The sequence below is a fragment of the Microbacterium sp. Root553 genome (assembly GCF_001426995.1).
GTDB lineage: Bacteria > Actinomycetota > Actinomycetes > Actinomycetales > Microbacteriaceae > Microbacterium.
Genome location: NZ_LMFY01000002.1, coordinates 55656 through 169050 on the forward strand (window position 1 = coordinate 55656; position 113395 = coordinate 169050).

Below are 113395 nucleotides of genomic sequence, written 5' to 3' on the forward strand. Positions count from 1 at the left end.
CCCGCGTTCACCCCGAGGATGCCGGGGTCGGCCAGCGGGTTGCGGGTGAAGGCCTGGATCAGCCCGCCGCAGACGGCGAGAGCGGCTCCGACGACGATGCCGAGCAGCGTGCGGGGCACGCGCAGCTCCCTGACCATCAGATGCAGCGGGTCGTCGTCGTCGTATGCGAAGAGCGCGTGCAGGACCGTCGCCGGGTCGATCGCACGGTTTCCGATCGCCAGCGAGGCGACGGCGGCGGCGGCCAGGACGATCACCGACACGATCAGTCCCGCCGCGAGCATGCCGGTGCGGCGCGGGGAGCCGTCTGCACGACTCCCCGCGCCGGTGTTCGAGACGTCCGTGCCGTCTTCCGTCGCCAAGGACATCTCTCGGATCACTCGCCGGCGATGGTCGGCTCGCCCTGCAGTGCGGCGGCGAGGTCGTTGACGTACTTCGGCAGGATGTACTTCAGCGAGAGCACGGTGGGTGCGCTGATCGCCGATGCCTCCGCGGCGTCGGCGTAGATCACGTAGGAGCCGGCCTCGATCGGCGCCCAGCGGGAGACGACCTTGTTCTCGACCGTGTACGTGCCTTCATCCGCGCTGCCGCCCCATGCGGCGAACAGGTCGGCCTGCACATCGTAGAGCTTCTCGAGACTCACGCCGGTGTACCAGTTGTCGCCCTCGGCGCTCGCCAGGAAGCTGTCCATGGCCGACGTCGAGGTGAAGCCGAGCGCCTCGGTGATGCGCACGCGCGGGTCGTACTCGAGGTAGACGCCGAGGTCGGTGCCGCCCTCGTTCAGGGTCAGGCCCCAGACGAACGTCTTGTCGTCGAACTCGGGGTGCTCGTCGGCGAGGGTGGTGATCATCTCCTCGGTCTCGGCGATCAGCTCTTCGGCCTTCGCGTCCTCCGACATCGCCGTGCCGATCGTGCGGGTCATGTCCTCCCACGTGCTCGGGTCCCAGGCCCGCTCGATGTAGGGCACGGTCGGTGCGATCTCGGTGAGGCGCTCGTACTCGACGTCGGTGACTCCCGAGTAGAGGCTCAGGATGAGGTCGGGCTTGAGCGCCTTGATCGCCTCGTAGTTGGGGCCGTCCTCCGTGAAGGGGATGATCTCGGGCGTCTCGCCGTACTCCTCGGTGACGAAGTCCTCGAACCAGGGCTGGTAGCCGCTCTCGTCGGCGCCCCAGACCTCTTCCATGCCGACCGGGTTCGTGCCGAGGGCCGCGACGATGTCGGGGGTCATCCAGCCGAGGGTCACGATGCGCTGCGGCTTCTCGGGGATGATCGTCTCGCCGTGGGCGTGCTCGATGACCACGGCATCGCCGGATACGGATGCGGGGGCGGATTCCGCGGTGTCGGCCGGTGTCGCGCACCCCGCGAGGGTGAGGGCTGTCGCGATGGCGGCCGCGATGAGCGCGGCACCGCGGCGGGTCTTCGGGCGCGCAGAAGCGTGCGTCATGATTCTCCTTCAGAGAGAGGGGAGGGGCGTGCCGCGTCCACGCGGCGGGAAGTTAGGTAAGCATGCCCTAACACAACGATGCTAGGACGAGGATTGCGCGCTGAGTGTCGATAGACAGACGACTTGTGTCGCTGAATCGACAGTCCGTGGTCATCCCGGGAGCGTCATCGCCAATACAGCTGATGAACCGGGTCGGCCTGCACGCGCGCCACATGCTGCCGGGGGGTCGTGCCGAACCGTTCTTTGAACGCCGCGGAGAACGCGCTGGTCGTGGCGTACCCGCAGCGGTGGGCGGCGGCGCCGATGGGGGTGCCGTCGACGATCAGTCGGGCGGCCAGTGTCATCCGCACCCCGGTTCGCCACCGGCCGAACGTCATGCCGACGTCGTTCTGGAAGATGCGCAGGACGGTGCGCTCGTGAAGCCCGTGGGCTCCGAACAGATCCCGCGCACTGCGGGGGTCGCCGGGGTCGGCGAGCACGGCCTGCACGAGCGATCTCACCCGTTCGTCGGCCGGCATGGGCACCTCGCCCCAGCCGTCTGCGGTCTCTGCCGACGGGTGCTGCAGCATCTCGATGAGCACCGACTGGATGCGCACCCGCAGCTCGGTGGGCATGTCGTTCACCCCGAGGTGCAGGAGCATCTCCTGCACGGCTCGCGGCACCAGCACCTGCACGATGTCATCGATGGGGGAGAGCAGCGACGCATCGGAGATGTAGGTGTAGCACCCCGTCGAGTCGCGTTCGTGGCGGGCGGTGTGCGGCGTGCGTGCGGGGATCCACAGGCCCTGCCCGGGCGCGAGGCGCCACATGGCATCCTGCAGCTGCACCCAGACCGTGCCGCGGTAGCACCACGCGAGCATCGCATCGGGATGGGAGTGCGGCGGTGCGAGCGGCCGGGTGTCGGTGTCCTCGCCCGTGACGACCCCCGTGCCCATCAGGTACGGCTCGCGGATCGTCGACGGCTGCACCGGGCTCGCGGCCCACTCGTCCTGTCGATAGGAGTTCACTCTGTGCTCCGCGTCGGGCTCTATCGGGCGTCGCTCGCGGTGATCCGCGCCTCGACCGGGGCCCATCCGCTCTCGAGCACGCGGAACCCCGCATCGAGGATGCCGAGCTGGTCGCCGTTCTCGTTCACGAGCAGCTGCATCTGCAGCACGAAACGCGAGTACACGCGGATCTCCGGGGTCGGCGCCGTCAGTCCGAGCTCGTCCGCGATCGCATCCGCCAGGGCGTCCTCGTGCCGCAGCCACATCCTCGCCGCGTAGTCGCGCAGCGCCGGAGTGGCGTTGAGGAAGTCGAGGAAGATCCGCGTCACGTCATTGCCGTGTTCGTCGATGTTCGCGCCCACTTCGGCCGTGTAGAAGTCGCGGATCGCCTGATTGATCGTCACGCCGCCGGCGCGCTCGCGAACGGCGGAGACCAACCGGTCGCGCTGCTCGTCGTCCTCGTCGAAGACGAGCGCCTCCTTCTGCGGAAAGTGCGCGAACACGGTGGTGGGAGAGACGTCGGCGGCGTCGGCGACCTCGCGGATGCTGACGTTGTCGAACCCGCGCTCGAGGAACATCATCGTCGCGACGTCGGAGATGTTCTTCCGGGTCGCTGCCTTCTTGCGTTCACGGCGCCCGAGCGGCTCGGTATCGGTCATGCGTCCAGGGTATCGCGCACTCGTTCCAAAACTGGCTTGACACCAAAACTGGTATTGATACAGTTACGGAGTGACTACACCTAAAATCTCGTCTGCGCACGGCGAAAAGCGCGCGTGGCTCATGCTCGTCGTGCTGACGATGCTCACCGTCGTCGGCATGACCGTCGTGCTCCCCGTCCTGCCGTTCGTCGTGCTGCAGTACGTCTCGCACGAGGACGATCTCGCGATCTGGGTCGGCGTGCTCGAGGCGGTCAACGGCCTGTGCGCGTTCCTGGTCGCCCCGTTCCTCGGCCGGCTGTCCGATCGCTTCGGCCGCCGCCCCGTGATCATCGGCGCCGCATTCGGCGCCGCGTTCGCCATGACCCTGTTCGGCATCGGCGGCGCCATCTGGGTGCTCGTGCTCGCCCGCGTCATCCAGGGGCTCACCGCCGGCGACCTGCCCGCGCTGTTCGCGTATCTCGCCGACATCACCCCTCCCGAGAAGCGCGCTCAGCGCTTCGGTCTGCTCGGCGCGCTCTCGGGCATCGGCATGATGATCGGGCCGGCGATCGGCGGTCTGCTCGCCACCGTGAGCCTGCAGCTGCCGGTGTTCCTCACCGCCGCCGTCGGCCTGACGATCGCGATCCTCAGCATCTTCCTGCTGCCCGAGAGTCTCGCGCCCGAGAACCGCATCACGCGGATCGCGGTGCGCGACATCCAGCCGTTCGGAGTCTTCAGGGAGGCCTTCGGGCGCAGGGAACTGCGCGGCCTGATGATCGGCTTCGGCCTGCTGGCGCTGCCGTTCGGCTTCTTCGTCAACAACTTCAGCGTGCTGGCGCTGGATGCGGTCCAGTGGGGGCCGACGCAGATCGGTCTGCTCACGGCCGGCGTCGGCATCATCGACATCCTCATCCAGGGCCTGCTGCTCGGCATCCTGCTTCCTCGCATCGGCGAGCGCGGCGTGATCATCAGCGGCATCGTCGCGCAGGCGATCGGACTCACCGCCCTCGCGATCGTCGCCTCGATCTTCGCGCAGCCGTGGGTGTTCATCGTGGGCGCTCTCATGCTCGCCGCGGGGCAGGGGGCGTCGACCGCGGCGTTGGACGGTGCGATGTCGAATGCGGTCGGAGACGACGAGCAGGGATGGCTCGGTGGCGCGACGCAGTCGCTGAACGCGGCGATGGGCACGGTGGCGCCGCTGATCGCGGGCGCCCTCTACGTCACCGTGAGCCATGCCGCGCCGTACTGGCTCGGGGCTGCGCTCATGCTCGTCGCCGTGGTCGTCGTCGGCCGCGCACACATCGTGAACACCGCGAAGCGAGAATCCGTCGACACGGAGTCCGTCCGGCCGATCGAGCTCGCGCACGCCGACGGCTGAGATGGCGGGCAGGGACGGGCGTGGGGGAGGGATGATGGAGGCATGCCGTCATCCCACCGCCCGGGTCTGCGGGTCTCGTCGGGCCTCACCATCCCCGAGGCCGAGCTGTCGTGGCGGTTCTCGCGGTCATCCGGTCCAGGCGGTCAGGGCGTGAACACCGCCGATTCCCGCGTCGAGCTGGTGTGGGATGCGGGGGCGAGCGCATCGCTCACCCCCTACCAGCGCGAGCGACTTCTCGACCGGCTGAGCGGTCGTCTGGTGAACGGGGTGCTGACGATCGCCGCCTCAGAGCACCGGGCCCAGCTGCGCAACCGCGACGCCGCCCGCGAGCGGCTCGTGGCCCTCGTCGCCGATGCTCTGCGCCCGCCCGCACCGCAGCGCCGTGCGACGAAGCCCAGTCGTGGGTCGAAGGAGCGGCGCCTGACCGCGAAGAAGCAGCGCACCGGGATCAAGAACCTGCGCAAGCCTCCGCGCGACGGGTGATCGCTGCGGTCAGTCCTTCTCGTCGCCGGTGCCGCGCACCAGCTCGAGCCCCGCTCCGGCGAACTGGCGCAGGGTCGCGTCGGGCAGGAACGCTCGGGTGAGGGCGCGGCCGATCGCGGCGAGATCGACCTCGTCGCGATACAGCAGGTACATGGTCTCGTAGCGCGGGTGGAACTTCTGCTTGAAGCGATGCAGCGAGCCGAAGCCGTACACGGGTTCGAGCGCCTCGGCCAGACGGTCGCTGAGAGCCGCGATCATGCCGGCATCCGGCGGATAGTCGTGGGCGAGCGGGGCGCCCGAGAGTGACATGATCTCGGCACCCTCCTCCGAGAACTGCCGTGCGGAGGACCCGATCAGATACTCCATCACGGGGCCGAAGCCGCCCTCGCGGCGGCGCATGAGATCGAGCGTCCACCCGCGCACGGTGCCGCCTTCCCCGTACACCGGCAACCACGACAGGAACCCGTCGACGTCGCCGTTCGGGGCGAGGGCGAGTGCGAGGCGCACCTCGGGATCCTCCGCCTCATCGAGCGTGCCGAGGGTGAACCGCATCTCCGGGAGGTCCTTGTCGCCGACCCACGCCTCGGAGATCGCCCGCAGCTGCTGCTGCACGCCCCACGATTCGGCCTTGAGGTGCGTCATCCGGAACGTCATCTCATCGCGGCCCGCCCTGTTCAGCGAGGTCCGCACCGAGTTCCAGCGCTTGCCGGTGAACTCCAGCCCCGGCAGGTCGACGATCGTGTCGTCGGCTACCACGATGCTGCGCCAGGTCGCGGGCACGGCTCGGCGTGTGGCATCGTCCGCGCTGAAGAAGCACGGCACGAGTCCGGCGTTCTCGGCCGCGCGGATGAAGGATGCGACGGCCCCGGCACGGGCCTGCGCGGGGCCGATCGGATCCGCGAGCGCGAGGGCGACCCCGGCCCGACGCTGATAGGCGACCAGCCCGCCGGGGATGCGGGCGTAGCTGTTGCCCTCCCACGTCGACATCCACGACAGCGTCCCGCCGCCGTGCTCACGCAGCGCCACCTTCACCTCGTCGGCGGTGGGAGCGGGCTGCGTGCCGAGGAGCGATCTCCGCTTCGCGCGGAACGCCCGACGCACGGCGATCAGGTAGGCGAGCATGATCACCCACAGCACGGCGTTCGCGAGAGCGAGCTCCGTGTCGCCGTCCCAGCGCAGGTCGACGTCGGCCTGCGAGAACACCGTGATGAGCACGAGCACGAGGGCCCCCACCAGGATGTTGAAGATCCCGAGCAGCATCACGAGCACCCACGCCCAGCGTCGCCCGCGGCGCAGTCCGGTGACCAGCACCACGATGACGACGAGGTCGAGCGCGAGGTCGATGAATCCGCCTGACGCGGGGTCGGTCTGACCGAACGGACCGTCGGTGGCCACCAGGGTGGTGATGATCTCGACCGCACCGAGCACCAGCAGCGAGACCACGGCGACGAGGCGCTGCTCCCGCACCGTCGTGCGCTGGACGCGCAGGGTGCGGTCGGCGAACAGGATCAGCAGCACCGCGAGCAGGTGCTCGAGGTCGGCGACCTTGCCCCAGAACAGCATGGAGATGAACACGAACCCCAGCAGGACCAGCCAGCCTCGCACCCGCCACGGCGGGCGGAAGAGTCCGACGGCCGCGGCGATGCACGCCATCGTCCCGCCGGATGCTCCGACATCGAGCGCCTGCGCCTGCGTGGCGGCCCAGGCCCAGGGCAGCTGCGAGGCGATCAGCAGCACGAGGGCGGTCGCGAACATCGCGAACAGCTGGCCGATCCAGTAGTAGGCGAGAGCGACCCTGCTGCCCCGACGGAATTCGAGGTACGCCATGCCCCAGAACCCGGAGATCGTGAAGAGATAGACCCAGGGGGCGTTGACGAAGAACGTCCCGGTCAGCGGCGTCCACCACCGGCCGGCGAGGAAGTTCGGCAGTCCGTAGGCCACGTCCTCGAACAGCGGGGTGCTCTCGAACGGGCGCCACAGGCCCTGCCAGGCCACGCCGACGATGAGGATCAGCAGCACCATCGTCAGAGTCGCCGGAATCCTCCGCACGACGGCGAGAGCGGGATGCGCGGCGGATCGCGTCTCGGTCATGCGCTCAGCGTACCGACGGTCACCGCGCGGCGGGAGCATCGGATCGGACCTGTCGCTCGCCGCCTCCACCGCCTTGAATGGAGCCATGCCCCTTTCCCTGCATCCGGTGGTCGGCCCGCCGCACCCGCACCCGCTCCCGCACTCGCCGACCGGCAGGCGGCGTCGCGGGGCGGCGCTCGCCGCCGCCTGCGTGTCGGTGTCGCTGCTTCTGACGGCCTGCACGGCGCCGTCGCAGACGGTCTCCGTGCCGGCCCCCGAGTCGTTCACCGAGGGGCTCGAGGCCCCCTGGTCGATCGCCTTCCACGGCGAGGTCGCGCTGGTGAGCGAGCGCGACAGCGGGCGGGTTCTCGAGATCGCCGACGACGGCACGGCGCGCGAGGTGGCCGTGATCGACGGCGTCTCGGCCCGGGGTGAGGGAGGTCTGCTGGGGCTGGCCGTGCGCGAGGACCAGCTCTTCACCTACATCACCGCGGCGGACGAGAACCGTGTCGAGCGGCGGGACATCCGCGGTGAGCCGGGTGACTTGTCCCTCGGGATGCCGACGACGGTGATCGACGGCATCCCCGCCGCGGGCAACCACAACGGCGGGCGCCTCGGATTCGGACCCGACGGGATGCTGTACATCACGACCGGGGATGCGGGAGATCGCGATGCGGCGCAGGATCTCGACGCGCTCGCGGGCAAGATCCTGCGGCTCACGCCCGAGGGCGGGGTTCCGGCCGACAACCCCTTCGAGGGCTCTCCCGTCTACAGCTACGGGCACCGCAATCCACAGGGCATCGCGTGGGATGCCGAGGGTGCGATGTACGCGAGCGAGTTCGGACAGGACACCTGGGACGAGCTGAACGTGATCGAGCCGGGGGGCAACTACGGCTGGCCCGAGGTCGAGGGGATCGCCGGAGACGACGACTACATCGACCCCGTGCAGCAGTGGGCTCCGGATTCGGCGAGTCCGAGCGGAATCGCCGTCACCGGTTCGGACATCGTCATCGCCAACCTGCGGAGCGAACGCCTGCGGGTCGTGCCGCTCGACGACCTGAGTCGCAGCACCGACCAGTACGTCGGCGAGTTCGGCCGCCTGCGCGACATCGTCGTCGGCGAGGGCGGCACGTTCTGGATGCTCACCAACAACACCGACGGCCGCGGGAATCCGGCGCAGGGCGACGACCGCATCCTCCGACTGGGCAGGGACTGAGCCGCCACGGCTGAGCCGCCACGGCGACCGGTGCTCTCAGGCGAACGCGTCGATGCCGGTCGCCGCCACCGACAGCGCCCACAGGCGCTCGGCGGCATCCGTGTCGATCGCCCACTCCTTCACCCCACCGGTGGTCATGTCCGTGTGATCCGCCGGGACGATGCCCTTGATCGCGCAGTCCTCGCAGTACGCGCCGCTGCGGGAGACGAGCTCCGCCGCGGTCGCCGCCCACAGACCGGTCGACGCCCCCTGGGCGGGGGTCTTGAACCGCGGGTTCGGTGCGCCGTCGGCGTCGATCCAGCCGCGCGAGAGCAGCTCCTCGCGGGGGACGTGCCGCTGCAGCTCGGTCATGATGCCGCCCGGATGCACGGAGAACGCGAGGATGCCGCGGTCGGCGCCCCGACGCGCCAGCCCCACCGCGAACAGGGCGTTCGCGGACTTCGACTGCCCGTAGGCGACCCAGGGGTCGTAGGGCGTCGTCTCGAAGTCGATGTCGTCGAAGCGCACCGGCGAGCGGTAGTGCCCTCCCGACGAATACGAGACGACCCGCGCGCCGTCCGTCAGCAGATCGGCCACACCGCCCACGAGGGCGAAATGACCCAGGTGGTTGGTGCCGAACTGCGACTCGAAGCCCTGAGCGGTGTGCTCGAAGGGAGTCGCCATGATCCCGGCCACGTCGAGCACCAGATCGATGGGCCGGCCGTCGCGACGGACCGACTCCGTGAACGCGGCGACCGAGTCGAGATCGCCCAGATCGGCCGCCCGCACCTCGGTCCCGACGAATCCGTCGAGGGCATGTCGAGCGACGTCGGGACGCCGCGCCGGGACGATCACATGCACCCCGGCGTCCGACAGGGCGCGCACCGTCTCGAGGCCGAGCCCGGAGTACCCGCCGCTGACGATCGCCGTGCGGCCGGAGAGGTCGACGCCGGCGATCACCTCGGCCGCGGTGGAGCGGTAGCCGAACTCGGAGTCGAGCGGCTGCTGGCGGGCGATCATGTCGAGAGGAGCTGTCATGAGATGACCGTACGCCTGTGCGCTCGCTGCGGGCTGTATGGTTCTCAGTCGTCGTCCGCCGACCCGTCACCCGCCGACCCGTCACCCGCCGACCCGTCGCCCGCCGAGCCGTCACCCGGACCGCGCGACCTCACGATCCGGCATCGGTCGGGGCGGGGACCGGGGCAGGGCCGAGCCGCCCCCCATATGCCCGCCTAGACTGGAGGGGTGGCGAGACTGTTGATCGTGGGCGGGTTCCTGGCAGCCATCTTCTGGGTGTACAGCATCGTCGACTGCGCCGTCCAGCCGCAGACACGGCACCGCGGTGTGAGCAAGGGCATCTGGATCGCCATCGTGGCCCTCGTCCCGGTGATCGGCGGCGTCCTGTGGTTCACGCTCGGCCGTCGCCGGGCGAACGACGACGGCGGTGCCATCCGCATCGTCGCTCCGGACGATGATCCCCAGTTCCTCCGCAGCATCAGCAAGAGCGAGCAGGATGCCCGCATCCGCCGTCTCGAGGAGGAGCTCGCGCGGCTCGACGACGAGACCGACGACGGCCCCGCACCGGACAGCACGGCGCCGGACGCCCGTCCGTGACCTCGCCTGCTGCCATGGAGTCTCCGGCCATGGACGCGGCCGCGTCCCTCGTCGCCGAGCTCATCGGGAACGGAGTGCGCGACCTCGTGCTCTCGCCCGGCTCCCGCTCGCAGGCGCTCGCGCTCGCCGCAGTGCGCGCCGCCGACGACGGACGGCTGCGTCTGCACGTGCGCATCGACGAGCGGGTGGCGGGATTCACGGCCCTCGGGCTCGCGCGCGAGACGGGTGTGCCCGCCGCCGTCCTGTGCACCTCGGGCACGGCCGTCGCGAACCTGCTGCCCGCGACCATGGAGGCGTTCCACTCGGGCGTGCCGCTGCTGCTGCTCACGGCCGACCGCCCGCCGGAGCTCCGGGGCGTCGGCGCGAATCAGGCGACCATCCAGCCGGGGATGTTCGCCGCCTGGGTGCGGGAGCAGATCGATGCCCCGGTGCCCGGCCGCGGCGACGGTGACGGCGACTGGTCGGGGCTCGCGGCGCACGCCGTCGAGATCGCGATGGGAGTGGATGCCGCGCATGGCCTCCCCGGCGTCGCCGGCCCCGTGCATCTGAACCTGCCCTCGCGCGAGCCGCTCTCCGGAGCGCATCCGACAGTCGAGATCACGGCGGGCGAGGCTCCGCGTCGTCCGCCGGCCGAACCGCTCGTCCTCGAGCGGGGTCCGCGCACCGTCGTCATCGCGGGTGCGGACGCGGGTCCGGATGCCGAGGAACTGGCGCACGCCGGATCCTGGCCGCTCATCGCCGAGATCGTCAGCGGCGCCCGCTTCGGCCGCCAGGTCGTGCACGGGTATCGCGCGCTGCTGAGTGACGCCGAGCTCGGCGGCCGCATCGAGCGCGCGGTCGTCTTCGGGCACCCGACGTTGAGTCGCGAGGTCGTGCGGATGCTGGGGCGGGCCGATATCGAGGTGATCGCCGTGCGCCGCGGCGGAGAAGCCCTCGACCTCAACGGGCGCACGACGGCGACGGCCGCCGTCGCGGTGGCTCCCGGTGGAGGGGATCGCGAGTGGCTGGGCGTCTGGCTCGCGGCATCCGCAGGGCGAGCCGTCGACCTCAGCGAGCGCGCGCCCGACCAGGAGGGACTCGCCTCGGCGGACCCCGGAGCGCGCCGTGAGGCGGTCGCCGCGGAGCTCGCCGCCGTGCGGCGTCCGCTCGATCGCGAGCTCCTCGTCGACGCGGTCTGGCGTGCGACCTGGCCGCACGACCGGCTGATGTTCGGATCGTCGCGGCTCGTGCGGGTCGCCGACGCGGTGCTGGGCGGCAAGAAGGTGCCCGTGCACGCCAACCGCGGTCTCGCCGGGATCGACGGCACCATCGCGACGGCGACGGGCATCGCGCTCGCCAGCCAGGCCGGCGGCGCCCCCGGAGTGACGCGCGTGCTTCTCGGAGACCTCGCCTTCCTGCACGACGCGGGTGCGCTGCTGCTGCCGCCCGATGAAGACGAACCGCGGCTGCAGGTGATCGTCGGCAATGACGGGGGAGGCACCATCTTCGACGGGCTGGAGGTCGCGGCGACGGCTGATCGGGCCGATCTCGACCGCGCCTTCTACACGCCCCACACCGTGCGTCTCGAGCACCTCGCCCTCGCCTACGGCTGGGAGTATCAGCGGATCACCACGCGCACGGCTCTCGATCAGGCGCTGACCACGCCTGCCGGTGGGCGGCAGCTGATCGAGGTTCCGCTCGCGCGCTGATCTCCCGCCACAGCCTGCGTCGGCGGTGGCAGGATGAACCCATGACAGCGCATGAGTGGGCGAAGGCACTGCAGGTCGGCGACGGGTTCCGTCTCGCGGACGTCGATCCGCGGAGCACCCCGGGGTATCGCGGCGGAAAGGCCGACGGCAAGCGGGACCTCGCGGCGGGGCTCGACGAGCTCAACATCCTGCAGGAGCGGCTCTTCGCCGAGAGTCGCGTGGGGGTGGCCGAAGACTCCGTGCTGCTGATCCTGCAGGCGATGGACTCCGCGGGCAAGGGCGGGATCGTGCGTCATGTCGTCGGCGGCGTCGACCCCCAGGGGGTGGCGCTCACGGCGTTCAAGGCGCCGACGCCCGAGGAGCTGCAGCACGACTTCCTCTGGCGCGTCTCGACGCGGCTGCCCGAGCCCGGGTTCATCGGCGTCTTCGACCGGTCGCACTACGAGGACGTCCTGATCGGCCGCGTCCGCTCGCTCGCTCCCGCCGCCGAGATCGACCGGCGCTACGACGCGATCAACGACTTCGAGGCCGAGGTCGCCGCCTCCGGGACCCGCATCGTCAAGGTGATGCTCCACATCTCGCCCGAGGAGCAGAAGGCTCGCCTGATGGAGCGACTGGAACGGCCGGACAAGCACTGGAAGTACAACCCCGGCGACGTCGACGAGCGGCTGCTGTGGGACGACTACATGGCCGCGTATCAGGTGGCGTTCGACCGCACGTCGACCGAGGTGGCGCCATGGCACGTCATCCCCGCCGACCACAAGTGGTTCGCCCGCCTCGCGGTGCAGGAGCTGCTTCTCGACGCCCTGCAGCGGATCGACCCGCAGTGGCCGGCCGCCGACTTCGACGTCGAGGCCGAGAAGAAGCGACTGACCGCCAGCTGAATCGTGAACGCGTCGGGGCGAAGACTCAGGCGAGGGCGTCGACCAGGGGCCGGAACTTGACCCGTGTCTCCAGCAGCTCGGACTCGGGGTCGGAGCCCGCGACTATCCCGGCACCCGCATAGGCGGTGACGTCGATGCGGCCGTCGCCGGGGGAGAACTGCGCACACCGCAGCGCGATCGCCCACTCGCCGTTGCCGGCGGCGTCGACCCAGCCGACCGGTCCGGCATAGCGCCCGCGGTCGAACGGCTCGAGCTCGCGGATCGCCGCGATCGCCGCGGGCGTCGGAGTGCCCGCGACCGCCGCGGTCGGATGCAGGGCGCCCACGAGGTCGAGCGACGAGCCGCCGTCGGCGAGCTCCCCCTCGACGTCGGTCGCCAGGTGGAACAGGTTCGGCAGCTTCAGCAGGAAGGGCTGCTCGCTCGCCGCGAGAGCCCGGGTGTGCGGGCGCAGCGACGCGAGCACGCTCTGCACGGCGTACTGATGCTCGTCGAGGTCCTTGGTGCTGGACGCCAGATGAGCGGATGCCACGGTGTCGGCGTCCGCATCGGCTCCGCGGCCGATGGTTCCGGCCAGCACCCGCGCCGTCACGGTTCGCTGCTGCACGGTGGCGAGGGTCTCGGGGCTCGCGCCGATCAGCCCGTCGACGGCGAAGGCCCACGTGTCGGGGTATCCGGTCGACAGCGCCCGCACGAGGCGCCGCAGATCGGAACCCGCCGGGATGCTGCCGGTGAGGTCGCGCGCGAGCACGACCTTGCTGAGCTCGCCGTCCGCGATGCGACCGAGCGCCTGCCGCACGGAGTCCTGATAGCCCTGCGGGCTCTGGGCGCCGGGACCCACGGTTCCCGCCCAGTGCGGGCCGTACTCCCGCGTCGCGGCGCCCTCTTCCGCAGCGTCGGCGGACGAGGAGCGGCGGATGCGGGTGAGCCAGGTGCGTCCGCTGTGACGCCCGATCACGAGCGACGGGACGATCAGCACGCTGTCGGCGGCGGAGTCCTCGTCGAACGTCAGCGCTCCGAACGCGACCGGTCCGGAGCCGGGGAGTCCGAGTTCGTCGTCGACCTCGGCATCCTGCGCGAGCTCCCGCCAGGCGTCGGCGATCGCAGCCGATCGCAGTGGCGCCGTGCCAGCCGGTACCCGGACGGTCTCGACGACCCCGGCGCCCACAGCGACGATCCCGTCTCCGCGGCGCAGCCACGCGAGGGGCCGCGCCGGGTCGGCGAAGGCCAGGAGATCCTCGACCGGATCGATCTCACGGGTCTCCACGACCAGCCTGCTGCTCACCCCTCCAGCTTAGTTCTTCGGTCAGGGGGAAGGTCGGGGGCGCGGCCTACGCTGAACGCATGAGCGATGTGCGACCCGCCCCCGGTGCCGAGATGATCTTCCAGTGGCGCAAGTGGGACGGCTCCCCGCACTGGCGGCACGAGTGCGTGTACCTCGGCGCCGACGAGTGGGGCGACTGGCTCGGTCAGCCGGTGGGATGGCGGAGTGCTCGTCCCGGTGCCTCGTTCGTGGCCGAGGGGCCGAACGTCACTCTCGTTCCGCGCCGAACCGACTTCGCCCTGACCGTGAATCGTGATCACCCGGAGGGGGTGCGCATCTACATCGATCTCGGATGGGACGTGCGCTGGACGGAGGATCCGCTGCTCGCCACCGGCATCGACATGGACCTCGATGTCGTGCGCGTCGAGGGGGAACGGGGCACCTGGGTCGACGATCGCGACGAATGGGCCGAGCACAGTGCGCAGTACGGGTACCCCGCCGAGGTCATGGCACGGCTCGAAGACCTCGCGCTCGACCTGGAGCAGCAGGTGCTCGCGCGCGTCGCGCCTTTCGACGATGCCACGGCAGATCGCTGGCTCGACCGCCTCGAGGCCCTCCCCCTCGCGCCTAGACTGGACTCGTGACCTCGAACGATGCAAACCGCGCCGATCTCGGCAAGGACCCCGCCCGCGTCAGCGGCATGTTCGACCAGGTCGCCGCGGGCTACGACCGCACGAACACCGCGATGACGGTCGGCAACGACGCGCTCTGGCGCGCGGCTGCGACGAGGGCCGTGGCACCGAAGCCGGGGGAGAAGATCCTCGACCTCGGGGCGGGCACCGCGTCGTCGTCGGCGTCGCTCGCCCGCAGCGGAGCGCAGGTGGTCGCGGCCGACTTCTCGCCGGGCATGCTCGCCGAGGGGCAGCGCCGTCACGGCAGCATCCGCAATCTCTCGTTCGTGCAGGCGGATGCCACGGACCTCCCGTTCGCCGATGCGGAGTTCGATGCGGTCACGATGTCGTACGCGCTGCGCAACGTGAACGACCCGAAGAAGGCGCTCCGCGAGCTCCTTCGCGTCACCAAGCCGGGCGGTCGTCTGGTGATCAACGAGTTCTCCACGCCACCGGGCTCGGTGTTCCGCGCCGCCTACCGCTTCTACAACTCACAGGTGCTGCCGCGCGTGGCCCGCGTCGCTGGCACGAACGGCGACGCCTACGACTACCTGAACGAGTCGATCCGCGACTGGCCCGATCAGAAGAGGCTCGCGGCGTGGATCCGCGAGGCCGGATGGTCCGAGGTCGAGTACCGCAACCTCTCGTTCGGGATCGTCGCGCTGCACCGGGCGGTCAAGCCCGCGTGAACACCGCGCGCGGACCCGCACCCCTGACGAAGGTAGGCTGAGATCGTGACTTCGAGCCGCGTTGCCCCGGGTTCGCGACTGGCGAGCCGTCTCGGCTTCAGCGACCGTGTCTTCATCGGCACGGCCGGCCGCCGTGTCGCGCAGGCGATCGAGGAGGGCCTCGAGCGGGTCGAGACCGGCCTCGCCGACGACGTGCGCGTCGCCGATCCGTTGGCCGATGCCGCCAGCCGCTACCTCTACGAGGCCGGCGGCAAGCGCATCCGGCCGGTGCTGACGCTGCTCGCCGCGCAGCTCGGCGACGGCAACATCGACGCCGTGATCGACGTGGCCAAGGCCCTCGAGATCACCCACCTCGGCTCGCTGTACCACGACGATGTGATGGACGGCGCCGACCGCCGCCGGGGCGTGCCCGCCGCGCAGACCGTGTGGGGCAACAACATCGCCATCCTCACCGGCGACATCCTGTTCTCCCGTGCGAGCCAGCTGATGTCGCGTCTCGGTGAGCGGGCGATCCGTCTGCAGGCCGACACCTTCGAGCGGCTCGTGCTCGGCCAGATGCATGAGACCCTCGGCGCTCAGCCCGGCGACGACCCGATCGAGTTCTACCTGCAGGTGCTCGCCGACAAGACAGGTTCCCTGATCGCGGCGGCGACGCAGGGCGGCGTCATCTTCTCCAACGCCCCCTCCGCGTACGAGGAGCCGCTGCGGGTCTACGGCGAGAAGATCGGCGTCGCGTTCCAGCTGCTCGACGACGTGATCGACCTGTCCGCCAAGCCCGAGGACACGGGCAAGGTGCCCGGCACCGATCTGCGTGCCGGCGTGCCGACGATGCCCTACCTGCTGCTGAAGGCCGAGACCGACGACGCGTCGATCGACCTGGCCGCCCGCATCGACGACGGCGTCGCGCGCATCGCCGACGGCGCAGATCCGTCGATCCTCGACGGACCTCTCGCCGAGCTGCGCGACCACGTCGGAACCGACAAGACTCGCGCGCTCGCGCACTCCTGGACGAAGGATGCGATCGCCGCGCTCACCGCGCTCCCGCGCGGCACGGTGCGCGAGGCGCTCACCCGTTTCGCAGAGACCCTCGTCGAACGCTCCAGCTGAGGCGTCGCGGCCACGGCCGCGCACTCCGGACGCGACGGCATACGAAAGGACCCTTATGACCAAGCTCAGACTGGCCATCGTCGGAGCGGGCCCCGCCGGCATCTACGCCGCCGACATCCTGCTGAAGGCCGAGCGCAAGTTCGACGTCTCCATCGACCTGTTCGAGCAGCTCCCCGCGCCCTACGGTCTCGTGCGGTACGGAGTGGCCCCCGATCACCCGCGCATCAAGGGCATCATCAACGCTCTGCGCGATGTGCTCGATCGCGGCGACATCCGGCTGTTCGGCAACGTCCGGTTCGGCGAGGACGTCACCATTGACGACCTGAAGAAGCACTACAACGCGGTCATCTTCGCCACCGGCGCGATCCGCGACACCGAACTCGACATCCCCGGCATCGACGCGGTCGCCTCCTACGGTGCCGCCGACTACGTCAGCTGGTTCGACGGCCACCCCGACGTCCCTCGCGAGTGGCCGCTCGATGCGGCATCCGTCGGAGTGCTGGGCAACGGCAACGTGGCACTCGACGTCGCCCGGATGCTGGCGAAGCACGCCGAGGACCTGCTGGTCACCGAGGTCCCCGAGAACGTGTACGAGGGGCTGAAGGCCAGCGAGGTCACCGACGTCCACGTGTTCGGGCGCCGCGGCCCCGCGCAGGTCAAGTTCACCCCACTCGAGCTTCGCGAGCTCGGCGAGCTGCGCGATGTCGACATGGTCGTCTACGACGAGGACTTCGACTACGACGAGGCCTCGAAGGACGCCGTCGCCAGCAACAAGCAGGTGATGGTCATCGATCGCGTCCTGCAGTCGTGGCGCAAGCGCGATTCGGTGAACAACGCCGGAGGCACCGCCTCGCGCCGACTGCACCTGCACTTCTGGGCGCGGCCCGTCGAGGTGCGCACGGACGATACCGGTCGCGTCGCCGCCCTCGTCTACGAGCGCACGCGTCCCGACGGTCAGGGGGGAGCGGTCGGCACCGGCGAGATGCGCGAGGTGCCGCTGCAGGCCCTGTACCGTGCGATCGGCTACTTCGGTTCGCCGCTGCCCGGGGTGCCTTTCGACAAGAAGCACGGCGTGATCCCGAACCGCGAGGGCCAGGTGCTCGCCAAGGATTCCAACCAGCAGATGACGGGCATCTACGCCACGGGCTGGATCAAGCGCGGCCCGGTGGGCCTGATCGGCCACACGAAGTCCGACGCGATGGAGACCGTGCGCCACATCATCAACGACCAGGGCTCCTGGTGGCATCCGGAGGACCCGTCCGAAGAGGCGATTCCTGCTCTTCTTCGGGAACGCGGCGTCAGGTGGACGGATCTCGACGGCTGGCACCGGCTCGACGAGCACGAGGTCGCCCTCGGCGCACCGCACGAGCGCGCCCGCGTCAAGGTCGTGCCGCGCGACGAGATGGTGCGCGTCTCCCGCGGCGAGTGACCGTCATCTGATCGTTGTCGGCACCTCGCGTGTCGGGGCGAGGGCGTCTTTAGGCTGGACGCATGCGACTGCGTTCCTTCCTCGTGCTCGGCACGGCCGCTCTGCTTCTGATCTCCGGATGCACGGCGGCGCCGACTCCGACGCCGCGGCCGTCGGGATCGCCGTCGGTATCGGAGACGACCACGCCCACCCCCGAGCCGATCGTCGAGCCGGAGGCCGCGTTCGACGTGACGTGCGACGACGTCGCCGCCGAGATGAGAGACCTCGTGGGGGAGCCGTCCAGCCCCGTCGAGCCCGCGCTGTCTGTGGTGTCGACGATGAGCTGGATCCCCGGGCCCGCCCAGTACATGTTCCAGCGTGCGGGCGGCATCGCGTGCTCTGCGGGCGCGACCGGCGAGCAGCACTGGGAGGTGGCGCTCGTGCCGGAGGCGGAGAGCGTGATCGCCGGAGCCACCGAGCGGGACGGGTACTTCGGGGAGAATGCCCGCTGCGAGGCTGGGATGTGCTTCTTCACGTTCCCCGAGGGCGAGGTGCTTCTCACCGCCTCGGTGCACGCCCCCGGTCTCGGCAACGCTGACGTCGAGCGCGTGGAGGAGGCGATGCGTCGTCTCGCAGCGTCTGCGTCCGCGAGCCTCCGTGAGGTCGAGTACATCCCCAGCGAGATCGTCGGGCTGCCGTGCGAGCGGTTCATCACCGAGCAGGAGGTGGCCGGCATCGTCGGTGAAGACGTCGGGCTCTTCACCGATTTCGGAGGGTGGGGGATCCCTGCCGAGGTCTACGAGTACGTGAACGGGTCTCGGATCTGCTACTACACCTCGGCGACAGGTGATCTGGGGTCGATATCGAGCCATCTCATGCTCACCGCGCTTCCGGCAGGCGCATGGGCGTTCGAGCGGCTCGACGGTGCAGCGGTCGATGTCGAGGGGGCGGATGCGGCCAAGGCCAGCGTCGGCGAGAACGGCGAGAACATCCTCGACGTAAGGGTGGGCGCCGACTGGCTCAGGTTCATGACCTACGACAACGGCTCGGGTGCGGCGGATCCGTCTCCTCTGGCGACGGCGGCCGTGCGCAACCTGACGGTCGGGCCCACGGCTCCGCAGTAGGCGTGGACGTTCGGCTAGCCTGGCGGCATGGCTGAGTGGAGACCGGACGTCCTCGGAGACGAGTTCGAGCAGCTCGCACTCGAACTCGGCGAGGACGACGAGGGGCCCGTCTCCGCGACCCTGGTGCGGAGTCTGCCTCCGGAGCAGAGCTGGTGGGATCAGGTCCGCGGGCACCGTCGACCGCTGGAGGACGTCGACGTGCTGTACATCCACGGCTGGTCCGACTACTTCTTCCAGAAGCGTCTCGCGCGGTTCTGGACCACGCGCGGGGCGCGCTTCTTCGCGCTCGATCTGCGCAAGTACGGACGCAGCCTGCGCGACGGTCAGACGCCGGGCTACATCGCCGACCTCGCCACGTACGACGAGGACATCGGGGCCGCACTGGCGGCGATGGGGCGAGGGGCCGACGGGGCCGCCTCCTCGCGACGGCTGGTGCTCTTCGGACACTCCACCGGTGGCCTGGTCCTCAGCCTCTGGGCGTCACGGCATCCTGCCACCGTTGACGCCGTCATCCTGAACAGCCCGTGGCTCGAGTTCCAGGTCGCCTCGGTGCGCCCGCTGATCGCGACGGTGGCGGAGCTCCAGGCTCGCTGGGCCCCGAGGGAGGTCGCGCCGCAGGTCGATCTGGGTTTCTACACGCGCGCGCAGCAGGAGGTCGCCGACCCCGATGACCCGGTCGAGGTCAACCCGCTGTGGCGTCCGGCGCAGTCCATGGCCGTCCATGCCGGATGGTTCCATGCGATCCTGACCGGGCACGCCGCAGTGGCGGCGGGGTTGACGATCGACGCCCCCGTCTGCGTCCTGCTGTCGTCGCGGTCCGCGCGGCCCACCCGCTGGTCCGACGACCTCACCCGTGCGGATTCCGTGCTCGTCGTGGACGACATCGCGCGGGCTGCACTGAAGCTCGGACCGTCGGTCACCGTGGAGCGCATCGAGGGAGCGCTCCACGACGTCTTCCTCTCCCGTCATGAGGCGAGAGAAGAGTCGTACGCTCGCCTCGGCCGGTGGGTCGGCGGCTGGTCGTCGGCTCACTGAGCTCCGCCGGCCAGCCGACCCGCCAGCCCGCCGGCTCACCGGCCCACGGTCACACGGTGGATGTATTCAGACGTAGTGCATCTGCCTGGCGAACTGCTCTGCGGCGTCGGCATCCGCGCGCAGCACCGCCTCGCGGAAGTCCCGGTACACCTGCACCATGCGCTCGCGATCGTCCTCGGGCACGATCCAGCCGCGGAGGTTGCGGAACAGTGCCATGCTCGCGGCGTTGGTCATCGTCTGGTGCTGCAGGTTGCGGCTGTGCTCGGTGAGGAAGGAGAAGACCGCCCACCGCGTCCGCGAGATCTCCTCGCCGTCATCCAGGGCGGTGTGCATCTCCCCGATCAGGTCCGCGAGATGCTCGCGGTCCGGACGGCTCATCCGGGCGACCCCCATACGCGCCCCCGCGCCGGCCAGATACCCGGCGAACTCGAGGGTCTGCTGCACCGTCTCGGGCGTCACCTCGGTGACCTCGGTGTACCTGCTCGGGTACATGATCACGAGGCCGAGACGCTCGAGTCGCTGCAGTGCCTCTCGCACCGGTGTCCGCGACACGTGCAGTTCCGCGGCCACCTCGATATCGCGGATGCGGTGCCCCGGCTGCAGCACCCCCTCGATGATCTGCGCCCCGATGTGCTGGAAGACCTCCTCCGCCAGCAGCTGTTTGCTCCCTCGAGTACTCATCATCGAACTGTTGCTGGTCATGGATCGCCCCCAGTTGCTTCCCAGATCCGGGCCCCCATGATGTGCCCGGACGGCAACTACATCATGAAGTCGAGCGCGATGCCAACAATCCACAGGGTGATTTTCATCACCCTGATCATGCGCCGCGATGCCGCTCCCTGACTGGGATCTCCGGGTCGCGGACCATGGTCGTCGGGCGCGTCGGCACCCGCCGACCGCCGTCGGCCGAGACTATATATCGGAATGGGATGGCGACCGCGCGAACGATGAAGGGGACGGATGCGTGCGCATCCGCCCCCTTCGCCGTTCGATGACTACCGGTAGTTGATGAACTGCAGATCGAGGTCGAGATCGGCGCCCTTGAGGAGCGCGATCACGGACTGCAGGTCGTCGCGACTCTTGGACTGCACGCGCAGCTCGTCGCCCTGGATCTGGCTCTTCACGCCCTTGGGGCACTCGTCGCGGATCAGCTTGTTGATCTTCTTCGCGTTCTCCGACGAGATGCCGTCCTTGAGCGTCGAGACGATGCGGAACTCCTTGCCGCTCGCGAACGCCTCACCCGACTCGAGGCTCTTGAGCGAGATGCCGCGCTTGATGAGCTTGCTCTGGAACACGTCGAGCACGGCCTTCGCACGCTCCTCCGTGCCGGCGATGATGAGGATCTGCTCGCCACTCCAGGCGATGGATGCGCCGGTGCCCTTGAAGTCGTAGCGCTGCTCGATCTCCTTGCGGGCCTGGTTCAGGGCGTTCTCGGCCTCCTGGTGATCCACTTTCGAGACGATGTCAAAGGAACTGTCAGCCATACACAAAGTGTATCGATACCGCCGATTTCCCGCTCTCGTGGAAGCGTTTCCACGACGCCTCTTCTCCAGGCGCCCGGTCACGGCTTGATATCGACGTGCCTGAGCGTTGGGATTCCCGTCGATCTCGTTGCATACTGTAAGCGCTTGCAGTTCATGCAGGTCACCAGTACTCAGAGAGGCACACACCAATGAAGGTGAACAAGAGGGGCATCGTTGCCGCCGGGGTCATCGCGCTCGTTTCGACCCTTTCCCTTGCCGGATGCTCGACCGGGACCGACGGAGGCGACGCGTCCGACGGTGACTCCGGCGGAACGCTGACCGTCTGGGTCGACGCCGAGCGCGTCGACGCGCTGCAGAGCGCAGCGGACTCCTACGAGGAGAAGACCGGGGTCACGGTCGAGCTCGTCGGCAAGTCCGTCGACGACATGAAGGACGACTTCATCCAGCAGGTGCCGACCGGCAAGGGGCCCGATGTGGTCATGGGTGCCCACGACTGGCTCGGCGAGCTCTCGACCAACGGCGTCGTGGCGCCCCTCGAGCTCGGGGACTCGTCGGCCGACTACCTGCCCGTCGCCCTGCAGGCGGCGACGTACGACGGCACGGTCTACATGCTTCCCTACGCGGTCGAGAACATCGCCGTGCTGCGCAATGCCGACATGGTCCCCGCCGCGCCGACGAGCTTCGACGACATGGTCGCGAAGGGCGCCTTCGTCGTCGAGCAGGGCGCCGAGGGCAACCCGTACCACCTGTACCCGTTCCAGACGGCCTTCGGCGCTCCCGTCTTCGGCACCGACGACTCGGGCAGCTACGACTCCGCAGACCTGCAGCTCGGCAGCGCGGGCGGCACGGCCTTCGCCGAGTGGCTCGCCGCCCAGGGGGCAGCGGGCACTCTGAACACCGACATCGACGGCGAGATCGCCAAGCAGCAGTTCCTCGACGGCACCGCGGCCTTCTGGCTCACCGGTCCGTGGAACGTCGGCGCGGCCACCGACGCGGGAATCAACGTCGCCATCGACCCGATCCCGAGCCCCACCGCCGAGACCGCCTCGCCGTTCGCCGGCGTGAAGGGCTTCTTCGTCAGCTCCGAGTCCACGAACAAGGTCGCCGCGAACGACTTCCTCGTCAACTACCTCGGCACCGAAGAGGTCCAGCTCGAGCTGTTCGAGGCCGGCAACGTTCTGCCCGCTCTGACGGCGGCCGCCGACTCCGCGGCATCCGATCCGATCATCGCCGGCTTCCAGGCCGTCGGTGCAGACGCGGTCCCCATGCCCGCCATCCCCGCGATGGGATCGGTCTGGGAGTTCTGGGGCGTCGCAGAGGCGGCGATCATCAACGGCTCCGACCCGGCGTCGACCTGGCAGAAGCTGGTCGACGACGTCACCGCGGCCACCGAGTAAGACACCCAGCACCATCCCTGCCGGGGCGGACACCGTCCGCCCCGGCAGCTCGACGACGGGGACGAGATGACAGAACTCGCTGAGCCCACGGCTCCCTTGAACAAGCGCCAGCGCCAGGCCGCGAAGATCGCCGACGCGGCGTCCGGTCACATCGGCTGGATGCTGGTGAAGATCCTGCTGCTGGCGGTCGTCGACGCGATCGCGCTCTACGCGGCGTTCGTGCTCTTCGGCCAGCAGGAGTGGCTGGTGCTCGGCCTCGTCGTCGCCGTCACCGTCCTCGTCAACCACATCTACTTCTCCCGCAAGCGGGTACCGGCGAAGTACCTGACGCCGGGCATCATCTTCCTGGTGATCTTCCAGGTGTTCACCCTGCTCTACACGGGGTACATCGGCTTCACGAACTACGGCACGGGACACAACGGCACGAAGGATCAGGCGATCTCGTCGCTGCTGGCCTCCGCACAGGAGCGGGTCGAGGACTCCGCCACGTACCCGGTCACCGTGGTCGAGCAGTTCGGCACCTACGGCCTCCTCGTCACCGATCCCGACTCCGGCGACGCTCTGCTCGGTACCTCCGAGCAGCCGTTGGAAGAGGTCGACGCGGACTTCCAGGGTGGTCAGGCCGTCGCGGTCGACGGGTGGAACACCCTTCCCCTCGCCAAGGTCTTCACTCTCTCCGCCGAGCTCGAGAAGCTGTCGGTGCCGTTCAGCGACGACCCTAACGACGGCAGTCTCCGCGCTCCCGACGGCCAGAAGGGCTACCTGTACGTCTCGACGCTCGAGTACGAGGCGGACGCCGACACCATCACCGACACGACGACAGGCGCGGTCTACACCGACACCGGCGAGGGCGCCTTCACCGCCGAGGACGGCGAGGCGCTCCTGCCCGGGTGGCAGACGACGGTCGGCGTCGACAACTTCGTGCGGGCGGTCACCGACGACTCCATCCGCGGACCGCTCATCTCGGTGACGATCTGGACCTTCGTGTTCGCCCTGCTCTCGGTCGCGACCACGTTCTTCCTCGGGCTGTTGCTCGCCCTGGTCTTCAACAACACGCGGATGCGGTTCCGCAACGGCTATCGGATCATCCTGATCCTCCCGTATGCGTTCCCCGCGTTCCTCTCGGCGCTCGTCTGGGCCGGCATGATGAACGAGAGCTTCGGGTTCATCAACCAGGTCATCTTCGGGGGAGCGGAGATCCCCTGGCTCACCGATCCGACCCTCGCGAAGGTCTCCGTGCTCCTCGTGAACCTCTGGCTCGGCTTCCCCTACATGTTCCTCGTCTGCATGGGGGCGCTGCAGGGGATCCCCGAGGATGTGAACGAGGCGGCGGTGATGGACGGCGCGAACCCGTGGCAGGTCTTCCGTCGCATCAAGCTGCCGCTGCTGCTCGTGACCGTCGCCCCGCTGCTGATCTCGTCGTTCGCGTTCAACTTCAACAACTTCAACCTGATCTACATGCTCACCAAGGGCGGACCGCGCTTCGATGATGTGAGCATCCCCGTCGGGCACACCGACATCCTGATCTCGATGGTCTACAAGGTGGCCTTCACCGGTCAGTCGCGTGATTACGGACTCGCCTCCGCCTTCACGATCCTGATCTTCATCGTGGTCGCGACGATCTCGATCGTCAGCTTCCGCAAGACCAAGGCCCTCGAGGAGCTGAACTGACATGAGCACCACGGACACGCGCACCGGCGCACCCGTCACGGTCGAGCGGAACCTCGGCCCCCGTCGTCGTTCGCTCGGCGCCTGGTTCGCCGACACCGGATGGCGTCACGTCGTCGCGATCATCATCAGCGCGTTCGCACTGTTCCCGCTGCTCTATGTGGTGTCGGCGTCGCTGAACCCGCGCGGAACGCTGACCGGATCGAACCAGCTGTTCTCGGCGATCGGCATCGACAGCTACGTGCGCATCCTCAGCGACCCGCAGAATCCGTACGGCCTGTGGTTCCTGAACACCCTGGTCATCGCCGTCGTCACAGGAGCGGTGACCGTCTTCATCGGTGCACTCGCGGCATATGCCTTCTCGCGCATGCGGTTCGCGGGCCGTCGCATCGGACTCGTCACGATCGTGGTCGTGCAGATGTTCCCGCAGCTGCTCGCGGTGGTCGCGATCTTCCTGCTCATGTCGACTCTGGGCGACTGGTTCCCGGCCATCGGCCTCAACACCCACACCGGTCTGATCCTCGTCTACCTCGGCGGCGCGCTCGGCGTGAACACCTACCTCATGTACGGCTTCTTCAACACGCTGCCCATGGAGCTCGACGAGGCTGCCCGCATCGACGGCGCAGGTCACGCGCGCATCTTCTTCACGATCATCCTGCCCCTGGTGGCGCCGATCCTCGCCGTCGTCGCGCTGCTGTCGTTCATCGGCACGGTCAACGAGTACGTGATCGCCAGCGTCATGCTCGTCGACGTCGACCAGCAGACCCTGGTGGTCGGACTCACCAAGCTCGTCGCCAACCCGCGGTACGCGGACTGGTCGGCGTTCTCGGCGGGCGCCGTGATGGCGGCGATCCCGGTCATGATCCTGTTCCTCTTCCTGCAGCGGTACATCGTCGGCGGGCTCACGGCGGGCGCGACCAAGGGCTGAGCCCTCACCGGATCCACGGTGCGGGCACAGGCCGGTCTCGTCGGATCCTCGTCGGCGTTGCGTCGTCGTGGGTGACGCCCGCGGTCGTACCGTGAGCACATGGCACGAGTCTCGGGACGCAACTTGGTGATCAGCTGGATCGCCGCGGTGCTGTGCACGGGCGTGATCGCCGCGCTCGTCTGGTTCGCGATCCCCCTCGTGCCGGCCATCGCCACCTTCGTCGGGGACACGCTGCGCGCCACCAACCCCTGATCACGATCGTCGGACCCGCCGGAAGGAGCAGCGCCGCACCCCGGCTCTGCGACACGTCGGCACGCCTCCGTCGGCGGGCGCGCGGGCGGCGGTAATCTCGCACTGCACACATCCGATGAGAGGCGCACCCCCATGAGTGACCCCGAGGTTCCCCAGCCCGAGCGGCCGAAGGACGTCGATGACGTCGTCGACAGCGCGAACGAGGGACTCGATGCCGCCGCCGCGGCCGGTGCGGGAGTCCCCGGTGCGTCCGCGGACGAGTCGCGGGTGCGTCCTGCCGTCGATCCCGACGTCGCCGCCTTCGAGGCAGCGGAGAACGACCACCCCGGCACCTTCTCGACCCCCGAGCTCAACGATCCGCGGTACCTGGATCCCGAGCCCGACGTGAAGACGGACGCATCGACCGCCGACGACGCCGCGGCGTACGTGCCGCCCGTGGCCCCGGAGCGCTCCTCGCTCGCGGGTGACGCGTACTCGTCGAACAGCGACACCGCGACGCGCGTCGTGCCGGCCGAGCCGTCGCCCTCCGACCGCCTGCGGTCCGAGAGCGCCGCCGCAGAGACGGCGGTCGTCGAGCCCGCGGTCGTCCCCGTGCAGCAGCAGCCGATCTTCGTCCAGGCCCCTGAGGCGCCGCGCGAGCGCGGCAACCGCGGAACGGCGGGCGCGATCGGCCTGCTCGCGACCGTGGCGTTCGCCGTGCTGTACCTCGCCGCGACCCTCGGCCTCGGTGCGGTCGCCGGCGACGTCACCGCCGCCAACATCGGAGACGCCGCCCTCGCGCCCCTGACCACCTGGGGCTTCTGGGTGCCCGTCGTCGTGTTCTTCCTCGGATTCTGGCTGCTCGGCGCGTTCATCAACCGTGGGCGCTGGGGGCTGTGGGTCGTCTTCGGCATCATCGTCGGCGTGATCGCCTACGGCGGTCACATCCTCGGCGCTCTTCTCGGTGCGCCGTTCTGGCAGCTCACCGCCACCGAGGGCAACGAGCTGGTGTCGTCGCAGCTCTTCCACCCGCTCGCGATCGCGGCGTTCGTCTTCGGCCGCGAGCTGACGATCTGGTTCGGCGCGTGGGTGGCCCGCAGCGGCGCACGCAAGACCGAGCTCAACGCCGAGGCGCAGCGCGAGTACGAGCGCACGCTCGAAGCCGGCCCGACGCTCTCGCGATAGTCGCGCGCATGTCATCGCCGAACCCCCGTGGACCCGAGTCCGCGGGGGTTTCGGTCGTCTTGGCGCTGGCGCTCGCGACGATCGGCTTCTTCGCGCTGGCCGTGTTCGGCCTCGGCGCGGTCAGCATCGTGACCGACCGCGACATCATCGCGGTCCCCGGACTCGGCCAGGTGCCCGGCGTCGTCGGCATGATCGTCGCGCTGCTGGTCTTCGCGATGTCGCTGCGCGGGGCGCTGCGCAGGACGCGACCGTCGTTCGTGTCCGCTCCCGCCGTCGCGCTCGCGACCGCGCTCGCGCATCTGGCGGCGGTGTGGGCCGGGGTGGCCGTCGCGGGCGGAGACCTGATCGTGGCGACGGTGGTCGCCGGCGACCTCGTGCGCGGAGGTGCGAGTGCGGTGCTTCTTCTGGCCGCCGCCATCGCCGCGTGGAGCGGCGTCGCCCTCCGGCGCACCCGGGCGGAGCGCCCTCGATGGCCTTGGGAGCGCGACGACGAGGAGTGACGCCCCGCCGTCGGGGTGTGAATCGGCGCATGCGGGCCGTGTGCGCCGTACGCTCTAGGTGTGGAGCGCTCGTTGGAGACGCAGGTAGACCAGGCCGTCGAGGCCTGGATCCGCTGGGTGCCGCGCTGGGAGCCGGCCACCCACCGTGGACGCGTCGCGCCCTGCCGGCGGTGTCTCGGATCCCCGATCCTCTCCGCCGCGGGGATCGGCTCGAACACGCCGCACGGCGTGCAGCACGGTCTGTCGACCCGGATCAAGACGATCGTCGATCACGCGGTCGCCGATTACACGTCGAGGAACCTGCCCATGCTGCAGCGCGAGCTCGACCAGCAGGCCGCCCGCAATCGCGCGCGCAGTTATCGACCCGCCGAGAACCTCGACCCGGAGTTCGACGGCCTCCCGCTCGACCCCGAGCCCATCGCCGGCGCTCCCTTCCTCTTCACCATCGCCGGCATGGCCGACGAGGCGATCGCCGACCTGCCGCCGCTTCCGCCGCTGAGCGATGAGGCGAAGGCGGCACTGCGGCAGGAGGTGTCGCTGGCCGACGAGTACGCCAACATGGTGGGGCGCGAGATCTGCCGCATCCTGCTGCGCCACCGCATCTACATCCAGGCAGCGATCTCGCAGCACGTCGAGCCGCAGATCGAGGCGCTCCTGGCGGAGCTCACCGAGTCGCTGGACTCGCCGTTCGACTCCGATCAGGCCTAGGCGCCGGGCAGCCGCGCTCCCGCGCGACACGGTGCGCGTCTGCGTATCAGCTGAGAGACGCGCCCACGACTGGCGACCGCAGTGCGCCATAGGTATCGTTTTTCGATAGATACCCATTGGCGATCGATAGGCGAACCATGCAACCTCGTGTCTCCCGCGCTCTCAAGGCGCTCATCGTCCTCCTTCTCGGCCTCCTGGTCGCCAGCCAGACCCTGGTGATCCCCGCGGTCGCCCGCATCACCGCGATCCGCAACCCCGACGTCGACCAGCTGGAGGTCCCGGGGATCATCGGGGCGGTGATCTTCATCGGGCTCATCGAGGTGACGCTCGTCTGCGTCTGGTTCCTGCTCTCGCTGGTGCAGACCGATCGCATCTTCCGCGTCGAGGCGTTCCGCTACGTCGACATCATCCTCGGCGCGCTCGTCGCCGCGGGGTTGCTGATCCTCGTCTCGTACGTCGTCATCGTCGGCAGTCGCGCGGTGTCGCTGTCCCTCACGCTGCTGGCCGTGCTCGGCATCGTGGTGAGCGCGGCGCTCGCCCTGCTCGTCGTGGTGCTGCGCGGGCTCCTGCGCAAGGCGCTGGAACTCGAGCAGGACCTCTCGGAAGTCGTCTGATGCCCATCGTGATCGACCTCGACGTACAGCTCGCCATGAAGAAGATGAGCGTGCAGGACTTCGCGGATGCCATCGGGATCACCCCCGCGAACGTCGCCGTGCTCAAGAACGGCAGGGCCAAGGCCGTGCGCTTCACGACGCTAGAGGCCATCTGCCGGGTGCTGGAGTGCCAGCCGGGCGACATCCTGCGCTGGGTGCCCGAGACGGAGGAGCAGTCATGACCCCCGCGTCGCTGGAGTCCTCGTCGCCGTCGACCGATGAGCTCACCTGGGGCGAGGCCGTCGCCCGGCACCTGCTCGACCTCGGAGCGTGCCCGGTGTGTCAGGCCGAGCTGGCGGACGGATGGTGCCGCACGTGCGGTTCGGACCTCCGCGGTCCCGTCGGATCGGAACTGTGGAGCGCGTCTCTGACGGCCGCCGGTGCGATGCGAGCGAGGGATGCAGTGCTGCGGCGCATCCCGCCGGTCGCTGCCGAAGGAACCGCCGCACCGTCGGCACTCACCGCGCCGTCGCCCGCCGTATCGGCGTCGGAGCCGTCCCGTGCGCCGGCGGGCGCGGATCCCGTGGCCACCTCGACGGGCGGGTCCGCATCGCAGAGCAGCGCGACGCTGCAGTCCGTGCTCGCGACGGCGGGTGCAGGGCTCGTCGCCGTCGCCGCCGTGGTGTTCACCTATCTCAACCCGGACCTCGCCGACCGCGCCCTGCGCAGCGTGATCGTCGGGCTCATCACCCTGCTGTTCCTCGGGGGAGCGTGGCTGCTCGCCCGCCGTGGACTGCGGTTCTCGGCCGAGGCCGTCGGCGCGCTGGGGCTGGTGTTCGCCGGCCTCGACATCCACGCGGTCGCCCAGCTCGCGGCGCCGGAGGTGCATCCGTGGCTCAGCGCCGCCGTCATCACGGCTGTCGTCGCCCCGGCCGTGCGGAGCGCGGGGCGACGTCACCGCATCAGGGTCTGGCAGTGGGTGGCCGTCGTGGCGCTGACGCTGACCCCTGCGATGCTGGGCCTGGCCGGAGCGACGGCGCTCACGGCCACGGCAGGCGCACTCGGCGTGGCGTTCGCGGGCGCCGCCGCCATCGAGTTCCTGCGGCCGCCCGCACCCGAACGGGTCACCCTCGTCGGGGCGCAGGTGATCGCGACCATCGCGGCACTCGTCCTGATGTGGCGGGTCGAGATCGACGACGTCTCGCTGTTCCTGCTCGTGACGAGCGGGCTGCTCGCTCTGGTCGCCTCGCACGCCCTCATCGCCGGGCGTCAGGCGCTGACGCCGCCCTGGTCGTTCGTCGCCGGCGCGACGGGGGCGGCGGCGATCCTGCTCGCGGTCTATGCGATCCCCTCCGTGCGCGAGATCGACGCCTCCTGGCAGCTCGCGATCGCGCCCGCCGCGGCATCCGCGGCCCTGGTGCTCGTCGGCGCGCTCCTACCGCTGCCGCGCCGTGTGCCGCGGGGTCCCGTCGCGGGCGGAGCGCTGACCGTGTTCGCCCTGCCTGTGCTGGCGCTCCTCGCCTCGGCCGCGGTCACCGGCGCGCTCACGGTCGCCGCCTTCGTCGGCGAAGCGCCCTGGGTCGACGGCTCCGGAGTGGTCGGAGGCGGCACGCCCCTCGGCCTCGGCGTGGTGGGTGCCGGTCTCGTCGCCTTCCACCTCCTCGCGCGCACCCGGATCGGCATCGTGCGGCTCGCCCCCGCTGCATCCCGGCTGTCCCTCGTCGCCGTCGCCCTCGCCCTGCTCGTGCTGGGCTGCGGCGGTCTGCTCGTGCTGCCCGCCGCGATCGCCGTGCTGGCGGGGTCGGCTGTGGCCGTCGCCGCCGCGATCCGGTGGATGCCCGCGCACGTGGCGGGCAGGGGCGTGCGGGTGATCCTGGTCGTCGCAGCGCATCTCGCGCTCCTCGCGACCGTCATGGTCGCCTGGCGCGACACCGCGGCCGTACCCGGCGCGGGGGCGGCGACGCTGATCGGTCTGGTCGCCCTCGCCGGGGTGCAGCCGCCGCGATGGCGCTTCCTCTACGTCGGAGCCGGATTCTCGTATGCACTGGTCGTCGTCGCGACAGCACTGGGGGAGGGCGGGGTCGACGGGATCGCACGGCTGTGCCTCACCGCATCCGCCGGTCTCGTGGTCGCGATCGCCACCACCTACCTGCCCCTCGTCGGCGCGCGGAGCTGGCAGGCGGTGCTCGTCGTCTCGGCGGTCCCCTTCGGGATCGGGGTGCTGCAGGTGATCGAGGAGCGCAGCGGATGGACCGCCCTGTCGACCGGGCTGATGTTCGTGCTCGCACTGACGCTGCTGCTGACCCGGCGACCGGGTCTCACCGTGCCGGTGCGCACGGCGGCTGCGGCGATGCTCGTGCCGACGCTCGCCGTGGTGGTCGTCTGTCTCGGCGCCCAGCTGCTCGACTCGAGCGGATCGCCCGTCGCCCTCCCGATCGTCGCGGTGCTCGTCGGTCTGGCGCTCCCGGCATCCACCCTCCTCCGCGATGTGCTCCGGAATCGGGGGCGTTCTGCCCTCGCCGCGGATGCCGCGCGGGTGGCGATCGAGGCATCCGCACTGCTCACCGGAATGATCGCGGTCGGTCTCTCCGTGGGGCGCGAGGCCGCGGGTCTCGGCACGACCCTGATCGTGCTCGTGGTGATCGGCCTCGGCGCCGTCGCCGCAGGACTCTTCAGCGCCCGGCGCTACGCGTGGTCCGTCGCCGGGGCGTCGTTCACCGGGGCCCTCTGGTGCGTGTGGGGGATCACCGGGGTCGACCTGTTCGAGGCCTACCTGCTCCCGCCGGCACTGGGGGCCGCGGTCGTCGCGGTGCTCCTCACGATCCGGGGGCGGCGGGCGACCGCCCTGTACTCCGCCGGCCTGCTGATCGCGCTCGGCCCGATCCTCGCGCTCATCTCTCTCGCGGAGCCCGAGACGGCAGACGGGCCGTCGCCCGTCGTCTGGCGCGTGGCGGGGCTCCTCGCGGCATCCTGGGGGCTGCTCGCCCTCGAGAAGGCGATCGGCGGGGGCCGTGCCGGGCTCCGGCGGCGCCGACTGCGGGCGCTCCGCATGCCGACGCTGGTGGCCGCGGGGCTGGCGGCGACGGCCGGGCCGATCCAGGGCATGAGGATCGGGCTGGGCGGCGATCTGCCGTCGCTGCACGGGGCGGGGCTGTTCGCGCTGTGTCTCGGGGTCAGCGCCGTCGGAGCCGCAGCCCTCGCCCTCGCCGCGGCGGGCATCCGCCGAGCGGCCGGCAGCGCGTCGGCGCTGCGGCGCACACGCTGGCTGGGCGCGCCGGCCGCGCTCACTCTCGCCGCAGGCACCTGGTTCGCGATCGAACGCGACTGGTTCTCGATCTGGCCGATGTGGATGCTGATGATCGCCTACCTGGTCGCGACGGTGGCGGTCGCCGCCCGCACGGTGGTCGGCACGACCACCGCCCCACCGACGTGGTTCCTGTTCGCGATCGCGTTCGTGACCGCCATCGTGGCGTGGAGTCCGCGCGACCTGAGGGTCGAGTGGTTCTCGCTGCCGTTGGGAGCGTTCCTCCTCGTCGCCGGCGCGATCGCCCTCCGGCGGAGACCGGATACGCACCCCGACCCGCGGCGGGCGTCGCTCGACAGCTGGCCGGGGCGCTGGACCGGCTCGTGGGCGCTGCTCGCCCCGGGGATCGCGACGATGATGCTGGCCTCGGTCGTCTCCACGTTCACGGATCCGCTCACCTGGCGGGCGATCCTGGTCATGGTGCTGGCACTCGCCGCCATCCTGCTCGGGTCGAGGAACCGTCTGGCGGCGCCCTTCCTGCTCGGCCTGATCGTGCTGCCGATCGAGAACGTCTTCGTGTTCTCCGTGCAGATCGGTCGCGGCATCGAGTCGATGCCGTGGTGGATCACGCTCGCGGTCATGGGCGCGGTGCTCCTGATCATCGCGGTGACCGCCGAGCGCAGGACGGGGGAGGCCGGAACGGTCGCGGCGAGGATGCGCGATCTGCGCTGAGGGACGAGGCCGGAGCCGCCGCTCATTTGACCGCCACGTTACGCGGCATTACACTTGATCAGGTGTGTGCACGTCTCGACGTGCGTGCTGGGCGTCGGCTCCATGGCCGATCCGCCCCCACGGCATACCCACCACTGCAAAAGCCCGTCGATTCCGGCGTGCCGGTGGGTCATGATGTGAAACCCATCACGCTGTCACCGTGCAGCACTATGAGGAGAGAACGTGCCAACCATTCAGCAGTTGGTTCGCAAGGGTCGCTCGCCCAAGGTCACCAAGACCAAGGCGCCGGCGCTCAAGTCGAACCCCCAGCAGGCCGGGGTCTGCACCCGCGTCTACACCACCACCCCGAAGAAGCCGAACTCGGCGATGCGCAAGGTCGCTCGTGTGAAGCTCCGCAACGGGACCGAGGTCACCGCGTACATCCCGGGTGAGGGTCACAACCTTCAGGAGCACTCCCTTGTGCTCGTCCGTGGCGGTCGTGTCAAGGACCTCCCCGGTGTTCGTTACAAGATCGTCCGTGGCGCCCTGGACACCCAGGCCGTCAAGAACCGTAAGCAGGCTCGCAGCCGCTACGGCGCGAAGAAGGGCTGAGTCCAATGCCTCGTAAGGGTCCCGCCCCCAAGCGTCCCGTCGTCAACGACCCGGTATACGGCGCTCCGATCGTCAGCCAGCTGGTCAACAAGATCCTGGTCGACGGCAAGAAGTCGCTGGCCGAGTCGATCGTCTACAACGCCCTCAAGGGCGTCGAGGCGAAGAACGGTCAGGATGCCGTCGCCACTCTGAAGAAGGCGCTCGACAACGTGCGCCCGACTCTCGAGGTCAAGAGCCGCCGCGTCGGTGGCTCGACCTACCAGGTTCCGGTCGAGGTCAAGCCGCACCGCGCGAACACCCTCGCGCTGCGCTGGCTCGTCAGCTACGCCAAGGGCCGTCGCGAGAAGACGATGACCGAGCGTCTCCAGAACGAGATCCTCGACGCGTCGAACGGTCTCGGCGCCGCCGTCAAGCGTCGTGAAGACACGCACAAGATGGCCGAGTCGAACCGCGCGTTCGCTCACTACCGCTGGTAAACAGCTTCGCCGGCCCTCGGCCACACGCCGAGGGCCGGCACCCCCTCTTCGCAGTACGACTGCCAAAAAGATAAGGACACTCCTGTGGCACAAGACGTGCTCACCGACCTGAGCAAGGTTCGGAACATCGGCATCATGGCTCACATCGATGCTGGCAAGACCACCACGACCGAGCGCATCCTGTTCTACACGGGCGTCAACCACAAGCTGGGCGAGACCCACGACGGTGCCTCGACCACCGACTGGATGGAGCAGGAGAAGGAGCGCGGCATCACGATCACGTCTGCCGCCGTGACCTGCTACTGGAACAAGAACCAGATCAACATCATCGACACCCCCGGTCACGTGGACTTCACGGTCGAGGTGGAGCGCTCGCTCCGCGTCCTCGACGGCGCTGTCGCCGTGTTCGACGGCAAGGAGGGCGTCGAGCCCCAGTCCGAGACCGTGTGGCGTCAGGCCGACAAGTACAACGTCCCCCGCATCTGCTTCGTCAACAAGATGGACAAGCTCGGCGCGGACTTCTACTTCACCGTCGACACCATCATCAACCGCCTCGGCGCCAAGCCGCTGGTCATCCAGCTGCCGATCGGCGCGGAGAACGACTTCATCGGCGTCATCGACCTCGTCGAGATGCGTGCGCTCGTCTGGGCGGGTGACTCCAAGGGTGACGTCACCATGGGCGCCTCCTACGAGATCCAGGAGATCCCGGCCGACCTCAAGGAGAAGGCCGACGAGTACCGTCAGCAGCTCCTCGAGACCGTCGCCGAGACCGACGACGCTCTGCTCGAGAAGTTCTTCGGTGGCGAAGAGCTGACCGTCGCCGAGATCAAGGGCGCGATCCGCAAGCTCACCGTGGCTTCCGAGATCTACCCGGTGCTCTGCGGTTCGGCGTTCAAGAACCGCGGCGTGCAGCCGATGCTCGACGCGGTCGTCGACTACCTCCCGAACCCGCTCGACGTGGGCTCGATCGAGGCGCACGACCCGAAGGACTACGACACGATCATCGAGCGTCACCCCGACGCGAAGGACCCGTTCGCAGCCCTCGCTTTCAAGGTCGCGGTGCACCCGTTCTTCGGTCGCCTCACCTACGTGCGCGTCTACTCGGGTCAGCTCGACTCCGGTGCCGCGGTCATCAACTCGACCAAGGGCAAGAAGGAGCGCATCGGGAAGATCTTCCAGATGCACGCCAACAAGGAGATCCCGGTCCCCTCGGTCACGGCGGGCAACATCTACGCCGTCATCGGTCTGAAGGACACCACCACCGGTGACACCCTGACCGACCCGACCTCGCCGGTCGTCCTCGAGTCGATGACGTTCCCCGAGCCGGTCATCGAGGTCGCCATCGAGCCGAAGACCAAGGCCGACCAGGAGAAGCTGGGTGTCGCCATCCAGAAGCTCGCTGAGGAGGACCCGACCTTCCGCACGGAGCTCAACCCCGAGACCGGTCAGACGACCATCAAGGGCATGGGCGAGCTGCACCTCGACATCCTCGTCGACCGCATGAAGCGCGAGTTCAACGTCGAGGCCAACGTCGGCAAGCCGCAGGTCGCGTACCGCGAGACGATCCGCAAGGGCGTCGAGAAGTACGACTACACGCACAAGAAGCAGACCGGTGGATCGGGGCAGTTCGCGAAGATCCAGTTCAACATCGAGCCGCTCGACCTCGACGACGAGAAGACGTACGAGTTCGTCAACGCGGTCACCGGTGGTCGCATCCCGCGTGAGTACATCGGCTCGATCGATGCCGGCTTCCAGGACGCGATGAACGTCGGCGTGCTCGCCGGCTACCCGATCGTGGGCGTCAAGGCGACCATCGTCGACGGTGCGGCCCACGACGTCGACTCCTCGGAGATGGCGTTCAAGATCGCCGGATCGATGGGTATGAAGGAAGCCCTGCGTCGGGCGAGCCCGGCGCTCCTCGAGCCGCTCATGGCGGTCGAGGTGCGTACTCCCGAGGAGTACATGGGCGACGTCATCGGCGACCTGAACTCGCGTCGTGGCCAGATCCAGTCGATGGAGGATGCCGCAGGCGTCAAGGTCGTCCGGGCACACGTCCCGCTGTCCGAGATGTTCGGCTACATCGGCGACCTGCGCTCGAAGACCTCGGGCCGCGCCGTCTACTCGATGGAGTTCAACAGCTACGCTGAGGTTCCCCGCGCAGTGGCCGACGAGATCGTCCAGAAGAACAACGGCGGCGAGTGACACTTCCTGGGAGTCGGGCCCAGGCCCGACTCCCAGGTCCCCTACAACTTCACATTCCCTCTCTACTAAACTGAGAAACTAACCCGTAGAGAACCGGTCGCAATCCAGTGCCCGGTCACCTCTACACGACGTCCTGAGGAGGACCCAGTGGCTAAGGCCAAGTTCGAGCGGACCAAGCCGCACGTCAACATCGGAACGATCGGTCACGTTGACCACGGCAAGACCACGCTCTCCGCAGCGATCTCGAAGGTGCTTGCTGACAAGTTCCCGTCTGACACCAACGTGCAGCGCGACTTCGCTTCCATCGACTCGGCGCCGGAAGAGCGCCAGCGTGGTATCACCATCAACATCTCGCACATCGAGTACGAGACCCCGAAGCGCCACTACGCGCACGTCGACGCCCCCGGCCACGCCGACTACGTCAAGAACATGATCACCGGTGCTGCGCAGATGGACGGCGCGATCCTCGTGGTCGCGGCCACCGACGGCCCGATGGCTCAGACCCGTGAGCACGTTCTGCTCGCCAAGCAGGTCGGCGTGCCGTACCTGCTCGTCGCGCTGAACAAGGCCGACATGGTCGACGACGAGGAGATCCTGGAGCTCGTCGAGCTCGAGGTCTCCGAGCTCCTCGCCTCGCAGGGCTTCGCCGAGGACGCTCCTGTCGTCCGCGTCTCCGCTCTGAAGGCACTCGAGGGTGACGAGAAGTGGACCCAGTCCATCCTCGACCTCATGGAGGCCGTCGACAACAACGTCCCCGACCCCGTGCGCGACAAGGACAAGCCGTTCCTGATGCCCGTCGAGGACGTCTTCACGATCACCGGTCGTGGAACCGTCGTCACCGGCCGCGCCGAGCGTGGCACGCTGGCCATCAACTCCGAGGTCGAGATCGTCGGACTGCGTCCGACCGTCAAGACCACGGTCACGGGTATCGAGATGTTCCACAAGCAGCTCGACGAGGCATGGGCCGGCGAGAACTGCGGTCTCCTGCTCCGTGGAACCAAGCGCGAGGACGTCGAGCGCGGCCAGGTCATCGTCAAGCCGGGTTCGGTCACGCCGCACACCGACTTCGCGGGCACCGCGTACATCCTGTCCAAGGATGAGGGTGGGCGTCACAACCCGTTCTACACGAACTACCGCCCGCAGTTCTACTTCCGCACCACCGACGTCACCGGCGTCATCACGCTGCCCGAGGGCACCGAGATGGTCATGCCCGGCGACACCACCGACGTGACGGTCGAGCTGATCCAGCCGATCGCCATGGAGGAGGGCCTCGGCTTCGCCATCCGTGAGGGTGGACGCACCGTCGGCGCCGGTACGGTCACGAAGATCATCAAGTAAGCTTCTGCTTCCTGACACAGGGGTCGGACCTTCGGGTCCGGCCCCTTTGTCGTACATCCCTTTTTCGTCACCGCCGTCGCCCGACCAGGGCAGAGGAGGAACGCCGTCATGACGCAGATCCAGGTGGGTCCGCCGCCGCCGCGCAGCTACGCGCGGCTGTGGGTATCGACGCTGCTGCTGGTCGTCTATGCATCCTTCGTGCTGCTCGTCACCATGTGGCCGCAGCCCGAGCAGCTCGAGTTCGACAGCATCGCCGGGCGCGTGCTGCGCGCTCTGCACAACATCGGCGTGCCGCAGTGGTTCGGCTACGACAAGCTCGAGTTCACGGCCAACATCGGCATGTTCGTGCCTCTCGGCTTCCTGCTCGGTCTCGCCCTCGCCCGCTCGGCGTGGTGGGTGGCGATCTTCCTACTGCCCGCGTTCTCAGGGGCCATCGAGTTCACCCAGGGCATCGCGCTCGACGAGCGGGTGTCGACGGTGCTCGACGTCCTCTCCAACACCATCGGCGGCTACCTCGGTCTGCTGCTCGCGATGATCCTGCGCGCGATGATCCACGCCAGGGACCGCACCAAGATCGAACGCGAACTGTGGGAGCGTCGTGCCGCGGCCGCCGAGCTCCAGAGGCAGAACGCGGCACGAGCGCAGGCGGCAGCCTCCTCGCACCAGGTGCCGGCGCCGGCCGCCGCCCGCATCGCCGAGCCCGACCCGGTCACCCGCGTGCTGGATGCGGATTTCTGGGAGACCGGCGACGCTCCGACCGTCCGCCTCCCGCTATGACAGGCACCTCGGCACGGCGCCCCTCCGCCGACGACATAGGCTGGGCATGATGAACGAGCCGACGACTCCCGCAGAAGCCTCGCCGACCGTTGCAGCGCACGCTGCGCGTACGCTGTCCACCCGCAAGATCATCCTGCTGTCCATCGCGGGCGTGCTGGTCGTGGCGCTCGTCGCCACCCTGATGGTGTTCCGTCCTTGGGAGGCGCGCGCGGAGGCGCGTCCTGCGCCGATCCCGAAGTCCCAGACGCAGGTCGAGCCGGCCCTGGGAGAATGCACGGCTCCGCCCGAGGGGGACGGTTCGTCTCCCGGATTGGCGCCCGCGGCAGCGGACGATGCCTTCGGCGGATGGGAGCAGCGGCTCAACGACACGGCGGCCACCACGCGCTTCTCCGCGTCGGAGGACGTCCGTGAGGGGCTCACCTCCCTGTCTCTGACCAGCGGGACGGGCACGCAGCCGCCGGTCCCCGAGAGGTTCGAGCAGTCCGTCCCGGTCACCACCGGAGAGACCCTGACGGTCGCCTTCTCGAGCAAGGCCGCGACGGCCGGGAGCCAGGTGTCGATCGTCCTCGGCCCGAACGCCGTGGCCAAGCGCCTCGCCATCCCCGACGGCGCCGAGTGGGCGGATACCTCCGTCAGCTACACGGTCCCGCGCGGAATGGCGTCGCTGAGCGTGGCCATCGAGATCACGTCGCTTCAGGGTGAGGTGCTGATCGACGGGATCACCGTGCAGCGCAACGGCACCGAGCTGCTCGTCAACGGCGGTTTCGAAGACACCTCGGCCGTTCTCCGCATCGACAACGCGACTCTGCTCTTCGACGGAGCTCCCGATTCCCGGGACCTGAATGTGCGCACGCGCGTCGCCGCAGCGACGACGATCGCCTGGTGCGTGTCCGGCGGCGAGACCGAGTACGGGGGCGTGTCGACGTTCGAGGACGGGCTCGTGCAGGTTCCGGTCGAGTACAGCGATCCCGGCCTGTACACGGTGAAGATCTCCATGCACCATGCGGGTCAGCTCATCGAGCGATCTGCGACCTTCGGGGTCGTGCCGCCGCGCAACGGGGTACCCTCGGGGATCGGCATCGCCGCTCACTTCCAGGGCGGGGTGGCGCGGATGACCAACGCGCCCGCCACGCTCGCGATGCTGGGGGCAGACAGCGTGCGGTTCGAAGTTCCCTGGCAGCGCATCGAGAAGGAACCGGGGGTGTACACCTACCCGCAGTACATCGACCAGGTGATGGGCGCGTACGAGACGGCGGGCATGTCGGTCCTGACCGTCCCCGCGTACTACAACCCCCTCTACGACCAGGGCAAGACGCCGTCCACCGATCGGGGGCTGCAGGGCTACTCGGCCTACACGGGCGCGCTCCTGTCGAAGTACCCCGCCAGCGGCGGTCTCACGGAGATCTACAACGAGTACGACCACATCTTCAACACGGGAGCGTGCGGCACGACGCCCGACTGCTACATGCGGATGCTGGTGCCGGCCGCTGCCGCAGCGAAGGCGACGAACCCCGCCGCGACGGTCTACGGTCCCTCGACGGCGGGGATGCAGGTGCGCTTCGACTGGCTCGAGCCGTTCATCGCGCAAGGCGGGCTGGATCACGTCGACGTCCTGACCTTCCACCCGTACACGCAGCCGGAAGGACCCACGCTCCTGGACTCGCAGCTGCAGGAGCTGAACGGGATGATCGCCGCCGCCAAGCCCGGCGTCGATGTGCCGATCTCCTTCACCGAGATGGGATGGGCCACGGTGGACGGGTGGGTCAGCCGTGACGAGCAGGCGGCGTACACCGCGCAGACGGCTCCGATCGCGCTCAAGGCGGGCGTCGACAGCATCTACTGGTTCACGCTGGCGGACACCGGTTCCGACCGGTCCAACTACGAAGCCAGCTTCGGATTCTTCGAGACCGCGAGCACGTTCACTCCGAACACCTATCAGCCCAAGACCTCCGCGATCGCTCTCGCGGTCAGCCAGAGGATGCTCGGCGGAGCCACGTTCTCCGCGGAGGAGAACTGGGGTGAAGGGGTGAAGGCGTACACGTTCACCACCGCGGACGGGCGCACGATCACCGCCGCCTGGGCCCCGGATGCTCCGGCGTCCGTGGCGGTGGAGGACCTTCCCGACGGCAAGGTGCTCGACATGAACGGACGGCAGGTGGACGCCGAGCACTCCCTCGACATCGGGGAGGCCCCCGTGTATCTGGTTCACAACGACTGATCGCCGCTCGTCCGGACGAGAAGGCGCGCGTCGGAGCCGCTGATACGATTGGCCGCGTCTTTGTCTCTTTTTCACGGAAGTATTGGTATGTCGCGAGTACTCATCACCGGTGGCGCCGGGTTCATCGGGTCGCGGCTGGCGGTCAGCCTCCACGAGCGTGGCGATGAGGTCATCGTGCTCGACACCTTGAGCGAGCAGGTCCACGGCCCCGACCCCGAGACCACGTCGGCCACCTATCCCGTCGCCGCGAAGGTGGCGACGGTGATCCGGGGATCGGTCACCGACAGAGACGACGTGAAGCGCGCGCTGAACGGTGTGGACGTCGTCGTCCATTTCGCGGCGGAGACCGGTACGGGTCAGTCGATGTACGAGATCGAGCGCTACGTCGACGCGAACATCCGGGGCACCGCCGTGCTGCTCGAGGCGATCGCCGAGTCGGACCACCCGGTGCGCCGTGTCGTCGTCGCGTCGTCGCGTTCGGTCTACGGTGAGGGCGCCTACGAAGACGCGACCGGCGCGGTCCGATACCCGGAGCACCGCCCCGACGAGCAGCTGTCGCGGGGTGTGTTCGACGTCGTCGGTGATGACGGTGAGCCGCTGACGTGCATCGCCACGGGCGAGGAGTCGGTTCTGCATCCGTCGTCGATCTACGGCATCACGAAGCAGGTTCAGGAGCAGCTGGTTCTGACCGCGGCGCGATCGCAGGGCATCGAGGCCGTCTCCCTCCGGTTCCAGAACGTCTACGGGCCGGGGCAGTCGCTCACCAACCCGTACACGGGGATCCTGTCGATCTTCACCTCGCTTCTGCTCGCGGGGCGGCAGATCAACGTGTTCGAAGACGGCGAGGAGTCGCGCGACTTCGTCTTCATCGACGACGTCGTGGCGGCGACGGTCGCTGCGATCGACAGCGACACCGCGGACGGGCAGGCGATCAACGTCGGGTCGGGTGAGCCGACCACCGTCCTGCGCGTCCTGCAGCTGTTGGGAGCGGCGTACGCCGTCGAACCCGACCACTACGTGAGCGGCGACTACCGTCTCGGCGACATCCGCCACAACTACGCCGACCTCCGCAAGGCAGAGCGGCTGCTCGGATTCGCGCCGCAGCTCTCGGTGGAGGAAGGGATCCGGCGTTTCGCCGAGTGGGCTCGAGATGAACAGACCGATGCGGACGCGTACAAGGGGTCTCTCGGAGAGCTCCAGGATCGCGGCCTTCTCCGTTCAGTGAACTCGTGAGGCTCGCGTTCATCACGCCCTCGTTCTTCGGGTACGAGGAATCGATCGCCCAGGCCTTTCGCGACCGCGGGGTCCAGGTGGACCGGTTCGACGAGCGGCCGAGCAACTCCGCCGTCTCGCGCGCTGTCCTGCGCGTGGCTCCGAAGCTCGCGGCACGACGTGTGCGTGCGCACTTCGACGACATCGTGCGACAGATGAGCGAGCACCGATACGATGCGCTGCTCATCATCAAGGGCGAGAACCTGCCTCCGTACGTGCTCCGTGCCTTCTCCGAGCGCAACCCGAACGCCGTGCGGATCTTCTACACGTTCGATTCCCTCGCGAACAGCGGTCGATGCGTCGACCTGTTCCCTGATCTCGATGTGCGGTACTCCTTCGACCGCGGCGATGTGGCGGCGCGGGACGACCTGCGGTACAAGTCGCTGTTCTTCGCCAGGGAGTTCGCGGAGGTCAGGGGCCGGGAGCGGGCATTCGACGCATCGTTCGTCGGCACCCTGCATTCGGATCGATACAGCTTCTACCACGGCGTGGTCCGAAGCCTTCGCCCTGAGCGCTGCTTCGCGTTCTTCTACTCCCCGGCGAGATGGTATTTCGCACTCCAGCGCGTGTTCGACCGCCGGATGCGCGGTATCGCCGCCCGCGAGGTCAGCGTCGACAAGATGCCGCGGTCGCGCGTCGCCGAGGTGTTCGGGTCCTCGCGAGCCGTCGTGGACTATCAACGCCCCGGTCAGGACGGACTCACCATGCGGACCTTCGAGGCCCTGGGCAGCGGCGCCGCGCTGATCACCGCGAACCGCGCCATCCTCGACGAGAGCTTCTACGACCCCGCGCGCATCCTCGTGGTTCCCCGCGATGCGGACTCGATCGACGGCGACGCCGTCCGAGAATGGGTCTCGACCCTCGACGACGAGTGGTCCGCGGAAGGCTTCGACCAGTACGGCATCGACGCGTGGGTCGGCGAGTTCCTCCGCGACGTGACCCCGGGGGGCGACGTATGAGGATCGTCATCGATGCGCTCGGCGCACCCGCGGAGTCCGGGGGTATGCGTGTGCACGCCGAGGAGCTCATCCGCACGTGGACCGAGGTGTTCCCCGCGGACGAGCTCATCGTCCTCGGGTACAGCTGGCTCGAGGACTCCTTCCGCGGTGTCGAGGGCGTGGAGGTCGTCACGGCGAAGGGCAAGGCGGCGCGGTACACCGGGCAGATCTTCTGGACCGCGCAGGTCTTCCGCCGCCGGCATGCCGACGCGCTCCTCTCGCTCTCGACGATCGTGAGTCCCCTCGTCCCCTCCGACCGCACGGCGTGCTTCATCCACGACTGGCGGCACAGGCTGAACCCGGCCGAGTTCGGCCGTGCGCAGCGTCTGTACCGTCGCCTGTGGCAGCTGTCGATCCGCCGTGCCGGCACGACCTTCGCCATCTCGGAGAAGACGCGGCGGGAGACGGAGAGGTTCGCTCGGCCGGCTCGCCTCGTGGTGGCCGAGAACGGCGACGATCACGCACGCAGATGGGGCGTCGAGCGAATCGTCGATGAGGGGACTCCCACGATCCTCACCTTCGGCCATTTCGCCAGCAAGCGGCCGGAGCTCGTGATCGACGCGGTGTCGGTGCTGAGACGGCGCGGTGAGGATCACCGGTTGGTGGTCCTCGGAGCCAAGGGCGACTATCGCGAGGAGCTCCGAGCGAAGGCCGAGGTCGCATCGGTCTCGGATCTCGTGGAGTTCCCCGGTTTCGTCACGGACGACACCCTCCATCGGTCGGTGAGCTCGGCATCCGTCCTCGCACTCGTGTCCAGCGACGAGGGATACGGCATGCCGGTGGTCGAGGGAGCGTACTTCGGAGTGCCCACCGTTGTCACCGCGGACAGCGGCCTCGTCGAGATCCACGGAGACCGGGTCGTTCCGGCCGAGGCGACCGGAGAGTCGGTCGCTAGCGCGATCCTCAGGGCGCGGGAGTCCGGAGCGGAACGGGGAGCGGATGCGCACCCGTGGTCCGACACGGTCCGCACCGTACGGGACTCGCTGCGCGCACGCGCGCGGACGAAGGTGCGAGGCGAGTGATGGCTGCACGGGGGGAGTCGGTCGCTTCGCGACGGGGCGCGGGGTTCATCGGGGAACTCGGCTGGGTGCCGACCGTGATGCTCGTGTCCGCGGCGCTCGTGCTGGTGTCCCTCGCGTTCCCCGCCGTGGCGGAAGGGCACGGGCCGTGGATCGAGGGCGTCCGCAACGTCGTGCTCTGCGTGTCCCTGGTCGGCACCGCCACCGCCTCGTACGTCGCGTGGCCGAATCGGTGGAACATCCCGGCGCACCTCCAGCTGGCCTTCTCGATTCCCGCGTACGTGGTTCCCGTGTTCGGGCTCGACTGGCTCGAACTGCCGTCGCCGGGCGTATCCGCGCTGTACTTCCGCCTCGTCGCCCTGGGCTTCGTCGCGATGACGGCGGGTGTGCTCGTCGGAAGGCTCCTCGCGTCGCGGTTCGTGCGCGATCGTGGCCCGGTCGTCCGCATCCAGCGCGTGCTGCACGACGCCGAGGACCGGGTGCGGCAGCGGGTGCTCCTGGTGGTCACGGCGTGCGTGGTGATCCTCCTCGTGTGCTTCCTCGTGATGGGGTTCACACCCGCCCTGGCCGCCGATCCGAACGCGGCGAAGTTCTTCAAGGGCGTGTATCACGAGCCATACCAGGTCGTGTCCATCCCGTACCGGCTCACCACCACGGTGATCCCGCTGCTGATGCCCCTCGTCGCGGTGTACGCGTGGAAGCGTCGACGGAGCGTCTACTGGATCGTGCTGCTGGCCGTCTCCGTCGGTGTGATGCTCCTCTCGCTCCTGCGAGAGCCGGCGATCAGCGGGCTGCTGCTCGCCCTCGGAATCCTCATCGCGTTCTATCGCCGCTTCCGGATCCTCTACGCCGTCGTGCTCGTCGCCGCGTATGTGGCAGGCAGTGCGATGTACGCGGTTCTCGCCCTCCTCGGGGTCAAGCAGTACCAGTCGATGGTCCGATCGCCCGAGAGCCTGCTGACGGGCATCGCGTCCGGAGCGCCCGACATCAAGGACCAGCTGGCCTTCCTGAACGCGTGGCTGCCCGGACACGAACTGACGCTCGGCCGGACGTTCCTCGGGGGACTGCTTCCCGGGAACAACCCCTGGAACCCGTCGGTGTGGGCTCTGCAGACGCTCAATCCGAACACGCCGATCGAGGACATCCGATCGGGTGGACTGCGGCTGCCCCCGTCCGTCTGGGGATATGTGAGCTTCGACTGGGTGGGCGCCGCGATGGTGCCGCTCCTCTCCGGCGTCGTCCTCGGAGCCATGTCGTTGATCGCCGCCCGCGCGGTGAACGGGATCGGACTCGAGCAGGCGGCCATGCTGATGCTCGTCTACGTCGCCGCGATCGACGTGTTCCCGGTGTTCTACCGATTGAGCTACCTGTCGGTTCTCGCCCTGATCGTCGTGCTGCTGCTGCTCGTCCCATGGCGCCGCATCCGGTCTCGATCGCGTCCCGCTGAACAGCCGGCGCCATGAAACGACTTCTCAGGCTCGGCGCCCCCACCGTGGGCACGGTCCTTCTCCGTCTGGCCCAGCTGACGGTGCTGCTCGCGTTCGCCAGGCTCACCGAGGGGGAGACGCAGCACTTCCTGGTGACGGGGTTCGGGGTGCTCGCGTCCTTCGCGATCATCAGCGACGCGGGCGGCGCTCCCTTTCTTCTGAGTCTGCGTCCGGAGCGGCACAGTCTGCAGACGTTCGGTCGCGTGCTCGCGCTGCAGGGAGGGTTCGCGCTTCTCGGGCCCGTGGCCTTCTTCGGGTTCGCGATCCTGATCGCCCCGGACGGCATCGCGACACCGCATTTCTTCGTCCTGATCGCCCTCTCTCTGGCGCAGGCCTTCGACACCATGGCGAGGACGGCGAAGTCTCCGTGGCTCGTGCAGCGCCGAGACCACCTCTTCGCCTTCCCCGACATCCTCAACGGCCTGTGCAAGATGGCCCTGGTCGGTCTCGCGCTCCTGGTCGGGAGCGTCGATCTCGTCGCAGCGGTGATGCTCGTCTCGGCGATCGCCTTCATCGGCACGTTCCTCGTGGTGCGTCGCGGTCTCCCGGGGCAGACGGAGCGAGAGCCGAAGCTCGCGCGTCGTGTGCTCGAGATCGGCGTCACAGGCATGCTGAGCAGCGCCTACTCCCAGACGCCCATGCTCTTCGCCGCGGGGATGCTGCCTCTCGAGGTCTCCGCGGTGTTCGCGGTGACATACCGGATCGTCCAGGCGCTGGAGCTGCTCCCCGCCACCGCGACGGTCCAGCTCATCCCCCGATTCCGCTCGCTGGATGCACGCAGGGTCTGGATGCTGTTCACCGGTGTCGGTGTGATCCTCGCCGTCGTGCTCATCCTGGCGTGGCCGATCGTCACCGAGGTGTTCACGATCGAGGTGCCCCTGGAATACCTCGTGCCCATCGCTCTCGCCTTCGCCCTGAAGTGCGGCAACTACTCGGTGGTGGCCTATCTGCTCAGCTCCGAGAAAGTACGTCAGAGACTCGTCGTCACCGTCCTGACGGGTATCTTCGCGGTCATACTCGTTCCGTCGCTCATCCTGGCCGCCGGACCTCGAGGACTCGCGCTCTCCGCGCCGATCATCGAGGTCGTGTTCCTCGCCACCACCATCATCATCCTTCGCACCACGATGCGACCCCTACGCCGAAAGGGATCCGAGTGAGGATTCTCGTCATCAGCTCCGACCGCACCTCGGAGCTGAACCGCCCCGTCAACCTGGGCGATGCCATGCTGACCGACGCCCTCGTCGCCTCACTGCGAGCGAAGGGGCACGACGCCATCGCCGCCGACTTCGGCGACTCGGCACGCACGGGGGGAGAGGCGCGTCTGAGACTGTCCGGAGTGGGCGCTCTCCTGCGCGCTCTGCGCGACGTCGACGCCCTCGTGATCGGCGGAGGCACCCTGCTGCAGGACGACGCCCGCGAGATCCCGGGCGGCTGGGGCGGCCTTCCGCGGCTCTGCGCTGCCAGCAGCGTCCTCGCTCGTCTGACCCGGACCAAGGTGGCGTTCTACGGCGTCGGATGCGATCCCGTCGAGAGGGCGGGAGCACGGACTCTGCTGCGCCTCGCGGTCAGGGGAGTGCCGGTGTGGGTGCGCGACACGCGCAGCGCCGCCCGCGTCCGCGAGACGCTGAAGGGGACGGCGATGCTCGGAGCGGATGCCAGCCTGCTGATGGGATTCGATCCTCGCGGACAGGCCGCGGATGATGCGCCCGTCGTGGTCGCGCTCAACGGAGAGCATGCGCGCCACCTGACTGCCGGCCAGGTGGAGGCGCTGAAGCGGCCGGGGCGTCGTCTGGTCTTCCTGAACATGTCGCAGGGCGGTTCGTTCCTGGACGCGGACTCCCTCTCCGTCGAGGCCAGGGCGGCGTTCGACGAGGTGACAGAGCCCATGGGCTGGGACGAGGCGTTCCGATTGATCCGCTCGGCGGAATCGGTCTGGGGGTCGAGGATGCACGCGCTGTACGCGGCGATGCTCAGCGGCGTCCCGATGGTCGCCCTGTCGGCGCTCCCCAAGGTCGTCACCTTCGCGGAGGACTTCGGAATCGCGCGAGTCACCGAGACGTCCGAGATCGGGGACGTGCATCCGACCCTGGCGGACACGGCTGCTCTCGACGCTGCCGTCGTGACGGCGGACCGCACGCTCGACGACCTGCTCGTCGGTTTCGTCGGCACGGGGCGGTAACGACGCGAATGGTCTTCTCCAGCCCGACTTTCCTCTTCCTGTTCCTGCCCCTCACGATGCTGGGGTATCACCTGCTCCCCGTGCGCGGACGGTCGCGCAACTGGTGGCTGCTCGCCATGAGCATCGTCTTCTACTACTGGGGAGCGGGCAGCGCGATCGGCGCGATCCTCTGGGTGTCGATCTTCAGTTTCGGCGCGGCCTGGGCGATGTGGCGCTACGCGCGTCGGCGTCATGCGACCGGCCGTGCCCCTCTGGCACGCGTGCCGCTGGCCGTGGCCCTGGCGATCGTGCTGGTCCCGCTCGTGCTGTTCAAGTACCTCCCGCAGCTGGCCATCCAGGGGGTGCCGGGGGCCGTCCACATCGCCGCGCTGACGGGGGCGGAATCCTGGATCCTCCCCCTCGGCGTCTCCTTCTTCACGTTCCACGGGATCTCCTACGTCATCGACTCGTACCGGAACGGTGCCCCTCTGACCCGGTCCTTTCCGGCGTACCTCCTCTACCTCTTCGTCTTCCCGCACCAGATCGCCGGACCGATCGTGCGATATGCGGAGATCAAGGACGAGGTGGAATCGTCGCGGACGATCACCGCGAGTCGGTTCGGCTACGGGGCGACCAGGTTCGCCTGGGGGCTCGCGAAGAAGGTGCTCATCGCGGACAGCGCAGGTCAGCTCGCGAACGCCATGTTCGACAGCGCCGCGTTCTCCGGCCAGCTCTCGATGCCCACTGCGTGGATCGGGGCCGTCGCCTACGCCGTCCAGATCTACTTCGACTTCAGCGGATACTCCGACATGGCCATCGGATTGGCCGCGATGTTCGGCTTCCACTTCCCCGAGAACTTCCGCAGCCCGTACACGTCGCACTCCGTGAGCGAGTTCTGGCGGCGCTGGCACATCACCCTCACCCGATGGTTCCGCGATTACGTGTACATCCCGATGGGTGGAAACCGCAAGGGCCGACTGGTCGAGTACGGCGCGCTGCTGACGGTGTTCACGCTGACATCCATCTGGCACGGGGCGCTGGCCGGGTTCCTCCTGTGGGGTGGGCTGCAGGCCGCGGCGATGCTGTTCGAACGGGCGACGGGTCTGCGCGATTCCCGACGATTCCTGGTCGCACGGCGCATTCTCACGGCGTTCTTCGTGATCCTCGCCTGGGTGCCCTTCCGGACGACCGAACTCGATGCGACGGGGCGGATCTGGAGAGCCATGTTCACCGGCCCGACGGACTTCATTGCGCCTCAGCTCATCACGGCGATCACCCCGTTCACGCTGGCGGCGCTGCTCATCGGCCTCCTCGCGTTCTTCACCACCTCGAAGAACACCGCATTCGAGATCCTCTTCCGTCCTTCGCTGCGCGATCAGACCGTCTCCGCGGTGCGCGGATGGGTGATCGCCGCTCCTCTCTTCGTGGTGACCATCGCGATGGTGCTCCTGAGCGATTTCAGCCCGTTCCTCTACTTCCAGTTCTAAGGAGAGCCCCATGCTCACGACCTGGCTGCGGCGCAGGGCCGTACCCGTCGCCGCGGTGGGCGGAAGCCTGCTGCTTCTCTCCCTGTGGCTGGTTCCCGGCGACGTCGCCGGGAGCCAGAACCGCGCCGAGGTCGAGTTCCCGGCCGTCTCGCCCCAGGCGCTCACCGAGGCGGAGACATTCGCCCACGTCGACCGCGCTCTGAGAGATCGGCTCGGCGCGCAGGTGCCGGTCGTCCACGTCGCCGGCGCGGTGTCGAACGACGTCGGGATGAGCCCGAACAGCACGACCTGGCTCGGTGAGGGGCGCGAACCCTTCTTCGCGGTCGACTTCATCTACCCGTGCCGAGGGAATCCGGCGCGGATCGACGCGGTGCATCAGCAGCTCCAGGACGACACCGCCGCCGTGGAGGGCAACGGCGCCTACATCGTCTACACCCTGGCGCCGGACAAGTCGTCGATCCGGGACGAGGAGCTCGGAGTGCTGCGCGACTCCCTCCTGAACTGCTCCGATCGCGTCCGCTCGGCCTTCACCGGCTGGGGCGAGGCTCAGGACTTCCCGCTGATCACGCTCTGGGACCGTCTCGAGCACGCCGACTCGTCGAGGCAGGGGCGCGACGACGGCGCGTACTACTTCGGTGACAGCCACTGGAACGCCGATGGCGCCGCCGTGTGGACGAGGGCGCTGCTGGAGAGGCTCGTCGACGACGGCGTGGTCTCCAGCTCCGTGCTGTCCGACCTCGACGAGACCACCACGGCTCCGGGGGAGGTCGTGATCCCGGACCTCTTCCGCAACATGGGGCTGACCGAGACCGTGGAACGCGTCGAGAAGCTCTACGAGCGTCCGGGAGTGACGACCACGACCGACACCGTGGTGAACTCCGAGGGGACGACGCTCACCCACACGTCGTCCACATCCACGGAGGCGGAACTCGTCCCGGGCAAGACCCTGATCCTGGGGGATTCCTTCCTGCGCACCCACGCCGCCACGCAGCTCGCTCCGTTCTTCGCCGACGTCACCTTCGGCTCGCTGGCCGATTACGAGGATGTCGCGGACTACGACAACGTCATCGTGGAGCGCGTGCAGCGCAACGCCGTGGAGCCGGGATGGCCTGACTTCGCCGGAGTGATCGGCTGACTCCGGCGAGGCGATGCTCCGGGATGCTGCTCAGCGGCGTGTCAGGTGCCCCCCGGTAGGATCGCAGCGTGACCCCTACGTCTCGACGAGCAGCGCGTGAAGCTGCGCAGAAGCAGCAAGCCGATCGCGACGCCGCGGTGCGTGACACGCACGCCGGAGAGAAGAAGCCGCGACGGCGGGGCGCGCGCATCGCCTGGCTCATCGTGGCGATCGTCGTCATCGTGCTGCTCGGCATCGCCTGCTGGGTGGCTTTCAAGGCCCTCGCCGTGAAGAACGGGCTCGAGGAGAGCCAGCAGCTCATCGGCGAGCTGCAGAACGGTGCCGACCCCAAGGAGACCGTCCAGAAGATCTCCGAGCCGGCGAGGAGCGCCGCAGCGGCGGCGTCGGATCCGGTGTGGGCCGCAGTGGAGTGGGTGCCCGTCGCCGGCGAGAACCTGCGTGGCGTTCGTCTCGCGGCCCAATCGGTCGACGTGCTGATCAATGACATCGCGATGCCGGTGCTGTCCGCCGACGCGGCCAGCGGATCGCTCATCACCCAGATCCTCGACGTCGCGAAGGGGCAGGCGCCTCGGATCGGGCAGCTCGCCGACGAGATCGCCGAGGTGCAGAAGTCGACGGCTCTGGTCGGACCGGTGCGCAGCGGAGTCGACCAGGTGGCCGAGGTCATGGACGGGGTGGCACCCGCCGTCGACCTGCTTCCCACTCTCCTCGGTGCGGACGGTCCGCGTAACTATCTGCTCGTCTTCCAGAACAATGCGGAGTCGCTCGCATTGGGAGGCAGTGCCGCCTCGCAGACCCTGATCCACGTGGACAACGGCGCGATCACGATGGGAGCGCAGGGCAGCAGCCTCAGCTATCAGAACGGCGTGGCCGTCGACGTCCCCGTCGACCAGAGCGCCATCGATCTCTACTCCAGCTTCCTGGTCGATCACGTGAACACGAGCATGAGTCGGCCCGACTTCCCGACCGCCGCGAAGATCATGCGCGCGTGGTGGCAGCGCGACATCGGCGCCGACCAGATCGACGGCGTGATCTCCATCGACCCGCTCGCGCTCTCTCGGATCCTCGTCGCGACAGGACCGATCGAGCTCGTGACCGGCGACACCCTGTCGTCGGAGAACGCCGTGTCCCTCCTCCTCAACGAGGTGTACAAGCGCTGGGACAGCTACAAGTACCCGGAACTGGTCGACGGGTTCTTCGCGGCGGCCGCAGGTGCCGTCTTCGACCGGGTCGCTTCGGGGCAGTTCGACCTCAAGAACATGGCGACCGCGCTGACCGAGAGCGCCGCGCAGGGGAGCATCCTCGTCTGGAGCGAAGACGAGAAGGTGGAGGAGGCGATCCGCGGCGAGCGAGTCAGCGGCGTCCTCCCGACCGAGAACGATGAGGAGACCACCCTCGGGGTCTACTTCAACAACAGCAACGGATCGAAGATCGACTACTACACCCGCACGGCCATCACCGTGGCCGAGACGTGCGAGGCGGATTCGACGACCTTCTCGGTGAACGCCGCGCTCGCGCTGCCGATCACTCAGGAGGAGGCCGACGCGCTGCCGCGGTACATCCAGAGCATGACCTTCGGGACGACCTTCCGCGACTGGATCTACATCTACGGCCCGCCCGGGACGACCGTGTCGAACGTGGAGGTGAACGGCGAGCGCATCGACATCCTGTCGCACGGGATCGACGACCTCGGCCGGCCGACCGCGCGATTCGAGGCGTGGTTCACGCCGGGCCAGCGGGTGGACGTGACCGCGGCCTTCACGGGCTCGGGGACCTTCGGGCCCGTCGCGGTGCAGACGAACCCGATGATCAACTCCGTCGAGCCGGGCATCACCGATTCCTGCAACTGATATGCCGATGTTCCCGAAGTCACAGTGACTGGAGTAAACTGACTGCCGATTCAGTGAATTCGCTGGGAGGTCAGCGGTTCGCGCCGGAGGGACAGGGTGGTCGACATAGCTGTGGATGCGGTACCGAGGCAGTCGAAGGGCCGAACGTCGTCGGACTCTCGGCAGCAGCCGCACAAGCGCAGGCGCGGTGAGTGGCCCCGTCGATACGCCAGCCGGCTGTTCTACAGCGATGTCCTGGTCCTGGCCCTCACCCTCGTCTCCGCCTGGCTCCTCTCGCGTCCGAGCATGACGGTGGCCGTGTCCTGGCCGAACGGACCCCGGATCAGTTACGTCATCGTTCTCGCGATCATCGGGGCGGCCTGGCTCGTCGGACTCGACGCGATCGACACGCGAGATCACCACATCGTGGGCCACGGCATCCTCGAGTACCGCCGCATCGCCGACGCGACCATCGCCGTCTTCGCCTTCACCGTCGCGGTCGCCTTCTTCCTCGGCATGGAGATCTCGCGGCTGCTGCTCGCGCTGATCTTCCCGGTCGGTCTCGTCCTCCTGCTCGCCTCTCGGTGGATCTGGCGGCAGTGGCTGCGCAGACGGCAGCGCAAGGACGAGTACACCCATCGCGCCGTCATCATCGGGGAGCGGAGCAAGGTCAAGCACGTCGCGCAGCAGATCCGGCGCAGCAAGGACAGCGGGTACACCATCGTCGGCGTCATCACCGACGGCGTCCCCTCCGAGGGAATGCCTCAGCTCGAGGTTCTCGGCGACATCCGCAGCGCCGACAAGGCGCTCGATGCGGCGAACATCGATGCCCTCATCATCGTGGGATCCGACGACATGGATCCGGAGACGATGCGCCGGCTCGGCTACGCGGTCGCGGACCGTGACATCCAGATGATCATGGCACCCGCGCTCACCGACGTCGCCGGCCCCCGACTGCACTCGCGTCCCGTCGCGGGCCTGCCGCTCGTGCACGTGGACTTCCCGCGCATGGAGGGCGCCCACCGCTTCCTCAAGAGGGTGTTCGATCTCGTGGGCTCCGTGCTCCTGCTCGCGCTGTTCTCGCCGGTCTTCCTCGTCACGGCGATCGCGATCAAGATCGACGGCCCCGGTCGGATCTTCTACCACCAGGAACGCATCGGTCGCGGCGGCAGGACATTCGGCATGCGCAAGTTCCGCTCGATGGTCGCCAACGCGGACGACCAGCTGGCCAGCCTTCTCGACCTGCAGGGTTCGAGCGAGACCCCGCTGTTCAAAGTGGCCGACGACCCCCGCATCACGAAGATCGGGCGATTCCTGCGCAAGCACTCCATCGACGAGCTCCCGCAGCTGATCAACGTGTTCCGTGGCGAGATGAGCCTCGTCGGGCCCCGTCCGCAGCGTGCCGCGGAGGTCGCTCTGTACGACGACATCGCGCTGCGCCGTCTCGCGGTCAAGCCGGGTATGAGCGGTCTCTGGCAGGTGAGCGGTCGTTCCACGCTGTCGTGGGAGGAGACGATCCGTCTCGACCTCTACTACGTCGAGAACTGGTCGCTCACGCAGGATGTCGTGATCCTCTTCCGCACGATCCGTGCTGTCGTCGCTCCCGGAGCCAGCGCGCACTGACGGGGATTCCGAACGAATCCCGGCGACTGACCGGGCGCTAACGGCGTGCGAGCCATCGCTCTGGGTACATTCAAGATCATGAGATCCCCCCTTGCGACGCGTCTCGCTGCGAGTGCTCTGGCCATCGTCGTGCTCGGAGGAGCCTCGGGGTGCGCTGCGGACCCCGGTGCATCGAACCCCGTTCCCACGTCGACGGCCACGTCGGCTCCCGATCCGACGCCGACCACCGAGGCGCCGACGGCTGAGCCCACTCCGGAGCCGACCGCGTCACCCGCTCCGGAGTTCGGAGCCTTCACCTTCGAGCAGCTCGCGCAGATCTGCATCGACGCGACCGTCTCCAGCTACGCTCCCGACGTCGTCTTCGACACCCCGAACACCCGCATCGAGCAGCGGATCGTCACTCCGGAATGGCTCGTCATCGTGCCCGCCGCGACGATGGGCTACCAGGGCCAGTCCGTCTGCACGATCGGCGGAACACCTGCCGAGCATCAGCTCGAGCTCGGCTCGGGATCCATCGAGCAGCTGCCCGAAGAGCAGATCCAGAACCTGATCCGCGGCGAGAACGAGGGGGGCGATCGCTAGTGTGCGAGCCGGGGGACTCCGAGCCCTCGACGCCGCACAGCGCTCAGCCGTTCTTCTCACGCCGAGCGATGCTGATCGGAGCCGGGGCGGCACTCGGTGCGGCAGCGATCGGGTGGGACTTCGTCTCGCCCTCCCTCTCCGCGACGGCAGCCGGCACCTATGCGCGGCCGTGCGGCGATGTCCGGATCTCCAGCACCTGGCAGGACCACAGGAACCGGAATCCGCCGTCGGGCGAGCCCGGCACCGACTACGCCGTCCCGATCGGCACGCCGGTGCGCGCAGCCGCGAACGGGGTCATCGTCGATCGCAAGGACACGACCACCACGGCGACGGGCAGATATCTCGCTCTCCGCGCCGACGACGGTAACTACATCCGCTATCTGCACCTGCGCTCCAGTGCGGTCCTTCCCGGCACGAGGGTCGTCCGCGGACAGATCATCGCGGAGTCCGGAGCCTCCGGGTTCGGCAGCGAAGGCGGCTACGGATCCCACGTCCACGTCTCCCTGTGGATCGGCGGCACGCCGCTCCAGCTGGGCTTCACCAACTCAGTCGACTTCGAGAACTACGTCCAACCGGAGGATCCTGTGCCCACCCACCAATCCACGACCTACGCCTGGAACGGCATCCTCCCTCTCGCGACCTGGACGCCCATCCCCGTCTCCGCGAACTTCTTCTCTCTGGCGGAGAGCAGTTCTCTGGCGAAGGAGACCGGGGACCTCAACATCTACATCCATGCCGCCGGGGTGACGAAGGGATTCCAGATCCGTGTGATCGCGGAGTCGCTCAACGGATCCGGCGCCGTCGTGGAGACCGCGGTCCAGCCGCCTCTCGAGATCCCCGCGACCGCGGACACCGGGCCGAACACGCCCACCTTCGGTGTGTACACCCTTCCGTACTTCCTCTCGGGGCGACTGCGTCTGTACTCGCAGATCCGCGCGCTCAACGCGGGCATCAAGGTGCAGCGGGTGACGGTCAAGAAGAACTACTGGCTCTCGTAGCCCGGATCGCCGAACGCCTTCCACCGCGCACCCGTTCCGTGCAGAATGTACGTGCGTCGGGCATCCGTCGCAGGTGATCTCACACAAGGGGGCCCGCAATGGGTATCGAGGAAACGGTCAACAAGGGCAAGGACCTGTACGAGCAGAACAAGGACAAGATCGCCGAGGCGGTCAAGAGCGAGCAGGCGGAGGACGTCAGCGACAAGGTCCTCGACGGCGTCGCCGACTTCGCCAAGAAGATCGCGCCGGGCGCGGCCGACAAGATCGATGAGATCCGCGACGCCGCCGACAAGGCCGTCGGCAACGAGTAGAGCTCTCGAATACACGAGCGGCGGCTCCCCCTCCAGGGGGAGCCGCCGCTCTTCGTAGGGGATCAGGCCTCGCGAAATGTTCGGATGAATGCTTGTCGTCCAGGTGAGATTGGCCCTATCGTGTCGACTAGCGCAGAGCAGGTCGACATTTGGGCATCTGAAAGCCGCTCGATCAGGGGACAGCAACGCGCACAGCACTACCGCCTCGCACCCGATGGGAAGGGTTCGAGACATAGCGATCGTCGAGCGTGCCCGTACGCCGGTGACCGCTGATCGTCGACCCGACATCGCCACAGGAGCCTCGTGCGCACTCAGAACTCGTCTTCGCCTCGAACCGAGCGCGTGCGCCGGACACGACCGCGCGTGCGCGATCGTGTCCGGCGACTCTCCCTCGCTCTGGTGACCTGCCTGTCTCTGATCGCGGGTTCTCTGGTGGCCTCGCCCGCGTACGCTGCCGACCTTCCGTTCACTGCAGCGCCCGCGCCGATGATCACCGGTTCCGCCGTCGTGGGGTCGACGCTGACGACGATGGCCGGCGACTGGCAGCCGGCCCCGGCGACTCTCACCTATCAATGGAAGCGCGGAGCCGCGATCATCCCGGGCGCGACCGCGAGCACGTACGTACTGGTCGCCGCAGATGCCGGCGCCGCGATCACGGTCGTCGTCACCGCTGCCAAGCCGGGGTACGTCAACGCGACGAAATCCAGTGCCGCTGCCGCCGTGGGGGCGGCGTTCGCTTCCGCTCCTGCTCCTACCGTGTCGGGCACGCTTGCCGTCGGGTCGACGCTCACCGCCGCCCCGGGCGTGTGGGCGCCCTCGCCCACGACTCTCACGTACCAGTGGTCTCGTGCCGGCATCCCGATCAGCGGGGCGACCGCGCAGACCTACGGGCTCACCGCGGCGGACGCAGGGAAGCAGATCACCGTGACGGTTCGCGCCTCGCGCAGCGGCAACGGCACGTCGACGCGCACCAGCGCCCCCGCCGCAGTCCCATCGATCTTCACGACTGCGCCCGTGCCCACGATCTCCGGAACAGCGAAGGTCGGTTCCACGCTGACGGCTGCGGCCGGGGCATGGGCGCCGGCTCCCGCATCCATCGGCTATCAATGGCTGCGAGCAGGCTCGCCGATCGCGGGAGCCACGGCGAGCACGTACAAACTGGTCGCCGCCGACGCGGGAGCCGGCATCACGGTGCGCACGACCGCCGCACGCCCCGGGTTCACGAGCGTCACGAAGACCAGTGCCGTGAAGGCTATAGCCACGCTCGAGTTCACGCTGGCGCCGGTGCCGACGATCACCGGCACCGCAGCAGTGGGGTCGACGGTGACGGCGACTCTCGGCACCTGGACTCCTGCCCCCACGACGGTCACGTACCAGTGGAAGCGGGGCGGATCACCGATCTCCGGAGCCGCCTCTGCCGCCTACAAGCTCACGGCGGCGGACGCCGGAAAGAGCCTCACCGTGTCGGTGACGGCGATCGCAGCCGGCTACACGCCGACGACACGCACGAGTGCCGCCAAGAGCATCCCGTTGATCTTCACGACCGCACCGACACCGACGATCTCGGGCACAGGCTCCGTCGGGTCGATCCTGAAGGCTGCGGCCGGCACCTGGGCGCCGGTGCCGACGACGCTGACGTATCAGTGGAAGCGAAACGGAGCGGCGATCGCGGGAGCGACAGCGACGAGCTACAGGGTGATCTCCGCGGATGCCGGGGCGAACATCACGGTGACGGTCACCGCCTCCAAGAGTGGGTACTCGAACGGCGCGACCACGAGCGCGGCGAAGGGGATCGCAACGCTTCCTTTCGCCACAGCACCGCTCCCCACGGTCTCCGGTACGCCCGCCGTCGGGTCGACCCTGAAGGCTGCGGCCGGCACCTGGGCGCCGGCTCCCTCGTCACTCACCTACCAGTGGAAGCGCAACGGCACAGCCATCGCGGGTGCGACGGCGAGCACCTACAAGCTGGTCGCGGCGGATGCCGGCGCCAAGATCACCGTGTCGACCATCGCCACCAGAGCGACGTACACGACGACCACGAAGACGAGCGCCGTCGTGACCGTCGAGTCGATCTTCACGACCGCGCCGGCGCCGACCGTGTCCGGCACGCCCAAGGTCGGATCGACCTTGACCGCAGGGGCCGGTGCGTGGTCGCCCGCGCCGACGACGCTCTCGTATCAGTGGATGCGCGGCGGCACTGCGATCGTCGGGGCGACCTCATCTACCTACCGGCTCGTCGCCGCGGATGCCGGGGCGACGATCACCGTGACCGTCACGGGGAAGAGAACCGGATTCACGACCGTGACGAAGGCGAGCGCCGGAGTGGTGATCGTCGTGGACACCACGACGATCCACATCACGAGCGATATCGCCACGACGACGACCTGGGCGCCCTCGCAGCCGACGGTCTACATCCTTGACGATGCAGTCACCGTCAAGCGAGGAGTGACCCTGACGATCGGCGGCAAGGCGACGATCAAGTCCCGGTATTCGATCACGGTCGCCGGATCCTTGGTGGTCGACGGCACGTCTGCGGTGCCCGTGGTCTTCACCTCTGCGACGGATGACTTCTTCGGGGGCGACACGAACGGCGACGGGTCGAGCACGACGCCGTACCTCGGTGAGTGGTACGGGATCAGTGCGATCGACGACGGGTCGGTCAGCCTGACGCAGGCCCGTGTGCTCTTCGGCTCGGGTGTCTCGGGTCAGGGGAGCTCGCTGAAGGTGTCGGCTTCGGTCGTCGACGGGGGGATATCGGGCACTGTCGGCTCAGGCCCCGTCACGGTCTCGGGAAGCACCGTGCGTGACGGGTCCGTCGACGTCCACCGCCCGGCGGGCTCGGCGCGCGCCTTTGCGGTCTCCGTGACGGACAACACCGTGCAGAGGGGAGCGGTGCACGTGTCCTCGGAGAATCTGAGCGGAACCGCGCCCGCGATCAAGGTCTCGGGCAACACCATCTCGGGCTTCGACTCAGAGGACTTCGCGCTGTCGGTGCGAGATGAGAAGCTGCGTCCGTCAAACTTGACCGGCAATACGGTCACGGGCAATCGAGTGAACGCGTTTGCGGTGACGGGCACCCTGGTCGAGAACTGGACGGTGCCCGTGTCGGGCCCGCCGATGGTGATCGACCAAGGAGGGCCGTGGGGCGGGGGCCTGGTGATTCCCGCCGGCGTCACCATGACGGTGCCGGCCGGGGTCGTCGTGAAAGCCGTACGCGCGACGATCGCCGTCGAAGGGACGTTCGCGGTGAACGGCACGGCTGCGTCACCGGGGGTGGTCACGTCGTTCGCGGACGACTCGTTCGGAGGCGACACGAACGGTGACGGCGATGCCACCACACCGCGTGCGTCCGAGTGGGCCGGTATCCACGCGAGCAACGTCGGCTCGATCAGTCTGACGCAGGCGAGGATCCTCTTCGGATCGGGGGTGTCGGGTCACGGCGCCGCGGCGAGCGTGGTCTCGTCGATCATCGACGGTGAACTCGACGCGGCCGTCGGCACGAGCGCGGTGACGCTGTCGGGTAACACGGTCCGCGGTGGCTCGATCACGGCGTCCAGGGCATCCGGCTCGGCGTATGCGTTCGGCCTGACTGTGACGGGCAACACCGTCCAGGGTGGTGCGGTGACGGTGTCGTCTGACAACGCGAGCGGCGCAGCCCCGGCGATCAAAGTCTCGGGCAACGCGATCTCGGGGCTCGAGACCGAAACTTTCCCGGTACGGGTGAGGGACGTCAAGCTGCGCCCGTCGAATCTCGTCGACAACACGATCACAGGAAACAGGGTCGATGTGCTGGCGCTCGCGGGGACCCTCGTCGAGAACTGGACGGTTCCGGCGACCGGCGCGCAGATCGTGATCGACGATCGAAATGAGTGGGGTGGAAGTTTCCTCGTCGCCGCGGGCGTGACGATGACGGTGCCCGCCGGCGTCGCGATCAAGATCGCCGACCTGCACATCTCGTGGGCGGACTACAGTGCGGGGATCTCCGTTGCAGGGACGCTGAAGGTGAACGGCACCGCACAATCACCCGTCACCTTCACTCCGCTCGAGGACGATACCGTCGGTGGCGACACGAACGGCGACGGCGACGACACCGCTCCCCGCCCGTCTCAGTGGTACGGCATCAACGTGATCGATGGCGGCCAGGCCACGCTCACGCAGGCGCGGGTGCTGTATGCCGGAGGCGTGTCGGGCCTCGGCAATGGGTTGAGCGTGACGTCGTCGATCATCGACGGGGGGATCGACGCCGGTGTCGGCAACAGCGCCGTCACCGTGACGGGCAACACCGTTCGAGGAGGCTCTATCACCGTGACCCGCGCCGCAGGTTCCGACCACGCCTTCGGGGTCTCGGTCATGAACAACACCGTGCAGGGCGGAGCGGTGGATGTTCTCTCCGACAACGACAGCACGACGGCACCGGCGATCAGGGTTTCGGGAAACGCGATCTCGGGGTACCAGGGGGACGGTTTTCCGCTGCGGGTCACCGATGTCAGGCTGCGCCCGTCGAACCTCGGCGGAAACACGATCACGGGCAACAGGATCAACGTGTTCGCCGTGTCGGGCACCCTCGTCGAGAACTGGACCGTTCCGACCACAGGCGCCCCGATCGTGATCGACGACCGCAACCAGTGGCGCGGCGGGCTCGTCGTCGATGAGGGCGTGACGATGACGGTTCCGGCGGGCGTCGTGATCAAAGTGGCGAACTTCTACGCCTCGTGGTCGAACTACAACGCCGGTCTATGGGTGTACGGATCGTTGAAGGTGAACGGAACCTCGGCCGCTCCGGTGATCGTCACGACGCTGACCGACGATACGGTCGGCGGGGATACCAACGCTGACGGCGACGATACGGCGCCCTACCCCACGGAATGGCAGGGTATCGACGTCTCCACTGGCGGATCACTGATCTCGACGTTCTTCACGCTTCGCTATGCGCAGTATGGGATAGCCGCGGCGGGCGGTTCGACCGTCGAGCTCGACGCCACCACGATCGAGAAGACCGAGGGCACGTGCCTCTCCGTCGCCGGCGGAGGCTTCTTCCACGGCGAGGTGCGCGACTGCGCGACCGGTGTATGGGCCCAGAGCTATTTCGACGCGCGCGATGTGCAGTGGGGCGGTGATTTCGGCCCGGGCGTCGACGGGAACCCCGCGATCGCGGGTCAGGTCGAGGTGTTCCCGTGGGTCGGTACGGTCGTGCCTGCCGTGATCGAGAACATCCCCGCACCGGCTCCGCTCCCCGCCTGCAAGAAATATCTCCTGATCGGATTGAGGGGATCGGGGGAGTCGCCGGTACCGTTCGGAGGCACCATCTCGTCGCTCTTCGGCACGCTCGAGACCGGACTGAAGGCGGATGAGCGGGAACGCCTTCAGGAAGCTGCCGACGAAGGGGAGGTGGTGCAGACGGAGATCGATGTCGTCGAGAAGAAGGCCATCGACTACCCGGCCACAGCCGTACCCATCGCAGCCGGGCAGGGATTTGTCCAGAGCGTGAAGGACTTCGCGAGCTACCCGGGAAGCGTATGGCAAGGTGCCGCGATGCTCGTGCGGCAGCTCGAGGCAGCGGTCGACCAGTGCGGCGGAAGCGGTCAGAAGATCGTTCTGGCCGGGTACTCCCAGGGCGCGTGGGCTCTCCACGCCGCTCTGCAGTTCCTCGGAGCCATCGACTCTCCGCTGCTCGAATCCGTCGAGGCGGTCGGCCTCGTGGCCGACCCTCTACGCACACCCACGCTCGCGTTCACCAACCTCGGCTCCGCGGCTTCTTCCGGGCAGGGGATCGCGACATTCGCGCTCGGAGCCCTTGGCGCCACGTTCTTCGGCTTCATGACGAAGAGCCTGAAGGGCGCGTACGCGGGATACGAGGCAGGTCAGCACGTGGCAGCCATGGGCTACCCGGCGGATCTCGTGTCCGCGACCATCCAGGTGTGCGACGAGCGCGATCTGGTCTGCGATGTCGACCACTACATCAACCCGTTCCATTGGGGTGAGGCCTCCAACGGCACGGCTATCCACGGTTCTTATGACGACGGCGGAATGGAGGAGCTCGACCAGCTCTCCGACGCGCTCCGAGAGAGGTTCTGATCGGCGTGACCTGACCGAAGAGCGGCGGCTCCCCTCGGGGAGCCGCCGCTCTTCGCGAATCGGGACCAAGTATTCCGCGTGGTGGTATCGCGTTTCAGAGCGTCGTTCGATTACACTGAATCCTGATCGCCTGGGGAACTTGCGATCAGGGATGTCGAAGGGGTTCGACGTTCCGACTTCACGCGGCTTACCGCGTCAAACTGGGGATAACGATTTTGGGGATCATCGTGCGACGTGCGCACTCTGTGCGCTCTGACGTCATCCCGCCTGCGCGGCGGTCTCATCGCCGCGCCCTCGGTCGAGGATTCCGACGTCCCTTCACGTCGGTGTCCTCGCGTTCGGTGTGCCCCCTCGCACTGAACGCCCTCCCCAAGCGGGGCGAGGCATGGGGATGCCTCGCCCCGCTCTCCTCAGCGCGCTGAGGAGGCCGTCGGCGGTGTCGATCAGAGGCGCCGGACCGACGGCTGGGCGCGCCCTCAGCAGATGCACAGCGACCGCGACACGCCCGGGTTTGCACAAGTGAAATCGGCCGTGGCAGAATAGACAGGTTCGACATTCCGGCGCGCTCAGCGTGTACCGGATCACCATCACGGCAGTGCATAGGCGGCGCGGAAGCGCAGGGACCTAGGCCGCGGGTGGCAGGACGGCCCCGACACTCCCTCCACGACGGCTCCGCCGTGTGCGGCGGGTGGGGCACATCCGCTCGCTGCGAGGCGTGCGGGATGACAGCAGAACAGTGGTGCAGCAGATCGGTTCGTGAGAGTCGTTCGAGTGCCGAGGCGCGAACAGCGCCGACGTGCGTCCAATGCCCCAGGGTCATCCGGCCCAGGACGGTAAGACGCTTAAAGAGAGTGAGCAGACAATGGCGGGACAGAAAATCCGCATTCGCCTGAAGTCGTATGACCACGAGGTCATCGACTCGTCGGCACGCAAGATCGTCGACACCGTGACCCGTGCGGGCGCGACCGTCGTCGGCCCCGTGCCGCTTCCGACCGAGAAGAACGTCGTGTGCGTCATCCGGTCGCCCCACAAGTACAAGGACAGCCGCGAGCACTTCGAGATGCGCACCCACAAGCGTCTGATCGACATCGTCGACCCGACGCCCAAGGCCGTCGACTCGCTGATGCGTCTCGACCTGCCCGCCGATGTCAACATCGAGATCAAGCTCTGAGGTCCGCCATGGTTGACATCAACTCCAAGATTTCCAAGGGCATGCTGGGCACGAAGCTCGGTATGACCCAGGTGTGGAACGAGAACGGCAAGCTCGTTCCCGTCACCGTCATCGAGCTCGCCGCGAACGTGGTCACGCAGATCCGTACCCCCGAGAAGGACGGCTACAACGCCGTGCAGATCGCCTACGGTCAGATCGACCCGCGCAAGGTGAACAAGCCCCTGACCGCCCACTTCGAGGCTGCAGGCGTCACGCCTCGCCGTCACGTCACCGAGATCCGCACCGCGGATGCCGCTGACTACTCGCTGGGCCAGGAGCTCACCGTCGACGGAACCTTCGAAGCAGGCCAGCTCGTCGACGTCGTCGGCACGAGCAAGGGCAAGGGCTTCGCCGGTGTCATGAAGCGTCACAACTTCAAGGGCGTCTCGGCGTCGCACGGTTCGCACCGCAACCACCGCAAGCCCGGCTCGATCGGCGCATCGTCGACCCCGAGCCGCGTCTTCAAGGGAATGCGCATGGCCGGCCGTATGGGTGGCGAGCGCGTGACCGTCCTCAACCTCACGGTGCACGCCGTCGACATCGAGAAGGGTCTGCTGCTCGTCAAGGGCGCCGTCCCCGGTGCTCGTGGCCGCATCGTCTACGTCCGCAACGCAGTGAAGGGTGCCTGATCATGGCTGACTCCACTCTCGCGCTTGACGTCCTCAAGGCAGACGGCAAGAAGGCTGGCTCGATCGAGCTTCCCGCCGAACTGTTCGACGCCAAGACGAACATCCCGCTCATCCACCAGGTCGTCGTCGCGCAGCTCGCGGCGGCTCGCCAGGGAACCCACTCGACCAAGCGTCGTGGTGAGGTCTCGGGTGCCGGCCGCAAGCCCTTCAAGCAGAAGGGCACGGGTAACGCCCGTCAGGGCTCCATCCGCGCGCCGCACATGACCGGTGGTGGAATCGTGCACGGCCCCAAGCCGCGCGACTACTCCCAGCGCACCCCCAAGAAGATGATCGCCGCCGCCCTCCGTGGTGCACTGAGCGATCGCTTCCGCGGGGACCGCATCCACGCCATCGAGTCCTTCGGCATCGACGGCACTCCTTCGACCAAGACCGCGGTGAACTTCCTCACCAACGTCGTCTCGTCGAAGAACGTGCTCGTCGTGATCGAGCGCAACGATGACGTGACGCTGAAGAGCATCCGCAACCTGTCGAACCTGCACGTGCTGACGTTCGACCAGCTCAACGCCTACGACGTGCTCGTCTCCGACGACATCGTCTTCACCCAGGCCGCGCTCGAGGGCTTCATCGCCTCGAAGTCCGGCGCCAACCAGGAGGTCTCCGCATGAGCGAGCAGGCATCTGTTCTCCAGACGGCCCTGAACAAGGACCCGCGCGACATCATCCTGAAGCCGGTCGTGTCCGAGAAGAGCTACGGGCTCATCGACGAGGGTAAGTACACCTTCCTCGTCGACCCGCGCGCTTCGAAGACCGAGATCAAGCTCGCCATCGAGAAGATCTTCGGCGTCAAGGTCGCAGGGGTCAACACCCTCAACCGCGTCGGCAAGGCACGCCGCACCCGCTTCGGCACGGGCAAGCGCAAGGACACCAAGCGCGCCATCGTGACCCTGAAGTCGGGCACCATCGACATCTTCACGGCAATCGGCTGATCCGGGGGATAAGGACAATCATGGCTATTCGCAAGTACAAGCCCACGACCCCGGGCCGTCGCGGCTCGTCGGTGGCTGACTTCGCCGAGATCACTCGATCGACGCCGGAGAAGTCGCTGCTGCGCCCGCTCTCGAAGACCGGTGGTCGCAACAACCAGGGACGTATCACGACCCGTCACATCGGTGGTGGCCACAAGCGCCAGTACCGCGTCATCGACTTCCGTCGCAATGACAAGGACGGCGTGGACGCCAAGGTCGCTCACATCGAGTACGACCCCAACCGCACGGCACGCATCGCGCTGCTGCACTACTTCGACGGCGAGAAGCGCTACATCCTCGCGCCGGCGAAGCTGAAGCAGGGCGACGTCATCGAGTCGGGTGCAGGTGCCGACATCAAGCCGGGCAACAACCTCCCGCTGAAGAACATCCCGACGGGTACCGTCATCCACGCGATCGAGCTCCGTCCCGGTGGCGGCGCGAAGATGGCACGTTCGGCCGGTGCATCCGTCCGTCTCGTCGCCAAGGATGGCAACTTCGCCCAGCTGCGTCTGCCCTCGGGCGAGATCCGCAACGTCGATGCGCGCTGCCGCGCGACCATCGGCGAGGTCGGAAACGCCGAGCAGTCGAACATCAACTGGGGCAAGGCCGGCCGCATGCGCTGGAAGGGCGTCCGCCCGACCGTCCGTGGTGTCGCGATGAACCCGGTCGACCACCCGCACGGTGGTGGTGAGGGCAAGACGTCCGGTGGACGTCACCCCGTCTCCCCGTGGGGCCAGGCTGAGGGTCGCACCCGTCATGCCAACAAGGAAAGCGACAAGTACATCGTGCGTCGTCGTAACGCCGGCAAGAAGCGTAAGTAGGAGTAAGAGAAGATGCCTCGCAGTCTTAAGAAGGGCCCCTTCGTCGACGATCACCTGCTTCGCAAGGTGGTCGTGCAGAACGAAGCCGGCACCAAGAACGTCATCAAGACCTGGTCTCGCCGGTCCATGATCATCCCGGCCATGCTGGGTCACACGATCGCGGTCCACGACGGTCGCAAGCACATCCCCGTGTTTGTCTCCGAGACCATGGTCGGTCACAAGCTGGGCGAGTTCGCGCCCACCCGCACCTTCCGCGGCCACGAGAAGGACGACAAGAAGGGACGGCGTCGCTGATGGTCGAATCGATCGCACGCGTGCGACACATCCGTGTGACCCCTCAGAAGGCTCGTCGTGTCGTCGCGCTCATCAAGGGCAAGCAGGCTCAGGAGGCTCTCGCCATCCTGAAGTTCGCGCAGCAGAGCGCCAGTGAGCCGATCTACAAGCTTGTCGCGTCGGCCATGGCCAACGCGCAGGTCAAGGCGGATCGCGACGGAGAGTTCCTCGACGAGCAGGACCTGTACGTGGCTAACGCCTACGTCGACGAGGGCACGACGCTCAAGCGTTTCCAGCCCCGTGCACAGGGTCGCGCTTTCCAGATCAAGAAGCGCACGAGCCACATCACGGTCGTGCTCTCGACGCCGGAGGCGGCCCCGGCCGCCAAGGGCGACAGCAACAAGAAGGCGAGCAAGTAATGGGACAGAAGGTAAACCCGTACGGCTTCCGTCTCGGCATCACCACGGACCACGTGTCGCGCTGGTTCTCGGACTCGACGAAGCCCGGTCAGCGTTACGCCGACTACGTCGCCGAGGACATCAAGATCCGCAACCTGCTGAAGACGCAGCTCGACCGCGCCGGTGTCTCGAACATCGAGATCGAGCGCACCCGTGACCGCGTCCGCGTCGACATCCACACCGCCCGTCCGGGCATCGTGATCGGTCGTCGTGGAGCCGAGGCCGAGCGCATCCGTGGCGACCTCGAGAAGCTCTCGGGCAAGCAGATCCAGCTGAACATCCTCGAGGTCAAGAACCCCGAGGCCGACGCTCAGCTCGTCGCACAGGGTATCGCCGAGCAGCTCTCTGCTCGTGTGGCGTTCCGTCGTGCGATGCGCAAGGGTCTCCAGGGCGCGCAGCGCGCTGGCGCCAAGGGCATCCGCATCCAGGTCTCCGGCCGTCTCGGCGGCGCCGAGATGAGCCGTTCGGAGTTCTACCGCGAGGGTCGTGTGCCGCTGCACACGCTGCGCGCGAACATCGACTACGGCTTCTACGAGGCCAAGACCACCTTCGGCCGCATCGGCGTGAAGGTCTGGATCTACAAGGGCGACCTGACGGCGAAGGAGCTCGCTCGCGAGCAGGCCAACGCTCCCAAGGCTCGTCGTGATGACCGTGGTGGCGACCGTCGTCGTGCACCGCGCAACGAGGCACCCGTCGCAGAAGGAGCGTCTGCCTGATGCTTATTCCCCGCAAGGTCAAGTTCCGTAAGCAGCACCACCCCGGCCGCAGTGGCCAGGCGACCGGTGGCACGAAGGTCTCCTTCGGCGAGTACGGCATCCAGGCGCTCACGCCTGCCTACGTGACGAACCGTCAGATCGAGTCCGCTCGTATCGCGGTCACGCGTCACATCAAGCGTGGCGGCAAGGTGTGGATCAACATCTACCCCGACCGTCCCCTCACGAAGAAGCCTGCCGAGACCCGAATGGGTTCCGGTAAGGGTTCGCCGGAGTGGTGGGTCGCCAACGTCAAGCCGGGTCGCGTCCTCTTCGAGGTCGCCGGTGTGAGCGAGGAACTCGCTCGCGAGGCACTGACCCGTGCAATTCACAAGCTGCCGTTGAAGGCACGCATCATCAAGCGCGAGGAGGGCGACGCGTAATGGCGATCGGCACCAAGGAGCTCGCTCCGGCAGAGCTCGACACGTTCGAAGACCAGCGCCTCGTCGAGGAGCTGCGTAAGGCCAAGGAGGAGCTGTTCAACCTCCGTTTCCAGTCGGCCACCGGCCAGCTGGAGAGCCACGGCCGCATCCGCGCGGTCAAGCGCGACATCGCGCGCCTGTACACCGTGATCCGCGAACGTGAGCTGGGCATCCGTGCGACGCCCGCTCCGGTCGAGGCTCCGGCCAAGAAGGCGACCAAGTCGAAGGCGAAGAAGGCGGACTCCGCCGACGACGCCGTGAAGGAAGAGGCTGAGTGATGGCCACCAAGAAGGAAGCGACTGTGGAGACGCAGGCCGCAGGGCACGAGTCGGCTGCACACGACGTGCGCGACTCCGCGGCTCGCGGTTACCGCAAGACCCGTCGCGGCTACGTCGTCAGCGACAAGATGGACAAGACCATCGTGGTCGAGGTCGAGGACCGCGTGAAGCACCCGCTTTACGGCAAGGTCATCCGCCGCACCTCGAAGGTCAAGGCGCACGATGAGGCGAACTCCGCCGGCATCGGCGACCTCGTCCTGATCAACGAGACCCGCCCGCTGAGCGCCACGAAGCGCTGGCGTCTGGTGGAGATTCTGGAGAAGGCCAAGTGATCCAGCAGGAATCGCGCCTCAAGGTCGCCGACAACACCGGCGCCAAGGAGCTGCTCACGATTCGCGTGCTCGGCGGCTCGAAGCGTCGTTACGCCGGTCTCGGCGACACGATCGTCGCGACCGTCAAGGACGCGATCCCGGGCGGAAACGTCAAGAAGGGCGATGTGGTCAAGGCCGTCATCGTCCGCACGGTCAAGTCCACGCGCCGTCCCGACGGCTCGTACATCAAGTTCGACGAGAACGCCGCCGTCATCCTGAAGAACGACGGGGAGCCCCGCGGCACCCGTATCTTCGGACCGGTCGGTCGCGAGCTTCGTGACAAGAAGTTCATGAAGATCGTCTCGCTGGCGCCGGAGGTTATTTAAGTCATGGCGAAGATCAAGAAGGGTGACCTGGTTCAGGTCATCACCGGAGCGACGCAGGAGCGTGGCGGAGATCGCGGCAAGCAGGGCAAGGTCCTCGAGATCCTGTCCGACAAGAACCGCGTCATCGTCGAAGGCGTGAACTACGTCACCAAGCACACGCGCGTCGGACAGACGCAGCGTGGCACCAAGACGGGCGGTCTCGAGACTGTCGAGGCGTCCATCCACATCTCGAACGTCGCACTCGTCGACCCTTCGACCAAGAAGCCGACCAAGGTCGGCCACCGGGTCGAGGAGCAGACCAAGGACGGCGTCAAGCGCACCGTCCGCGTGCGGTACGCGAAGAAGTCAGGTAAGGACCTCTGATGGCAACCACCGACGCTGCGGTGGCTGGCAAGATCCAGCCCCGCCTGAAGGCGAAGTACAACTCCGAGATCAAGAAGGCCCTGCAGGAGGAGTTCGGCTACGCGAACGTCATGCAGATCCCCGGACTGGTCAAGGTCGTCGTGAACACCGGTGTCGGCGAGGCAGCTCGCGACAGCAAGGTGATCGATGGCGCGGTCGAGGATCTCACCAAGATCACCGGCCAGAAGCCGATCGTGACCAAGGCTCGCAAGTCGATCGCGCAGTTCAAGCTGCGTGAGGGACAGGCGATCGGCGCGCACGTCACCCTCCGCGGTGACCGCGCGTGGGAGTTCATCGACCGTCTCGTCTCGCTCGCTCTGCCCCGCATCCGCGACTTCCGCGGTCTCTCGGGCAAGCAGTTCGACGGAAACGGCAACTACACCTTCGGTCTCCAGGAGCAGAGCGTGTTCCACGAGATCGATCAGGACAAGATCGACCGGGTTCGCGGTTTCGACATCACCGTCGTCACCACCGCGAAGACGGACGATGAAGGTCGCGCGCTTCTGCGTCACCTCGGCTTCCCCTTCCGTACGGAAGACGCCAAGGCGTAAGCAGGTTTCGGGCGGGGCGCACAGCGCCCCGCCCGATCCCGTACAATTGAAGATTGCGTGTCATCGCAGGCCGTCTGTCGTGTAACGGCAGCCGGAACCTCATGAACAAAGGAAAACAACAATGACAATGACAGACCCGGTCGCAGATCTGCTGACCCGTCTGCGCAACGCGAACTCGGCGCATCACGATTCCGTGACCCTGCCGTCGAGCAAGCTCAAGACGCACATCGCCGAGATCCTCCAGCAGGAGGGCTACATCGCCGGATGGGAGACGACTGACGCACGCGTCGGCTCGAACCTCACCCTCCAGCTGAAGTACGGCCCCAACCGCGAGCGGTCGATCGCGGGCATCAAGCGCGTGTCGAAGCCCGGCCTCCGCGTGTACGCGAAGTCCACCGAGCTGCCCCGTGTCCTCGGCGGCCTCGGCGTGGCCATCCTGTCCACCTCCTCCGGTCTTCTCACCGACCGTCAGGCAGAGCAGAAGGGCGTGGGCGGAGAAGTTCTCGCCTACGTGTGGTAATCGAAAATGTCGCGTATTGGACGACTTCCCATCGACGTTCCCGCGGGCGTGACCATCTCGGTCGACGGCCGTGAGGTCGCGGTGAAGGGCCCCAAGGGTGAGCTCACCCTGACGGTCGCCAAGCCCATCGAGGTCGCGGTCGAGGAGAACCAGGTTCTGGTCTCCCGTCCCGACGACGAGCGCGAGTCGCGGTCGCTTCACGGCCTGACCCGCACGCTCATCAACAACAACATCATCGGCGTGACCCAGGGCTACACCAAGGGTCTCGAGGTCGTCGGAACCGGTTACCGCGTGGCGCAGAAGGGCAGCTCGGTCGAGTTCGCCCTCGGCTTCTCGCACCCGGTCCTCATCGACCCGCCCGCCGGCATCACGCTCACGGTGGAGGGCAACAACAAGCTCACCGTCAGCGGAATCGACAAGCAGGCTGTCGGCGAGGCAGCTGCGAACATCCGCAAGATCCGCAAGCCCGAGCCGTACAAGGGCAAGGGCGTGCGCTACGCCGGCGAGATCGTGCGTCGCAAGGCCGGAAAGAGTGGTAAGTAACCATGGCTCTCAAGTCAAAGTCTGACGCCCGCGCGCGTCGTCACGCCCGCCTTCGCAAGAAGGTCGTCGGCACCGAGGTGCGTCCGCGCCTCGTCGTCAACCGTTCGGCTCGCCACGTCTTCGTGCAGCTTGTCGACGACAGCAAGGGTCACACCGTTGCGTCGGCTTCGACGCTCGAGACCGACCTGCGCTCGCTCGAGGGTGACAAGACCGCCAAGGCCCGCAAGGTCGGCGAGCTTCTCGCCGAGCGCGCGAAGGCCGCTGGCGTTTCCGAGGCAGTGTTCGACCGTGGCGGCAACCGCTACGCCGGTCGTGTCGCCGCCATCGCCGACGGCGCCCGCGAAGGGGGTCTGGCACTGTGAGTGACAACAAGGAGAACGAAGTGACCGAAACGGCTGCTGCCGCTCCCGAGACGGCTCCTGTCGTCTCTGAGACGGCCGCCGGCACGACCCAGGCCGAGCCTGCCCGCGAGGGCCGCCGCGGTGGCGGTCGCGATCGCAACCAGGGTGGCGGTCGTGACCGCAACTCGCGCGACCGCGGCGACAACCAGTTCCTGGAGCGCGTCGTCACCATCAACCGCGTCTCGAAGGTCGTGAAGGGTGGTCGTCGCTTCAGCTTCACCGCTCTCGTGGTCGTCGGCGACGGCAACGGCCTGGTCGGCGTCGGCTACGGCAAGGCTCGTGAGGTCCCTCTGGCCATCCAGAAGGGCATCGAAGAGGCCAAGCGCAACTTCTTCCGCGTTCCGCGCGTCGGAAGCACCATCCCGCACCCCGTGCAGGGTGAGGCCGCAGCAGGCGTCGTCCTGCTCCGTCCGGCCGCTGCCGGTACTGGCGTCATCGCCGGTGGTCCGGTCCGCGCCGTGCTCGAGTGCGCCGGTATCCACGACGTGCTGTCGAAGTCGCTCGGTTCGTCGAACACGATCAACATCGTGCACGCCACGGTGACCGCCCTGAAGCAGCTCGAGGAGCCCCGTGCGGTCGCCGCACGTCGTGGCCTCGAGTTCGACCAGGTCGCACCCGCGCGTCTCGTCCGTGCGGAGGCTGACGCCATCGCCGCACAGAAGGTAGGTGCCTGATGGCTGCGCGCCTGAAGGTCACGCAGGTCAAGTCCAAGGTGAGCGAGAAGCAGAACCAGCGTGACACGCTGCGCAGCCTCGGTCTGAAGCGCATCGGTGACAGCACCGTGCGCCCCGACGACGCGCAGACGCGCGGTTACGTCAAGACCGTCGCCCACCTCGTCAAGGTTGAGGAGATCGACTAATGGCTGAGAAGAACGAAGCCGAAGGCGCCGAGAAGGCCCCGAAGAAGGCTGCCGCTCCCAAGGCCGCAGCCGCCAAGAAGCCCGCCGCCAAGAAGGCACCGGCCAAGGCGTCCGACGCCAAGGCCGACGCCGTCTCGAAGCCGGCTGCCAAGAAGGCTGCGCCGAAGAAGGATGCTCCGGCATCCCGCCCCGGCGTGCTGAAGGTCCACCACCTGCGTCCGGTCCCCGGATCCAACACCGCGAAGACCCGTGTCGGTCGCGGTGAGGGCTCCAAGGGCAAGACGGCGGGTCGCGGTACCAAGGGCACCAAGGCTCGCAACACCGTTCGCGTCGGCTTCGAGGGTGGGCAGATGCCTCTGCACATGCGCACCCCGAAGCTGCGCGGGTTCAAGAACCCGTTCCGCGTGGAGTACCAGGTCGTGAACCTGGAGAAGCTCGCGGAGCTGTACCCCTCCGGTGGCGATGTCACCATCAGCGACCTGGTCGCCAAGGGTGCCGTTCGCAAGAACGAGAAGGTCAAGGTTCTCGGAGACGGCGACATCGCCGTCAAGCTCACCGTCGCGGTCGACAAGGTCTCGGGTTCTGCCGAGCAGAAGATCGTGGCAGCAGGCGGATCCGTCAAGTAACCACTTCATGAGAGGGGTCGGAGATTCTCCGGCCCCTCTTATGGGTTAGCCTGTTCTTTCAGCCGTCCCTCAGGGACGGCAACCTTTTCAGGAGGAACGTCCTTGTTTAGCGCCATCGCGCGGATCTTCCGCACGCCCGACCTGCGTCGGAAGATCGGTTTCACCCTCGCCATCGTCGCCATCTACCGACTTGGCTCGAATGTCCCTGCTCCGTTCGTGAACTTCCCGAACGTCGAGGAGTGCCTCGCGCAGAACTCGGGCACCGAAGGACTCCTCGGGCTGGTCAACCTCTTCTCCGGCGGGGCGCTCCTCCAGCTGTCGATCTTCGCGCTCGGCGTCATGCCGTACATCACCGCGACGATCATCACGCAGCTCCTCCGGGTCGTCATCCCTCACTTCGAGGCACTGCACAAAGAAGGCCAGGCCGGCCAGGCCCGCCTGACGCAGTACACGCGGTACCTCACCATCGCGCTCGCGCTGCTGCAGTCCACGACCCTCGTCACGGTCGCCCGCAGCGGACAGCTGTTCGGCACCACCGACGTCGCCGCCTGCCAGAACCTGCTCACCAACGACGTGTGGTGGGCGCAGCTGCTCATCATCATGGCGATGACGGCCGGTACCGGGCTCATCATGTGGTTCGCGGAGCTCGTCACCGAGCGCGGCATCGGCAACGGCATGTCCCTGCTGATCTTCACCTCGATCGCCGCGACCTTCCCCGGGGCCATGTGGCTCATCTGGGAGAGCAAGGGCTTCGAGGTCTTCCTCCTGGTGCTCCTGGTCGGAATCATCGTGATGGCGCTGGTCGTGTTCGTCGAGCAGTCGCAGCGGCGCATCCCCGTGCAGTACGCGAAACGCATGGTCGGACGTCGGACGTACGGCGGCACCAACACGTACATCCCGATCAAGGTCAACATGGCCGGTGTGATCCCCGTGATCTTCGCCTCGTCGCTGCTGTACATCCCGGCGCTCATCGCCCAGTTCAACACCCCGCAGGACGGCTCGGAGCCGGCCGCGTGGGTCACCTGGGTCAGCACCAACTTCACCACGGGAAACCACCCGGTCTACATGGCCGCGTACTTCCTGCTGATCATCGGATTCACGTACTTCTACGTCGCGATCACCTTCAACCCCGTCGAGGTCGCCGACAACATGAAGAAGTACGGCGGGTTCATCCCCGGTATCCGTGCAGGTCGCCCGACCGCCGAGTACCTCGACTACGTGCTCACGCGCATCACGCTGCCCGGCTCGATCTACCTCGGTCTGATCGCACTGATCCCGCTCATCGCCCTCGCCACCGTCGGCGCCAACCAGAACTTCCCGTTCGGTGGCGCATCGATCCTCATCATCGTGGGCGTCGGTCTCGAGACGGTCAAGCAGATCGATGCACAGCTGCAGCAGCGTCACTACGAAGGGCTCCTCCGATGACGGCATCCGCTCGTCTCCTGATCGTCGGCCCCCAGGGGTCCGGCAAGGGCACGCAGGGCGTGCGCATCGCCGAGTCGTACGGGATCCCGGTCGTCTCGACCGGAGACATCTTCCGCGCGAACATCAAGGAGGGGACGCCGCTGGGCCAGCAGGTCACGGCGGTCCTCGACAAGGGCGATCTGGTTCCCGACGAGCTCACCAGCGAGATCGTGCGCGATCGTCTCTCTCAGGATGACGCGGCCGACGGCTTCCTCCTCGACGGGTATCCGCGCAACAGTGCGCAGGTCGCGCACCTCGACGCGTTCCTCGCCGGCCGCGGCGAGTCGCTCGACGCGGTGATCCTGCTCGACGTGTCGCGCGACGAGAGCATCCAGCGACTCAAGCTCCGCGCGGCGGAGCAGGGCCGTTCGGACGACACCGACGAGGCGATCGCCCACCGTCTCGACATCTACGAGCACGAGACGGCGCCGATCCTCGAGGTCTACGGCCCCCGCGGCATCGTCGACCGGATCGACGGCATCGGATCGCTCGACGAGATCACCGAGCGCATCTTCGCCGCGCTGGCCGCGCGCGGTCTCCGCCTCGCGGCCTGATCGCCTCCGATGTTCCGCAAGTCGATCTACAAGAACCCCGCGCAGCTGCGCGCGATGGTCGAACCCGGCCTCATCACGGCGGCGGCACTCGATGCCGTGCGCCCGCTGATCCGTCCGGGTGTCACCACGCTCGAGCTCGACGCCGAGGCGAACCGGGTGATCCTCGCCCGCGGTGCGGAGTCGAACTTCCAGCTCGTGCGCGGCTACCGGCACACGACCTGCATCTCCGTGAACGATGAGGTCGTGCACGGCATCCCCGGCGAGCGGATCCTGCAGGCGGGCGACATCGTCTCGATCGACTGCGGAGCGCAGTACCAGGGCTGGAACGGCGACAGCGCGATCACGGTCGTCGTCCCCGATGACAGCCGTCCCGAGCTGGTCGCTCAGCGTCTCGAGCTGTCCCGGGTCACCGAGGGCTCGATGTGGGCCGGTATCGCCGCGATGGCGTCCGCTTCGCATCTGGGCGACATCGGCGCCGCGATCCAGGGATTCATCGAGGCACAGGGGCCGTCAGCGGTCTCCGGCGAGACCTACGGGATCCTCCGCGAGTACGTCGGGCACGGCATCGGCCGCAAGATGCATGAGGCGCCGAGCGTCTTCAACTACCGCACGCCGGATCCCGGCGCGGAGGTCAAGCCGGGACTGGTGCTCGCGATCGAGCCGATGGTCACGGCGGGCAGCGACGAGACGTTCGTCGAGGACGACGAATGGACCGTGTCGACCGTCGACGGCACCGACGGCTCGCACTGGGAGCACAGCGTCGCGCTCCATGACGGGGGCATCTGGGTGCTCACCGCCGCAGACGGGGGAGCGGCGGGACTCGCCGCCTTCGGTGTGACGCCCACTCCCATCCCCTGACACCCGGTCCTGCGGCCGGAGCGATGATCGTCATGCAGAGCATCATCACAACGCGCGCATAGGTTTCTCCGGGCACAATGGGTGTATGGGTGCGCATGCACCCGAGGATTTCAGGCCGGGCCCGCAGCGGGCGCGGCCTCGACAGAAACGGAAGATCCATGGCAGCTGCGAAGAGCAACACCAACTGGTTCGTGATCGGCGTCTCGGCGGCAGTGGTGGTCGTGCTGGCCGTCCTCGCCCTCGTCGTGGTGAACCTCAACAACCAGGCGACCGCGCCGGGGCCGACCCCCGAGGCCAACGACACCTTCAATTCCGAGACGGGTGCCATCTCATTCGGAGACGGCAAGGACACCGTGTCGGTCTTCGTGGACTTCCAGTGCCCCATCTGCAAGAGCTTCGAGGATCAGTACGGCGCGGCTCTCGAAGAAGCGGCTGCTGATGGCCGAATCACTCTCGAGTACCACCCGATCGCGATCCTCGACCGCTACTCGCAGGGCACGGAGTACTCATCGCGTTCGGCAGGCGCCGCCGTGTGCGTTGCAGAGTCGAACCCGGAGCTCTACCTCGACTACGCCAAGACTCTCTTCGACAACCAGCCGGCTGAGAACTCCGCGGGGTTGACCACGCAGCAGCTCGCCGATTACGCCACGCAGGTCGGGGCGGACAAGGCCGCGTCCTGCATCACGGACGAGACCTACCGCAAGTTCGGCGTCTCCCAGGCCAAGAGCAATGAGATCTCGGGAACCCCGACGGTGATGGTGAACGACAAGCGTCTGAACCTCCAGGACCCGACCGACTTCAAGACGTTCACCGATCTGGTCAGCTGACCGTCGATCGGAAGTCGAGATGAAGGCGCATCCATTTGCCGGATGCGCCTTCATCGGATAACATAGATCCTTGGTGCTTTGCGCCTTGATTCGGCGTGTCTGAATCGGCGCGAGAACCGCAATCCAACCACCCACCGCAGATCGACCGGTCTGCAGAAGCGTCAGCGAGGCTATGGCTAAGAAAGACGGTGTCATCGAGATCGAGGGCGTGATCTCCGAGGCTCTTCCCAACGCGATGTTCCGCGTTGAACTGAGCAACGGACACAAGGTCCTGGCAACGATCTCAGGCAAGATGCGGCAGAACTACATCCGTATCATCCCCGAGGACCGCGTGGTCGTGGAGCTCAGCCCCTACGACCTCACCCGCGGCCGTATCGTCTACCGCTACCGCTGATCGGTCGAGAAGTAACGGCCTGCCCCAGCTCGGGGCGGTACGAAGACAGCGAACAGGAAATATCATGAAGGTCAACCCCAGCGTCAAGCCGATCTGCGATCACTGCAAGGTGATCCGTCGTCACGGCCGCGTCATGGTGATCTGCAAGAGCAACCCGCGCCACAAGCAGCGCCAGGGCTGACCCTCGTCGGCATCGCCGACAGGGATCTTCGGATCGACTCACAACTCAACACACACCGGCAGGATCAGATCCTCCGTCAGGCTCAGGAGCCGGCGGAGGGGACACCTCGGGGCAGAGGCCCGAGCACCGATCCTGCTCCACACCTCTAAGAAACCCAGGAGAACCGCATGGCACGTCTTGCCGGCGTTGACATCCCGCGCGACAAGCGCGTGGTGATCGCCCTTACCTACATCTACGGCGTCGGCCGTACCCGCTCGGTCGAGATCCTCAAGGCGACGGACATCGATGAGAGCATCCGCGTGAAGGACCTCAGCGACGACCAGCTGATCGCCCTCCGCGACCACATCGAAGGAACCTACAAGGTGGAGGGTGACCTGCGCCGCGAGGTCGCCGCAGACATCCGCCGCAAGGTCGAGATCGGCTCCTACGAGGGCATCCGCCACCGTCGTGGCCTCCCGGTCCGTGGTCAGCGCACCAAGACCAACGCCCGTACCCGCAAGGGCCCGAAGCGCACCGTCGCAGGCAAGAAGAAGGCCCGCTAAGCGCGGCCCCAGGGACTAGGAGAACACTTTCATGGCTGCACCCAAGGCCGCCGCGCGCAAGCCGCGCCGCAAGGAAAAGAAGAACATCGCACTGGGCCACGCCCACATCAAGTCGACGTTCAACAACACGATCGTCTCGATCACCGACCCGTCCGGAGCTGTCATCAGCTGGGCATCGTCGGGTGGCGTGGGCTTCAAGGGCTCGCGCAAGTCGACCCCCTACGCCGCAGGAATGGCTGCCGAGTCGGCCGCCCGCCAGGCGCAGGAGCACGGCGTCAAGAAGGTCGACGTCTTCGTCAAGGGACCGGGCTCGGGTCGCGAGACCGCGATCCGTTCGCTGACGGCCGCCGGCCTCGAGGTCGGTTCGATCCAGGACGTCACCCCGCAGGCGCACAACGGTTGCCGCCCGCCGAAGCGTCGCCGCGTCTGATCCGGCTCGTCGAGCCGCCCGCGCCTTCGGGCCCGGGCGGCTCGACGCCCGCCCCGCGGGCATCGACTCATACAACTCAAGACCTCACCCCACCACATGTCATATAGCGGTCATGTGATCGAAAGGAACACAGAGTGCTTATTGCACAGCGTCCGACACTCACCGAGGAAAAGATCGTCGAGAACCGGAGCCGGTTCATCATCGAGCCCCTGGAGCCCGGCTTCGGATACACGATCGGCAACGCGCTGCGTCGCAGCCTGCTGTCGTCGATCCCCGGCGCCGCGGTCACCAGCGTTCGCATCGACGGCGTGCTGCACGAGTTCAGCACCATCCCCGGCGTGAAGGAGGATGTCACCGAGATCATCCTCAACATCAAGCAGCTCGTCGTCTCCTCGGAGCGCGACGAGCCCATCACCGCGTACCTGCGCAAGACCGGTTCGGGCGAAGTCACCGCCGCCGACATCTCGGCTCCGGCCGGTGTCGAGATCCAGAACCCCGAGCTCGTCATCGCGACTCTCAACGAGACCGCGAAGTTCGAGCTCGAGCTCACGATCGAGCGTGGACGTGGCTACGTCTCCGCGACGCAGAACCGCAACGAGTACGCCGAGGCCGGTCAGATCCCGATCGACTCGATCTACTCGCCGGTGCTCAAGGTCAGCTACCGCGTCGACGCCACCCGTGCGGGTGAGCGCACCGACTTCGACAAGCTCGTCCTCGACGTCGAGACCAAGTCCGCCATCAGCCCCCGCGACGCCGTCGCGTCGGCTGCGAAGACGCTCACCGAGCTGTTCGGTCTCGCTCGCGAGCTGAACGTCGAGGCAGAGGGAATCGAGATCGGCCCGGCACCGGTGGAGGCAGTGAACTCCAGCGAGCTGTCGATGCCGATCGAAGACCTCGACCTCTCGGTCCGCTCGTACAACTGCCTGAAGCGTGAAGGCATCAACACTGTTTCCGAGCTCGTCGCCCTCTCGGAGACGCAGCTCATGAACATCCGCAATTTCGGCCAGAAGTCGGTCGACGAGGTGCGCGACAAGCTCATCTCGCTCGGTCTGTCGCTCAAGGATTCGGTGCCCGGTTTCGACGGCGCCCACTTCTACGGCGGCAGCGAAGACGAGTCCTTCTGATACCCGACCCTTCTGACCAGGAGTTAGACGATTATGCCCAAGCCCACTAAGGGTCCCCGCCTCGGAGGCGGCCCCGCACACGAGCGCCTGCTGCTTGCCAACCTCGCGGCTGCTCTGTACACCCACAAGTCGATCAAGACGACCGAGACCAAGGCCAAGCGCCTTCGTCCGCTCGCCGAGCGCCTGATCACCTTCGCCAAGCGCGGGGACCTGCACGCTCGTCGTCGCGTTCTCTCGGTCATCGGCGACAAGAGCGTCGTGCACACTCTCTTCACCGAGATCGCACCGCTCGTCGCAGACCGTGAGGGTGGCTACACCCGCATCACGAAGGTCGGCAACCGCAAGGGCGACAACGCTCCCATGGCCGTGATCGAGCTCGTCCTCGAGCCCGTCACCCCCAAGGCGAAGTCGACCAAGAAGTCCGCCAAGGCCGAGAAGCCCGCCGAGGTCGTCGAGGAGGCTCCCGCTGAGGAGGCTCCCGTCGAGGAGGCTCCCGCTGACGAGGCCGGCGCCGAGTCGCAGGCCGAGGGCGAGTCCGCCGAGGCCGCTGCCGAGGACGCCAAGAAGTCCGAGTAAGCATCTCGCACGAAGAAGCCCGCCGCCCCGAGAGGGACGGCGGGCTTCTTCGCGTTCGGGGTGGGGGTCAGACTCTGGCGCGCAGGTCCTTGCGCAGGATCTTGCCGGATGCCGACTTGGGGATCGCGTCGATGAATTCCACCTGTCTGACCTTCTCGTGCGGCGCGACGTGGGTGGCGACATGCGCCATCACGGCATCCGCATCGAGCTCCGCGCCCTGCTGTACGACGACGAACGCCTTCGGCACCTCCTGACCGTCGTCGTCGAAGGCGCCGATCACGGCGGCGTCCGCGATGGCGGGATGCTCGAGCAGCACCGCCTCGAGCACCGCGGGTGCCACCTGGTAGCCCTTGTACTTGATGAGCTCCTTCAGCCGGTCGACGATCCGGAAGACGCCGTCTTGGGTGACCGTGGCCACGTCGCCGGTGTGCAGCCACCCGTCGGCATCCAGCATCTCGGCCGTCGCGTCCGGGCGGTTGAGGTAGCCCTTCATCACCTGCGGTCCGCGGATCAGGATCTCGCCGGGCGCGCTCACGCCGTCGGCGGGGGCGTCGATGTCGCTCCCGTCCTCCGCGAGCAGCCTGGCCTCGGTGTTCGCGAGCAGCATTCCGACGGAGGACCGGTCGATCTCCGGGCGGTCATACGGGATGGCGTGGGTCACGGGACTCGTCTCGGTCATGCCGTACCCCTGGCAGACGACGCAGTCGAGACGCTCGGCCACCGCGGCCGCGAGCGTGCCGTCGAGAGGCGCCGCTCCCGAGAACACGACCGTGATCGCAGAGGTGTCGAACTGGTCGACCAGCGGATGCTTGGCCAGGGCGACGGCGATGGGCGGGGCGATGAACACCCAGTTCGTGCGGTGCTCCTGAACGACACGGAGGAACTCGGCCAGGTCGAACTTCGGCATCGTGACCAGCGCAGCACGCTGGCGCAGGGCGAAGTTCAGCAGCACGGTCATGCCGTAGATGTGGAAGAACGGGAGCACCGCGAGAACCCGGTCGCCGTCGCCGACGGAGATCGTGGTGCGACACTGGCTCACATTCGCGATGAGGTTGCGGTGCGTGAGCATCACACCCTTGGGCCTGCCGGTGGTGCCGGAGGAATAGGGGAGGACTGCGAGGTGCGTGGCCGGGTCGAAGTCGACCTCCGGGGCGGATCTGCCCTCTCCGAGCAGAGCGGGCAGCGAGGGGTGCCCGTCGGCCCCGTCGAGGACGATCACATGGTCGTCGTCGAAGCCCAGCGCGGCAGCCGCGGCCTTCGCGCCCGCAAGCAGAGGCGACACGGTGATCACCCACGAGGCCTCGGCATCGGCGAGCTGGTTGGCGATCTCGTCGGACGTGTAGAGGGAGTTGATCGTCGTCGCGGTGGCTCCCGCGCGCAGGATGCCGTGGAAGATCGTCGCGAACGCCGGGATGTTGGGGCACAGCACTCCCACCACGGTGCCCACCCCGACGCCGCGTGCGGCGAGGGCCCCTGCGAACAGGTCGATCTGCGCGATCAGCTGGCGGTAGGTGGTGGTGGCCCCGCTGACCCCGTCGACGAGGGCGACGGCGTCGAGGCGATCCTCCGCCACGTCGCCGAACAGGAACTCGTGGATCGAGACGTCGGGGATCTCGATATCGGGATAGGAACTGCGCACCATGAGATCTCCTTCGATCCGGGGAGGCGACGACGTCGTCTGGTGCGATCCAGTGTCGCACAACTCGGCACCCGGTCCCAGTGGTGCGCACAAGAGTCGGAGCAGAGCGGACCCGAGAGTAGGCTGATGCGGTGACTGATGCAGAGACCCGACACAGAGGGCCTCGTGCCTATACGGCGTTCATCGGGATCGGCCTCCTCGCGGGCCTCCTCTCCGGACTGTTCGGGGTGGGCGGCGGCACGGTCATCGTCCCGCTGCTCGTGCTGTTCCTGCACTTCAATCAGCGACTCGGTGCCGGGACCTCGCTCGCCGCCATCGTCCCGACCGCGACGGTCGGCGTCATCTCCTACGCGCTCAACGATTCGGTCGCCTGGATCCCCGCGCTGATCCTCGCCGCGGGAGCGGTGGTCGGAGCCCAGATCGGCACCCGGTTGCTGCCGCGGATCTCGCAGACCGTGCTGCGATGGTTCTTCGTCGGCTTCCTCGTGGTCGTGATCGTCAGCCTGTTCCTGGTGATCCCGTCTCGGGACGCCGAGTTCGAGCTGCACCTGCTCACCGGCATCGCCCTCGTCGCGGTCGGTGTGGGCACCGGCATCCTCGCCGGGCTCATCGGCGTCGGCGGCGGGATCGTCGTGGTGCCGATCCTCATGCTCGCCTTCGGCACCAGCGACCTCGTGGCCAAGGGGACCTCGCTGCTGATGATGATCCCCACTGCGATCTCGGGGACCATCGGCAACCTCCGCAATCGCAACGTGGATCTGACCGCCGCGGCGATCGTCGGCATCTCGGCCTGCACGACGACGGCGCTCGGGGCGTGGCTGGCGACGCTCATCGACCCGCTCCTCGGCAACATGCTGTTCGCGGCATACCTCGTCTTCATCGCCGTGCAGATGGCGATCAAGGCGATCAAGGGGCACCGGAAGGGCGACTGAGGGCGGCGACGTCGCATGCCCTCGGTAGGATCGAGGGGTGGCAGTGAATCAAGAACTGGTCGGTCGTGAGTTCCCTCCGACACCCCCGTACCTCGTCGGTCGTGAGAAGGTGCGCGAGTTCGCACGCGCGGTCTTCGCCGACGCCCCGATGCACCTCGACGTCGAGGCGGCACGCGCCGCCGGGTTCGCCGACGTCGTGGCCCCGCCGACCTTCGCCATGGTCATCCAGGACCTCACTCTGCAGCAGCTTCTCGGGGAGCCCGATTCCGGGATCGTCCTGGCGCGCACCATCCATGCCGAGCAGCGGTTCGCCTACACGCGACCGATCGTCGCGGGAGACGAGCTCACCGGCCGGCTTAGCGTCACCGGAATCCGCATGATGGGCGGCAACGCGATGATCACCAGCGCCGCCGAGATCACCGATGCCGACGGCGCGCACGTGGTCACCGCGACCAGCGTGCTGCTGGTCGGCGCCGAAGAAGGAGCACAGTGATGCCGTTCGCCGTCGGAGACGTCGTCGCAGAGCGCACCGTCCACCTCACCCGCGAGTCCCTCGTCCGTTATGCCGGCGCCTCCGGAGACTTCAACCCGATCCACTACCGCGACGACATCGCCGCCTCGGTCGGGCTCCCCGGCGTCCTCGCCCACGGCATGCTCACGATGGGCATCGCCTCGTCCGTGGTCGTCGCCGCGCTCGAGCCCGGCACCGAGATCCTCGACTACGGAGTGCGCTTCACCAAACCCGTCGTCGTCGATCCGGCCGAGGGTGCCGACCTGCACGTTGTGGCCACGGTGGGTGCGGTCGACGAGTCCTCGACCCGCATCGACCTCAAGGTCACGTTCGACGAGACCACCGTGCTGGTCAAGGCGCAGCTGCGCGTCGCCTCCTGATGGGCGACGGCGTGGTGCGTGAGCGGGAGCCCCTGGCGCTCTCGACCCTGACGACCCTGCGCACCGGAGGCGCGCCGGAGCGGATGCTGGAGGCTGCGACGACCGACGAGCTCGTCGCGGCGCTGCGAGACGTGTGGTCGCGCGGCGATGATTGGTTCGTCCTCGGCGGCGGCTCCAATCTCTTCATCGGCGACGAGCCGTTCGAGGGCACCGTCATCCGCATCCTCACTCAGGGCATCGAGGAGCTCCCGTCGCCGCACGCCGGACGCATCCGGCTGCGTGTGCAGGCCGGGCACGGCTGGGACGCCCTGGTCGCCTACGCGGTCGAGCACGGCTATGCGGGCCTCGAGGCCATGAGCGGCATCCCCGGCACGGTGGGCGCATCGCCGGTGCAGAACATCGGCGCATACGGACAGGAGATCCAGGAGACGCTGGTCGAGGTCGAACTGATCGACGAGGCGACGGGCGAGATCTCCGTGGTTCCCGCGTCCGAACTCGGGCTCGGATTCCGCACCTCCGTCCTCAAGCATCACTACGGGGGAGTGTCGCTGCGTCGCGCCGTCATCCTCTCGGTGACCGTCGATCTCGTGGTCGCCCAAGAGCGGGTCGTGCAGGGCGCGCAGCTGCGCCGGGCGCTGGGGCTGGATTCCGACGCGCCCGTGCCGCTGACCTGGGTGCGCGAGCGCATCCTCGCCACCCGCGCATCCAAGGGGATGCTGCTCGACGATGCCGACCCCGACACGCACGGCGTCGGCTCGTTCTTCCAGAATGCGATCGTGCCCGAGGCGGTGGCGCGCGCGCTGCCCCCCGAGTGCCCGCGGTGGCCGGTGACGCCCGATCTCGACACGGTGACGGTGATCCCGCTCGCGCTGTACGACGGGTACGTTCCGCCGGTCAAGCCCGAGGCTCCCGACGTCAAGGTGAGCGCCGCGTGGCTGATCGAGCAGGCAGGCATCCGCAAGGGCTTCGCGCTGCCGAGGTCGCGGGCCTCCGTGTCGACCAAGCATGCGCTCGCCCTCACCAACCGGGGCGGTGCGACAGCCGCCGAGGTGTCGGAGCTCGCACGGTTCATCCAGAGCCGGGTGCACGCGGAGTTCGGGCTCGTGCTGCAGCCCGAACCGGTGCTGCTCGGCGTGGAACTGTAGTCACGCCCGGCCGGCCGCGACCGATCGACTGACAACGTCGACGGTTCGCCGTACACTCGCGGCATGAGCGGACTGATCCCGTACCTGATGTTCCCCGGCAACGCCGCTGAGGCGTTGGAGCACTACCGCGCCGTCTTCGGCGGGGAGCTGCAGCTCGTCGACTATGCGCAGGCGGGTCGCCACGACGGCCCGGGAGACGCGGTCGCGCACGGGCAGCTGTCCGGCCCGGTCGAGGTGGCCGGGGCCGATGCCGGGGCCGACGACGACGCCGTGCAGATGAGCGGGATGTTCCTCTCGCTGCTCGGCACCGCCGACGCGTCGACACTCACCGGCTGGTTCGACCGCCTGTCGAACGGCGGCCGCGTCATCGACCCGTTGCAGAAGAGACCCTGGGGTGACTACGACGGCACGCTCGTCGACCGGTACGGCATCCGCTGGCTCATCGGATTCCGCGACGAGGACTGATCTCGGTGCCGCGCGGCCGCCGGCGTCAGGAGAACAGCCGCTGCAGGCGCTGCACGCCTTCGAGGAGCTGGTCGTCACCGAGCGCGTACGACATGCGGATGTACCCCGACGGGCCGAAGGCCTCGCCCGGGACCACGGCGACCTCGGCCTGCTCGAGGATGAGGTCGGCGAGCTCGAGCGACGTGGTCGGCGTCACGCCGCCCCAGGTGCGGCCGAGAAGGCCCTGCACGTCGGGGTAGACGTAGAAGGCGCCCAGGGGGTTCGGCACGACGAGGCCCTCGATCTTCGACAGCTCCGAGACGATCAGGCGGCGACGGCGGTCGAACGCCTCGCGGAACTGCTCGGCCTCGGTCTGCGGTCCGTTGAGGGCCGCGATGGCCGCCTTCTGGGCGACGTTGTTCACGTTGCTCGTCAGGTGCGACTGCAGGTTGCCGGCGATCTTGATGGCGTCGGCGGGGCCGACCATCCAGCCCACGCGCCAGCCGGTCATCGCATACGTCTTCGCGACGCCGTTGACGAGGATCGTCTGGCCGGCGACCTCGGGCACGGCCTCGACGACCGAGGTCGCCGTGACGCCCTCGTAGGTCAGGTTCTGGTAGATCTCGTCGCTGATGATCCAGATGCCGTGCTCGAGCGCCCACTCGCCGATCGCCCTGGTCTCCTCGGCGGTGTAGACCGATCCCGTGGGGTTCGACGGTGAGACGAACACGAGGGCGGTGGTGCGCGCGGTGCGCGCGGCCTCGAGCTGCTCGACGGTGACCTTGTACTCCTGGTCGGCGCCGGCGAACACCTCGACCGGGGTGCCGTCGGCGAGGCGGATGGCCTCGGGGTAGGTGGTCCAGTACGGCGCAGGCAGCAGCACCTCGTCGCCGGGGTTCACGACCGCCTGGAATGCCTGGTAGACGGACTGCTTGCCGCCGTTGGTCACGATGACCTGGCTCGGCGAGACCTCGAGGCCGGAGTCGCGCAGCGTCTTCGCAGCGATCGCCTCGCGGAGCGCGGGCAGGCCGGGAGCCGGGGTGTACCGGTAGCTCGCCGGGTCGGCGAGGGCCTCGGCCGCGGCGTCGACGATGAACTGCGGGGTCGCGAAGTCGGGCTCGCCCGCCGCGTAGGAGATGATCGCCTTGCCGTCGGCCTTGAGGGCCTTGGCCTTGGCGTCGACCTTGAGGGTCGCCGATTCGGCGATGGCGGACAGCTTGCGGGAGAGAGGAGCGCGTTCGGTCACGACTACGAGCGTACTCGGATGAGCCGTCGCGCCGCCGGGTGGGTCGTCATCAAGAATCCGTGTTCTTGCGCGCCCCGCTCGGACGCGCGTTCCCGCGGGCGCCGCTCAGGCGGCTGTGAACCCGTGAGCTCGAGCGACGGCGTCCAGGGTGATGCGTCCGCCCTGCACGTTCAGGCCCCTCGCCAGCGAGGCGTCCGCGGAGGCTGCCACCTCCCAGCCCTTGCCGGCGATCGCCGAGACGTAGGGCAGGGTCGCGTTGGTCAGAGCGCGGGTCGCGGTCTCGGGCACGGCACCCGGCATGTTGGCGACGCAGTAGTAGATCGAGTCGTGCACCGCGAAGGTGGGGTCGTCGTGCGTGGTCGGGCGCGAGCCCTCGAAGCATCCGCCCTGATCGATCGCGATGTCGACGAGCACCGAGCCCGGCTTCATCGCCGCCACCATGTCGTCGGTGACGAGCTTGGGCGCCGCTGCGCCGGGGATCAGCACCGAGCCGATCACGAGGTCGGCGGTCGCCAGCTCCTCGGCGATGTCGTAACGGCTCGAGGCGCGGGTCTGCAGCGCGCCGCCGTAGCGGTGCTCGAGCTCGCGGAGCCGGGGGAGGGAGATGTCGATCACGGTGACCGTGGAGCCCAGTCCCAGCGCGTTCGCGGCGGCGTGCTCGCCGGCGACGCCTCCGCCGATCACGACCGTCTTGGCGCGGGGCGTGCCGGCGATGCCGCCCATCAGCACGCCGCGCCCTCCGGCGGAGCGCATCAGCGAGTACGACCCCATGGTCACGGAGAGCCGGCCGGCGATCTCGCTCATGGGCACGAGCAGCGGCAGGCTGCGGTCGGGCAGTTGCACGGTCTCGTAAGCGACGGCGGTGGTGCCCGCATCGACCAGCGCGGTCGTCAGGGCGCGGTCGGCGGCGAGGTGGAGATACGTGAAGAGCGTGAGGTCGGGACGCAGGAAGCCGTACTCCTGCGCGATGGGCTCCTTCACCTTGATCAGCAGGTCGGCCTCGCCCCAGGCCTCGTCCGCCGTCTCGACGATCTCGGCACCCGCGGCGCGGTAGGCCTCGTCGGAGATCCCCGACCCGACACCCGCCCCGGACTGCACCAGTACCCGATGGCCTTCGTGCACCAGACGGTCGGCGCCCGCGGGGGTGAGCGCGGTGCGGTTCTCGTTGTTCTTGACCTCGGTCGGTACGCCGATCTTCATCGATCCTCCAGGTGCGGTGTGGGTGCATCCAGAATCGCAGAAACGTCGATTCAACGACATAATCACTGAAGAAGATTCGCATCGAGACGAATTCCTGCATAATCGTTCGCATGGAGACCTCTGCGGAGCCCCCGCGTCCGAACACTCTTCGGGCCCCCGCGCTCGACGCCGTCGATGCGCGCATCGTCACGCTGCTGAGCGCGGACGGGCGGATGACGAACGCCGAACTCGCCGGGCACCTCGGCGTCGCCCCCTCGACGGCCCACTCGCGGTTGCGCGCACTGGTCGATCGAGGGGTGATCACCGGCTTCCACGCCAGTGTGGACGAGCGGATGCTGGGCGCCGGCCTGCAGGCCGTCATCGGCGTCACGCTGCGACCGAGCGGACGGCGCGAGAGCATCGTGGAGTTCGCCGATCGGGTGCGGGTGCTCCCCCAGGTGATCCAGGTGTTCTTCCTCGGCGGGGATGACGACTTCCTGCTGCACATCGCTGTCGCCGATTCCTCCGAGATGCGCGAGTTCGTGCTCGAGCACCTCTCGGCGCAGAGCAGCGTCGCATCCACGCGCACCAGCATCGTGTTCGACTACCACCGCAACTCCGTCGCCGCCTCGTTCCGCTGAGCCGGAGCATCGGAGCGAGGCCGGTGGCGACCGCCTCGGTCAGGAGCCGAACGCGGCGGGGAGGGCGCAGTAGTCGGCGAACCTACGGGTCGGATGCTCGGGATCGGTGACATCCACCAGGGCGGAGGCGATGGTGTGCGGCTGCTCGTCGCCCGCGAGCTGCCAGAGGGTGAAGTTCCACATGCCGCGAGCCTCGGGGCCGAGCAGCGCGGCGGGTCCCGAGACGATCAGGACGGTGCCCGCGGTGTCGTTCGCGCGGAACGGCGAGATGACGACGTCGCGCACTGCGGGGGAGTCGTCGTCGTCGCTGTGGACGCGCTCGACCGACTGCCCGGCGGCGGTGAGGGCGGCGGCGAGGTCGTCGGCGGTCCGGCGGGAGCGCCCGGCATCCGCACCGGCGACGGCCAGAAGTCGGGTGCCGCGGGGGTAGAGGTGCAGGAACTCCGCGGCGATGTCGGTCCAGACGTCGGTCATGTCCTCAGGCTACGCCCGCGTGGACGACTGAGGTCTCAGCCGTAGATCAGGATGAAGGTGACGAAGGACAGTACGTGCAGGACGATGCCGAAAGACGCGAGGGTGCGGACGCCGGTGCACTGCGGGATACCGATGGTCAGCAGCAGCGCGAGCACGCCCACCAGGCTCCAGATCCAGGAGGTCCAGACGAAGAGCACCGGGAGGAAGAGCGCGTAGCCGCCGCCGGCGAGGAGCGCGAAGACGACAAGCAGCAGCGCGAGGATCCAGGTCCCGAATGAGAGCCAGGCGGTCACCGATGCGCCGATGTACCGTCCTCCCCGCGGCGGCGCGTGCGGCGTGGGCACCGGAAGGCGCGTCGCCGGGGGTGGAGCGAACGGCGAGGAGGCGGGCCGGGACTCGGAGGCGTCGCTCATCGACACAGCGTGGCACAGCGGGCATACGGATGCCGGCATGAATCGCCCGCATCCGCTCCCGTCGCGCCTTGCGTCTCGCGGCTGAACCGGTCGACGCGGAGGCGCGACGGGAGGGCGGTGTCAGTCCTCGACCAGGAACCGCGAGTAGGCGCCGAGGGTGAGGAACGCGGGGAAGTCCTCCTTCAGCGCGACGTCGCGGAACACCGACGCCGCATCGTCGAAGCGGTCGCCGTCGGTGCGGTCGACCGTGTCGAGCACGTCGCCGATCAGGCCCTCCACGTACTCGGCCGTGATCGGCGTGCCGTCCTCGGTCGTGCGGTCCTGGTGAATCCACTGCCACACCTGCGAGCGGCTGATCTCGGCGGTCGCCGCGTCCTCCATCAGGTTGTCGATGGCCACGGCGCCGAGGCCGCGCAACCACGCTTCGAGGTATCGGATCGCCACCGAGACGTTGTCGCGCACGCCCTGACCGGTGATCGGCCGTCCGATGTGCAGATCGAGCAGCTGCGCCGCCGTCACCGAGACCTCGGGGCGCGAGCGGTCGATCTGGTTCGTCCCGTCGCCGAGCACGGCATCGAATTCGGCCTGAGCGGTCGGGATCAGGTCGGGGTGCGCCACCCAGGTGCCGTCGAAGCCGTCCCCGGCCTCGCGGCGCTTGTCGGCCGTGACCTTCTCGATCGCCCGAGCCGTCACCTCGGGGTCGCGCCGGTTGGGGATGAAGGCGCTCATGCCGCCGATCGCGTAGGCGCCCCGCTTGTGGCAGGTCTGCACGAGCAGTTCGGTGTAGGCCCGCATGAAGGGCACCGTCATCGTGACCTCGCTGCGGTCGGGGAGCACGAAGCGGGCGCCGCGACCACGGTAGTTCTTGATGATCGAGAAGATGTAGTCCCAGCGACCCGCGTTCAACCCCGCGCAGTGATCGCGCAGTTCGTAGAGGATCTCGTCCATCTCGAACGCCGCGGGCAGCGTCTCGATGAGCACTGTCGCGCGGATGGTCCCGTGCGGGATCCCCACGTACTCCTCGCTGAACGAGAACACGTCGTCCCACAGCTTCGCCTCCTCGCTGGATTCCAGCTTCGCGAGGTAGAAGTACGGCCCGCGACCGTTCGCGATCAGCTCCTCCGCGTTGTGCAGGAAGTACAGACCGAAGTCGACGAGCGAGCCGGATGCCGCGGTGCGGCGCCCCGCGCGGTCGATGAACTGCAGGTGCTTCTCGGGGAGGTGCCAGCCGCGGGGACGCATCACGATCGTGGGCGTGCGCTCCGCGGTGACGCGGTACTCCTTGCCCTCCGGCGACGTGAACGACAGAGCGCCGCGGATGGCGTCGCGCAGCGAGAGCTGTCCCTCGATGACGTTCCGCCAGGTGGGGCTCGTGGCGTCCTCCTGGTCGGCCAACCAGACTCGGGCTCCCGAGTTCAGGGCGTTGATCGTCATCTTCGGATCCGTCGGCCCGGTGATCTCGACGCGGCGGTCCTCGAGCCCGGGACCTGCTCCCGCCACCCGCCACGCGGCGTCGTCGCGGATGTGCCTGGTGTCGTCGCGGAACCGCGGGTCATGCCCGGTGCCGATCTCGAAGTGCCGTCGCAGGCGGTCGGCGAGCCGGTCGTGGCGGCGCGACGCGAAGCGGTGGTGCAGCTCGATGAGAAAGGCGATGGCCTCGGGGGTGAGGATCTCGTCGTAGTGCTCTCGCAGCGGACCCGTCACGGTGATCGCGGGGCCCTGCTGGGTGGTCTGGATCGGAGCGGTGGTCGGGGGAGCGGTGGGAGTGGTCATGGTCGTGGTCCTTTTCATCGGGTGGTCGCACTTCGGTTCCTGAGCGAGCGGAGCGAGACGAAGGGCGGGGGAGGGCGGGRAGGGCGGGAATGGTGGTCGCCCTTCGTCTCGTCGCTGCGCTCCTCGCTCAGGAACCGCGGAGCGAGACGAAGGGCGGGGTGTTCAGTGGAACTGCGCGGTCTCGGTGGAGCCGGCGAGCGCGAGGGTCGCGCTGTCGGGGTTGACTGCGGTCGAGATGACGTCGAAGTATCCGGTTCCCGCCTCGCGCTGGTGCTTGGTGGCGGTGTAGCCGTTCGCCTCGTCGGCGAACTCGGCCTCCTGCAGTTCGACGTAGGCGCTCATGGCGCGTTCGGCGTAGCCGCGGGCGAGATCGAACATGGAATGGTTCAGGGCGTGGAAGCCGGCGAGGGTGATGAACTGGAAGCGGTACCCCAGCTCGGCCAGCTCCTGCTGGAACGTCGCGATCTCGGCGTCGGAGAGATGACGCTTCCAGTTGAAGCTCGGTGAGCAGTTGTAGGCGAGCAGCTTGCCCGGGTGCCTGGCATGGATCGCCGCGGCGAACTCGCGCGCCAGCTCGATGTCGGGCTCCCCCGTCTCCACCCAGAGCAGGTCGGCGTAGGGCGCGAAGGCGAGGCCGCGGCTGATGACCGACTCGATGCCGGGGCGGATGCGGTAGAAGCCCTCGGCGGTGCGCTCGCCGGTGGTGAACCGCTGGTCCCGCTCGTCGACGTCGCTGGTGAGCAGATCGGCGGCGAGAGCATCCGTCCTGGCGATGATGACCGTCGGCACGCCGGCGACGTCCGCGGCGAGGCGGGCCGCGTTGAGTGTGCGGATGTGCTGCTGCGTGGGGACGAGGACCTTGCCGCCCAGGTGCCCGCACTTCTTCTCGCTCGCCAGCTGGTCCTCCCAGTGGATGGCGGCGGCGCCGGCCTGGATCAGCGACTGCGCGAGTTCGTAGGCGTTGAGCGGACCGCCGAAGCCGGCTTCGGCGTCGGCGACGATCGGCGCGAGCCAGTCCCGGGTGATCTCGCCTTCGGCGTGCTCCAGCTGGTCCTGACGGATCAGCGCGTTGTTGATGCGGCGGACCACGGCGGGCACCGAGTTCGCGGGGTAGAGCGACTGGTCGGGGTACGTCTGCCCGGCGAGGTTGCCGTCGGCGGCGACCTGCCAGCCCGAGAGGTAGATCGCCTTCAGCCCTGCGCGCACCTGCTGCACGGCCTGTCCGCCCGTGTAGGCGCCGAGTGCCCGCACGTAGTCCTCGGTGTGCAGCAGGTTCCAGAGGTTCTCGGCGCCTCGGTGCGCGAGAGTGGCATCCTCGCGGACCGAGCCGCGGACGCGGATGACGTCGTCGGCCGAGTAGGTGCGCTCGACGCCGTCCCACCGCGGATCCGTGTCCCAGATCTCCTGCAGCTCGGCGGCCGTCTGAACCTGGTCGCCGGCTCGCAGACCCGCGGGGCGGGGGGTGTGATTCTGCGCGGTGTTCGTCATGGTGTCTCCTCCGTGGGGTTCCCGGATCGTGATGCCGGGTGGCGTGACTCCACTGTGTGGCAAATTCCGGGCCGTGAACGACGGTTCACTGGGAGAAGATCGATCGAAATTCTGTTTCTGTGACAGAATCGGCCGCATGAGCACCTCCGAGGTCGAAGAAGACGCCGACGCCCTCGTCATCGGCAGACGCATCCGGCAGCTCCGTACAGCGCGCGCGATGACCCTCGACGACCTCGCGGCGGCGGTCGATCGGGCCCCGAGCCAGCTGTCGATGATCGAGACCGGCAAGCGCGAACCGAAGCTCACTCTGCTGCAGGCGATCGCTCGCGCGCTCGGCGTCACGATCGATGCGCTGCTCGAGGGAGAGCCGCTCGATGAACGCAGCGCGATCGAGATCGCGCTCGAGCGGGCGATGAAGGGGCAGACGTTCCGCGCGCTCGGCATCGAGCCGTTCCGCATCGCCAAGAGCGTGCCGACGGATGCGCTCAGGGCGCTGCTGGCTCTGCACGGCGAGATCGACCGGCTGAGGGACGAGCGCGCGGCCACCCCCGAGGAGGCCAGGCGGGCGAACGTCGAGCTCCGTCATCTGATGCGCAGGCAGGACAATCACTTTCCCGATCTCGAGGCGAAGGCGGCGGAGCTCCTCGCCGCGGTGCGCCACCCCGGCGGTCCGCTCACCCAGCGGACGGCATCGGAGATCGCCGCGCATCTCGGCTTCACGCTGCACTATGCGCCCGACCTTCCGCAGACGACGAGGAGCGTCGCCGATCTCGCCAACGGACGGCTCTACCTGTCGAGCAGCGTGCCGGCCAAGGGCGACGCCAGGACCGCGGTGCTGCAGGCGCTCTCGAGTCGCATCCTCGGTCACTCCGAGCCCCGCAGCTACGCGGAGTTCCTCCGCCAGCGCGTCGAGACCAACTACCTCACCGGCGCGCTGCTGATCCCGGAGGCGCACGTGGTGCCGGCGCTGCGGGAGGCGAAGACGCGCAGGGCGATCTCGATCGAGGATCTGCGCGACGCGTACTCGGTCTCGTACGAGACGGCGGCGCATCGCTTCACGAACCTCGCGACGCGCCACCTCGACATCCCCGTGCACTTCCTCAAGGTGCACGAGTCCGGCACCATCACGAAGGCGTACGAGAACGACGACGTGAACTTCCCGACCGATCGGCTCGGCGCGATCGAGGGGCAGATGTGCTGCCGTCGCTGGACCAGTCGCGTGGTCTTCGACGAGGACGACCGCTTCAATCCGTACTACCAGTACACCGACACGGGCAACGGCACCTACTGGTGCACGGCCAGGGTCGAGGCGTCGAGCGAGGGACTGCACTCGGTCAGCGTGGGGGTGCGCTTCGACGACACGAGGTGGTTCGTCGGCCGGGACACCCCGCATCGAGGAGTGTCGAAGCACTCGGTGGAGGTCTGCTGTCGCAGGGCTCCCGCCGAGCTCGAGGGGCGGTGGCGCGAGAACTCCTGGCCCAACGTGAAGACGCCGCGCACGCTGCTCGCGACCCTGCCCACGGGGTCGTTCCCCGGCGTCGACACCACCGACGTCTACGAGTTCCTCGAGGCGCACGCGCCCCGCTGAGGTCGGTCAGTCGGTGAGACGGTTTCGCGCCGCGGCGCGCCAGGATTCAAGATGCGTCGGAAGGTCGACGATGAGCGTCTGCCAGAAGAGGTCGTCGTTCATGGAGCGACAGCCGGAGTGCGCGGCGATGTTTCGCATCGTGATGAGTGCGCGTCTGACCTCGTCGGCGACGTCGCCCAGGTGCGCCTCGAACTCCTCGGTTTCGAACAGCGCCGCGGCGCGGATGACCGCCATCGACCCCGAGGCGTACGCGGGTGAGTCTCGAACGAAAGCCTCTCGCCCGCCCGAGACCGCGTGGTCGAGAAGCGTCGAGATGGCGTCGAGGCTGTCGTTCACTTTGATGAGCGAGATCTCGGCTGCCGTGGCGCCGTCGCCCGCGCGGGGAACACGGGTGAACGAGTGTCCGTGCGGTCGGCTCTGATCGCTCATAGCGGCACGAGGGTGGTGTCGTCGAGGAAAGCGGGGCGTGCGGCGTCGTCCACCACGATGTCCACCGGGAACCCGGTGAGAGCCTCGACGTCGTTCTGGAACAGCGCGACATCGAAGTAGCTGCGGTCCGCGTCCACGCGTGCCAAGAGATCGATGTCGGAGGTGAAGTGGTCGGTGCCCCGCGCGACGGAGCCGAAGACGCGGATGTCTCGAATACCGCGTCGGGCACCTGCGGCGACGATCGCTGCCGCCGTCTCTTCCAGCGGGAGGCTCGGCCGATAGTCGGCAGCGCTCAACAGCCGCTCCAGCGCATCGGGCCCCACAGCACGACGCCCGGCTTCGATGGCCGCGATGTTCGGCTGGCTCATCCGCGCCGCTCGCGCGAGTTGAGCCTGAGTCATCTGCCGATCTGCTCGTGCCGCGGCGACAAGGGCCGCGCTGCGCTGAGGGTCGAAACGGTGAGCCATGAGATACCTCCGTGATATAGCGTACGGGCATCTCTCGGCTCGGGGAAGGCGCTCTCAGGGGGAAGGGGTTGAGTGAACACCGAACACATGTTAGGTTTTCGCAGATCGACGCGCTGCGATCGGCGGCGCCGTTCTCGACGAGGAGACACGATGAAGCGATGGATGAGCGCAGTGGCGACGGCCGGACTGGTCGTCTCGGGATTGGCACTCGCGGGCCCGGCGGTCGCCGGCGGCGGTCCGGCGGGCGGGGGCGGCAGACCGGGGACGCAAGAGCTCGAGCGTTGGGCGACCGACACCTGGCGGTCCCTGGATGCGATGACCGACGAGCAGACGGGCCTGCCGTCCGACAACGTCACCGGCGATCTGCAGACCCCGGGGGAGTACACCTCTCCGACCAACATCGGCGGATACCTGTGGTCGACCGTGACCGCGCGCGACCTGGGCATCATCGACGATGCCGAGGCGCACTCCCGTATGTCGACGACCCTCGACACGCTCGCCGGCCTCGAACGCAACGACGCGAGCGGCATGTTCTACAACTGGTACTCGCCCACCACGGGAGAGAAGCTGACGACGTGGCCCGACTCGGGTGACACCGTGTACCCGTTCCTCAGCACCGTCGACAACGGATGGCTCGCCGCCTCGCTGCGCATCGTCCGCGAAGCGGATCCCGCCCTCGCGGGTCAGGCCGATGCCCTCTACGACTCGATGGACTTCGCATCGTTCTTCGACCCCGCAGGCGCCGCCGGTCTCCCGGCCGGCACGAATCGCGGCGGCTTCTGGGATGCCCCGCCGCCGGACTGCAGCGTCGAGGCGCCCATGTACAACGGCTCGGGGGCGACGGCGTTCTACACCTGCCATCACTACGACACCACCGTCAGTGAGAGTCGCATCGCGACCTACCTGGGCATCGCGAACGGGCAGATCCCCGCGACCGCGCTGTACGGCACCCACCGCACGATGCCTCCCGGATGCGACTGGGCCTGGCAGGAGCAGCTGCCGCAGGGCGAGTACCGCACCTACGACGGCGTCGAGGTCTGGGAGGGCGCCTACTCCTACGACGGGATGTCGTTCGTCCCGAGCTGGGGCGGCAGCATGTTCGAGTCGCTGATGCCCGACCTGCTCGTGCCCGAGACGAAGTGGGGGCCGAAGTCCTGGAAGCTCAACCACCCCATCACGGTCGCCGTGCAGAAGCAGCACGGGCTCGATGAGGCCGGATACGGATACTGGGGCTTCTCGCCCGCGAGCGATCCGTTCGGCGGATACGCGGAGTACGGCGTGGACATCGCCGGCATGCGGTCGGACGGCTACACCTCGGACGCCGAGAAGACCGACGTCGACGTCGACCGGCCGGGATGCACGGAGGGGACGAATCCCGCACCCGAGTTCGGCGACGGGGTCGTGACCCCGCACGCGGCATTCCTCGCCCTGCCCTATGACCGCAAGGGCGCGCTGCGCAACCTCGAGGGCATCGAGAAGGACCTCGGCGCCTACGGGCCCGGCGGGTTCTACGACGCCGTCGCCGTGAAGAGCGGTACGGTCGCCGAACGCTATCTGTCGCTGGACCAGTCGATGATCATGGCCGCGATCGGCAACGAGCTCACGAAAGATACACTCAAGGACTACTTCGTGGACCGCGAGATGGAGCAGCGCCTGCGGCCCGCGATGAGACAGCAGGTATTCGGCTCGTCATGGGGAGCGGGGCACGGCCACCACGGCTGAGCCCGCCTCGCCGCGCGGGAGGACACGGAGTGGGCGATGAGCACGGATGAGCGGTCGGCAGCGGCACGAAGGCCCCGTGGTCCGTACGCCACGGGGCAGGCTCGCCGACAGGCCATCGTCGACGAAGCGCTCGCCGTGTTCTCCCGCACGGGATTCCACGGTGGATCCCTGCGGGAGATCGCGAAGCGGGTCGGCGTGACGCCGGCGGGGCTGCTGCACCACTTCGCCGACAAGGAGGAGCTGTTCGCCGAGGTGCTGCGTCAGCGCGACGAGAAGGTGCGGGCGGCCGCGGGCGACCCTGCGGAGCACACGCTGATCGAGCAGGCCAAGAGGGTCGTGGCCCACAACCGGACCTCGCGCGGTCTGACGTCGCTGTACGCGATCATCTCGGCGGAGGCCACCGACCCCGACCACCCCTCGCACGTCGACTTCGCGGCCCGCTACCGTGACCGTGCCGCCGACGCCGAGCAGATCCTCCGCCGCGGGCAGGTCGACGGCGAGGTGCGCGACGACATCGATCCCGCCCGTGCGGCGCGACTGATCAGTGCGGTGATGGACGGCATCCAGCTGCAGTGGCTCCTCGACGACTCCGTCGACATGGTCCTGCTCTTCGAGGAGTTCGTCGCGGGCTATCTGACTCCCGCTGCGGCGCCGACCGGCTGAGAGCGTCGTCAGTCCCTGGCGGTCTGCAGGAGCGCCCACAGCTCGGCGCGCGCCGGGAACGACGACAGGTCGAACCCCAGCAGCACGCCCGCCTGGGTGATGCGGGAGCGCAGAGTGTGCCGGTGCACGCCGAGCACCGCGGCCGCGGCCTCGCTCTTCGCATCGTGCTCCAGCCAGATGCGCACCGAGGTCTCCAGTTCGCCGCCGGTCCTGGTGTCGTGGTCGCGGAGAGCTGCGAGACGGGACTCGGCCACCAGACGCGCCTCGTCGGTCGCGAGTGCGCTGAGGATGCTGGAGCCCACCGTGTCGGCGTAGGCGAAGACGCCCGGACCCTGTTGTTGCCGGAGTGCTGCGAGGGCCTGGGCATGCGCGCGGGAGAAGGCGTCGTAGGACTCCGAGCCCGACGCGCCGATGCGCACGCCGAAACGGGTGGCCACCTCGTCGAGCAGAGACGCGTCCGCGGCGGAGAGGCAGAGGACGACGCCGTCCGCCGATTCCGCGAGGAAGCTCGCCGTGCCGTGCTCGCTGCGGCGCCGCTCCCACCAGTCCGTCAGGGGGCCGGCCGGTCCGTCCGCGGCGACGGCGACGATCACCGGAGCCGCGGGCATGCTGCCGAGCACCCGGCGGGCGAGCGCGGGGTCGTCGCCGAGCAGCGAGCCCAGCAGCTGCGAGTGCAACCGGCGGCGGCTGCGGGCCAGCTGATCGCTCTGCTCGAGGGCGAGACCCGCCATCGCGATCACCGATGTCACGACGGTGCGCGCCTCGGCGTCGAGAGCATCGACGGCGAGGGCGATGACGCCCCGCAGGTGCCCGCCGCGCCCGACCGTGAAGAGCGTGAAGGTGCGTTCGTCGATGGTGAGCGACTGCCCGGTCTCCAGCCCGCGCGCGAGCACCTCGGTGGCGCGGACGCCGAGCGGGGCGAGCGCCTCCGGCGGCAGGGCCGAGGGGGGATGCGAGAGCTGCAGCGCGCCGGAGGCGTCGTACATCCCGACCCAGACGCCGAGCCGGCGGCCGAGCTCCGCGACCGTCGCATCCAGGCCGCGGGGGCGGAGCGCCGCCAGGGCGAGCGCGCGCTGCGTGTCGAGTGCCCAGGACCTGCGGGCGTACGCCTGAGCGGCGATCGCCTCGGAGTGCGCGCGGGCGACGGCGATGAACGGCGTGCGGTAGGGCACCTCGAACAGCGGTATGCCTCGGCGCGCGCATTCGATGACGAGCTCGTCGGGCACCCCCGCGCGGTGCACGTCGGAACCGAAACCGAGGCCGAGCACGCCGCGATCGGCGAGCCGACCGACGTACACGTCGAGGTCGGCGTCGGCATCGAACTGCGTGCCGGTGGTCAGCAGTGCCAGATCCTCGGCGAGGAACGGCGTCGGATCGGCGAGGTCGGAACTGTGCACCCAGCGCAGGGGGCGATCCAGCGCTCCGGCCGGCAGCGTGTCTTCCCGCGAGACGAGACGCAGGCCCAGATCGGTGCGAGCGAGAAGAGCGCGCAGCGTCGGCTGCTCGGTGGCATCCATGCCGATGTCCTCCTCGCGCTCGTCGGGCCGAGCTGTACAGTGCGGCGATGATCCTGATCAGATTGTACAGTCCGGCGAGTGCAGGGGCCCCCGCCGCGGTCGTACGCTCGCCCACATGGCACTCCTCGACACCGCAGCAGTCGCAGTTCCCCTCGGCGGCCCCGACCTCCCCCAGGAGCGTCGACTCGTGACCGACCTCCCCGGCCCCCGGTCGGCCGAGATCCTCGCCCGCAAGGCCGACGCCGTCGCCGCCGGTGTCGGGCACACCGTTCCCGTCGCGGCCGTCGCGGCCGGCGGGGGCGTGGTCGTCGACGCCGACGGCAACTCCCTGATCGACCTCGGCTCCGGCATCGCCGTGACCACGGTCGGCAACGCGCACCCGAAGGTCGCCGCGGCCGTCGCCGCGCAGGCCGCGCAGTTCACGCACACCTGCTTCATGATCTCGCCCTACGAGTCGTACATCGGCGTCGCCGAGGCGCTCAACCGGCTCACCCCCGGCGACTTCGCCAAGAAGAGCGCTCTGTTCAACTCCGGCGCCGAAGCCGTCGAGAACGCGATCAAGATCGCGCGCAAGCACACCGGTCGCCAGGCGGTCGTCGCGTTCGACCACGGCTACCACGGCCGCACCAACCTCACGATGGCGCTGACCGCGAAGTCGATGCCGTACAAGAGCGGCTTCGGACCGTTCGCCCCCGAGGTCTACCGCGCGCCGATGTCGTATCCCTTCCGCGACGGGCTCGAGGGTGGCGAGGCGGCCTCCCGCGTCATCCTGCAGCTCGAGAAGCAGATCGGCGCCGACAACCTGGCGGCCGTGATCATCGAGCCCATCCAGGGCGAGGGCGGCTTCATCGTCCCCGCCGACGGATTCCTCCCCGCGATCGCGTCGTGGTGTCGTGCCAACGGCGTCGTCTTCATCGCCGACGAGGTGCAGACCGGCTTCGCGCGCACCGGCCACATGTTCGCCAGCGAGATCTTCGGCATCGAGCCCGACCTCATCACCACCGCCAAGGGCATCGCCGGCGGCCTGCCCCTCGCCGCGGTCACCGGCCGCGCCGAGATCATGGACGCCTCGCACTCCGGCGGCCTCGGCGGCACCTACGGCGGCAACCCGATCGCCTGCGCCGCGGCGCTCGCCGCGATCGACGTCTTCGAGAACGACGGCGTGATCGAGCGCGCGCGCGAGATCGGCGAGATCCTCACGCGTCGCCTCGGCGAGATGCAGGAGAAGGATGCCCGCATCGGAGACATCCGCGGACACGGCGCCATGATCGCCGCCGAGTTCGTCGATCCCGAGACGAAGGCGCCCGACGCCGCGCTCACCGCGGCGGTCGCCAAGGCCTGCGTCGCGCAGGGGGTCATCGTCCTCACCTGCGGCACCTATGGCAATGTCATCCGCTTCCTCCCTCCGCTCGCCATCGGCGACGACCTGCTGAACGAGGGTCTCGACGTGGTCGCCGCCGCACTCGCCCAGGCCTGACATGTCGGCGGAATCGGAATCGCAGTGGGACCGGCCCGTCTCTCCTGAGACGTCGGCCGGTTTCGCCGGCGCGAACCCGCGCACGAAGAAGCTGCGGTCCCGTCACATCACGATGATCACCCTCGGGGGGATCATCGGCGCGAGCCTCTTCGTCGGATCCGGCAACGTCATCCGCACGGTCGGGCCTGCTGCCGTGGTGTCCTACCTCATCGGCGGACTGCTCGTGTTCCTCGCGATGCGCATGCTCGGCGAGATGGCGGCCTCGCGCCCGGCCATCGGCTCCTTCATGGAGTACGCCAGGGTCGGCCTCGGCAATTGGGCCGCCTACCTGGTGGGGTGGCTGTACTGGTACTTCTGGGTCGGGGTGCTCGCCTACGAGGCGGTGCTCGGCGGCGAGACCCTGGCGGGCTGGTTCCCGGTCGTCCCCTCGTGGGCATGGTCGCTGGTCCTCATCGCGATCTTCGTCGGCACGAACGTCATCTCGGTCCGCACCTTCGGCGAGGTCGAGTTCTGGCTCGCCAGCATCAAGGTGCTCGCCATCGTCGTGTTCCTCGGCGCCGGTCTGCTGTTCGCGTTCGGCCTCTGGCCGAATTCCGAGGTCTCGGTCTCGAACCTGTGGGAGCACGGGGGCTTCGCCCCGAACGGCTTCGGCGTCGCGTTCACGGGGGTCGCGCTGGTGATCTTCTCGTATTTCGGCACCGAGATCGCCGTGATGGCATCCGCCGAGTCCGAGGACCCGGCGAAGGGGATCCGCCAGGCGACGAGCACGATCATCTGGCGGATCCTGCTCTTCTTCGTCGGATCGGTGCTCATCATCGTCACGGTGGTGCCCTGGGACGAGCTCCCCGTGCCGACCGACGTGGCCACCGCCCCGTTCACGTACGCGCTCGAGCAGTTCGGCATCCCCGGTGCGAGCATCATCATGCAGCTCGTCATCTTCACCGCGGTGATCTCGGTGCTGAACTCGGGTCTCTACTCGGCATCCCGCATGTTCTCGGCGCTCGCCGAGCAGGGGTTCGCGCCGCGCATCGTGGCGAAGAAGTCGAAGAGCGGCGTGCCGGTCATGGCGCTGCTCGCCTCGACGATCGGCGGGCTGATCGCCACGCTGGTGAACTTCTTCACGCCGGGGTCGGGGATCTTCGACTTCATCATGAACTCCGCCGGACTCGTCGCGCTGTTCGTCTACGTCTTCATCGCGCTGACCCAGTGGCGCCTGCGGCAGCGGATGACGTCGGAGGAGGTCGCGAACCTCACGCTCAAGATGTGGCTGCACCCGTGGCTGAACTTCCTGCTGATCGCGTGCATCGCCGCGGTGGTCGTCGTGATGCTCACGACCGAGGGCGGGCGCACCCAGGTGTGGACGAGCCTGATCGCCACCGGCGTCCTGGTCCTCTTCTGGCCGCTCGTGCGCCGGAATCTCGCGAAGCGCCCCACGGCGCCGACCACCACGACTCCGGGAAGCGACGCCGTCGCGACCTGAACACCCGTCCGGTCGCGATCCATATCGGGGGATGTGGGATCGCGACCGGCACGACACTTTCCAACGAAGGAGAAGCAGATGGCTGAGATCACTCGTGACGTGCTGATCGTCGGCGCCGGAGCCGCAGGGCTCACCGCGGCGAACGACCTGCGCAAGGCCGGCCTGTCGGTCGCCGTGCTGGAGGCCCGCGACCGGGTGGGCGGACGTCTGTGGACCGACGTCGTCGACGGCGCCATGCTCGAGCTCGGCGGCCAGTGGGTCTCGCCGGATCAGGACGCGCTCAAGGACACGATCGAGGAGCTCGGTCTCGAGACCTACAGCCGCTATCGCGAGGGCGACAGCGTCTACGTCGGACCCGACGGACAGGTGCACCGTTTCACCGGCGAGATGTTCCCGGTGTCGGCGGCGACCGAGGCGGTCATCGCCGAGATCACGTCGCAGCTGGACGCGATGGTCGCCGAGATCGACCCGGACCAGCCGTGGGCGCACCCCCGCGCCGCGGAGTGGGACTCGGTGACGTGGGACGCCTGGCTGCGCGCGCAGACCGACGACGACGAGGCCGTGCTGAACCTCGCGTTCGCCACGGGCTCGGCGATGCTCACCAAGCCGACGCACTCGTTCTCGCTGCTGCAGTCGCTGCACATGGCCGCCTCGGCAGGGTCGTACTCGAACCTCGTCGATGCCGACTTCATCCTCGACCAGCGCGTGGTCGGCGGACTGCAGAAGGTGCCGCTGCTGCTCGCCGAGCGCCTGGGCGACGACGTCCTCCTGAACCAGCCGGTGCGCTCGCTCGAGTGGAGCGACGACGGCGTCATGGCGACGACCGACGAGCTCACCGTGCGCGCCCGCTTCGCGATCCTCGCGCACGCTCCCGTGCTCTACAGCCGCATCGCCTTCGTGCCGCCGCTGCCGCGTCGCCAGCACCAGCTGCACCAGCACCTCTCGATGGGCTTCGTGATCAAGGTGCACGCCGTCTACGACCGCCCGTTCTGGCGCGAGCAGGGGCTGAGCGGCACCGCCTTCAGCCCGTACGAGCTCGCCCACGAGGCGTACGACAACACCAATCACGGTGACGAGCGCGGCACCCTGGTCGGCTTCGTCAGCGACCAGAACGCCGACGACCTCTTCGCGCTGTCGGCCGAGGAGCGCAAGGAGCGCATCCTCGCCTCGCTGTCGCACTACTACGGACCCGAGGCCGAGAACCCCGTCGTCTACTACGAGAGCGACTGGGGCACCGAGGAGTGGACGCGTGGCGCATACGCCGCCAGCTTCGACATGGGTGGTCTGCACCGCTACGGAGCGGATCTGCGCACCGCCGTCGGCCCGATCCACTTCGCCTGCAGCGACATGGCGGGCGCCGGATTCCAGCACGTCGACGGCGCCATCCGCATGGGGCACCTCGTCGCGTCGACCATCGTCGAGTCCCGCAGGGCAGCCGGCGACCAGGCTGAGGTCGGCTGATGCCCGGCGCGGTCGTCGTGGGGTACACGGCGACGGACGCGGGTGCGGATGCCGCGGCTCTCGGCGCGCGGCTCGCCCGCAGTCTCGGGGCTGTCCTGCATCTCGTGATCGTGCTGCCCTCCGAGGGCACGCGCAGCGCGGCGGTGCCGCCGGAGCGCGCGTACGAGGACCACATCCGCCGCCAGGCGAAGGAGTGGCTCGAGGATGCGGTCGTGCGCCTGCCGCAGGAGCTGACCCGCACGGGGCACGTGCGGTTCGGGGAATCCTTCGCCGAAGGGCTGATCGCCGCGGGTGAGGAGTTCGACGCCCGCATCATCGTGGTCGGCACGGCCAACGGCAGCATCTTCGGACGCCACCGCCTCGGCAGTGTGGCGTCGGAACTGCTGCACTCGTCGACCATCCCGGTCGCGCTTGCCCCCGCGGGCACCGCCGAGGAGGACGATCATGTGCTGCCGCGCGTCACCGTCGCGGTCGGCACCCGCCCCGGCGCCGACAACCTGCTCGACGAGGCGGCGGCGATCGCCACCACGTCGCGAGTCGGTCTCCGCTTGGTCTCCCTCGTCCCGTTCGACGTCCCACCCGGACTCGACACCGGTGCCATCCGACTGGTGGGCACCGAGCACGGTCGCGACGTGCTCTCGGTCGCCAAGGGGCTGCTGCCCGAGGATCTGCCCGCCGACGTCGAGGAGGCCCCCGGCGACACGGTCGAGGATGCGGTGTCGAACCTGTCCTGGCTTCCCGGCGAGGTCGTCCTGGTCGGCTCCAGCCGCCTGGCGCAGCCGCGCCGCCTGTTCCTCGGCTCGACCGCGGCGAAGATGCTGCACGAGCTCCCCGTCCCGATGATCGTCGTCCCGCGCACCCGCGCCGAAGCAGGAGTCCGCTGATGAGCAGCTCGAACCGGGCGACGGAGCCCGAATCCGGTGTGACGACCGGGATCTCGCAGAAGGGCCTCAGCGCAGGGTCCGTCGGCGTGCTCGGCGCCGTGGTCATCGGCGTCTCGACGATCGCCCCCGCCTACACGCTGACCGCCTCGCTCGGCCCGACGGTCGCGGTCGTGGGCACCCAGGTGCCGGCCATCATCCTCGTCGGGTTCATCCCGATGCTGCTGACGGCGTTCGGCTATCGCGAACTGAACCGGATGATGCCGGACTCCGGCACCTCGTTCACGTGGGGCGTGCGCGCCTTCGGCCCGTGGATCGGCTGGATGACCGGATGGGGACTCATCGCCGCCACCGTCATCGTGCTGTCGAACCTGGCCGGCATCGCGGTCGAGTTCCTCTTCCTCCTCATCGCGCAGCTCTCCGGCAACCCCGGGATCGCCGACCTCGCGTTCAACCCCGTCATCAACGTCGTGGTCTGTCTGCTCTTCATGCTGGGCGCGACCCTCGTGTCGTACCGCGATATGCAGACGACCCAGAAGTTCCAGTACATCCTCGTCGGCTTCCAGGTGCTCGTGCTCGTCGTGTTCGCGACCGTCGCGATCATCAAGGCGGTCTCGGGCGATGCGCCCGAACCCACCGCGTTCTCGTGGTCGTGGTTCAATCCGTTCGAGGTCCCCTCCTTCAGCGCCTTCGCCGCGGGCCTGTCGCTGTCGATCTTCATCTTCTGGGGCTGGGACGTCGTGCTCACCATGAACGAGGAGACGAAAGACCCCGCCAGGACTCCCGGTCGCGCCGCGATGGTCACCGTCTTCGTCGTGGTGAGCCTCTACCTGCTGCTCGCGATCGGCCTGATCATGTTCGCGGGAGTCGGCTCGGGCGCCTACGGTCTCGCGAACGAGGACATCTCCGCGAACGTCTTCTTCGCCCTCTCCGACCCGATCCTCGGGCCGCTCGCCTTCCTCGTCTCGCTCGCGGTGCTGTCGAGCTCGGCGGCGTCCCTGCAGTCCACGGCGGTCGGCCCCGCCCGCACGCTGCTGGCCATGGGGCACTACGGAGCGCTGCCGAAGAAGTTCGCGAGGGTGAGCCCGCGCTTCTTCACCCCCGGCTACTCCACGATCGTCTCGGCCGTCGTCGCCTCGGTCTTCTATGCCGTGATGCGCCTGGTGAGCGAGAAAGTCCTCACCGACACGATCCTCTCGCTCGGCATGATGATCTGCTTCTACTACGGCCTCACGGCGTTCGCGTGCGTCTGGTACTTCCGGCGCCAGTGGTTCGACTCGGCCAGGAGCTTCTTCTTCACGTTCCTGTTCCCGCTCGTCGGCGGCGCCATCCTCGCGGTGCTGTTCGTGACGACCCTCATCGACTCGATGGATCCGGCCTACGGCAGCGGATCCAACATCGGCGGCCTCGGGCTCGTCTTCGTGCTCGGTGTCGGCATCATCGTGATCGGCATCGTGGTCATGATCTGGCAGTCCATCCGTCGCCCGGCGTTCTTCCGCGGCGAGACCCTCGGCGTCGACGCGCCGCCGAGCGCTCGCCGCCGCTGACCCTTCCTCCCGCTCCCACAGAAAGAGATTCCCATGAGCACTCAGACAGAGCAGGCGCTGCTCGACAGCATCCCCACCGGCCTCTTCATCGGCGGCGAGTGGGTCGAGGGCAGCACCGGCAAGACCTTCGACGTGCAGGACCCGGCCACCGGTGCAGTCATCCGCACGATCGCCGACGCGACGCCCGAAGACGGCATCCGCGCGCTGGATGCGGCCGTCGCCGCGCAGGACTCGTGGGCGGCCACGGCGCCGCGCACCCGCAGCGAGATCCTGCGCAAGGCATTCGACCTCGTGCAGGAGCACAAGGAGGACCTCGCGCTGCTGATGACCCTCGAGATGGGCAAGCCGCTCGCCGAGGCCCGCGGCGAGGTCGGATACGGCGGCGAGTTCCTCCGGTGGTTCAGCGAGGAGGCGGTGCGCATCAGCGGCCGCTACGGCATCAACCCCGAGGGCACCGGACACATGGTGGTCTCGCAGCGTCCCGTCGGCCCGTCGTTCTTCGTCACGCCGTGGAACTTCCCGTTCGCGATGGCGACGCGCAAGATCGCCCCGGCGCTGGCTGCCGGCTGCACGGTCGTGATCAAGCCCCCGGCACTGACCCCGCTGACCACGATCTTCTTCACCTCACTGCTCGAGAAGGCGGGACTTCCGAAGGGTGTCGTGAACGTCGTGCAGACCTCGAAGTCCTCGGCACTGTCTGCTCCGATCATCGCGGACCCGCGGCTGCGCAAACTCTCGTTCACCGGCTCGACCGAGGTGGGCCGCAAGCTCATCGCCCAGGCCGCCGAGGGCGTGCTGCGTGTGTCGATGGAGCTCGGCGGCAACGCCCCGTTCGTGGTGTTCGACGACGCGGACCTCGACAAGGCCGTCGACGGCGCGCTCGCGGCGAAGTTCCGCAACATCGGTCAGGCCTGCACCGCCGCCAACCGATTCATCGTGCACCGGGACGTCGCCGACGAGTTCGCGCGCAAGGTCACCGAGCGCGTGAACGCGATGAAGATCGGCCGAGGCACGGAAGAGGGCGTCGCGATCGGACCGCTCATCGACGCGGATGCCGTCGCGAAGGCCGGCGAGCTCGTCGACGACGCGGTGAACCGCGGTGCGACGCTGCTGGCCGGCGGCAAGGCCGTCGAGGGCACCGGAACCTTCTACGAGCCCACCGTGCTCACCGACGTGGTCGCCGGATCCGCGATCCTCCGCGAGGAGATCTTCGGGCCGGTGCTCGCGATCGCGACCTTCGAGACCGAGGACGATGCCGTGCGCCTCGCGAACGACACCGAATACGGACTCGTCTCGTACGTGTTCACCGAGAACCTGCAGCGCGGCCAGCGGATGATCGATCGGCTCGAGACCGGCATGATGGGTCTCAACGTGGGTGTGGTGTCGAACGCCGCGGCCCCCTTCGGCGGCGTCAAGCAGTCGGGCGTCGGCCGCGAGGGCGGCCTCGAGGGCATCCACGAGTACCTGTCCACCAAGTACACGCTGATCCCGGTCTCCTGACCGCTCGGCCCAGAGGAGGATGAACACATGACCGACTACACCGTCATCAACCCCGCCACCGGAGAGACGCTGGCGTCCTTCGACACGTTCACGGACGCGCAGATCGAGGAGGCGGTCGCCGCCGCCGACGAGGCGCACCGCGACTGGTCCCGGTCCTCGACCGTCGCCGAGCGCGCCGAGCTGCTGCGCCGCGCGGCCGCTCTGCACCGCGAGCGTCGCGAGGAGCTCGCCGACGTCTTCGTGCGCGAGATGGGCAAGCCCCGTGAGGCCGCGCTCGGAGAGGTCGACTTCGCGGCCGACATCGCCGAGTACTACGCCGACCAGGCCGAGGCCATCATGGCCGACCAGCCGATCGCGATCCTCGGTGACGGCTCGGCCATCGTGCGTCGCTCGTCGCTCGGGCCGCTCATCGGCATCATGCCGTGGAACTTCCCGGCGTACCAGATCGTGCGTTTCGCGGCGCCGAACCTGATCGTGGGCAACACGATCCTGCTCAAGCCCGCGCCGCAGTGTCCCGAGTCGTCGACCGCCATCGAGGCGATCTACCACGACGCCGGATTCCCGAAGGGGGCGTACCAGAACGTCCTCGCGACGAACGACCAGATCGCCGACATGATCGCCGACCCGCGCGTGCAGGGCGTCTCTCTCACGGGGTCGGAGCGTGCCGGTGCCGCCGTCGCCGAGATCGCCGGACGCAACCTGAAGAAGGTCGCGCTGGAGCTCGGCGGCTCCGACCCGTTCATCGTGCTCTCCACCGACGATCTCGACGCCACGGTGCAGGCCGGCGTCGACGCACGTCTCGACAACAACGGCCAGGCGTGCAACGGCGCCAAGCGGTTCATCATCGTCGACGACCTCTACGACTCGTTCGTCGAGAAGTTCACGGCGGCGATGGCGTCGGTGACGGCGACCGATCCGACGCTCGATGACACGGTGCTCGGCCCCGTCTCGTCGGAGGCTGCGGCGGAGAACCTGCAGAAGCAGATCGATCAGGCCGTCGAGCAGGGCGCGACGCTGCTGACCGGCGGCACCAGGGACGGCGCATTCTTCGCGCCGACCGTGCTCGCCGACGTCACGCCAGAGATGAACGTCTACCGCGAGGAGCTCTTCGGCCCCGCGGCGGTCGTGTACCGGGTCGCAGACGAGGACGCGGCCGTCGCCCTGGCGAACGACACGACCTTCGGCCTCGGATCGTACGTCTTCACGACGGATGCCGAGCAGGCTGAGCGCGTCGCCGACAGCATCGAGGCGGGCATGGTCTACGTGAACCTCGTGCTCGCCGACAGCCCCGAGCTGCCCTTCGGCGGCATCAAGCGCAGCGGCACCTCGCGGGAGCTGGGCCACCTCGCCGCCGACGAGTTCGTCAACAAGAAGCTCATCCGCATCGGCTGAGCGCCGGCCCTTCGTCTCGCCGCGCGGTTCCTGAGCGCCCTTCGTCTCGCTGCGCTCGCTCAGGAACCGGAGCGCGGCGACGGCCTTTCCCGCCCCCTGAGCGCCCTTCGTCTCGCTTCGCTCGCTCAGGAACCGGAGCGCAGCGACGGCCTTTCCCGCCCCCTGAGCGAGGAGCGCAGCGACGACCTTTCCCGCTTCCTAAGCGAGGAGCGCAGCGACGAGACGAAGGGCGGGTTGCCCTTCGTCTCGCTTCGCTCGCTCAGGGTGCGGGGTGTGGCGCAGCGACGGCCTTTCCCGCTTCCTGAGCGAGGAGCGCAGCGACGAGACGAAGGGCGCGGCGCCCTTCGTCTCGCTTCGCTCGCTCAGGGGGCGAGGCGACTGCCTTTCCCGCTTCCTGAGCGAGGAGCGCAGCGACGAGACGAAGGGCGGCGTGTGAGGTCGTGTCGAGCTTCGACGGGTGCCGGAACCTGGTCACCCGCGCGGGCGTAGGTTGGAATCATGGCAACCGTCGCAACGAACATCGTCAAGACCCTCCGCGCCAACGGGATCGACCGTGTCTACGGCCTTCCGGGTGATTCCCTCAACGGGTTCACCGACGCCCTCCGTAAGGACGGCGGGATCCGATGGGTGCACGTCCGCCACGAGGAGTCCGCGGCGTTCGCGGCGGCGGCGGATGCGTCGCTCACCGGCGACCTCGCGGTGGTGGCAGGCTCCTGCGGGCCGGGCAACCTGCACCTGATCAACGGTCTCTTCGACGCCAACCGCTCGCGGGTCCCGGTGCTGGCGATCGCGGCCCACATCCCGACGTCCGAGATCGGCACCGGGTACTTCCAGGAGACGCACCCGCAGGAGCTCTTCCGCGAGTGCAGCGTCTACGTCGAGTACGTCGCCGATCCGTCGCAGATGCCGCGACTGCTCGAGATCGCGATGCGCGCAGCGATCGAGCAGCGAGGGGTCGCGGTGCTGGTGATCCCCGGCGATGTCGCCCTCTCCGAGATCGCCGATGACCGTGCGGTCGTCATCGAGCGCACGCATCCGGTCGTCGTGCCCCGCGCCGACGAGCTCGAGCGAGCGGCGACTCTGCTGAACGCGTCGAAGAAGACCACGATCCTCGCGGGTGCCGGCGTCGAGGGCGCGCACGACGAGGTCGTCGCGTTGGCCGACCGCCTGGGCGCGCCGATCGTGCACGCGCTCCGCGGCAAGGAGTTCATCGAGTACGACAATCCCTTCGATGTCGGGATGACGGGACTGCTCGGTTTCGCCTCCGGCTATCGCGCGATGGAGGCCGCCGACACGCTGCTGGTGCTGGGCAGCGACTTCCCTTACGAGCAGTTCTACCCCGAGCACGCCACGACGATCCAGGTCGACATCCGCGGATCGCAGCTGGGCAAGCGGCATCCGCTCGATCTCGGCCTGGTCGGCGACGTCGGCGCGACCGTCTCGGCGCTGCTGCCTCGACTCGCCGAGAAGAGCGATCGCGGCCATCTCGACGACGCGACGGCGCACTACCGCAAGACCAGGGCGAAGCTCGACGACCTCGCCACGCCGACGAAGGCGGGGCGCCCGATCCACCCGCAGTACCTCGCGCGACTGCTCGACGAGCAGGCCGCGGATGACGCGATCTTCACGGCCGATGTCGGCTCGCCCACCGTGTGGGCCGCGCGCTACCTGTCGATGACCGAGAACCGTCGACTGATCGGATCGTTCACGCACGGCTCGATGGCGAACGCGTTGCTGCACGGGATCGGCGCCCAGGTGTCCCATCCCGACCGTCAGGTGGTCGCTCTCGCCGGCGACGGCGGACTGGCGATGATGCTGGGCGAGCTGCTCACCCTCACGCAGAACCGACTGCCGGTGAAGACGATCGTGGTCAACAACTCGTCGCTGAACTTCGTCGAGCTCGAGATGAAGGCGGCCGGGTTCGTGACCTACGGCACCGATCTCACCAACCCGAGCTTCGCGGCGATCGCCGAGGCCATGGGCATCTTCGCGCGTCGCGTCGAGAACAGCGAGGACCTGCCCGAGGCCGTGCGCGAGGTGCTCGCCCACGACGGCCCCGCACTGCTCGACGTCGTGACCGAGCGGCAGGAGCTGTCCATGCCGCCGGCGATCGAGGCCGAGCAGGTCAAGGGATTCGCCCTGTACGCCATCCGCACGGTCATGTCCGGCCGGGGCGACGAGCTGCTCGACCTCGCCAGGGCGAACTGGCGGCAGCTCCTCTGAGCTCGGCCGGCCCGCGTCGGCCGGGAGGAGCACCGGCCCGCGTGTGAGTCAGCTGTCGAGCAGGCCCCGCACCTCTTCGGCCTCGGCGTGGCGTCCGAGCGTCTCCAGTGCGGTGCCCAGCTCCAGAGCGGAGACCTCGCGCAGTGCGGGCTCGCCGGCGGCGTGCTCGATCGCGCTGCGATAGATCGGCACGGCGTCGCCGGGGCGCTCGTTCGCCGCGAGCAGACGGGCGGCGAACAGTTCGGATCCGCCCGCCGAGCCGAGGTCCCCGACCGCGGCGAACCCGTCCGCCGCGGTGAGCGCTGCGGCGACGGCCTCGTCCGTGCGCCCGAACTGCGCGAGCACGCGACCGCGGGAGTCGGTGACATCGGCGAGCAGCCATCCCGCGTCATGCTCCCGGGCGAGGGCGGCGACCTCGTCGAGCAGCGAGAAGGCCCGCTCGTCCTGACGGGCTCCGTACGCCTGGCCGAGGTTGTGCAGCACGTCGGCGAGGGTGCCGACCGCCTCGGGGGCCTGCCGTGCGAGTGCGGATGCCGTTTCGAGCGCCTCGATCGCCTCGTCGTGCTCGTCGAAGCGCGCGAGGATCTTCGCGCGCTCGGTCAGCGCCACGGCCTGCTCGGCGTGCTCGTCGTCTTGGCCGAAGAGCTCGGCGGCGTAGCCGAAGGCGCCGACGGCCTGTCCGTACTCTCCCGATGCCGCCAGCGCACGGGCGAGCAGGGACGCCGTCATCGCACGTGACGCGGCCGGCACCTCGGTCTGCTCCTCGCGCTCCAGCACCTGGGCGAACAGCTCCGCGGCGACTGCGGCATCACCGGCCGAGAGCATGGCGCGTGCGAGGCGGAAGTCGGCGCCGGCCTGATCGCCGCCCTCCTGCGCGACGAGCCGCGAGGTCACGCGGTAGCGGGAGACCGCCTTCTCGGCGTCCCCCGCGTCTTCCCACAGTGCGCCGGCGAGCAGATGCGCAGCGGCCAGCGCCGTGGTCGCGCCGAGCCCGGCGAGCAGACGGCACGCCTCATCGGCATCCGCCGCGCCCTCGACGAACGCGTCGCTGCCGCCGCGCACCCTGGCCCGTGTCTGCAGCGCCTGCGCCCGATGGCCGATGCTGAGGTCGTCTTGTGCGAGGAAGCGGTCGAGCACGGCCGACGCGTTCTCGATGTCACCCGCGTGCAGCATCGCCGCGACGGCCACCAGCGTCGTGGTGTTCGCCAGCCGCACGTCGCCGGCCTCGACGAACGCCCTCGCGGCGATCTCCGCCATGTCCAGAGCCGCCGCGGGCTCCTCGGACTGCAGGTGCAGCGAGGCCCGGCTGATGGCGAGGTCGCCGCGCGACCACGCGGGCAGAGACGCCGCCTGGGCGAGTGCGTCTTCGAGGGCGGCTGCGGCGTCGGGCGTGGTCGCGCCGAACGTGGCGAGTCCGAGCCGCTGTTCGAGGTCGGCCTGATCGTCGAGTCCGGTCGCCCGCAGAGCGTCGATGCGCGCCGGGAGCAGGCCGGCCGCCTCGGCGTCGCGGTCCAGGGCGATGAGGATGCCGATCTGCATCGACAGGAGCTGCGCGATCTTCGCCGGATCCTCGACGCCCATCGCGTGCGGGAGGGCTCGGAGCGTCTCGTGCTCGGCGCCGAACTGGGCGAGCTGCATGGCGCGGTCGAACCAGGCATCCGGATCCGCCGGAGCGGCGGCGTCGGGAGCGGTGGAGAAGACATCGGAGCGGATCGGCACGTCGTAGTGCTCGCTCGACAGGGCGCGCGTCCTGGCGAGGCTGCGCGCGTGGCCGTCGGTTCCGTCACGCCGGTCGAACTCCGCGCCGAGGCGTTCCGCCGCCGCCCACGATGCCGCGGCGAGGTCGTCGGCATGCCAGGCGCCTTCGTGGGCGCCGAAGAACTCGACGAGCGCGGGGGAGTCCGCACCCCGCACCGGGGTGTCGCCGTGTCCGGCCGCGGTCACCCGATCGAGCGCGAAGGCGAAGGCCCCCAGCGCCACGACGTGCGCGTCGACGTTGAGGCCGTCGTGGCCCAGCCACGAGATATGACGCTCGACCTGGGCGAGCGCGCGAGCCTCGTTGCCGGTGAGCGCCGAGAACACGATGTTGTTGGCCACGATGCGCAGGTTGTCGGGGTTGTCCTTGGCGAGGCGGTAGCTGCGCAGATGGGCGCTCCTCGCCTCGTCCAGCTGCCCGGCGCGCAGATACGGCACGAGTACGCGGGAGAGCGCGTGCTCGGGTTCCTCACCGCAGGAGAATCCACCCTCCAGCATCTCCTCGACCAGACGGATGGCCTGGTCCTCACGGCCCGTCTCGGCGAAGAATCCGGCGAACTGGCTGCGTCCGCAGGCGTCGCAATGGCTGTGGTCATCGCGGGGTGTGGCCTCCAGCTGCACGCGCAGCGCCTCGGCGTCGTCGATGCGGCCGGCCTCCCAGGCGTCCTCGAAACGCGCCGTCAGCACGCCGCTGAGCCCGAGTCCGCCCGCCCGGTAGTGCGCCTCCATGTCGTCCAGCACGGCCGCGATCTGCTCGGCGGAGAACGCCGGCGACGAGCGCAGCGACGAGGCCATCCACTTGAACTGCCACATCAGGTCGGCGCCGCCGTATTCGAGGTCGGCGGGGAAGCGCTGCGGGTCCGCGTCGTGCCGGGCCAGGCACCAGGCGAACGAGTTCAGCATCACATCCGTCGCGCCGTTCATGTTGGCCGACGCGGTCTGCCGCATCCGCGCCTGGTACTCGAGTCGTTCGTCGCCGATCTCGATGGCGAGCGCCACCGCTTCGGCGACGAGGGCCTGCTCGGCCGGGCCCCAGGGGGTGCGGTCGATCTCCTCGACGAGCTGCGTGAAGCGCGTGCGCGAGCGTTTCATGGTGAGTCCTTCGGGCTGTGGTGGGCGGGTCAGAACGCGTCGTCGAACGGCAGCGAGTCCTCTTCGAGGCCGGCCGAGAGGGCGACCAGGTCGGTGAGGGCTGTCGTCATGAGGGCGCGGTCGGAGTCGGAGAGCGGATGGTGTCCGGACAGCAGGGCCTGGATGTAGAGCAGCTGCACGGTACGGGCGAACACCGCGTCGTCGGCGACGCGCACCAGGGCCCGCACCACGCGGTTCGACCAGTTCAGACACAGGCGGGCGCGGAGATCCTCGGGCCCGCTCGTCGCGGCGGTCGCGTCGATGCGATCGAGCACCCCGCCCCACAGCGATCCGGTGATCCCTCGCGTGCGACCGCGATCGATGCGGCGCAGCACCTCGGGGTCGGCGACGTAGAGCGCGGCGAGCTCGGGCTGGTCGACGGAGCGCACCGTGACCGAGCAGTCCGAGGCGCTCAGCACGGCGCTCGCCCTCGCCTCGAGGGCGAGCGCGGCGTCGCGGTCGTCCAGGGGAGGGGGATCGAGGCGGTCGAGTTCCCCGGTCACATCGACGACCTCGACGGTGACCTGGGGATAGAGGTCGGGCAGCATGCCCACGATGTCGGAGTCGTAGAGGTAGCCGCCGTTGACCAGGACCTCGGATGCCGGTGAGATGCCCGCCACCTGACGGAACTCGTCGACCGACGGGGCGACGCGCACGTGCGGGTACCGCTCGACCAGATCGCCGATGCGCATCGTGCCGTGCGTGGTCTCGAGGGTCAGCCACCGGGTGATGAACCGCGCGAGCTCCTCGTCGTGGCGGACGAGCGACTTCAGCCCCACCTCGTGGATCGCCACGAACTGCGCGAGCCGGTGGGGTTCGCGCAGCCCGAGCTCGAGGACCCAGCGACGGATGCCCGCGCCGAGGTGCTCACGCACCCGCTCGAGGGCCGCGTCGTCGACGAGGGACTCGCGACTCGCGGTCGGCGACAGGCCGGTGGAGTCGATGACCGCGCGGACGAAGAACGCCCATTCCGGCAGCACGTCGTCGACGCGCTCGCCGAGCAGCATCCGACCCAGATACGTGCGCGTCGCCTGGCGTGCGCCCGGAGGCGGGGCGAACGGCAGCACGTAGGCGAGTCCGCGCGTGCCGGTCGCCGGCTCATGCAGCTCGATCGCGTCGAAGGGGGCGGCGCCGAGGAGGTCGCGCCCGTACCGCACGGCCTGCTCGATGTCGTCCGCGGCATCGAGGAACGGCGCGGGGCGGGTGATGTCGATGTCGCCGGTCGGTGAGTCCACCGTCACCCGCACGGGCAGGAACTCGGCGAACGCCGTCGCCAGCTCGCGCACCGCGGCGGGGCGCAGCAGGTCGTCGGCGTCGAACCGCGCCGAGAGGTGCACGCTGGTGCCGATGGGCAGATCGTCGTCGATCTCGACGACGCGGAAGGTGCCGTCCGCGTTGCCGGTCCATTCGACCGCCGAGCCTCCGCGTGCGCTGCGCGAGCGGATCACGATGGTGTCGGCGACCATGAAGCAGCTGAGCAGCCCGATGCCGAACTGGCCGAGGTAGTCGCTGCGCGGGAGGTCGAAGATGTCGCGTTTCGAGCTGCGCCCCACGGTGGCCAGC

Annotated in this window: 111 protein-coding genes (2 of these 111 only partly in view); 90 read left to right on the forward strand and 21 right to left on the reverse strand. The window is 68.4% G+C overall.

The genetic code is table 11. The features are described 5' to 3' along the window. The 4 genes from ASD43_RS14325 to ASD43_RS14340 all read right to left on the reverse strand — a co-directional run. Positions 1-365, reverse strand: the beginning of a protein-coding gene (locus ASD43_RS14325) for a FecCD family ABC transporter permease (RefSeq protein ID WP_056419866.1). The gene continues 709 nt to the left of window position 1, outside the view; the window shows 365 of its 1074 coding nt (coding positions 1-365); the start codon lies at positions 363-365; the stop codon falls past the left edge of the window. Between the two features lie 8 nt (positions 366-373). Continuing rightward, entirely contained in the window at positions 374-1441 is a 1068-nt protein-coding gene (locus tag ASD43_RS14330) for an ABC transporter substrate-binding protein (protein ID WP_056419868.1), read from the reverse strand. A 164-nt stretch (positions 1442-1605) separates the two neighbouring features. Further along, positions 1606-2448 (reverse strand): helix-turn-helix transcriptional regulator, encoded by an 843-nt coding sequence (locus tag ASD43_RS14335; RefSeq protein WP_056419871.1) that lies wholly within the window; start codon positions 2446-2448, stop codon positions 1606-1608. Between the two features lie 20 nt (positions 2449-2468). Continuing rightward, a complete protein-coding gene (locus tag ASD43_RS14340) occupies positions 2469-3086 on the reverse strand; it encodes a TetR/AcrR family transcriptional regulator (protein WP_056419874.1) in 618 nt (205 codons plus the stop codon). 70 nt (positions 3087-3156) lie between these two features. On the opposite strand from ASD43_RS14340, the gene ASD43_RS14345 reads away from it, so the two are divergent. Together ASD43_RS14345 and arfB are read left to right on the forward strand one after the other, a co-directional pair. Beyond that, the gene (locus ASD43_RS14345; protein ID WP_235564186.1) at positions 3157-4443 is read left to right on the forward strand and encodes an MFS transporter; all 1287 of its coding nucleotides are present in this window, start codon (positions 3157-3159) and stop codon (positions 4441-4443) included. Positions 4444-4485: 42 nt separating this feature from the next. Next, positions 4486-4926 carry an alternative ribosome rescue aminoacyl-tRNA hydrolase ArfB gene (arfB, locus tag ASD43_RS14350; protein ID WP_056419885.1) on the forward strand — a complete coding sequence of 147 codons (441 nt, stop codon included), beginning with the start codon at positions 4486-4488 and terminating at the stop codon, positions 4924-4926. Positions 4927-4935: 9 nt separating this feature from the next. Here the strand turns inward: arfB and ASD43_RS14355 are convergent, their stop codons facing one another. Then, positions 4936-7017 carry a bifunctional lysylphosphatidylglycerol flippase/synthetase MprF gene (locus ASD43_RS14355; protein WP_082539491.1) on the reverse strand — a complete coding sequence of 694 codons (2082 nt, stop codon included), beginning with the start codon at positions 7015-7017 and terminating at the stop codon, positions 4936-4938. A gap of 85 nt (positions 7018-7102) precedes the next feature. Here ASD43_RS14355 and ASD43_RS14360 point away from each other — a divergent pair, with 85 nt between their 5' ends. Continuing rightward, positions 7103-8212, forward strand: a complete 1110-nt coding sequence (locus tag ASD43_RS14360) for a PQQ-dependent sugar dehydrogenase (RefSeq protein WP_082539479.1) — start codon at positions 7103-7105, stop codon at positions 8210-8212. A gap of 36 nt (positions 8213-8248) precedes the next feature. Here ASD43_RS14360 and ASD43_RS14365 read toward each other — a convergent pair whose 3' ends face one another. Then, positions 8249-9229 (reverse strand): oxidoreductase, encoded by a 981-nt coding sequence (locus tag ASD43_RS14365; RefSeq protein ID WP_056419888.1) that lies wholly within the window; start codon positions 9227-9229, stop codon positions 8249-8251. Between the two features lie 207 nt (positions 9230-9436). Between ASD43_RS14365 and ASD43_RS14370 the strand changes: the two genes are divergently transcribed. From ASD43_RS14370 to ASD43_RS14380, 3 genes are read left to right on the forward strand one after another with little or no spacing between them, the layout of a single operon-like run. Next, positions 9437-9805 (forward strand): PLD nuclease N-terminal domain-containing protein, encoded by a 369-nt coding sequence (locus tag ASD43_RS14370; RefSeq protein ID WP_056419891.1) that lies wholly within the window; start codon positions 9437-9439, stop codon positions 9803-9805. A 14-nt stretch (positions 9806-9819) separates the two neighbouring features. Further along, positions 9820-11493, forward strand: coding sequence for a 2-succinyl-5-enolpyruvyl-6-hydroxy-3-cyclohexene-1-carboxylic-acid synthase (gene menD, locus ASD43_RS14375; protein ID WP_056419899.1), 1674 nt, complete (start codon positions 9820-9822; stop codon positions 11491-11493). A 41-nt stretch (positions 11494-11534) separates the two neighbouring features. After that, positions 11535-12377 (forward strand): polyphosphate kinase 2 family protein, encoded by an 843-nt coding sequence (locus tag ASD43_RS14380; protein ID WP_056419900.1) that lies wholly within the window; start codon positions 11535-11537, stop codon positions 12375-12377. 25 nt (positions 12378-12402) lie between these two features. Here the strand turns inward: ASD43_RS14380 and ASD43_RS14385 are convergent, their stop codons facing one another. Beyond that, positions 12403-13659: an isochorismate synthase gene (locus ASD43_RS14385; protein WP_056419903.1), complete on the reverse strand. Its 1257-nt coding sequence runs from the start codon at positions 13657-13659 to the stop codon at positions 12403-12405. A 59-nt stretch (positions 13660-13718) separates the two neighbouring features. Here ASD43_RS14385 and ASD43_RS14390 point away from each other — a divergent pair, with 59 nt between their 5' ends. The 6 genes from ASD43_RS14390 to ASD43_RS14415 all read left to right on the forward strand — a co-directional run bounded on the left by ASD43_RS14390 (position 13719) and on the right by ASD43_RS14415 (position 19672). Next, positions 13719-14282 carry a hypothetical protein gene (locus tag ASD43_RS14390; RefSeq protein ID WP_056419906.1) on the forward strand — a complete coding sequence of 188 codons (564 nt, stop codon included), beginning with the start codon at positions 13719-13721 and terminating at the stop codon, positions 14280-14282. Between the two features lie 56 nt (positions 14283-14338). After that, positions 14339-14998: a ubiquinone/menaquinone biosynthesis methyltransferase gene (locus tag ASD43_RS14395; protein ID WP_082539492.1), complete on the forward strand. Its 660-nt coding sequence runs from the start codon at positions 14339-14341 to the stop codon at positions 14996-14998. A gap of 45 nt (positions 14999-15043) precedes the next feature. Beyond that, a complete protein-coding gene (locus tag ASD43_RS14400) occupies positions 15044-16105 on the forward strand; it encodes a polyprenyl synthetase family protein (protein WP_056419911.1) in 1062 nt (353 codons plus the stop codon). A 55-nt stretch (positions 16106-16160) separates the two neighbouring features. After that, positions 16161-17534 carry an FAD-dependent oxidoreductase gene (locus tag ASD43_RS14405; protein WP_056419914.1) on the forward strand — a complete coding sequence of 458 codons (1374 nt, stop codon included), beginning with the start codon at positions 16161-16163 and terminating at the stop codon, positions 17532-17534. A 62-nt stretch (positions 17535-17596) separates the two neighbouring features. Further along, positions 17597-18637, forward strand: a complete 1041-nt coding sequence (locus ASD43_RS14410) for a hypothetical protein (protein ID WP_056419917.1) — start codon at positions 17597-17599, stop codon at positions 18635-18637. Positions 18638-18664: 27 nt separating this feature from the next. Next, positions 18665-19672: an alpha/beta hydrolase gene (locus ASD43_RS14415; RefSeq protein WP_056419921.1), complete on the forward strand. Its 1008-nt coding sequence runs from the start codon at positions 18665-18667 to the stop codon at positions 19670-19672. Between the two features lie 66 nt (positions 19673-19738). Here the strand turns inward: ASD43_RS14415 and ASD43_RS14420 are convergent, their stop codons facing one another. Further along, positions 19739-20353 carry a GntR family transcriptional regulator gene (locus ASD43_RS14420; RefSeq protein ID WP_235564187.1) on the reverse strand — a complete coding sequence of 205 codons (615 nt, stop codon included), beginning with the start codon at positions 20351-20353 and terminating at the stop codon, positions 19739-19741. Between the two features lie 314 nt (positions 20354-20667). After that, positions 20668-21156 (reverse strand): YajQ family cyclic di-GMP-binding protein, encoded by a 489-nt coding sequence (locus tag ASD43_RS14425; protein WP_056419924.1) that lies wholly within the window; start codon positions 21154-21156, stop codon positions 20668-20670. Between the two features lie 188 nt (positions 21157-21344). Between ASD43_RS14425 and ASD43_RS14430 the strand changes: the two genes are divergently transcribed. The 60 genes from ASD43_RS14430 (at position 21345) to rplQ (ending at position 78334) form a co-directional block, all read left to right on the forward strand. Next, entirely contained in the window at positions 21345-22553 is a 1209-nt protein-coding gene (locus tag ASD43_RS14430) for a sugar ABC transporter substrate-binding protein (protein ID WP_056419927.1), read from the forward strand. Between the two features lie 66 nt (positions 22554-22619). Further along, positions 22620-24224, forward strand: a complete 1605-nt coding sequence (locus tag ASD43_RS14435; protein WP_056419930.1) for an ABC transporter permease subunit — start codon at positions 22620-22622, stop codon at positions 24222-24224. 1 nt (position 24225) lies between these two features. Next, positions 24226-25149 carry a sugar ABC transporter permease gene (locus ASD43_RS14440; protein ID WP_056419933.1) on the forward strand — a complete coding sequence of 308 codons (924 nt, stop codon included), beginning with the start codon at positions 24226-24228 and terminating at the stop codon, positions 25147-25149. A gap of 99 nt (positions 25150-25248) precedes the next feature. After that, positions 25249-25401, forward strand: a complete 153-nt coding sequence (locus ASD43_RS17430) for a hypothetical protein (protein WP_200946619.1) — start codon at positions 25249-25251, stop codon at positions 25399-25401. A gap of 132 nt (positions 25402-25533) precedes the next feature. Further along, entirely contained in the window at positions 25534-26565 is a 1032-nt protein-coding gene (locus ASD43_RS14445; protein ID WP_056419936.1) for a hypothetical protein, read from the forward strand. Positions 26566-26573: 8 nt separating this feature from the next. Further along, on the forward strand, positions 26574-27065 hold the full coding sequence (locus ASD43_RS14450; RefSeq protein ID WP_235564188.1) for a hypothetical protein: 492 nt from the start codon (positions 26574-26576) through the stop codon (positions 27063-27065). 60 nt (positions 27066-27125) lie between these two features. Next, on the forward strand, positions 27126-27773 hold the full coding sequence (locus ASD43_RS14455) for a hypothetical protein (RefSeq protein ID WP_056419939.1): 648 nt from the start codon (positions 27126-27128) through the stop codon (positions 27771-27773). 137 nt (positions 27774-27910) lie between these two features. Beyond that, positions 27911-28387 carry a DUF2975 domain-containing protein gene (locus ASD43_RS14460; protein ID WP_056419942.1) on the forward strand — a complete coding sequence of 159 codons (477 nt, stop codon included), beginning with the start codon at positions 27911-27913 and terminating at the stop codon, positions 28385-28387. Beyond that, on the forward strand, positions 28387-28608 hold the full coding sequence (locus tag ASD43_RS14465) for a helix-turn-helix domain-containing protein (protein ID WP_045253857.1): 222 nt from the start codon (positions 28387-28389) through the stop codon (positions 28606-28608). The genes ASD43_RS14460 and ASD43_RS14465 overlap by 1 nt, the downstream gene beginning before the upstream one ends. Next, a complete protein-coding gene (locus ASD43_RS14470) occupies positions 28605-32342 on the forward strand; it encodes an SCO7613 C-terminal domain-containing membrane protein (RefSeq protein WP_056419945.1) in 3738 nt (1245 codons plus the stop codon). The genes ASD43_RS14465 and ASD43_RS14470 overlap by 4 nt, the downstream gene beginning before the upstream one ends. Before the next feature lie 222 nt (positions 32343-32564). Then, entirely contained in the window at positions 32565-32933 is a 369-nt protein-coding gene (rpsL, locus tag ASD43_RS14475; RefSeq protein ID WP_017201609.1) for a 30S ribosomal protein S12, read from the forward strand. 5 nt (positions 32934-32938) lie between these two features. Then, positions 32939-33409 carry a 30S ribosomal protein S7 gene (gene rpsG, locus ASD43_RS14480; RefSeq protein ID WP_042538706.1) on the forward strand — a complete coding sequence of 157 codons (471 nt, stop codon included), beginning with the start codon at positions 32939-32941 and terminating at the stop codon, positions 33407-33409. Between the two features lie 84 nt (positions 33410-33493). Further along, positions 33494-35611, forward strand: coding sequence for an elongation factor G (fusA, locus tag ASD43_RS14485; RefSeq protein WP_056419949.1), 2118 nt, complete (start codon positions 33494-33496; stop codon positions 35609-35611). Between the two features lie 147 nt (positions 35612-35758). Beyond that, a complete protein-coding gene (gene tuf, locus ASD43_RS14490; protein WP_045253854.1) occupies positions 35759-36949 on the forward strand; it encodes an elongation factor Tu in 1191 nt (396 codons plus the stop codon). Between the two features lie 108 nt (positions 36950-37057). Beyond that, the gene (locus tag ASD43_RS14495; RefSeq protein WP_056419953.1) at positions 37058-37726 is read left to right on the forward strand and encodes a VanZ family protein; all 669 of its coding nucleotides are present in this window, start codon (positions 37058-37060) and stop codon (positions 37724-37726) included. A 49-nt stretch (positions 37727-37775) separates the two neighbouring features. Continuing rightward, positions 37776-39944, forward strand: a complete 2169-nt coding sequence (locus ASD43_RS14500; RefSeq protein ID WP_157551050.1) for a hypothetical protein — start codon at positions 37776-37778, stop codon at positions 39942-39944. Positions 39945-40031: 87 nt separating this feature from the next. After that, positions 40032-41177: an NAD-dependent epimerase/dehydratase family protein gene (locus tag ASD43_RS14505; RefSeq protein ID WP_056419962.1), complete on the forward strand. Its 1146-nt coding sequence runs from the start codon at positions 40032-40034 to the stop codon at positions 41175-41177. Then, complete coding sequence (locus tag ASD43_RS17340; protein WP_056419964.1) at positions 41174-42175, forward strand: glycosyltransferase family protein; 1002 nt, start codon at positions 41174-41176, stop codon at positions 42173-42175. Before ASD43_RS14505 ends, ASD43_RS17340 begins: the two co-directional genes overlap by 4 nt. After that, the gene (locus tag ASD43_RS14515; protein WP_056419967.1) at positions 42172-43236 is read left to right on the forward strand and encodes a glycosyltransferase; all 1065 of its coding nucleotides are present in this window, start codon (positions 42172-42174) and stop codon (positions 43234-43236) included. Before ASD43_RS17340 ends, ASD43_RS14515 begins: the two co-directional genes overlap by 4 nt. Then, a complete protein-coding gene (locus ASD43_RS14520; RefSeq protein ID WP_056419969.1) occupies positions 43236-44696 on the forward strand; it encodes a hypothetical protein in 1461 nt (486 codons plus the stop codon). Before ASD43_RS14515 ends, ASD43_RS14520 begins: the two co-directional genes overlap by 1 nt. Further along, positions 44693-45877, forward strand: a complete 1185-nt coding sequence (locus tag ASD43_RS14525) for a lipopolysaccharide biosynthesis protein (protein WP_056419972.1) — start codon at positions 44693-44695, stop codon at positions 45875-45877. Before ASD43_RS14520 ends, ASD43_RS14525 begins: the two co-directional genes overlap by 4 nt. Beyond that, the gene (locus ASD43_RS14530; RefSeq protein ID WP_056419975.1) at positions 45874-46899 is read left to right on the forward strand and encodes a polysaccharide pyruvyl transferase family protein; all 1026 of its coding nucleotides are present in this window, start codon (positions 45874-45876) and stop codon (positions 46897-46899) included. Before ASD43_RS14525 ends, ASD43_RS14530 begins: the two co-directional genes overlap by 4 nt. An 8-nt stretch (positions 46900-46907) precedes the next feature. Next, on the forward strand, positions 46908-48365 hold the full coding sequence (locus ASD43_RS14535) for an MBOAT family O-acyltransferase (protein ID WP_056419978.1): 1458 nt from the start codon (positions 46908-46910) through the stop codon (positions 48363-48365). Between the two features lie 10 nt (positions 48366-48375). Beyond that, the gene (locus ASD43_RS14540; RefSeq protein ID WP_056419982.1) at positions 48376-49500 is read left to right on the forward strand and encodes a hypothetical protein; all 1125 of its coding nucleotides are present in this window, start codon (positions 48376-48378) and stop codon (positions 49498-49500) included. 68 nt (positions 49501-49568) lie between these two features. Next, a complete protein-coding gene (locus ASD43_RS14545) occupies positions 49569-51350 on the forward strand; it encodes a DUF4012 domain-containing protein (protein WP_157551052.1) in 1782 nt (593 codons plus the stop codon). A gap of 96 nt (positions 51351-51446) precedes the next feature. Further along, positions 51447-52952 (forward strand): sugar transferase, encoded by a 1506-nt coding sequence (locus tag ASD43_RS14550; RefSeq protein ID WP_235564189.1) that lies wholly within the window; start codon positions 51447-51449, stop codon positions 52950-52952. Between the two features lie 78 nt (positions 52953-53030). Next, on the forward strand, positions 53031-53534 hold the full coding sequence (locus tag ASD43_RS17345; RefSeq protein WP_162247506.1) for a hypothetical protein: 504 nt from the start codon (positions 53031-53033) through the stop codon (positions 53532-53534). Between the two features lie 68 nt (positions 53535-53602). Next, positions 53603-54532, forward strand: a complete 930-nt coding sequence (locus ASD43_RS14560; RefSeq protein ID WP_162247507.1) for a M23 family metallopeptidase — start codon at positions 53603-53605, stop codon at positions 54530-54532. Positions 54533-54630: 98 nt separating this feature from the next. After that, a complete protein-coding gene (locus tag ASD43_RS14565; protein ID WP_056419996.1) occupies positions 54631-54843 on the forward strand; it encodes a hypothetical protein in 213 nt (70 codons plus the stop codon). 363 nt (positions 54844-55206) lie between these two features. Continuing rightward, a complete protein-coding gene (locus ASD43_RS14570) occupies positions 55207-60918 on the forward strand; it encodes a cutinase family protein (RefSeq protein ID WP_056419999.1) in 5712 nt (1903 codons plus the stop codon). Positions 60919-61780: 862 nt separating this feature from the next. Next, on the forward strand, positions 61781-62089 hold the full coding sequence (rpsJ, locus tag ASD43_RS14575) for a 30S ribosomal protein S10 (protein WP_030147986.1): 309 nt from the start codon (positions 61781-61783) through the stop codon (positions 62087-62089). A gap of 8 nt (positions 62090-62097) precedes the next feature. Continuing rightward, positions 62098-62757 (forward strand): 50S ribosomal protein L3, encoded by a 660-nt coding sequence (gene rplC, locus ASD43_RS14580; protein ID WP_045253844.1) that lies wholly within the window; start codon positions 62098-62100, stop codon positions 62755-62757. A gap of 2 nt (positions 62758-62759) precedes the next feature. Next, positions 62760-63422: a 50S ribosomal protein L4 gene (gene rplD, locus ASD43_RS14585; RefSeq protein WP_045253843.1), complete on the forward strand. Its 663-nt coding sequence runs from the start codon at positions 62760-62762 to the stop codon at positions 63420-63422. Continuing rightward, positions 63419-63742, forward strand: a complete 324-nt coding sequence (gene rplW / locus ASD43_RS14590) for a 50S ribosomal protein L23 (RefSeq protein WP_017829206.1) — start codon at positions 63419-63421, stop codon at positions 63740-63742. The genes rplD and rplW overlap by 4 nt, the downstream gene beginning before the upstream one ends. 20 nt (positions 63743-63762) lie before the next feature. Then, positions 63763-64602 (forward strand): 50S ribosomal protein L2, encoded by an 840-nt coding sequence (rplB, locus tag ASD43_RS14595; RefSeq protein ID WP_045253842.1) that lies wholly within the window; start codon positions 63763-63765, stop codon positions 64600-64602. Between the two features lie 12 nt (positions 64603-64614). Continuing rightward, complete coding sequence (rpsS, locus tag ASD43_RS14600; protein ID WP_017829205.1) at positions 64615-64896, forward strand: 30S ribosomal protein S19; 282 nt, start codon at positions 64615-64617, stop codon at positions 64894-64896. Further along, complete coding sequence (rplV, locus tag ASD43_RS14605; RefSeq protein ID WP_045253841.1) at positions 64896-65294, forward strand: 50S ribosomal protein L22; 399 nt, start codon at positions 64896-64898, stop codon at positions 65292-65294. The genes rpsS and rplV overlap by 1 nt, the downstream gene beginning before the upstream one ends. Next, positions 65294-66049, forward strand: a complete 756-nt coding sequence (gene rpsC / locus ASD43_RS14610) for a 30S ribosomal protein S3 (protein ID WP_017201587.1) — start codon at positions 65294-65296, stop codon at positions 66047-66049. The genes rplV and rpsC overlap by 1 nt, the downstream gene beginning before the upstream one ends. Continuing rightward, positions 66049-66468: a 50S ribosomal protein L16 gene (gene rplP / locus ASD43_RS14615; protein WP_045253840.1), complete on the forward strand. Its 420-nt coding sequence runs from the start codon at positions 66049-66051 to the stop codon at positions 66466-66468. Before rpsC ends, rplP begins: the two co-directional genes overlap by 1 nt. Beyond that, a complete protein-coding gene (gene rpmC / locus ASD43_RS17565) occupies positions 66468-66785 on the forward strand; it encodes a 50S ribosomal protein L29 (RefSeq protein WP_017829202.1) in 318 nt (105 codons plus the stop codon). The genes rplP and rpmC overlap by 1 nt, the downstream gene beginning before the upstream one ends. Further along, positions 66785-67117 (forward strand): 30S ribosomal protein S17, encoded by a 333-nt coding sequence (gene rpsQ, locus ASD43_RS14625; protein WP_052677685.1) that lies wholly within the window; start codon positions 66785-66787, stop codon positions 67115-67117. The genes rpmC and rpsQ overlap by 1 nt, the downstream gene beginning before the upstream one ends. Beyond that, positions 67114-67482 carry a 50S ribosomal protein L14 gene (rplN, locus tag ASD43_RS14630; RefSeq protein WP_050722502.1) on the forward strand — a complete coding sequence of 123 codons (369 nt, stop codon included), beginning with the start codon at positions 67114-67116 and terminating at the stop codon, positions 67480-67482. Before rpsQ ends, rplN begins: the two co-directional genes overlap by 4 nt. A 3-nt stretch (positions 67483-67485) precedes the next feature. Further along, positions 67486-67845 (forward strand): 50S ribosomal protein L24, encoded by a 360-nt coding sequence (rplX, locus tag ASD43_RS14635; RefSeq protein ID WP_045253837.1) that lies wholly within the window; start codon positions 67486-67488, stop codon positions 67843-67845. Continuing rightward, the gene (gene rplE / locus ASD43_RS14640; protein WP_045253836.1) at positions 67845-68435 is read left to right on the forward strand and encodes a 50S ribosomal protein L5; all 591 of its coding nucleotides are present in this window, start codon (positions 67845-67847) and stop codon (positions 68433-68435) included. Before rplX ends, rplE begins: the two co-directional genes overlap by 1 nt. A gap of 121 nt (positions 68436-68556) precedes the next feature. After that, positions 68557-68955: a 30S ribosomal protein S8 gene (gene rpsH / locus ASD43_RS14645; RefSeq protein ID WP_045253835.1), complete on the forward strand. Its 399-nt coding sequence runs from the start codon at positions 68557-68559 to the stop codon at positions 68953-68955. A gap of 6 nt (positions 68956-68961) precedes the next feature. After that, complete coding sequence (gene rplF / locus ASD43_RS14650) at positions 68962-69498, forward strand: 50S ribosomal protein L6 (RefSeq protein WP_045253834.1); 537 nt, start codon at positions 68962-68964, stop codon at positions 69496-69498. Positions 69499-69500: 2 nt separating this feature from the next. Continuing rightward, entirely contained in the window at positions 69501-69860 is a 360-nt protein-coding gene (rplR, locus tag ASD43_RS14655) for a 50S ribosomal protein L18 (protein WP_029260926.1), read from the forward strand. Positions 69861-69880: 20 nt separating this feature from the next. Next, positions 69881-70573: a 30S ribosomal protein S5 gene (rpsE, locus tag ASD43_RS14660; RefSeq protein WP_279625477.1), complete on the forward strand. Its 693-nt coding sequence runs from the start codon at positions 69881-69883 to the stop codon at positions 70571-70573. Further along, a complete protein-coding gene (gene rpmD, locus ASD43_RS14665; protein WP_042538783.1) occupies positions 70573-70758 on the forward strand; it encodes a 50S ribosomal protein L30 in 186 nt (61 codons plus the stop codon). Before rpsE ends, rpmD begins: the two co-directional genes overlap by 1 nt. Next, positions 70758-71384 carry a 50S ribosomal protein L15 gene (rplO, locus tag ASD43_RS14670; protein ID WP_082539484.1) on the forward strand — a complete coding sequence of 209 codons (627 nt, stop codon included), beginning with the start codon at positions 70758-70760 and terminating at the stop codon, positions 71382-71384. Before rpmD ends, rplO begins: the two co-directional genes overlap by 1 nt. A 102-nt stretch (positions 71385-71486) precedes the next feature. After that, entirely contained in the window at positions 71487-72809 is a 1323-nt protein-coding gene (secY, locus tag ASD43_RS14675; protein WP_056420002.1) for a preprotein translocase subunit SecY, read from the forward strand. Then, on the forward strand, positions 72806-73402 hold the full coding sequence (locus tag ASD43_RS14680) for an adenylate kinase (protein ID WP_056420004.1): 597 nt from the start codon (positions 72806-72808) through the stop codon (positions 73400-73402). Before secY ends, ASD43_RS14680 begins: the two co-directional genes overlap by 4 nt. Before the next feature lie 9 nt (positions 73403-73411). Continuing rightward, positions 73412-74260 (forward strand): type I methionyl aminopeptidase, encoded by an 849-nt coding sequence (map, locus tag ASD43_RS14685; protein ID WP_056420011.1) that lies wholly within the window; start codon positions 73412-73414, stop codon positions 74258-74260. 158 nt (positions 74261-74418) lie between these two features. Then, on the forward strand, positions 74419-75087 hold the full coding sequence (locus ASD43_RS14690) for a DsbA family protein (RefSeq protein WP_056420014.1): 669 nt from the start codon (positions 74419-74421) through the stop codon (positions 75085-75087). A gap of 172 nt (positions 75088-75259) precedes the next feature. After that, positions 75260-75481 (forward strand): translation initiation factor IF-1, encoded by a 222-nt coding sequence (gene infA / locus ASD43_RS14695; RefSeq protein WP_017201569.1) that lies wholly within the window; start codon positions 75260-75262, stop codon positions 75479-75481. Between the two features lie 64 nt (positions 75482-75545). Beyond that, positions 75546-75662, forward strand: coding sequence for a 50S ribosomal protein L36 (rpmJ, locus tag ASD43_RS14700; RefSeq protein WP_005050492.1), 117 nt, complete (start codon positions 75546-75548; stop codon positions 75660-75662). Between the two features lie 167 nt (positions 75663-75829). Next, the gene (gene rpsM / locus ASD43_RS14705) at positions 75830-76204 is read left to right on the forward strand and encodes a 30S ribosomal protein S13 (RefSeq protein WP_045253827.1); all 375 of its coding nucleotides are present in this window, start codon (positions 75830-75832) and stop codon (positions 76202-76204) included. Between the two features lie 31 nt (positions 76205-76235). Then, the gene (rpsK, locus tag ASD43_RS14710) at positions 76236-76634 is read left to right on the forward strand and encodes a 30S ribosomal protein S11 (protein ID WP_045253826.1); all 399 of its coding nucleotides are present in this window, start codon (positions 76236-76238) and stop codon (positions 76632-76634) included. 134 nt (positions 76635-76768) lie between these two features. Next, the gene (locus ASD43_RS14715; protein WP_017829188.1) at positions 76769-77758 is read left to right on the forward strand and encodes a DNA-directed RNA polymerase subunit alpha; all 990 of its coding nucleotides are present in this window, start codon (positions 76769-76771) and stop codon (positions 77756-77758) included. 33 nt (positions 77759-77791) lie between these two features. Then, a complete protein-coding gene (gene rplQ / locus ASD43_RS14720; protein ID WP_056420016.1) occupies positions 77792-78334 on the forward strand; it encodes a 50S ribosomal protein L17 in 543 nt (180 codons plus the stop codon). Positions 78335-78401: 67 nt separating this feature from the next. Here the strand turns inward: rplQ and ASD43_RS14725 are convergent, their stop codons facing one another. Next, positions 78402-79976: an AMP-binding protein gene (locus ASD43_RS14725; protein ID WP_056420019.1), complete on the reverse strand. Its 1575-nt coding sequence runs from the start codon at positions 79974-79976 to the stop codon at positions 78402-78404. A 128-nt stretch (positions 79977-80104) separates the two neighbouring features. Between ASD43_RS14725 and ASD43_RS14730 the strand changes: the two genes are divergently transcribed. From ASD43_RS14730 to ASD43_RS14750, 5 genes are all read left to right on the forward strand, one after another. Beyond that, entirely contained in the window at positions 80105-80905 is an 801-nt protein-coding gene (locus ASD43_RS14730; protein ID WP_056420023.1) for a sulfite exporter TauE/SafE family protein, read from the forward strand. A 37-nt stretch (positions 80906-80942) separates the two neighbouring features. Further along, positions 80943-81398 (forward strand): FAS1-like dehydratase domain-containing protein, encoded by a 456-nt coding sequence (locus ASD43_RS14735; protein WP_056420026.1) that lies wholly within the window; start codon positions 80943-80945, stop codon positions 81396-81398. Further along, complete coding sequence (locus tag ASD43_RS14740) at positions 81398-81796, forward strand: MaoC/PaaZ C-terminal domain-containing protein (protein ID WP_056420027.1); 399 nt, start codon at positions 81398-81400, stop codon at positions 81794-81796. The genes ASD43_RS14735 and ASD43_RS14740 overlap by 1 nt, the downstream gene beginning before the upstream one ends. After that, positions 81796-82941, forward strand: coding sequence for a UDP-N-acetylmuramate dehydrogenase (locus ASD43_RS14745; protein ID WP_442922232.1), 1146 nt, complete (start codon positions 81796-81798; stop codon positions 82939-82941). Before ASD43_RS14740 ends, ASD43_RS14745 begins: the two co-directional genes overlap by 1 nt. A 63-nt stretch (positions 82942-83004) precedes the next feature. Beyond that, complete coding sequence (locus ASD43_RS14750) at positions 83005-83406, forward strand: VOC family protein (RefSeq protein WP_056420031.1); 402 nt, start codon at positions 83005-83007, stop codon at positions 83404-83406. A gap of 25 nt (positions 83407-83431) precedes the next feature. On the opposite strand, the gene ASD43_RS14755 is transcribed toward ASD43_RS14750, so the two are convergent. Continuing rightward, positions 83432-84631 carry a pyridoxal phosphate-dependent aminotransferase gene (locus ASD43_RS14755; protein WP_056420034.1) on the reverse strand — a complete coding sequence of 400 codons (1200 nt, stop codon included), beginning with the start codon at positions 84629-84631 and terminating at the stop codon, positions 83432-83434. A gap of 105 nt (positions 84632-84736) precedes the next feature. Beyond that, the gene (gene ald / locus ASD43_RS14760) at positions 84737-85831 is read right to left on the reverse strand and encodes an alanine dehydrogenase (protein WP_056420037.1); all 1095 of its coding nucleotides are present in this window, start codon (positions 85829-85831) and stop codon (positions 84737-84739) included. Positions 85832-85941: 110 nt separating this feature from the next. Here ald and ASD43_RS14765 point away from each other — a divergent pair, with 110 nt between their 5' ends. After that, positions 85942-86451 carry an Lrp/AsnC family transcriptional regulator gene (locus tag ASD43_RS14765; RefSeq protein ID WP_056420040.1) on the forward strand — a complete coding sequence of 170 codons (510 nt, stop codon included), beginning with the start codon at positions 85942-85944 and terminating at the stop codon, positions 86449-86451. 39 nt (positions 86452-86490) lie between these two features. Here ASD43_RS14765 and ASD43_RS14770 read toward each other — a convergent pair whose 3' ends face one another. The 4 genes from ASD43_RS14770 to aceA all read right to left on the reverse strand — a co-directional run bounded on the left by ASD43_RS14770 (position 86491) and on the right by aceA (position 90599). Then, complete coding sequence (locus tag ASD43_RS14770) at positions 86491-86925, reverse strand: hypothetical protein (protein ID WP_056420042.1); 435 nt, start codon at positions 86923-86925, stop codon at positions 86491-86493. Between the two features lie 35 nt (positions 86926-86960). Continuing rightward, positions 86961-87338 (reverse strand): hypothetical protein, encoded by a 378-nt coding sequence (locus ASD43_RS14775; RefSeq protein WP_157551054.1) that lies wholly within the window; start codon positions 87336-87338, stop codon positions 86961-86963. A gap of 120 nt (positions 87339-87458) precedes the next feature. Continuing rightward, positions 87459-89111 carry a malate synthase A gene (gene aceB, locus ASD43_RS14780; RefSeq protein WP_056420048.1) on the reverse strand — a complete coding sequence of 551 codons (1653 nt, stop codon included), beginning with the start codon at positions 89109-89111 and terminating at the stop codon, positions 87459-87461. Positions 89112-89273: 162 nt separating this feature from the next. Further along, positions 89274-90599: an isocitrate lyase gene (aceA, locus tag ASD43_RS14785; RefSeq protein ID WP_056420051.1), complete on the reverse strand. Its 1326-nt coding sequence runs from the start codon at positions 90597-90599 to the stop codon at positions 89274-89276. 136 nt (positions 90600-90735) lie between these two features. Between aceA and ASD43_RS14790 the strand changes: the two genes are divergently transcribed. Beyond that, the gene (locus ASD43_RS14790; RefSeq protein ID WP_056420055.1) at positions 90736-92187 is read left to right on the forward strand and encodes a helix-turn-helix domain-containing protein; all 1452 of its coding nucleotides are present in this window, start codon (positions 90736-90738) and stop codon (positions 92185-92187) included. Between the two features lie 6 nt (positions 92188-92193). Here the strand turns inward: ASD43_RS14790 and ASD43_RS17435 are convergent, their stop codons facing one another. Together ASD43_RS17435 and ASD43_RS14800 are read right to left on the reverse strand one after the other, a co-directional pair. Then, a complete protein-coding gene (locus ASD43_RS17435) occupies positions 92194-92616 on the reverse strand; it encodes a hypothetical protein (RefSeq protein ID WP_056420056.1) in 423 nt (140 codons plus the stop codon). After that, entirely contained in the window at positions 92613-93083 is a 471-nt protein-coding gene (locus ASD43_RS14800) for a helix-turn-helix domain-containing protein (protein WP_056420059.1), read from the reverse strand. The genes ASD43_RS17435 and ASD43_RS14800 overlap by 4 nt, the downstream gene beginning before the upstream one ends. Before the next feature lie 150 nt (positions 93084-93233). Between ASD43_RS14800 and ASD43_RS14805 the strand changes: the two genes are divergently transcribed. Beyond that, on the forward strand, positions 93234-94805 hold the full coding sequence (locus tag ASD43_RS14805) for a glucoamylase family protein (protein ID WP_056420062.1): 1572 nt from the start codon (positions 93234-93236) through the stop codon (positions 94803-94805). A 36-nt stretch (positions 94806-94841) separates the two neighbouring features. After that, on the forward strand, positions 94842-95468 hold the full coding sequence (locus tag ASD43_RS14810) for a TetR/AcrR family transcriptional regulator (protein ID WP_056420065.1): 627 nt from the start codon (positions 94842-94844) through the stop codon (positions 95466-95468). An 8-nt stretch (positions 95469-95476) separates the two neighbouring features. Here the strand turns inward: ASD43_RS14810 and ASD43_RS14815 are convergent, their stop codons facing one another. Next, positions 95477-96985 (reverse strand): PucR family transcriptional regulator, encoded by a 1509-nt coding sequence (locus tag ASD43_RS14815; RefSeq protein ID WP_056420069.1) that lies wholly within the window; start codon positions 96983-96985, stop codon positions 95477-95479. Between the two features lie 115 nt (positions 96986-97100). Between ASD43_RS14815 and gabT the strand changes: the two genes are divergently transcribed. The 9 genes from gabT to poxB all read left to right on the forward strand — a co-directional run bounded on the left by gabT (position 97101) and on the right by poxB (position 108946). Continuing rightward, the gene (gabT, locus tag ASD43_RS14820) at positions 97101-98462 is read left to right on the forward strand and encodes a 4-aminobutyrate--2-oxoglutarate transaminase (RefSeq protein ID WP_056420072.1); all 1362 of its coding nucleotides are present in this window, start codon (positions 97101-97103) and stop codon (positions 98460-98462) included. 1 nt (position 98463) lies between these two features. Continuing rightward, complete coding sequence (locus tag ASD43_RS14825) at positions 98464-99942, forward strand: amino acid permease (RefSeq protein WP_056420073.1); 1479 nt, start codon at positions 98464-98466, stop codon at positions 99940-99942. A 78-nt stretch (positions 99943-100020) separates the two neighbouring features. Next, complete coding sequence (locus tag ASD43_RS14830) at positions 100021-101403, forward strand: flavin monoamine oxidase family protein (RefSeq protein WP_056420078.1); 1383 nt, start codon at positions 100021-100023, stop codon at positions 101401-101403. Beyond that, the gene (locus tag ASD43_RS14835) at positions 101403-102287 is read left to right on the forward strand and encodes a universal stress protein (protein WP_056420081.1); all 885 of its coding nucleotides are present in this window, start codon (positions 101403-101405) and stop codon (positions 102285-102287) included. The genes ASD43_RS14830 and ASD43_RS14835 overlap by 1 nt, the downstream gene beginning before the upstream one ends. Continuing rightward, positions 102287-103831: an APC family permease gene (locus tag ASD43_RS14840; protein ID WP_056420082.1), complete on the forward strand. Its 1545-nt coding sequence runs from the start codon at positions 102287-102289 to the stop codon at positions 103829-103831. Before ASD43_RS14835 ends, ASD43_RS14840 begins: the two co-directional genes overlap by 1 nt. Positions 103832-103864: 33 nt before the next feature. After that, positions 103865-105331 (forward strand): NAD-dependent succinate-semialdehyde dehydrogenase, encoded by a 1467-nt coding sequence (locus tag ASD43_RS14845; RefSeq protein ID WP_056420085.1) that lies wholly within the window; start codon positions 103865-103867, stop codon positions 105329-105331. Positions 105332-105358: 27 nt separating this feature from the next. After that, positions 105359-106723 carry an NAD-dependent succinate-semialdehyde dehydrogenase gene (locus ASD43_RS14850; RefSeq protein ID WP_056420089.1) on the forward strand — a complete coding sequence of 455 codons (1365 nt, stop codon included), beginning with the start codon at positions 105359-105361 and terminating at the stop codon, positions 106721-106723. 271 nt (positions 106724-106994) lie between these two features. Then, positions 106995-107159, forward strand: coding sequence for a hypothetical protein (locus tag ASD43_RS17260; RefSeq protein ID WP_157551056.1), 165 nt, complete (start codon positions 106995-106997; stop codon positions 107157-107159). A 62-nt stretch (positions 107160-107221) separates the two neighbouring features. Next, positions 107222-108946 carry a ubiquinone-dependent pyruvate dehydrogenase gene (gene poxB, locus ASD43_RS14855; protein WP_056420090.1) on the forward strand — a complete coding sequence of 575 codons (1725 nt, stop codon included), beginning with the start codon at positions 107222-107224 and terminating at the stop codon, positions 108944-108946. A 48-nt stretch (positions 108947-108994) separates the two neighbouring features. Here poxB and ASD43_RS14860 read toward each other — a convergent pair whose 3' ends face one another. Together ASD43_RS14860 and ASD43_RS14865 are read right to left on the reverse strand one after the other, a co-directional pair. Next, a complete protein-coding gene (locus ASD43_RS14860) occupies positions 108995-111793 on the reverse strand; it encodes a hypothetical protein (protein ID WP_056420093.1) in 2799 nt (932 codons plus the stop codon). A gap of 29 nt (positions 111794-111822) precedes the next feature. Then, on the reverse strand, positions 111823-113395 hold the 3' portion of the coding sequence (locus ASD43_RS14865; RefSeq protein WP_056420096.1) for an HSP90 family protein. Its footprint extends 251 nt past the window's final position; 1573 of the gene's 1824 nt are visible here — the last part of the coding sequence; its start codon lies beyond the right edge, outside the window; the stop codon is at positions 111823-111825.

What these genes read in the sequence shown, in the direction of transcription:
- ASD43_RS14330 (WP_056419868.1), bottom strand. Translation starts at nt 1,441, where the DNA reads ATGACGCACGCTTCTGCGCGCCCGAAGACCCGCCGCGGTGCCGCGCTC.
- ASD43_RS14340 (WP_056419874.1), bottom strand. Translation starts at nt 3,086, where the DNA reads ATGACCGATACCGAGCCGCTCGGGCGCCGTGAACGCAAGAAGGCAGCG.
- arfB (WP_056419885.1), top strand. Translation starts at nt 4,486, where the DNA reads ATGCCGTCATCCCACCGCCCGGGTCTGCGGGTCTCGTCGGGCCTCACC.
- ASD43_RS14355 (WP_082539491.1), bottom strand. Translation starts at nt 7,017, where the DNA reads ATGACCGAGACGCGATCCGCCGCGCATCCCGCTCTCGCCGTCGTGCGG.
- ASD43_RS14360 (WP_082539479.1), top strand. Translation starts at nt 7,103, where the DNA reads ATGCCCCTTTCCCTGCATCCGGTGGTCGGCCCGCCGCACCCGCACCCG.
- ASD43_RS14365 (WP_056419888.1), bottom strand. Translation starts at nt 9,229, where the DNA reads ATGACAGCTCCTCTCGACATGATCGCCCGCCAGCAGCCGCTCGACTCC.
- menD (WP_056419899.1), top strand. Translation starts at nt 9,820, where the DNA reads ATGGAGTCTCCGGCCATGGACGCGGCCGCGTCCCTCGTCGCCGAGCTC.
- ASD43_RS14380 (WP_056419900.1), top strand. Translation starts at nt 11,535, where the DNA reads ATGACAGCGCATGAGTGGGCGAAGGCACTGCAGGTCGGCGACGGGTTC.
- ASD43_RS14390 (WP_056419906.1), top strand. Translation starts at nt 13,719, where the DNA reads ATGAGCGATGTGCGACCCGCCCCCGGTGCCGAGATGATCTTCCAGTGG.
- ASD43_RS14395 (WP_082539492.1), top strand. Translation starts at nt 14,339, where the DNA reads ATGTTCGACCAGGTCGCCGCGGGCTACGACCGCACGAACACCGCGATG.
- ASD43_RS14405 (WP_056419914.1), top strand. Translation starts at nt 16,161, where the DNA reads ATGACCAAGCTCAGACTGGCCATCGTCGGAGCGGGCCCCGCCGGCATC.
- ASD43_RS14410 (WP_056419917.1), top strand. Translation starts at nt 17,597, where the DNA reads ATGCGACTGCGTTCCTTCCTCGTGCTCGGCACGGCCGCTCTGCTTCTG.
- ASD43_RS14415 (WP_056419921.1), top strand. Translation starts at nt 18,665, where the DNA reads ATGGCTGAGTGGAGACCGGACGTCCTCGGAGACGAGTTCGAGCAGCTC.
- ASD43_RS14420 (WP_235564187.1), bottom strand. Translation starts at nt 20,353, where the DNA reads ATGAGTACTCGAGGGAGCAAACAGCTGCTGGCGGAGGAGGTCTTCCAG.
- ASD43_RS14425 (WP_056419924.1), bottom strand. Translation starts at nt 21,156, where the DNA reads ATGGCTGACAGTTCCTTTGACATCGTCTCGAAAGTGGATCACCAGGAG.
- ASD43_RS14430 (WP_056419927.1), top strand. Translation starts at nt 21,345, where the DNA reads ATGAAGGTGAACAAGAGGGGCATCGTTGCCGCCGGGGTCATCGCGCTC.
- ASD43_RS14435 (WP_056419930.1), top strand. Translation starts at nt 22,620, where the DNA reads ATGACAGAACTCGCTGAGCCCACGGCTCCCTTGAACAAGCGCCAGCGC.
- ASD43_RS14440 (WP_056419933.1), top strand. Translation starts at nt 24,226, where the DNA reads ATGAGCACCACGGACACGCGCACCGGCGCACCCGTCACGGTCGAGCGG.
- ASD43_RS17430 (WP_200946619.1), top strand. Translation starts at nt 25,249, where the DNA reads ATGGCACGAGTCTCGGGACGCAACTTGGTGATCAGCTGGATCGCCGCG.
- ASD43_RS14445 (WP_056419936.1), top strand. Translation starts at nt 25,534, where the DNA reads ATGAGTGACCCCGAGGTTCCCCAGCCCGAGCGGCCGAAGGACGTCGAT.
- ASD43_RS14450 (WP_235564188.1), top strand. Translation starts at nt 26,574, where the DNA reads ATGTCATCGCCGAACCCCCGTGGACCCGAGTCCGCGGGGGTTTCGGTC.
- ASD43_RS14460 (WP_056419942.1), top strand. Translation starts at nt 27,911, where the DNA reads ATGCAACCTCGTGTCTCCCGCGCTCTCAAGGCGCTCATCGTCCTCCTT.
- ASD43_RS14465 (WP_045253857.1), top strand. Translation starts at nt 28,387, where the DNA reads ATGCCCATCGTGATCGACCTCGACGTACAGCTCGCCATGAAGAAGATG.
- ASD43_RS14470 (WP_056419945.1), top strand. Translation starts at nt 28,605, where the DNA reads ATGACCCCCGCGTCGCTGGAGTCCTCGTCGCCGTCGACCGATGAGCTC.
- rpsG (WP_042538706.1), top strand. Translation starts at nt 32,939, where the DNA reads ATGCCTCGTAAGGGTCCCGCCCCCAAGCGTCCCGTCGTCAACGACCCG.
- ASD43_RS14495 (WP_056419953.1), top strand. Translation starts at nt 37,058, where the DNA reads ATGACGCAGATCCAGGTGGGTCCGCCGCCGCCGCGCAGCTACGCGCGG.
- ASD43_RS14500 (WP_157551050.1), top strand. Translation starts at nt 37,776, where the DNA reads ATGAACGAGCCGACGACTCCCGCAGAAGCCTCGCCGACCGTTGCAGCG.
- ASD43_RS14505 (WP_056419962.1), top strand. Translation starts at nt 40,032, where the DNA reads ATGTCGCGAGTACTCATCACCGGTGGCGCCGGGTTCATCGGGTCGCGG.
- ASD43_RS14515 (WP_056419967.1), top strand. Translation starts at nt 42,172, where the DNA reads ATGAGGATCGTCATCGATGCGCTCGGCGCACCCGCGGAGTCCGGGGGT.
- ASD43_RS14520 (WP_056419969.1), top strand. Translation starts at nt 43,236, where the DNA reads ATGGCTGCACGGGGGGAGTCGGTCGCTTCGCGACGGGGCGCGGGGTTC.
- ASD43_RS14525 (WP_056419972.1), top strand. Translation starts at nt 44,693, where the DNA reads ATGAAACGACTTCTCAGGCTCGGCGCCCCCACCGTGGGCACGGTCCTT.
- ASD43_RS14535 (WP_056419978.1), top strand. Translation starts at nt 46,908, where the DNA reads ATGGTCTTCTCCAGCCCGACTTTCCTCTTCCTGTTCCTGCCCCTCACG.
- ASD43_RS14540 (WP_056419982.1), top strand. Translation starts at nt 48,376, where the DNA reads ATGCTCACGACCTGGCTGCGGCGCAGGGCCGTACCCGTCGCCGCGGTG.
- ASD43_RS17345 (WP_162247506.1), top strand. Translation starts at nt 53,031, where the DNA reads ATGAGATCCCCCCTTGCGACGCGTCTCGCTGCGAGTGCTCTGGCCATC.
- ASD43_RS14560 (WP_162247507.1), top strand. Translation starts at nt 53,603, where the DNA reads ATGCTGATCGGAGCCGGGGCGGCACTCGGTGCGGCAGCGATCGGGTGG.
- ASD43_RS14565 (WP_056419996.1), top strand. Translation starts at nt 54,631, where the DNA reads ATGGGTATCGAGGAAACGGTCAACAAGGGCAAGGACCTGTACGAGCAG.
- rpsJ (WP_030147986.1), top strand. Translation starts at nt 61,781, where the DNA reads ATGGCGGGACAGAAAATCCGCATTCGCCTGAAGTCGTATGACCACGAG.
- rplC (WP_045253844.1), top strand. Translation starts at nt 62,098, where the DNA reads ATGGTTGACATCAACTCCAAGATTTCCAAGGGCATGCTGGGCACGAAG.
- rplD (WP_045253843.1), top strand. Translation starts at nt 62,760, where the DNA reads ATGGCTGACTCCACTCTCGCGCTTGACGTCCTCAAGGCAGACGGCAAG.
- rplW (WP_017829206.1), top strand. Translation starts at nt 63,419, where the DNA reads ATGAGCGAGCAGGCATCTGTTCTCCAGACGGCCCTGAACAAGGACCCG.
- rplB (WP_045253842.1), top strand. Translation starts at nt 63,763, where the DNA reads ATGGCTATTCGCAAGTACAAGCCCACGACCCCGGGCCGTCGCGGCTCG.
- rpsS (WP_017829205.1), top strand. Translation starts at nt 64,615, where the DNA reads ATGCCTCGCAGTCTTAAGAAGGGCCCCTTCGTCGACGATCACCTGCTT.
- rplV (WP_045253841.1), top strand. Translation starts at nt 64,896, where the DNA reads ATGGTCGAATCGATCGCACGCGTGCGACACATCCGTGTGACCCCTCAG.
- rpsC (WP_017201587.1), top strand. Translation starts at nt 65,294, where the DNA reads ATGGGACAGAAGGTAAACCCGTACGGCTTCCGTCTCGGCATCACCACG.
- rplP (WP_045253840.1), top strand. Translation starts at nt 66,049, where the DNA reads ATGCTTATTCCCCGCAAGGTCAAGTTCCGTAAGCAGCACCACCCCGGC.
- rpmC (WP_017829202.1), top strand. Translation starts at nt 66,468, where the DNA reads ATGGCGATCGGCACCAAGGAGCTCGCTCCGGCAGAGCTCGACACGTTC.
- rpsQ (WP_052677685.1), top strand. Translation starts at nt 66,785, where the DNA reads ATGGCCACCAAGAAGGAAGCGACTGTGGAGACGCAGGCCGCAGGGCAC.
- rplX (WP_045253837.1), top strand. Translation starts at nt 67,486, where the DNA reads ATGGCGAAGATCAAGAAGGGTGACCTGGTTCAGGTCATCACCGGAGCG.
- rplE (WP_045253836.1), top strand. Translation starts at nt 67,845, where the DNA reads ATGGCAACCACCGACGCTGCGGTGGCTGGCAAGATCCAGCCCCGCCTG.
- rpsH (WP_045253835.1), top strand. Translation starts at nt 68,557, where the DNA reads ATGACAATGACAGACCCGGTCGCAGATCTGCTGACCCGTCTGCGCAAC.
- rplF (WP_045253834.1), top strand. Translation starts at nt 68,962, where the DNA reads ATGTCGCGTATTGGACGACTTCCCATCGACGTTCCCGCGGGCGTGACC.
- rplR (WP_029260926.1), top strand. Translation starts at nt 69,501, where the DNA reads ATGGCTCTCAAGTCAAAGTCTGACGCCCGCGCGCGTCGTCACGCCCGC.
- rpmD (WP_042538783.1), top strand. Translation starts at nt 70,573, where the DNA reads ATGGCTGCGCGCCTGAAGGTCACGCAGGTCAAGTCCAAGGTGAGCGAG.
- rplO (WP_082539484.1), top strand. Translation starts at nt 70,758, where the DNA reads ATGGCTGAGAAGAACGAAGCCGAAGGCGCCGAGAAGGCCCCGAAGAAG.
- ASD43_RS14680 (WP_056420004.1), top strand. Translation starts at nt 72,806, where the DNA reads ATGACGGCATCCGCTCGTCTCCTGATCGTCGGCCCCCAGGGGTCCGGC.
- map (WP_056420011.1), top strand. Translation starts at nt 73,412, where the DNA reads ATGTTCCGCAAGTCGATCTACAAGAACCCCGCGCAGCTGCGCGCGATG.
- ASD43_RS14690 (WP_056420014.1), top strand. Translation starts at nt 74,419, where the DNA reads ATGGCAGCTGCGAAGAGCAACACCAACTGGTTCGTGATCGGCGTCTCG.
- infA (WP_017201569.1), top strand. Translation starts at nt 75,260, where the DNA reads ATGGCTAAGAAAGACGGTGTCATCGAGATCGAGGGCGTGATCTCCGAG.
- rpmJ (WP_005050492.1), top strand. Translation starts at nt 75,546, where the DNA reads ATGAAGGTCAACCCCAGCGTCAAGCCGATCTGCGATCACTGCAAGGTG.
- rpsM (WP_045253827.1), top strand. Translation starts at nt 75,830, where the DNA reads ATGGCACGTCTTGCCGGCGTTGACATCCCGCGCGACAAGCGCGTGGTG.
- rpsK (WP_045253826.1), top strand. Translation starts at nt 76,236, where the DNA reads ATGGCTGCACCCAAGGCCGCCGCGCGCAAGCCGCGCCGCAAGGAAAAG.
- rplQ (WP_056420016.1), top strand. Translation starts at nt 77,792, where the DNA reads ATGCCCAAGCCCACTAAGGGTCCCCGCCTCGGAGGCGGCCCCGCACAC.
- ASD43_RS14725 (WP_056420019.1), bottom strand. Translation starts at nt 79,976, where the DNA reads ATGGTGCGCAGTTCCTATCCCGATATCGAGATCCCCGACGTCTCGATC.
- ASD43_RS14740 (WP_056420027.1), top strand. Translation starts at nt 81,398, where the DNA reads ATGCCGTTCGCCGTCGGAGACGTCGTCGCAGAGCGCACCGTCCACCTC.
- ASD43_RS14745 (WP_442922232.1), top strand. Translation starts at nt 81,796, where the DNA reads ATGGGCGACGGCGTGGTGCGTGAGCGGGAGCCCCTGGCGCTCTCGACC.
- ASD43_RS14750 (WP_056420031.1), top strand. Translation starts at nt 83,005, where the DNA reads ATGAGCGGACTGATCCCGTACCTGATGTTCCCCGGCAACGCCGCTGAG.
- ald (WP_056420037.1), bottom strand. Translation starts at nt 85,831, where the DNA reads ATGAAGATCGGCGTACCGACCGAGGTCAAGAACAACGAGAACCGCACC.
- ASD43_RS14765 (WP_056420040.1), top strand. Translation starts at nt 85,942, where the DNA reads ATGGAGACCTCTGCGGAGCCCCCGCGTCCGAACACTCTTCGGGCCCCC.
- ASD43_RS14770 (WP_056420042.1), bottom strand. Translation starts at nt 86,925, where the DNA reads ATGACCGACGTCTGGACCGACATCGCCGCGGAGTTCCTGCACCTCTAC.
- ASD43_RS14775 (WP_157551054.1), bottom strand. Translation starts at nt 87,338, where the DNA reads ATGAGCGACGCCTCCGAGTCCCGGCCCGCCTCCTCGCCGTTCGCTCCA.
- aceB (WP_056420048.1), bottom strand. Translation starts at nt 89,111, where the DNA reads ATGACCACTCCCACCGCTCCCCCGACCACCGCTCCGATCCAGACCACC.
- aceA (WP_056420051.1), bottom strand. Translation starts at nt 90,599, where the DNA reads ATGACGAACACCGCGCAGAATCACACCCCCCGCCCCGCGGGTCTGCGA.
- ASD43_RS14790 (WP_056420055.1), top strand. Translation starts at nt 90,736, where the DNA reads ATGAGCACCTCCGAGGTCGAAGAAGACGCCGACGCCCTCGTCATCGGC.
- ASD43_RS17435 (WP_056420056.1), bottom strand. Translation starts at nt 92,616, where the DNA reads ATGAGCGATCAGAGCCGACCGCACGGACACTCGTTCACCCGTGTTCCC.
- ASD43_RS14800 (WP_056420059.1), bottom strand. Translation starts at nt 93,083, where the DNA reads ATGGCTCACCGTTTCGACCCTCAGCGCAGCGCGGCCCTTGTCGCCGCG.
- ASD43_RS14805 (WP_056420062.1), top strand. Translation starts at nt 93,234, where the DNA reads ATGAAGCGATGGATGAGCGCAGTGGCGACGGCCGGACTGGTCGTCTCG.
- ASD43_RS14810 (WP_056420065.1), top strand. Translation starts at nt 94,842, where the DNA reads ATGAGCACGGATGAGCGGTCGGCAGCGGCACGAAGGCCCCGTGGTCCG.
- ASD43_RS14815 (WP_056420069.1), bottom strand. Translation starts at nt 96,985, where the DNA reads ATGGATGCCACCGAGCAGCCGACGCTGCGCGCTCTTCTCGCTCGCACC.
- gabT (WP_056420072.1), top strand. Translation starts at nt 97,101, where the DNA reads ATGGCACTCCTCGACACCGCAGCAGTCGCAGTTCCCCTCGGCGGCCCC.
- ASD43_RS14825 (WP_056420073.1), top strand. Translation starts at nt 98,464, where the DNA reads ATGTCGGCGGAATCGGAATCGCAGTGGGACCGGCCCGTCTCTCCTGAG.
- ASD43_RS14830 (WP_056420078.1), top strand. Translation starts at nt 100,021, where the DNA reads ATGGCTGAGATCACTCGTGACGTGCTGATCGTCGGCGCCGGAGCCGCA.
- ASD43_RS14835 (WP_056420081.1), top strand. Translation starts at nt 101,403, where the DNA reads ATGCCCGGCGCGGTCGTCGTGGGGTACACGGCGACGGACGCGGGTGCG.
- ASD43_RS14840 (WP_056420082.1), top strand. Translation starts at nt 102,287, where the DNA reads ATGAGCAGCTCGAACCGGGCGACGGAGCCCGAATCCGGTGTGACGACC.
- ASD43_RS14845 (WP_056420085.1), top strand. Translation starts at nt 103,865, where the DNA reads ATGAGCACTCAGACAGAGCAGGCGCTGCTCGACAGCATCCCCACCGGC.
- ASD43_RS14850 (WP_056420089.1), top strand. Translation starts at nt 105,359, where the DNA reads ATGACCGACTACACCGTCATCAACCCCGCCACCGGAGAGACGCTGGCG.
- poxB (WP_056420090.1), top strand. Translation starts at nt 107,222, where the DNA reads ATGGCAACCGTCGCAACGAACATCGTCAAGACCCTCCGCGCCAACGGG.
- ASD43_RS14860 (WP_056420093.1), bottom strand. Translation starts at nt 111,793, where the DNA reads ATGAAACGCTCGCGCACGCGCTTCACGCAGCTCGTCGAGGAGATCGAC.